Here is a 115,343-nt window from a genome sequence, read left to right as displayed (position 1 = left end):
TGTCACGAGCGGGGCGGGCCGACGACGGGTACCGCCAATCATCGTCGGGTCCAGCCTGCTGCTGGCGCTCAGCGGACTGGCGCGGCTGGCGCAGGTGGCGGCGGAGGCGGCCGTGCAGGACACCTACCTGAGAGCGCACGAGAGGGTGGGCACGCCCAGCGCGTTCGCCGCCCTGCCCATGATGTTTCTGATGGGCGTCGGCCTGCTCGTGGCGCTGTCCGCCGTCACCCTGCTGCTGCTGTCGTTGGCCAACCTGGCCGGCTGGAACTGGACCCGGGTCGGCACCTGGGCACTCGGTGGCGTGACGCTGATGGTTGCCGCGTGCGGGCTGGCGCTGGACCTCATCCCGACGGGTGGTGCCAGCCCGGACACGACCGACTGGGACGCCGTCCATGCGGTCGCCGCGCAACTCATGCCCGGGTGGGCCGAGCCCGTGGGTAACATCTCCGGTCTGGTGGCGTCGCCCGCGCTGCTGTGCGCCCTCGTGCTGCTCGCGCTGCCCCCCGCCAACGCCTTCTACCGGAAGCAGTCCGACCTGGACCAGCCGGTCGTCTATTCCGGCGCGACGGTCACGCTGCACACTGGTCACCCCACCGTGCAGGGGAGCGGCAACCCGCCCCGGGCCTGATCCGGTGGGCCGCGCGGGCCGTCGCCTTCGCCACCGCGATCGCGCGGCTCGCCGGTCGGGCACGCATCCACGTGACCGCCGATTGCCGGGGACACGCCGCGCCGGCACCGCTGCAATGATGACCGGATGCGAACCCGACTGCTCTTCGTACGCCACGGCGAGTCGGTCCATCAGATCGAGGGCATCGTGGGCGGCCCGCACGGCTGCCGAGGGCTCACCGATGCCGGCCATGAGCAGGCGCGCCGACTGGCCGGACGGCTCAGCGCCGAACTCGCCGGTACCGGTCCGGTCGCCGTCTACTCGTCGGTGCTCCGCCGGGCCGTCGAGACCGCGCAGCCGATCGCCGACGCGCTGGGTGTCAGACCGGTGCAGGACTGCGGTCTCTGCACCTGGCACACCCCGTCGTACGCCGACGGACTGCCGACGGCACGCTTCCAGTCCGAGCACGCGGCGCCCGGCGGCGGGGTGTTCCGGCCCTTCGAGGAGGGCAACGAGACCTGGGCCGAGCTGGTCGTACGCATCAGCCGCGCAATCATGGACAGCGCGCAACGGCATCAGGGTGGCACGGTCGTCCTGGTCGGGCACAGCGAGACGGTCGAAAGCTCGTTCCACGCGCTCGCCGGCCAGCCGCTGCTGCGAGCGTTCGACGTGACGACGGCACCCGGCTCGATCACCGAGTGGGTCACCGACCACGACCCCACCGGTTGGCCGCCGGCCCGGTGGAACCTGGTCCGCTTCGGCGACGTGCGATAACCAGGACGTGCGACAGCCGGGCAGCGGCGGGTGGTGAACCGAGCGGATCGGGGGCGGCCGGTGGACGACCGGAGCGATGGTCAGGTTGATGTGCTCGTCGTCGGCTGCGGACCGGTCGGCGGCGTCCTGGCCGCGCTCCTCGGTGCCCACGGCATCCAGGTGACGGTGGTCGACCCGAACCACGAGCCCTACCCCCGTCCGCGTGCCGCCGCCCTGGACGCCGAGGTGATGCGCATCCTCGGCCAGGTGCCGGGCCTGGCCGACGTCGAGGGATGGGCGGTTCCGGTGCGCCGGTCCCGCGCGCTCGGGCCCGACCGTCGGCCGTTGTTCACGCGCGACGTCCCGAACCTCACGGTGGCCTCGCCGCAGCCGGTACTGATCGACCAGCCGAAACTGGAGGCGGCGGTGCGGGCCGGGCTGGCCGCGTTGTCGACTGTGGAGTTGCGTCTCGGTCGGTCGGTGCTGGCCGTCGAGCAGGACGACGGCGGTGTCGAGGTGCTCCTCGACGACGGCGAGCGGGTCCGCACCCGCTGGGTCGTTGGTTGCGACGGTGCGTCCAGTACGGTCCGCCGGCTGCTGGGTGTGGCCTACGAGGGGGTCAGTTTCCCCCAGCCCTGGCTCGTTGTCGACGCGAGCGTCGAGGCGAGCGTCGACGGGGAGCGCGGCCAGCCGCCCACGATGTCGTTCGTGCTGGACCCGCGTCGGCCCCAGGTGGCCATGTCGCGCCCGGCTGCCCGTCGGTGGGAGTGGATGCTGCTGCCGGGCGAGGACCCGGAGCGGATGCTCGACGAAGCGACCGTCCGGGAGCTGATCCGCCCGTGGGTCGACCCGGACGTGGTGCGGGTGCGGCGGGCGGCGGTGTTCACCTTTCACGCCCGGGCGGCATCGCGGTGGCGCGGCGGGCGCATCCTGCTGGCCGGGGACGCCGCGCACTCCATGCCGCCCTTCGTCGGGCAGGGCCTCGGCAGTGGCATCCGCGACGCCGCGAGCCTCGCCTGGCGACTCGCGCAGGTCTCCCGGGGGCTCGACGGCGACGAGCTGCTCGACGGGTACGAGCGGGAGCGGCGCCCCGATGTGCACGCCACGACCATCATGGCGCTGCGGGCGGGGCGGGTGGTGCAGACCCGCAGCCGGGTCGGTTCGGCGCTGCTGCGCTCGGTGCTGCGGACCATCGGTGCGGTGCCCGGAGTGCAGGCGTTCGTCAGCCGCCGCGCCCAGCGCGCCCAGCCCGCGCGACGCCTTCCCCGGGGTGCGACCGGTCCCCATTCCGGCGCCGGTCGGCTCCTGCCGGACATTCGAGTGCGTACCGGCGGCGGTGCGGTGGTCCGACTCGACGACCTCCAGGGCGACCACTGGGCGATCATCGGGTACGGCAGCGACCCGCGCACCCACCTGGACGCGGCCGCCCGCGAGTGGGCCGAGGCCCGCCGAGCGGTCGTCCTGGCGGTCGCCGTACCGGGTCGGGAGACGCACGTCGGGCCCGGGTGCGCGTTGATCGAGGACCTCGACGGCGCGCTTCCCGCGCCCCGACGGACCGCTGTCACGGTCGTACGGCCGGACCGGTTCCTGCTCGGCACCCTCCCGGCGCCGGTGACCGCCAGGGAGCTGGCACGGGCGGGTGGCGGTCCTCTGGTGAACAAGAACTAATAGGTGCCGAGGTCGGCCCGCCGCGGAGAGGCGGCGGCGGACATCGTCAACCGGCCAGCGTCCGCACCACCTGCTCGTCGATGGTGATGCCGAGCCCGGCGCCGCTCGGCACCTCGCACCGCCCGACCGGTGCGACGGCGTCAGGGGCGACCGCGGTGAGCGGGTTGCCGCCGATCCACTGTTCGAGCACCGCGAAGTTGGGCATCGCCGCGGCACACTGCACGCTGGCGTACCAGTGCACGGCCGAGCCGATGCTCACGTGCGGGGTGGCCTGGGCGCCGAACGCGTCGGCGAGCGCGGCGATCCGCATCGTCTCGGTGATGCCACCCGCCCGGCACACGTCGGGCTGAAGCACCCGCAGCGCGCCGGCGCGGAGGAACTCCAGCGCCCGGTGCCGGGTGGCCAGCGAGTCCAGCGCGAGCGGGATGTCCAGCCGGGCGGCGAGGGTGGCGTACCCGTCGAGGTCCTCCGGCGGTAGCGGCATCTCGAAGAACCCGACGCCGGCCTCCTGAAGGGCCCGGCCGACCCGCAGCGCCTGCGGCAGTTCGTACTGGCCGGCGGCGTCGGCGTAGACGGCCGCCTGGTCGCCGAAGACCTCCCGGACGGTCTGCACGGAGGCGATGTCGTCCTCGGGTCGGGCGCCGATGGCCACCTTGACCGCGTCGTAGCCGAGGTCGCGCAGCCGCTCGGCCTCCTGGCGCACCACACGCTGGCCCTCGGTGCCGGAGCCGGCGGGTGCGGCGGGCACGCCGGAGGCGTAGAGCCGCAGGGTGTCCCGGTACCGGCCGCCGAGCAGGGTGTGCAGCGGCTGGCCGAGGGTGCGGGCCCAGGCGTCCCACAGGGCGATGTCGAGGCCGGCCAGAGCCTCGAGCCAGAATCCGCTGTCGTGCCCGCGTACCCGCATGCCGGTGTAGACGCGGTCCCAGGTGCGGCTGATCTCGTCGAGCCGGGTGCCGACCGCGATCGGTGCGATCAGGTCGTCGAGGATGGCGGCGGTGGCCCGGGCGCCGACCGGTGCCTTCGCCTCGCCCCAGCCGACCACCCCGTCGCTGGTTTCGACCCGGACCAGCACCGCGTCGATGGTCGCGCTGTAGACGTAGCGGCGGCGCTCCATCGGCGGGTAGTCCACCAGCGCGCTGCCGTGGTCCGCGCTCCACGCCCGGGCACCCCAGTACGTCTCCGCCGGCTTGGCGCGCACCGCGTAGCTGCGTACGTCAACGACCTTCATCTGCTCTCCTCGCCGGTGGTGCGATCCAGTGCCGTGTGCAGCACCGGGGCCTGGCCCCAGGGGAAGACGCCGGAGGCGCGGTGGTGGTAGTCGCGGGCCGTGCCGACCGGTGTCGCCTCGGACACGGCGAGCGCCCCGCCGGTGAGTCGACGGACGGTGGCCGCCCAGGCCCGGTCGGCCATCGCCCGGTGGGCCGGATCGACCAGCCCGGCGTCGATCGCCTGCGGCACGACCCAGGCGAGGTACGCGGAGGTGCTCGCCTCCACCGGGGCATCCGGGTCGTCGACGACGGTGGGCCAGCGTCCGTCGCGTTCGTGGGCTGCCAGGGCGTCGACCAGTCGGGTGAGCCGCTCGGCGAGCCCGTCGTCGGGGGTGTGCACCAGGGTGTCGACGAGGCCGAGCAGTGCCCAGGCCTGCCCGCGGCCCCAGGCGACGCCGTTGCCGCGTTCCGCCTCAGCGTCGTAGCCGTGCTGGAACAGGCCGCTGGGCAGCTGCAGTGCCGCGGCGTACGCGCTGGCGTGGCCGACGGCCTCGTCCGGGTGGCCCAGCGCGGCCAGGCCCGGCCCGTCGGTGTGCATGCAGTCGACCCAGATGGTCGACCGCCACGGTGGCAGGTCGGGTCGGTGCACCCGGGGGCCACCCGGGTGGGCGGGTCGGGCGCGCCGGACCGCCGCGAGCCACCGTCGGCAGGCGTCGTCGACGGCGAGTTCGGGCCGGGCTGCGGTGAGGGCGAGCAGCGCGTCCACCGCGATGAGGTGGTCGGTGGGGTCCGGCGGCGCGGTCAGCGACGGGGTCACCAGGTCGACCACCCGCTGGGTGAGGTCGGGGCGATGCAGCATTTGGCCGGCCCGCAGCAGGGCGGTGAGCACGCCGCCGACCCCGAAGCCCCAGATCCGCGGCGCGGTGGCGGCGGTCGCCTCGGCGATCGCCGCCACCAGCCGGGTGTCCCGCGCGGTGTCGGTCACTTGATCAGGGCCTGCACCGCCTGGCCGGCCTGGCGCATCGCGTCGGCGGGCTTGGTCTTGCCGACCAGCACCGCCTGTACCTGCTCAGAGATGGCCGTCTCCATCTGGGCGTACTGGGGGTACTTCCAGAACGGGTTCGGGGTGGCGGTGGCGGTGATCCGCTCGCTGAACTGCGAGGTGAACGCGTCGGTCTTCACCTGCTCGGAGGCGAGTGCGGCGGTGGTGGTGGGCGGCAGGGAGAGGTCCTTGAAGTAGCCGAGGACGGTCTGCTCGTCCGAGGTCAACCACTTGGCGAAGTCGGTGGCGGTGTTGGCGCCCTCGCCCTCGACCACCACGACGGCGTGGCCCCACTGCACGGCCCGCGGCTTGTCACCGGGGTTCTTCACTGGCCGGGCGATCGGGTCGAGCTTGTCGGCGATGGACTTGTCGGGGGCGCCCTTGATCACGAAGTCCCGACCGACGATGGCGTCGTCGTACATCGCGGTCTTGCCCTGGGCGAAGAGGGTCCGGGCGTCGACGCGCTCCACGTCCGCGGCGATCAGCTTCTCGTCGTAGAGCTTCTTGTACCAGGTGACCGCCTCGATGCTGGCGTCGTCGCCGACCGTGACCTTGTCCCCGTCGAGCAGCGGGCTGCCGAAGGTCTGCATCCAGATGAGGATGTCTTTGAGCTGGGCGACCTTGGTCGACGCGGCGTACGGGATGACGCCGATGCCCTTGAGCGCCCGCAGCGCGGCCTCGAAGTCGGCGATGGTGGTCGGCGTGGTGGTGATGCCGGCCTTCTGCATCAGTTCACGATTGGCGATCAGCCCGATCGCGGCGGTGGTCCAGGGCAGGCCGACCTGCTTGCCCTCGACCTGGCCGGAGGTGAGCGCGGCCTCGGTGTAGCCGGCGTCCTTTGCGACGTCGCCGAGGTCGCGCAGCTTGCCGAGCGCGGCGAGGCCCGCGAGCCAGGCGATGTCCATCTGCGCGGCGCCGGTGAACTGCCCGCCGCGCACCTGGAGGGTGACCTGGTTGAGGTAGCTGTTGTAGGCCAGCGGCACGCCGTTGACGGTGATGCCCGCCTTGCTGCCGTATCCGGTCATCAGCTGTTCGATCTTGGCCTTGGATGCGTTGTCGGCCAGGCTCCAGGACGCGAACGAGAAGTTGGTGGCGGACTTGGCGGTGTCCGCCTCGGGGCCGTCGGCGCTCGGTGCGCAGGCGGCCACGCCGCCCAGGCCGAGGGCGCCGGCGCCGAGTCCGACGAGGCGGAGCATGTCCCTGCGGGAAAGGTTGCTGTTCATTGCTGGACCTCCGGGACGGGTCGTGGTTATCCCTTGATGGCGCCGGCGGTGATGCCGCCGACAAGGAACCGTTGCAGCGCGATGAACGCGATCACGACGGGCAGGGACGCGATCAGGGACGCGGCCATGAGTTCGGCCCACTGCGCGGTCGCCTCGCCGAGGAAGGCGTTGACCAGGCCGGGTGGCAGTGTCGTCTTCTCGCGTCCGGCGAGGGTGAGGGCGAAGATGAAGTCGTTCCAGCCGCGGACGAAGGCGAAGAGCCCGGCGGCGATGAGACCGGGCGCCGACAGCGGCAGGATGACCGAGTGGATGGTGCGCAGCCGCGATGCGCCATCGACGCGCGCGGCCTCGACGAGGGTGTCCGGGATGGTGTCGAAGAAGCCCTTGAGCATCCAGACGCAGAGCGGCAGCGTGAAGGTGGTGAACGACAGCACCAGCGCGGTGTAGGTGTCGAGCAGGTGGTAGGCGCTGAACAGGGCGTAGAGGGTGACCAGCAGCAGGGCCTGGGGGAACATCTGCGAGGAGAGCACGAAGTACATCAGGCTGCGCCGGCCGCGGAAGCGGAACTTGGAGAACGCGTAGCCCATGTACGCCGACACCACGACGCTCAGTACCGCGGTGACGATCGAGACGATCAGGCTGTTGACCAGGTACCGGGCCAGCGTGGGTTCGTCGGCGAGGCGGGCGAAGTTGTCCAGGGTGAGCTGGGTGGGGAAGAACGACGGCGGGTAGCGGAAGGTCTGCTGGGCGGGGGTGAACGCGGTGACCAGCATCCAGTAGACCGGCAGCAGGCCGAACCCGCCGAGAATGACCACCGCCGTCCAGGCCGCGGCGCGCGAGCCGCGGCTGTCGCGTGCGGAACGCTTGCTCACAGCTGTCCCTCCCGTTCGGACCGGCGCACGTAGATCGCCACCATGACCAGCAGCAACACCATCCAGAGCAGGCCGAGCGCGCCGGCGCGGCCGAGGTCGAAGCCCTGGAAGGCGGTCTCGTAGACGGCGGTGGCGAACGTTTCGGTGGCACCGGCCGGGCCACCGCCGGTCATCACGTAGATCAGGTCGAAGTGCTGGAAGTTCCAAATCAACTCCAGCAGCAGGACGATGCCGATGATGCCGCGCAGGTGCGGCAGGGTGACCGCGAAGAACCGCTGTACCGCGCTGGCGCCGTCGGTCTCCGCCGCCTCGTGCAGCTCGACGGGCACGGTCTGCAGGCCGGCGAGGAGCATCACCATGATCCACGGGAAGCTGGCCCAGGTCTTGGCGACGATGACCGCGGTCATCGCGGTGCCCGGAGCGGCGAGCCAGGCCTGCGGGTTGTCGATCAGCCCGAGCGCCTCCAGGATCCCGTTGGCCAGTCCGTAGTTGGCGTTGAAGATCCACATCCAGAGGAACGACACCACGACGCTCGGCACCAGCCAGGGGATGAGCAGCAGCCCACGCAGGGTGGCCCGGCCCCGGATGCGGGTGTTCAGCGCCAGCGCGAGGAAGAGGCCGACCAGGAACGGCGCCACGGTCGCGCCGACGGTGAAGACCAGGGTCTGCCCCAGCAGCCGCCAGAAGTCGCCGCCAAGCAGGTCGGTGATGTTCTGCAGGCCCACGAAGGTGCGGCCGGGCTCCACGAGGCTCTGCTCGAAGAACGCGGTCACCAGCGAGGCCACCAGCGGGTACACGACGATCGCGGCGAGCATGGCCAGCGCGGGAAGCATGAGCAGTGCGGCGAAGGCGCCGTCGCCGAGGGCCCGGGGCGCCCGACCACCGGCCGGTGGGGTGGCCGGGGCGTGGCTGGTGGCGTCCGGGCGGGCGGTGTCGGTGGTCGTACCGCGCTCGCTCATCGGGCGGCCTGCATCCGGGCGGGTACGCGGTCGGCGGGGCCGAGGTAGCCCAGGCCGGTGCTGATCGCGTCGGCGGCTTCGATGACCATGCGCGACAACTCGGCCTCCCGGGCGTCGAGGGCGATGGCGGAGAGCGGCCCGGAGACCGACAGTGCGGCGCAGACGGTTCCGGTGTGGTCGAGGATCGGGGAGGCGATGCAGGCCCGGCCCAGCGCCAGCTCTTCGACCTCGGTGGCGTAGCGGCGCTGCGCGGTCAGCTCGACTGCCGCGTCGAGCGCGGCGTGGTCGGTGATGGTGGACGGGGTGTAGGCGGGCAGTTCGGGCAGGAGTGCCCGGCGCTGCTCGGCGTCCGTGCCGACCAGCAGGCACTTGCCGAGGCCGGTGGCGTGCAGCGGGTTGTGCTGGCCGATCAGGACGAATGAGCGCGGCGCGAGGGTGCCTTCGAAGTTGCAGAGGTAGAAGAGGGTGGCGCCGCTGCGGATGGCCACGTTGGCGCCGAGGCCGAGCTCCGCGGCGAGGTTCTGCGTGCGCTGGCGGGCTTCGCGGTGCACCGGGTGGCTGTTGAGCGCGACGCCGGCCATGGTGATCAGGGCGGGACCGAGCTGGTAGAGGCCGCTGACCTGGTCGCGCTGTACCAGGTCGCAGGACTCCAGGGTGGCCAGCAGGCGGGACGCGGTCGACTGGCCAAGGCCAGCGTGGCGGGCCACATCGGACACCCGCAGCGCGGGCTGGCCGGCGAGGAACGCGTTCAGCACGGTGGCCGCCTTCTCGACGCTCTGGTTGGTGCCCTGATCACTCGCCACCGGCTCTCCTTCTGGACGTCCCATCCATTGCTGTGCCAGAGTGGCGCTCATGTTGCATCGTGTCAACCGCCGATTGCATACGAGTTGCAGAACCGCATCGTGTGGGTGCCTCAATGGCATCTGAGCATGCGTTCTCATCCGCCAATCGGCCCCTCGGGTCCGCCGTCCACGCGGTCGAGCCCTTCGATTGCGCCGTCGAACTCGACGGCCGGGGCAACCCGCAGGGGCAGCACCTGCTGGGCGCGCCGTCGGCGGCGATGACCGGAAACTACGCCGTGCGCACCGCAGTGCGGTTGCCGGAGCCACGACACGGCGCCGACGTCAGCACCGCCGAGCTGCGGGTCAACGCCGACGCCGGGCAGTGGTACGCGATCCGGCTGAGGGTCCGCACCGGCGTGCGGTACCTGTCGGTGCTCCGGCATGCCGACGGGCGCGACGAGCTGCTCGCCGACGACATCCTGGCCTTCGACTTCGGACGGTGGTTGCCGGTCGAGGTCACCGTGGCGGACCGGCGGATCACCGTCACCGTGGACGGGCGCACCGCGGTGACGATCACCGACCCCGACCCGCTCGACGGCGGCGGGGTCGGCATTGGCGCCGTCGCGACCACCATCGGCTTCGCCCCGGTCGACGTGGTCGACCTCGGCCCGCGCACGCCGTCCGCCGCCGGTCGGGCCGACACCGACCCTGACCCGACCGCCGAGCTGGTCGAGCCGTACGCCGCGGTCGAAGGCGCCGCGCACCGACTGGAGATCGCGGCCGTCCGGTGGGCCGGGCGTTCCGGGTACGCCGCCGAGCTGCTCATCCGGGGCGACGGCGGCTGGGAGCCGGTCGGCGCGGACCGGTTCGGCGAGCGGTGGCTGGTGCTGCACGGCGACGCCGGCAGCCGCCGGGATCCGCAGCGGACCCTCGACGTGCACCCGGTCACGTTCGACGCCGTCGAGCTGCTCGGTGCGGACGGGGTCCGGTTGCGTGGCGACGGTGAGCTGTTCTCGCTCGCCGTCACCTGGCGGCTGGCCGGGCGGCATCCGCGCGTCGAGATCGAGTTGACCCCGGCAGTCGACGGCCGGTTCGTGGTCGCCTACCGGGCCTTCGCCCCCGCGGCGGCCGACGCGGTGAACGAGGTGCTGTGCGGGACGCTGCGGCACGCCCGGATGATGGGCGGGCCGGCGTCCGTCGGCCGCCACGAGCTGTTCGCGCCGATGTGCCTGGTCCAGCTCGGCGCGGTCACCACCGGGCTCTTCGCCCCGGCCGGCGAGCTGCCGTTCGAGTACGAGTCGGCGCGCGGCGACGACGACCAGCCGTTCGGAATGAGCCTGCGCACCCCCCAGGGCGCCGTGCAGCCCACCCTCTACGCTCCCCAGTACGGTCGGCGGGCCGACCTGCGCGCCGGCGAGCCGTACCGGTTCACCGTCGGGCTGTACGCCGGCCGCGTCGAGCTGTACGACGCGTACCGGGACCTGCTGCGCAGCGAGTACGGCTACACGGCGTATCGGCGCAACGTGCACGCCTCGTTGACCGACACCGTGCACAACCTCATCGACCTGATGAAGGCTGGCCCGACCGCCGACGACCGGGTCGACTACCAGGGCTCGCCGAGCGGCTGGTGGAGCCGGGCGAAGGGGTTCATCGACATCGAGAATGACCAAGCTGTCCGCGCGACCACCACATCCGTGCTACTCGGCGCGTACCAGCTCACCGGCGACGACGAGCTGTACGAGACGAGGGCGCTGCCCACGGTCGAGTTCCACCTGTCCCGCAACGGCTACGGCTGGACGCCACGCGAGGACGCCACCGTCTACGGCGACCCGACGAAGAACGCACTCTGCGGCACCCCGTTCGGCGCGCCCGCGCTCGCGCCGCTGCACGCGATGTCCCGGGGCGGCCTCACCGCCGCCCGCGAGCTGGCACTGTCGTCCCTCGACGCGCAGGACTACTGGCTGAAGCGGACCCCGATGAGCGCCCCGCTGGCCGCGTACCGGATGACCCGCGAGGGCAAGCTGCGCCAGCAGGCCGAGGAGGCCGCCGACCGGTACATCGCCGAGGAGCTGGACCGGCCGTACGACGGCGAGGCGGATCCGCACGACTTCGCCATCTACTACTGCCGGGCCTGGGTCGAGCTGCTGGAGATGTTCGAGGAGACCGGCCGGCGGCGCTACCTGGACGCCGCGTATCAGGAGGCGAAGCGGTTCGTCACCATGGTCTTCGCCCGCCCGGTGCCGGACGGCCCGGTCCCCGTGCCGCAGCGACCGCTCTTCGTCGACCGGCAGATCGAGCTCAACGGCTGGTGGGACCCCGCCGCCCTGTACGACTATCCGGCCCGCGACGTGCCCGACGAACTGGTGCCCGCCTGGCAGGTCTCGCCGACCGGGTTGAGCATCGAGGCGGTGAACACCTACCGGTTCAACGGGTTCACCCTCAACCCGGCGTGGGCGCCGTTCCTGCTCCGCCTCGCCGCGCGCACCGGCGACGACCTGCTGCGCGACGTGGCGCACAACGCGTTGGTCGGCCGCTTCAGCAGCTATCCCGGCTACTACTACCGGCAGCTCACCGTGCACCACCTGCGCCCGGACTTCCCGCGCACCGGGCCGTTCGGCAACACCACCATCTACTACCACCACGCGCCCGCGCAGCTCGGCATGGCGGTCGACTACCTGATCGCCGAGCACGAGACCCGCTCCGGCGGCGCCATCTGCTTCCCGGCCGAGTTCGAGCAGAACTACGTCTGGTTCGCCTACCGCGTCTACGGTCACCGGCCCGGCCGCTTCCATGGCGAGGAGGGGGTCTGGCTCTGGCTGCCCCGAGGCCTGGTGCGGCTGGACACCGAGCAGATCAACTGGATCGCCGCCGAGGGCGGGGACCGGCTCTGCGTCAGCCTCACCAACACCGCGGCCACCCCGACCGCGGTGACCGTGACGCTGGACCCGGCGCGGGTGCCGATGAGCGCCGGCATCCCGTACCCGGCCACGGTGATCCGCGACGGCGGCGCACCCGAGCAGACCGTGGTGGTCGACCACCGGTTCACCGTCGAGGTGTCCGGGCACGGCATCACCGCGATCGTGCTGCCCGGCCTCGCGCTGGACGTACCGCTGCACCGAACGGCCGTCGTGCCGGTCGGCGCGCACCGCTTCGACGACGGCCCGGTCGGCCCGGTGCGCGGCATCCTGATCCCCAAGCCGGACGGCAGCCGCTACCACGCCTACGTGCAGGCGGCCACCCGCGAGCCGGCGACCCTGCACTGGTCGCTCGACGACGGTGCCACCTGGCGGCAGCTCGAGCGCACCGTGCACCCCAACGAGTGGACCGTGCCCGTGGACGACCTGTCCGCGGCGTTCACCTACGTCGTGCAGATCGGCGACCGGCGGTCCCGGCCGGTGCGGCTGGCCTGCGCAGGGGAGGCCTGATGCGGGTCCGCGAGGTGCGCACCCACGTGCTGAAGGTGCGCGCTGACGAGGCGTACCTGGGGCCGAAGAGCGACGGGAGCGCCATCGGCGGCGGCTACGAGGTCCGCGAGCCGTGGCGCAGCCTCTACTCGTCCCGCTACGAGACGCTGCTGGTGGAGGTGGTGGCCGAGGACGGCACCACCGGCTGGGGGGAGGCCCTCGCGCCGGTGGCGCCGGAGGTGCCGGCCGCCGTGGTCGACCTGCTGCTCGCGCCGGTGCTGGTCGGCATGGACGCCACCGCGCCGCGCCCGGCCTGGTACCGGCTGCGCGACCTGATGCGCGAGCGGGGGCACCTGGTCGGCCACCAGGCCGACGCGCTCGCCGCCGTGGACATCGCGCTCTGGGACCTCGCCGGAAGACTGACCGGGCTCGGCGTGGCCCAGCTGCTCGGCGGCGCGTTCCGCACCCGGCTGCCCACGTACGTCTCCGGACTGCCGCGCCCCACCGACCCGCAGCGCGCGGCGCTGGCCCGGAACTGGGCCGAGCGGGGCGCCGCCGCGGTCAAGCTGCACCTCGGGCACGGTGTCGCCGCCGACCTCGCCACCGTCGACGCGGTCCGCGAGGCCGCCCCCGGCCTGCGCATCGCCGTGGACGGGCACTGGGCGTACGGGGTGGACGAGGCAACCACGCTGGCGCGGGGTCTCGCCGATCGCGGCGCCTGGTTCCTGGAGGCGCCGCTCGCCCCGGAGGACGTCGCCGGGCACGCGGAACTCGTCAGCCGGGCCACCGTGCCGATCGCCGTGGGGGAGACGCTGCGCAACCGGTACGAGTTCGCGCAGTGGCTCGACGCCCGCGCGGTGCGGATCGCCCAGCCGGACGTCGCCCGCACCGGCATCACCGAGGCGATGGCGATCGCCGAGCTGTGCGCGGCCCGGCACGTGCCGGTCGCGCCGCACCACTCCGTCGGCATGGGAGTGTCGCTCGCCGCCGGCCTGCACGTCGCCGCGGCGGTCGCCGACCTGGTCGCCTTCGAGTACCAGCCGACCTCCACCGAGGTCGGGTCGCGCATCCTCACCGGGCCGGTGCCCCAGCGTCCGGCCGCGTTCGATCTGCCCGCGGGACCCGGGCTCGGCGTCGACGTCGACGTCGAGACGGTTCGCGCCCTGGCCAAGGAGTCCTGAGTGCCCCACACCGTGCACGGCCTCGTGCCGATCCTCGCCACCCCGTTCGGTCCCGACGGCGCCCTGGACCTGCCCAGCCTGCGCCGGCTCACCGAGTTCCAGCTCGCCAGCGGCGTCACCGGCGTCGCGGTCTTCGGTATGGCCAGCGAGGGCTTCGCGCTCACCACCGACGAGCGGACCAGGATCCTCGCCACGGTCACCGACGTGGTGGCCGGCGCCGTCCCGGTGGTCGCCGGGGTCAACGGCACCTCGACGGTGACGGCGATCGAACAGGCGGACGCCGCGGTGGCCGGCGGTGCGGCGGCGCTGATGGTACTGCCGCCGTTCATGGTCAAGCCGACCCCGGACCAGCTGCTGGCCTTCTACGGCGAGGTGGCCGCGGCAGCCGGCGTCGAGGTCATGGTCCAGGACGCGCCCGGCGCCACCGGCGTGACAATGCCGCCCGCGCTCATCGCCGAACTCGGCAAACTCGACGGGGTCACCTCGGTGAAGGTCGAGTCCCCGCCGACCGCGCCGAAGGTGGCGGCCGTGGTCGCCGTCCGCGCCGACGAGAGCTTCGCGGTGCTCGGCGGGCAGAACGCCCAGTTCTGCCTGGAGGAGTATGCGCGCGGCGCGATCGGCACCATGCCCGCCTGCGAGTTCCCCGACCTGCTCGGACCCGTCCTCGTAGACTGGGCCGCCGGCCGGCACGCCGAGGCCCGGGCCGGGTTCACCCGGCTGCTGCCACTGATCCTGTTCGGCCTCCAGCCGGGCATCGCCTGGGCGGTGCACAAGGAGGTGCTGGTGCGCCGCGGCCTGATCGCCGACACCGCCGTGCGCTCCCCGGCCCGCGCGCTCGACCCGGCCGGCCGGGAGTCGCTCGACACCATCCTCGCCGACCTGGGGCTGCCCGGATGAGCGGCCGGGGCGTGCTGGTCGTCGGCGCGTCCTCGGCGATCGGCACCGCGATCGGGCGGGCGTTCGCCGACGTCGGTGACCGGGTCGTCGGCGTCTCCCTCGACGAGCACAGCGAACCCGCGTTCACCGCCGAGCTGGTGGCCGACTGCGCCGACCCGGACGCGGCGAGCGCAACCGTCACCGAGGCGCACCGGATCCTCGGCCGGCTCGACGTGGTGGTCCCCGCCGCCGCGGTCATGCCGGTCGCCCCGGCGACCCGCACCACCGACGCGCAGTGGCGGATCGCGCTCGACGCCACCCTCGGCTCGATGTTCTACGTGCTGCGGGTGGCGCTGCCGCTGCTGCCCCGCGGCGGGGCGATCGTCGCGGTCAGCTCCGTCAACGCCACCCTCGCCGCGCCCGGCCTGCCCGGCTACGCCGCCGCCAAGGCCGGAGTCGAGGGCCTGGTCCGCCAGTTGGCCCTGGAGTACGGACCGGCCGGTGTGCGGGTCAACGCGGTCGCGCCCGGCATGATCGGCAACGCCGACGTGCCGGCCGTCGCCGAGGGCTACCCGCTGCGCCGGGTGGGCCGACCCGAGGACGTCGCCGCCGCGGTGGCGTTCCTCGCCTCCCCGGCGGCGGACTTCATCACCGGCGCGGTCCTGCCGGTCGACGGCGGCCTCTCCATCGCGTCCCCCGCCGCGTGGCTGCGGCCCGATCTGCGCGCCCGATGGCTGTGACCGGACCCGAGCCCTCTGTTGGGGCCGACCCGACCGGCGTGACCCCCGAGGTCGTCGACTGGGCGGTCGTCGGCGGCCTGCGCTGTGTGCTGGGGGAGAGCCCGGTCTGGGACGACGGCACCGGACGGCTGCACTTGGTGGACATCACCGGCCGGATGCTCTGGACCGTCGACCCGGCCGCCGGTGCCGCACGCGGCGTCAGTGTCGACCGGCCGATCAGCGCCCTGCTGCCTCTCGCCGGCGGCGGCTGGCTCGGGGTGTCCGGCCGTGACCTCGGCGGCGTCGACCCGAGCGACGGCACCTTCCGGACCCTGCTCGACATCCCCGGCCCGGCCGACCTCGCGCTCAACGACGCGGTCTGCGGACGCGACGGCACCGTCTACGTCGGATCGATCGACCGCACCCGCGCCGACCGGGCCCGTCTGCACGCGGTGACACCCGACCTGGACCACCGCGTGTTCGCCCGGGGCGTGGGCGCGTCGAACGGCGTGGACACCAGCCCGGACGGCGGGATCCTCTACCACGCCGACACGTTCGCCGACACCGTCACCGCGTACGCGCTGGACGGGCACCCGGTCGCGTCCGTGCCGGTCGCGCACCCGGACGGACTCACCGTCGACGCCGACGGCGGCGTCTGGGTGGCGCTCTGGGGATCCGGGCTGCTCGTCCGGTACACCGCCGACCTCGTGCCGGACCGGGCGCTGCGGTTGCCGGCGCCGCTGGTCAGCAATCTCGCGTTCGGCGGCCCGGACCTGCGCACCCTCTTCGTCACCACCGGCCGCTCCAACGGCGTCGAGGTCTCGGGGGCGGTGTTCACCGCGGATGTCGGTGTACGCGGCCTGCCACCGGCCCGGTTCGCCGCCGGCCACTGACCCCCTTTGTCCACCGGCGCCGGCTGCGCCGGCCGCGGCGAGGACGAGCTCGCCGCGACAGCGCCCGGGCCGGTCCCGGCCCGAACCTGGTCACCTGCTGACGATTGCGTCAGGCCGCTGTCCAGGCAGCTCGGGGTCGTAGAGTTGGGGCATGGCCAACCGGCCGGGCGTCATCGCCGTCGCCGCCGTCCTGCTGGCGGCGGGATGCTCCGCGCCGGCGGCGCCGCGCCCCGATACGACGAGCGGCGGCGGCGCCACGAGCGGCGCCGTTCCCGGCGGCGGTCCGACGAGCACCGCACCGGGCGGCGGCCCGACGACCGGCGAACCCGGACGCACCGCCCAGGGCGTCCTGCGGATCACGACCCAGCTCGGTGAGCAGTGCGGGCACATCGTGGTCACACCCGATCCGCGCTGCGACCCGAAGCCCCGACCGGGCACCGGCTTCGAGATCCGCGCCACCACCCGGGACTTCGTGGCCCGGGGACACTCCGGCCCGGATGGCCAGGTGACCGTCCCGGTGGACCCGGGCACCTACCTCGTGAGCGGCCAACCGGTTCCCGGCTACCAGCTCACCCCGGAGCTGCGAGTCACGGTCGGCGCGGATGCCACCGTCGCCGTCCCGCTGACCTATGCCCACGGCAGCCGGTGAGCCACGCGTCGGCGCCCCGGGCCTGACCGACCCGGGGCGCCGCCTGCTCAGCTGATCCTGATCGGCGTCGAGAGCAGTTCGTTGTCCGCCGGTAGGGCGTCCCGGCTCGGGCTCGGGTCGGCGGTGGCCCGGAGGGTGAGCTTGCCGGTGGCCAGGTCTTCGCTGGTGACGATGTAGGCGAACGAGAAGCGGGTGGTCTTGCCGCCGGCTTTGACCGGGACGGGCTGGCTGGCGGAGTCGACCGGGGTGTAGCCCGTCGGGGTGCCGCGGAACAGCTCGACCTGGACGGTCTCCGGATACCGGGTGTTCCGGATGTGGACGTCGACCGCGATGGTCTGCCCGGCCCGCGCCGTCCTGGGCACGGTCATCCGCACGATCGCCACGTCGTGGGTGCGCACCTGGACCACGTGGGAGACGGAGGCGCTACGCCCGTCGGGCGTCTCCGCCGTCAGCCGTACGGTGTGATCGCCGTCGGTGCCCAGCCGGTGGACCGGATTCGCCTCGGTCGACGTCGTCCCGTCCCCGAAGTCCCAGGCGTAGGAGGAGATGCCCAGCCCCGCGGAGTCCCAGGCGGAGCTGCTGAAGCTGATCTGGTCGTAGGAGCTCGGCTCGCTCGGGTAGTGGTAGAACTCGGCGGTGGGCTGCGGGGCGACGTCGAGCTGGAAGGCGTGCTCGGCGCTTCCGTCCGAACCGACCTGGAACAGGTAGGTCCGACCCGCCTGCGCGACGAAGGTCAGCGGTTGGTAACTGTAGAGCGGACTGCACGCCACCAGCGAGAGCTGGTTGAGCGCCGAGCCGGTGTACGCGGTGACGCCGGCGTGGCCGGGGTTCGTCCGGGCCGTGACCGACCTGGTGGTCGTCGGCGTGTACGAGTACCAGCCCGTGTGGGACGCGGGCGCACACGGCCGCGGCTCGCCGGTCTCGCCGGTGGCGCCCCGGTAGTCCTGGCTGTTCGAGTAGGGCAGCGCGCCGACCGGAATGGCGTCGGCGAAGTCGTCGTTCGCCGGCGCCTCGAACTGGTCGAGCGAGAACCGGAGCGTGCCGCCGCCGGTGCCGCCGTCGCCGCAGCAGGCGCCGACCATGAAGTGGTAGGTGGTGCCGGCGGTGACGGCGAAGGAGACCTGGCCGTACTGGCCGCCGTTGTCGTAGTGGCAGGCCACCTGCGTGAGCGCGCCCTGCTCGCCGGTCCAGGCGGAGAGCGCGGCCTCGTAGTCGTTGCCGATGGTGTGTGCCCGGATCCGCCCGTCGCGGGCCGGGGTGAAGCTGAACCAGACCGACGCGTTGTTGTGGCAACCGGTCGGGTCGGTCGGGTCCGCGGTGGCGCCGCGGGTGTCGATGGTGGTGGTGAAGGAAAGTGTCTCCACCGCGATGGCGGCGGAGTAGTCGTCGTTGACCGGCGCGGCGTGTGCCGCGGTCTGTCCCACGACGAGCAGCGTGATCACCCCTGTGAACGCGACGGCGATCCGCGCGGCAGTGCGTCTGACCACTGAACTCCTCCTGGATTCCGTGGACCGGGCCGCCACCTGCGCCGCGACCCTTCGCGGGCAGTGGCGACCGTCGATCGTCCCACCGTGGCGGGGTCGTCGCTAAGGCCGCTATAGCCGAGGTTTAACGCAGGGCTAAGGGCTGCGGCTGCGCACGACGTCACCCGATCGGATTCGCCGGCGGAGGGGCCAGCGTCGCGTCAACGTCGGGTCACTCGTTTCCCCGGTGGGATCAGCGACGAAGGAGGGCGCGGTGGCCACCGTGGGTGGATGCCCGACCGGCCCGATCGGTCCGGCCGGCCGATGACGGACATCCGGATCGAGCGCAGCGAGGCCACCCCGGAACGGCCGACCTTCCTGGAACTGCTCTTCGATCTCGTGTACGTCTTCGCGCTGACCCGCATCTCCCAGCGCCTGATCAGAGACCTCACCACCGAGGGGCAGATGCCCTTCGCGGAGGGCGTCGAGACGCTGCTGCTTTTCCTGGCCCTCTGGATCACCTGGGCGAGCACCACCTGGGCGACCAGCAGGCTGGATCCGGACGTGCCGGTGGTCCGGGTGGTACTGCTGATCACGATGGTCGGCAGCATGGTGATGGCGGTGGCGGTGCCGCACGGGTTCGGTGAGCGCGCAATGGTCTTCGCGGGCGCGCACGTCGCGGTCCAGGTGGCCAGGACGGCCTACTACGGGATCGCGACACGCCGCGTACCGCAGGGACGGTTCGCCATCCGGTCTCTCGTCTGGTCGGTACCGAGCGGGGCGCTTTGGATCGCCGGTGCGCTGGTGCCGTCCGGGCCGCCGCGCGGCTGGCTCTGGGCCGGCGCCCTCCTGCTGGAGTACATCGGTTGGGCCTGGGGGTCGCCGGTGCCACGGCTGGGTCGCGACCGGCTCGGCACCCAGCCCATCGCCGGCGGTCACCTGGCCGAGCGCTACCAGCAGTTCCTGCTGATCGCCCTGGGTGAGGTGATCTTCACCATCGGCGTGGCGTTCAGCGGTAGCCCGTTCGACATTCCGCAGGCGGCCGGGTTCGCGCTGGGGCTCGCCGGCACCGTGCTGTTCTGGCAGATCTACTTCTTCCGGGCCGGACAGCTGCTGAGCGAGGCGATCGGCAGCGCGCGGAGGCCGCCCCAGATCGGCTTCGCCGTCGCCTTCACCCACCTGCCGATGATCGCCGGCATCGTCGTCGCCGGAGTCGGCTACGAGCTGATCGTCACCGAGCCGCTCGGCGAGCTGGAACCGGCGTGGCTGCTCGCTATCCTCGGTGGGCCGGCGCTCTTCCTGATCGGGCGGGCGCCCCTGGAGTTCCAGGTCTTCGGCCGGGTCTCCCGGTCCCGGCTGGCCGGCCTGGTGGCGCTCGGCGCGCTGACGCCGGCGCTGCTCCACGTGCCGCCGCTGGCCGCCGGTGCCGTGGCGACCGGCGTACTGCTCGGGGTCGCCGCCTCGGACCTGCGCCGCGCGCGCGGCCGGGAACCCGAACCGGCCGCCCCGCCGCCCTGAGGACGGCCCGAACCCGTAGGTGTCCGCGCGCCACGAAGGCAGGCGGTCGACCTCGGGCGGGATCAGCCTTCGGCCAGGTTCCACGCGTCCCGGGGTCGAGTCCCACGCGCGCGCAGGAGCGCGTAGTGCGGCAACGACGTGGGCGGTAGGTGATAGTCCTCCGGGTCCAACACCTCGATCCAGGTGGCTGGGTCGGTGCGCGCGACCGTAACGGTGAAGCCGTCGCCGTCCGCGAGATCGACATGAATCATGCACCCCCCGTCGTACGGCTGGAGTTCGTAGTCGAAGACCAGCCCCTCGGCCGCGAAGCGTGCGGCGACGGTTCGGGCCAGCTCGTCGGCGCGCCGCACATGCTGTTCCATCTCAGCGATTCTGCTGTCTCTCGTTCGCCAGGTGGGCGCCGACATGCGGGCAACCCGAACCTGCGTCGTCCCGCACCGTCCCGCCTGACGGCATCGATTGAAGGAAACTTTCGTCGACCGCTTTCCGCGCCTAATCGGCCGATCGCCGCTGCCGGCCGCCCGCTGGCCGCACTGGTGCACCCGGGAGCTGTGCCGCACCTCGCCCGGTCGCAAGGATCAAAGATGTTCGATCAGCGGCTTCGACGGGGAGGCATCATGACGGGCGTCCGGAGGCGGGACCTGCTGGCGGGAGCGGCCGGCGCGGCGGCACTGGCGGGAAGCGGGATCGCCGAGGTCGAGCCGGCCCGGGCCGCCCGCGGCGCGGAAGACGCGCACCGACCGGACGAACGACGGGTACGGCTGCGGCAAGGCACGGACGTCGCCGCCCAGCTCTCCCCGGACGGCCGGATGATCGCGATGGACCTGGTCAGCGTGCTGTGGGTGCTGCCCGCGTCCGGTGGTCCGGCCCGGCGCCTCACCAGCGACCTGTTCGACATCGCCCAGCCGGACTGGGCGCCGGACAGCTCGACGATCGCCTTCCAGTCGTACCGGGACGGCAGCTTCAACCTCTGGCTGATCCGGCCGGACGGCTCCGGCCTGCGGCAGCTCACCAACGGCCCGTACGACCATCGGGAGCCCCGCTTCTCGCCGGACGGCCGGCGCATCGCCTTCTCCTCGGACCTGTCCGGGAGTTACGGCATCCACCTGCTCGACGTGGACACCGGCCGGATCACCCCCGTCGCCGACACCGGCGTCGAGGAGTACGAGCCGGCGTGGTCCCCGGACGGCGGCCGGATCGCCTTCGTCGTCGCCAACACCCGCATCGACGTGGTCGACCTGGCCAGCGGCGTTCGGAGCACCGCGGTGACGGCCCCGGCCGGCGCGGTCCTGCACAGCCCGACCTGGACCCCGGACGGCCGTGACCTGGTCTACCACCGGCTGCTGGACGGCCGTAGCGAGCTGTGGCGCAACGGCGCGGCCCTGGTGACCGGCGAGGACACCTACCCGTTCCGGGTGTCCTGGCGCTCCGAGCGCGAGTTCGTCTACACCGCGGACGGGCGCATCCGCCGCCGGCGGCTCGACGGTGACCGCCGCCAGGAGGTCGGCTTCGCCGCCGCGGTCACCGTCGCCACACCCCGCTATCGCAAGCGGCGGCGCGACTTCGACTCGACCACCCGCAGGCCGGTGGTGGGCATCGGCAGCCCGGTGCTCTCGCCGGACGGACGGCAGGTCGCCTTCCGGGCGCTCAACGACATCTACCTGATGACCATCGGGCAGCCACCCCGCCCGCTCACCCGCGACGACTGGTGGACCTGCGACCCGGCGTGGTCACCGGACGGGCGCTACCTGTCGTACTCCACCGACCGGGGCGGGAAGCTGGACATCTGGCTGCGCGACCTGCGTACCGGCGCGGAGCGGCAGCTGACCAACCTGCCCGACGCGGCGGCGGTCTCCGGGACCTGGTCGCCGGCGGGCGACCGGCTCGCGTTCCTCGACCAGAACGGCGCGCTCTACACCGTCGAGGTGGCGTCCGGGGCGGTGCAGCCGGTCTTCGCGGCCACCTTCGAACCCGGCCGCCCGACCTGGTCGGCCGACGGCGCGGTCATCGCGCTCGCCGCCGTCGTGCCCTACTCCGCCCGCTACCGGGAAGGGCTCAGCAAGATCCTGCTGGTCGACCGGAGCACCGGCGCCGCCCGCTACGTCGACCCGATGCCGCACCGGTCGATCCAGACCCGCGGCGACGACGGCCCGGTCTGGTCGCCCGACGGCCGGCGGATGGCGTTCGTGGTGGCCAGCGTGCTCTGGGTGGTCGACGTCCACCCCGACGGCACCTTCGCCGGGCCGCCCCGCCAGGTCACCCACGAGGTCACCGACGCGCCGAGTTGGAGCGGCGACTCCGGCTCGCTGCTCTACCTGAACAACGGCCGGCTGCGGCTCGTGCCGGCCGACGGCGGTGCGCCGCGTACCGTGCCGGTCGGGTTGAGCTGGACCAACAGCCGGCCACGCGGGCGTACGGTGATCCGGGCCGGCCGGCTGTGGGACGGCGTCGGCCCACGCCTGCGCGCCGACGTCGACGTGGTCGTCGAGGGGCACCGGATCGTCGCCGTCGAGAAGTCCCGACCCGGCCGCGACGGCCGGATCGTCGACGCCCGCGACGCCGTGGTCACCCCCGGTCTGATCGACATGCACCACCACCGCGAGATGCAGGGGTACGCCTACGGCGCCCGGCAGAACCGGCTGTGGCTCTCCCTCGGCGTCACCACCACCCGGTCACCGGGCAGCCCGGCGTACCACATGGTCGAGGAGCGGGAGTCGGTGCAGTCCGGGGCCCGGATCGGGCCGCGGTACTTCGCCACCGGCGAGGCGGTCGACGGAGCCCGAATCTTCTACAACTTCATGCGCCCGACCTTCGACGAGCGGCAACTGGCGCTGGAGCTGGAACGGGCCGGGGCGCTGGACTACGACCTGATGAAGGCGTACGTCCGGTTGCCCGTCGCGTGGCAGCGGGCGGTGGTCGAGTGGTCGCACCGGCACGGGGTGCACGCCACCTCCCACTACCACTACCCGGCGTTCGCCTTCGGCAGCGACGGGATGGAACACACCGGTGCGACGAACCGGTTCGGCTACTCCCGCACGGTCACCGCGATCGGCGCCGGCTACCAGGACGTCATCGACATCTTCGACACCTCCCGGGCGGCGCGCACGCCGACCCTGTTCGGGGCGAACACCCTGCTGCGCGAGGACACCTCACTGGTCACCGACCGCCGGGTCCGCACCCTCTACCCCTCCTGGCAGTACGCGGCCCTGCAGGCCGCGGTCACCACGGCGCAGACCACCGACCAGACGGCCAACCGGGAGAACCTGGCCCGGCAGGTCGCGCAGGTGGCGGCGATGGTGCGCGGCGGCGGCCGGGTGCTCACCGGGACGGACTCGCCGATCGCGTTCAACGCGGTCAGCCTGCACCTCAACCTGCGGGCGATGGTCGCGTACGGGCTCAGCCCGTACGAGGCGTTGACGACCGCCACCCGGGGGCCGGGGGAGTTCCTCGAGGAGCCGATCGGGCAGGTCGTGCCCGGCGGTTACGCCGATCTGGTGGTGCTCGGCGGTGACCCGCTCGCCGACATCGACCAGGCGGCCAACGTCCGGCAGACGATGGCCAACGGGGTGCTGCACAGCGTCGACGAGCTGCTCGCGCCCTTCGAGGCCGGCGCCGCCGCGCGCACGACCGCCACCCCGCTGAACACCCTGCTGCCGGCCGTGCCCGAGCACCCGGACAACGCCCGCTACTGGTGGCACGACCCCCACTACGTCGACGAGAGCCGGCACTCGTGCTGCGCGGAGCTGTGACCGGGGCGTCGCCCAGCGGCCCGGGCGTCACGACTGGAGGAGCCATGAGCAGACCCGTCATCAGCGCGGCGGTCGCCGCCGTCCTCGTCCTGGCCGGGCTCGTCGCGCCGGCCACCCCGGCCGGGGCGGGACCGCCGAGCGGCCCCCGACCCGGCGAGGTGACGCTGACCGAGTCGGCGTTGCAGGGTGTCCACGGCACCTCGCCCGACGTGACCGTCCGCAACGTGCTCACCGTGACCGCCAAGGGCCAGCACCTGCGGGTCCGGCTCGGCAACCCGTTCGGCGCGACCGCGCTCCGCGTCCGGTCGGCCTCTGTCGGTCTGCAGGCGAGCGTGGACGACCCCGCGCTGCTGCCCCGGTCGGTGCGGTCGCTGACCTTCCGTGGGGCCCGCGGCGTCACCGTCGCGCCGGGCGCGAGTGTCTGGTCGGATCCGGTCGGGCTGAACGTCCGCGCCGGCGACCACGTGGCGGTCAGCGTCCACGCGCCGGGCGGGCCGGTCAACGACCACAGCTTCCCGCCACCGGAGACCGACACCCCCGGCTCGTTCCTGTCGGTCGGGCCCGGCGACGCCACCCTCGACACGACCGGGCGGGCGTACGGCGCGTTCCGCCCGGGGACGCTGTGGTGGGTGGACGCGGTGGCCGGACGGTCGCCGGCCCGCGGCACCATCGTCGCGCTCGGCGACTCCATCACCGACGGCTACCAGGCGGTCGGCGGTGGACCGCGGTGGACCGACGTGCTCGCCCAGCGGATCAACACGCTGCCGCCCGGTCGGCAGCTCTCGGTGGCCAACGCCGGCATCAGCGGCAACACGGTCAGCGTCCAGCCCAACCCGTACGACCCGACCGGCCAGTGCTGCGGGCCGCCGGCGCCGCTGCGGCTGGAGCGCGACGTGCTGTCCCTTCCGGGGGTGGAGTACGTGATCCTGCTGGAGGGCACGAACGACATCGGCGGTGGCGCGAACGCCCCGTCGGCGCCACCGGAGCAGGTGATCGGCGCGATGCGGGACATCGCCGCCCGGGTGCACGCCGCCGGACACAAGATCATCGGTGCGACGATCCTGCCGATGTGCAACCCGGCCGGCAGCGTCCAGGAGCAGACCCGGCTCGCGGTGAACCAGTGGATCCGCACCTCGGGCGTCTTCGACTCGGTCCTCGACTTCGACGCGGTGTTGAAGGACCCGGACGACCCGACCGTCATCCACGGCCCGTGGCGCTACGACTGCTACCACCCGAACGCGGCGGGCGACCGGGTGCTCGGCGAGTCGATTCCGCTGAGCGTCTTCGGGCTCACGCCCAGCACCGCCGGGGTGTGAGACCGGCGCCGGTGTGCTGGCGCCCGATCCGTGACGCCGGCACACCGGTGCGCCCCGGCAGGAAGATTTCCGCTGGCCGCTCATCGTGAATTCCAGCTCCGACAAGTACCCGGCGTCGCTCGGCCTAGCATTGTTCGTGGTCAAGAATCGGACGTGGTGGAACCTGCTGATGGCCGGCTCGGTCGTCGCCACGCCTCCCATGATCGTCGCGTTCCTGCTGCTCCAGCGCCGGTTCATCCAGGGCATCTCGATGAGCGGGCTCAAGGGATGACCGGCGGCGGGCCCCGAGAGCTGGTCGAGGAGCTGCTGAACGAGGGCGGGGGAGTGCTGCGCCTCGCGCCGGCGTTCGTCGCGCGCGACCTGGTGCCGCCCGGCCGGCGACTCGGCCTGCCCGAGGACGCGTACGACCTCGGCGAGCGGGGCTACCTCTGCGAGCGGTGGCTGGGCTCGACCACCCGGGCCGACAACCGCGTCGGCCCGCCCGACGAGGGGCTCAGTCACCTCGTCGACGCCAGCGGGCGACGGCGGTTGACCCTGCGGGAGGCGATCGACGCCGACCCCGCGGCCGTCATGGGCGAGGCGTACGCGGCGACCCACCCGCAAGGTCTGGGCCGCCTGGCGAAGCTGCTCGACTACGGCGCCCGCATCCCGTACCACGTCCATCCGCCGCAACGCTTCGCGGAGCTGGTCGGGCGCCGGTCGAAGGACGAGGCGTACTACTTCCCGGCCGGCGTCGACACCGGCCCGCGTCCGGAGACGTTCTTCGGCGTGCACCCGTGGATCGCCCGGGAGCGGTCGTACGAGGTGCTGCTGCCGTACCTCGTCGACTGGGACAGTGACCTGATCCTCCGCCACGCGCGGGCCGAGTTGCAGGTGCCGGATGACGGATTCCAGGTCCGGTCGGGGGTGCTGCACGCGCCGGGCACGGCGCTGACCGTGGAGCTCCAGGAGGACTCGGACGTCTTCGCCATGTTCCAGGCCCTCAACGCGGGCCGGATCATCTCCAAGGACCTGCTCTTCAAGGACGTACGCCCCGAGGACCGGCGCGAGCACGCGGAGCGTTTTCCGCTGGGCTTCGTGGAGTGGGAACTGAACGGCGACCCGTTCTTCTACGAGCACAACCACCTGACGCCGCGGCCGGTCGACGCCGGCGAGCCGGCCGGCGGGCGGGAATGGTGGATCTTCTACAACACAACCAAGTTCTCCGGGAAGAAGCTCGTCGTCCCGGCCGGGGCGAGCCACTCGACGACCGAACGCGGCGTGTACTCGATCCTGGTCTGGTCGGGCACGGGGCGGTACTGCGGCCACGACGTCCGGGCCGGCGACGCCGATTCGGACGAGCTGCTGGTCAGCCATGCCACCGCGACGGCACCGCACCCGGTGGAGAACACCGGCGACACCGACCTGGTGGTGTTCAAGTTCTTCGGTCCGGGCATCAACGACACCCCGATCATCCCGCGCTACCCGAGTTAGCACCCGCGCGGTCGACCCGGGGCGGCCGGGGTTCGCGGTCCGGGTGGGCGATGGTCCTCCGGGCCGCACTAGTCTCGGCGTATGGCGAGGTACTTCGACGTGCACCCGGACAATCCGCAGCCCCGCGTCCTGCGTCAGGTCGTCGACCTGATCCGGGACGGTGGACTGGTCGCCTACCCCACCGACTCGTGTTACGCGTTCGGTTGTCAGCTCGGCAACCGGGACGGCCTGGACCGGATCCGGGAGATCCGTCGCCTGGACGAGCGGCACCACTTCACCCTGGTGTGCCAGGACTTCGCCCAGCTCGGTCAACTCGTGCACGTCAGCAACTCGGTCTTCCGACTGGTGAAGGCGAGCACCCCCGGCAGCTACACCTTCATCCTGCCGGCCACCAAGGAGGTGCCGCGCCGGCTGATGCATCCCAGGAAGCGCACGGTCGGCGTGCGCGTCCCCGACCACGTGGTCACCCAGGCGCTCCTGGCCGAGCTGGGCGAGCCGCTGGTGTCGAGCACCCTGATCCTGCCCGGCGACGAGGAGCCGATGACCCAGGGGTGGGAGATCAAGGAGCGGTTGGATCACGTCCTGGACGCGGTCATCGACGACGGCGACGGCGGTAAGGAGCCGACGACCGTGGTCGACCTGTCCGAGGACGAGCCGGTGATCCTGCGTCGCGGGGCCGGCGACCCGTCCCGCTTCGAGTAGCCGCCATTCGCCGTAGTCCATGTACCATCTGGTACATGGACTACGCGGAGACCATCACCACCTCGGCCGGCCTCGACCGGGCCTGGGCCGCTCTGGCGGACGTGACGACTTATCCGCGGTGGACCGCGTCGATGTCGTCGGTGGAGCCGCTGGACGGTGGGGCGCTCACCGTGGGCCACCGGTTCCGGATTCGCCAGCCCGGCCTGCCGACGACGGTCTGGCGGGTCTGCGACGTGCAGCCGGGCGTCTCCTTCGCCTGGGCGGCGACCGCCCCCGGTGTGCGCACGGTCGCCCAGCACAGCCTGCACGCCGAGGCGGACGGAACCACCCGGATCAGCCTCGGCATCCGGCAGACCGGGACGCTCGCCCGGCTGATCGCCCTGCTGACCGCGGCGAAGACCCGCCGGTACATGCGGATGGAGGCGGCCGGGCTCAAGGCGGCCGCCGAGACGGACGCGCCGTCGCCGGCCGGCGACGGGGCGGCATCCACCGGTGGCCGGTGACGCCCGGGCGGCGCTGCTCGACCGGTGCGTCACCTTCCTGAAGCAGGCCGGGTTCGGTCAGCTCAGCCTGCGGGAGATCGCCGCCGGTGCGGGCACCAGCCACCGGATGCTGATCTATCACTTCGGCAGCCGTGAGGGCCTGCTCGCCGAGGTCGTCCGGCTCGTCGAGACCGAGCAGCGCGCCGCGCTCGTCTCGCTCGTCGCCGGAGACGACGACCCGGTGGCGGTGAGCCGGCAGTTCTGGCAGCGCCTCGCCGACCCGGCGTTGGCATCGGCGGAGCGGCTCTTCTTCGAGATCTACGCCCAGGCGCTGTACGACCGATCGTGGACGAAGTCGTTCCGCACCTCGGTCATCGCCGCCTGGACCGGGCCCGTCGAGGAGATGTTCGTCCAGCTCGGCTTCGAGCCGGCCGAGGCCCGCCGCCGGGCGCGCCTCGGCCTGGCCGCGACCCGCGGCCTGCTGCTGGACCTGCTCATCACCGGCGACCGGGACCTCCTCGACGCTGCCGCCGAGCTGTTCGCGCAGCTCATCACCGCGCCGCGGATCGACTGACCCGGCCCGGCCGGTCGCTACCGTCCGGCGCGGGCCGGATCCGGGCGAGGCTGTCGGCGAGGTCGGTGAGCCACAGATCGACCTCGACCAGGTGCCGCAGCTCGGCGCGGGAGCCGGGCTCGTCGAGCAACGGACGGATCCGGTCGAGTTCGTCGGCGCAGCTGGTGGCGACAGGAGGCGGTGTCGGTGTCCGTCGGTGCGCGAGGTCGTCCGCGACCTCGTGGAACGCCGAGCGCAACTGCCCGGCGGCACTCTGCAGCTGTGCCGCCGCGCCCGGCCAGCCGGCCAGGCAGCCGGGTGGGTTGCGACGCAACAGCGACTCGGCCCCCTGGACCACGTGGTGACCGGCGTTCAGTGCCGACTCCCAGTCCATGTCGCGGCCCGGTGGGGCATGCCGCTCGGCGTGGTACTGGCAATAGGACGCGTCGGCGAGGGTCATGCTCCGGCTGACCCGGGCGACGGCCCGATCCGGTCGCCCCCCGCCGAGCACCGCCTCGACCGTCTGCTCGACCGCGTCCCCGCTGTTCACGAGGTAGCGGGCGACGTTGCGCCGCAGGTCGCGGCTCGCGCCGTGCGGCCACATCGCCACGCCGGCGAGCACGCCGATCACCCCGCCGAGCAGGACGTCCACCAGGCGGGCCTCGGCGAGCCGCCACCCCTCGGGGGCGAGCTGGGCGAAGACGAAGGTGAGCAGCACCGTGAACATGGCCTGCGCCCAGGCCGGGCCGAGCAGGCGACCGGCGCCGAAGGCCAGCAGCATGATCGCCGGCAGGCCCGCGGCGTAGACGACCTGGCTGTCGACCAGGAGCATCAGCAGGCCACTACCGACGGCTCCGACGATCGTGCCGGCCACCGCCGGCCGCAGCGCGGTGCGGGTGTCCGCGGCAGAGGTCCGCAGCACGGTGAGAGTTGCCAGGAGCACCCAGAATCCGTGGGTGAGCTGCAACGTGCCGGCGACCACCCGGGCGGCGGCCAGCGCCACGGCCAGTCGCAACGCGCTGTGCAGATTGGCGGAGCGGAGCGTCAGATGGGACCGGAACTGCCGCGAGTACAGCGTCCACGGTCCGTGCCGCACGTACTCGAACAGCCCGAGGTCGTCGTCGCCGGGCCGGGCCCGGGTGGCCACCCGGGTGGCGACGGCGAAGACCCGTACCTGGTCGGCGAGGGCCAGCGCGGTCGCGTCCCGGCACAGCCGGGGCACGTGCGGGCCTTCGCCCCGGACCTCCGGGCTGGTGGGGTACGCCGCCTCGGCCAGCCCGATCGCGGCGTCCAGATCGCCGAGGGCCACCGGCTGCGTACCCGGAAGCAGACCGGGCCCGGCGGCGCGGGCGGTGTCGGCGCACGAGCGTAGCAGGCGCGCCGCTGCCAGGTCCGGGATCGGTTCCGGCGGGACGTCCGACGTCAGCCGGTCCGCCTTGACGAACACCTCCCGCAACGCCGCCCCGGCGATCCGTAGCGCCCGGTCGCGGGCATCGGCGGCGGTCGGCGCCTCGGTGGGCGGGAACCGCCCCAGCTCCAGCCGGGCGACCGCCTCGGTCGCCCGATCATGCCGCACGTCGCGCTCGCGCCGGCCGGTGGATTCGCTCAGCGCGTCGGCCGTGGCGTCGAGGAACGCCGCGACGCGGTCCGCCGCGTCGACGAGCCGCTGCCGGTAGGAGATCGGGACCGGGTCGGGCCAGAGCACCACCTCGGCGGCGGCGAGCAGCACGATGCCGAGCGTCACGCCGCCCAGCCGCTGCGGCACGGTGCCCGGCTGGAACGGCGGGAACGACGCCAGGATGTAGAAGAGCTGGAACGCGCTGCCCAGCCCGACCAGACGCGGGCCGCCCACCCCGCCGAACGCCACGGCGAAGCCGATGACCAGCATCCCGCCGGCGGCCGCCCAGGTGTTCCAGGCGAGCAGCGTGCCCGCGGCGACCAGCGCCCAGGCCACCGGCAGCGTGGTGACCAGGATCCGGGCCCGCTGCGGCGCCGGGCCGGGCAGCTGCGCGAACATCCCGGCGGCGACCGTGCCGAACAGCGCGTACGTGGCCAGGAGCGGATCACCGGCGCCGTATCGGCAGGCGTAGAAGACGCTCGAGGCGACCAGCGTCAGTCGGGCCGCGCGCCGTAGGGCGGCGTACCCCGGGTCACGGTGGCGAAGCCGGCCCAGGAGGCTGGTTCCGAGCACGCCTGGTCTCCCGGGTTCGTCGCACGCATCTCATCCCCGGTCCTCCATTCTTCACCGGACCTGCGTGCACCGGTGCATTTCGGGCTGAATCATCCCCGCCCGGAGCGGGGCGGCGCGTCGACCGGGTAGGTCGACGGCGCTTCCGGCACCCGGCCGGAAAAGCCGGCCTACGGTGGCAGTCACGGCCGACCTGAACACCTCGACAGGACAGGGCATGACGCAACTCGGCAACCGGTGTGGGCAGCACAGTTGCCCGTCGGCGCGGACCGGCGGGTCCTGACGTGTCCTGGCCGACCACGATCCGAAGCGGGCTCCAGCAGCGCCTGGTCAACCCGATCGTCAGGCTCGCCTGGAACCTGAGACTCCCGATCCCCGGCGACGCCCTGCTGGAGACGACCGGGCGCCGCACGGGACAACCGCGCTACACCCCGGTGTGCGACGGGCTGATTGGGGACACCTTCTGGCTGGTCTCCCAGCGGGGGCGCCGGGCCGACTGGGTGCGCAACCTGGAGGCCGACCCCCGCGTCCGGGTCAAGGTGGGCGGCGGGCCGCGGGCGAGCTGGCGGACCGGCACGGCGCACGTTCTCCACGATGACGACCCGCGCGAGCGCCAGCGGATTCTCGCCCGAAGCGGGCTCGCGCGCCGGCTCTGCCTGTGCACTTCCGGGGCGGTGGCCACGAGCCCGCTGACGGTCCGCATCGATCTTGATTCGCCCTGATTTTCCCCACGCTGGCGTTGGGCGTCCTCCCGTCGAACGGCCGTGATGCCACCACCCTTGCGGATGGCATCACGGTGATGCCATGATGGCGTCATGGAACTTCGCGCTTACGTCGACGCCGTCCGGCACGAGCTGGCGGTGGCCGCGGCCGCCGGCGGCGACGACGCCCGGGAGCTGGCAGAGCGGCTGACCGCGCCGCTGGAGTCCGCGATCCGGCTCGCCCTGCTGGACGCGCTCTCCGAGGCGGCCACGGAGATCACCCGGGACCTCGCGCCCGGATCTGTCGACCTTCGACTGCGCAACCGGGAGCCGAGCTTCGTCGTGGTGCCACCGCCGGCAGATCGGTGGGCCGACGAGACGGAGGCGCAGGTGCCGCCCGCGCCGGAGCCGCTGCCGCCGGCTCCCGCGGACGGCGAGGACGAGGCGACCGTACGGATCAGCCTGCGCCTACCGGAGCACCTCAAGGCCCGCGTCGAGCAGGCAGCCGCTCGGGCCGGCGTATCGATCAACACCTGGCTGATCCGGGCCGCGGCCCGGGCCGTCGACGCCGACGGCCAGCACCAGCGGCCCGAGCAGAGTCGGCCGTCCGGCGTTCCGAGCCACGGCCAGCGCTTCACGGGATGGGTGCGCTAGCGGCACCTGCCCGACCACTTCTTGAAAGGAAGCATGATGCCATCCTTCGACACTCCCGGACCGATCTCGGCCTCGCTCGAATTCGTCAGCGGCGACGTGCGGATCACCGCCGGCCCGCGTGCCGACACCGTCGTGCACGTACGGCCAGCCGACGAGTCCGACGACCGGGACGTCCGCGCGGCCGAGCAGACCCGGGTGGAGTACGCGTCCGGCCGCCTGGTGATCCGTGGCCCCAAACAACCCAACTTCGGGATCTTCGGCAAGCCCGGCACCGTCGAGGTGACCATCGACCTGCCGACCGGTTCCGGGGTGGAGGCGAAGCTGGGCGTCGGTGGAGTCCGCTGTTCCGGGGCGCTCGCCGACTGCCGACTCAAGAGCGGTGCCGGTGACCTCCAGGTCGAGGACACCGACGCGCTCACCCTGCACACCGGCCTCGGTGCCGCCATCGCCGAGAGCGTCGCCGGCGACGCCGACATCACCACCGGCTCCGGCAAGCTCAGCGTCCGCGCCGTCGGCGGCCGCGCCATGCTGAAGAACGGCAACGGCGACACGTGGATCGGTGATGCCGCCGGCGAGCTTCGGGCTCGCTCCGCCAATGGTCACGTCGCCGCCGAGCACGCTGCCGCCTCGGTCACGGCGAACACCGCCAACGGCGACATCCGCGTCGGTGAGCTTGTTCGTGGATCGGCGACGCTGCGCACCGCCGCCGGGCGGATCGAGGTCGGTATCCGGCGTGGCACCGCGGCCCGACTCGACCTGCACACCCAGTTCGGCAAGGTCCGCAGCGAGCTGGACGCCGCCGCCGGTCCGGCCGACACCGACGAGCAGGCCGAGGTGCGGGCCCGTACCGCCTTCGGCGACATCCTCATCCGCCGCTCCTGACCCTTCTCGTCCGTCCGGTCGCGGTCGACCCGCCGCGACCGGGGAGAACGCGTGGCCTCGTACCCCCGGTCGGCTCCATCGGCCCGACCGGCGATGGCGCGCGCCCTCCGTACCCGTGCAACGCCTTTGATCTATGGAGGAGCAATGGCGACAACCATCGCGACCCGCCCGGCCATCTCGGTGTCCGGCCTGCGCAAGACGTTCGGGGACAAGGTCGTCCTCGATGGCATCGACCTCATGGTCTCCGAGGGGACGGTCTTCTCGCTGCTCGGGCCGAACGGCGCGGGCAAGACCACCGTGGTGCGGATCCTGTCCACCCTGGTGCCCGCCGACGGCGGATCCGTCCGCGTCGCCGGCCACGACCTGACCGGCCAGCCCGACGCGGTACGAGCGGCGATCGGCGTCACCGGCCAGTTCTCCGCCGTCGACAACCTCCTGACCGGCGAGGAGAACCTCAAACTGATGGCCGACCTGCACCATCTCGGCCGCACCGAGGGCAGACGCCGCGTCGCCCGGCTGATCGAACACTTCGACCTCGGCGAGATGGCGCGTAAGACGCCCGCCGTCTACTCCGGGGGCATGCGACGCCGGCTCGACCTGGCGATGACCCTGGTCGGCGACCCGCGTCTGATCTTCCTGGACGAGCCCACCACCGGCCTCGACCCCCGCAGCCGCCATGCGATGTGGCAGATCATCCGCGGGCTCGTCGCCGAGGGGGTCACGGTGTTCCTGACCACCCAGTACCTCGACGAGGCCGATGAACTCGCCGACCGGATCGCGGTGCTCGACCACGGTCGGATCGTCGTCGAGGGCACCCCCGACGAGCTCAAGCGCCGCATTCCCGGCGGGCACATCCTGCTGCGCTTCACCGACCCCACCGCGCTGCACAGCGCCGCCCGCACGCTCGCCGTCGCGCAGCGCGACGACGAGGCCCTCACCCTGCAGATCCCCAGCGACGGCGACGTGCGCTCGCTGCGGGAGGTGCTGGACCGGCTCGACGACGCGCAGGTCGAGGTCGACCGGCTCTCCATCCACACCCCCGACCTGGACGACGTCTTCTTCGCCTTCACCGGCACGCCCGCGTCCGCCGCCGCGCGGGACGCCATCATGGAGGGACACCGATGACCAGCCTCGCGTACACCCTGACCGATTCGGCAACGATGTTCCGCCGACAGCTGCGTCACATCCAGCGCTACCCCTCGCTGACCGGGATGCTGATCGGCCTTCCCGTCGTCTTCCTGCTGCTGTTCGTCTACGTCTTCGGCGGGACGCTCGGTGCCGGACTCGCGGGCGGCGGCGGCCGCGCCGCCTACATCAACTACATCGTGCCGGGCATCCTGCTGTTCACCGTGACCGGCGCCGTGCAGGGGACCGCGATCTCCGTCGCGATGGACATGACCGAGGGCATCGTCGACCGCTTCCGCACGATGGCCATCTCCCGCGCCTCCGTGCTGACCGGACATGTCCTCGGCAGCCTGGTACAGACCATGTTGGGCATCGCCGTCGTGCTCGGCATCTCACTGGCCATCGGCTTCCGCCCCAACGCCACCGCGGTCGAGTGGCTCGCCGCCGTGGGCCTGCTCGCCGCGATCGCCTTCGCGCTGATCTGGCTGTCGGTCGCGCTCGGCCTGGTCAGCGACAGCGTCGAGACCGCCAGCAACCTGCCCATGTTCCTGACTCTCCTGCCGTTTCTGGGCAGCGGCTTCGTGCCCACCGACACCATGCCGGCCGGGCTGCGGTGGTTCGCCGACCTCCAGCCGTTCACGCCGGTCATCGAGACGCTGCGCGGGCTGCTGCTCGGCTCGGGGATCGGCAGCAGCGCGGTCGTCGCTCTGGCGTGGTGCGCCGTGGTGGCGCTGCTGTCGTACCTGTGGGCGAAGCGGTCGTTCCACCGCCGGGCGGCGCTGTAGTCCACCGGCGCCGCCGCCTCGGGCCGCGCAGTTCGATCAGGCCTGCTTGGTCTCCCAGAAGATCTCCGAGATCTCGTTGATCTTCGCAAGAAGCTCGGCTGCAACGTCCGGGTCGGCGGAGCCCTTCGCGCCGCCGGCCCCGGCCAGCTTGGTGGCCTGGTTGAAGAGACCGTGCAACTGGGGGTACTTCTCGAAATGCGGCGCCTTGAAGTAGTCGGTCCACAGCACCCAGAGATGGTGCTTGACCAACTCCGCACGCTGCTCCTTGATGAGCAGGGAGCGCGTCCGGAACTCCGGGTCGTCGCTGGCCTGGTACTTCTCGCAGATCGCCTTGATCGACTCGGCCTCGATTCTCGCCTGAGCCGGGTCATAAACTCCGCACGGCAGATCGCAGTGGGCGCTCGCCACGACGCGGGGAGTGAGAAGACGGGTAAGTCGCATCAGCTTCTTTCCTTCGACTGAGGGTGCGGGTGAGGTCGGTGCTGATCGGTGGAGAACGTCACGCTAGAACCTGAATCCAGCTTCAAGTCAACCGTCGTGAACTGGATCTCAGACGGGCAATTGTCGGCGTGGGGGAGTGTTACGTTTCGCCTCTTGAGTCCGGGCCCGAGCGGGTCGGGCTCTCGCGAACAGGTGACAGGGAGTGCGCATGCAGTCTCGTACGGATCTCATCGAAGACCTGATGGGACGCTTTCCTCACGTGCCACGTGAGGCGGTGATCAAGGAGGACCTGCTGCGCGGTGGCTTGGCCTTCGACGACTCGGCGTTGACCGACAACGAGCACGGCGACGTCAAGCCCAAGTCGTACTTCATCTTCTCGTTCGACCACCGGACCCTGCCCGAGCTGGGCGCCGCCGCGCTGCGCCGGCCGCCGGAGGAGATCGTGCTCACCGGCGGCCCGTACGAGCTGCGCCGGACGGTCGTGTCGGTGCGCACCAACCCCGACTCGCCCTACCGGGTCAAGCCCGACGACGACGGGCGGCTGATGCTGTTCCTGGACGGCCGGGCGATCGCCGAGGTGGGCCTACCCCCGATGCCGGACTACTACCGGCACACGCTCGCCAACGGCAAGTCGGTGATGGAGGTCGCGCCGACGATCCAGTGGGGCTACCTGATCTACCTGACGGCGTTCCGGGTCTGCCAGTACTTCGGCGTCAAGGAAGAGTGCCAGTACTGCGACATCAACCACAACTGGCGTCAGCACAAGCAGGCCGGCCGCCCGTACACCGGAGTCAAGCCCGTCGACGAGGTCCTCGAAGCGCTGGAAATCATCGACCGGTACGACCAGGACCGCACCTCGCAGGCGTACACGCTGACCGGCGGCAGCATCACGTCGAGAGTCGACGGGCTGGCCGAGGCGGACTTCTACGGCCGCTACGCCCAGGCGATCGAGGAGCGGTTCCCGGGCCGGTGGATCGGCAAGGTGGTCGCCCAGGCCCTGCCGCGGGCCGACGTGCAGCGCTTCCACGACTACGGGATCCGGATCTACCACCCCAACTACGAGGTGTGGGACAAGCGGCTCTTCGAGCTCTACTGCCCGGGCAAGGAGCGCTACGTGGGCCGGGAGGAGTGGCACCGGCGCATCCTCGACTCCGCCGAGATCTTCGGGCCACGCAACGTCATCCCGAACTTCGTCGCCGGCGTGGAGATGGCGGCCCCGCACGGCTTCGCCACCGTGGACGAGGCGATCGACTCGACCGCCGAGGGACTGCAGTACTTCATGTCCCGCGGGATCACCCCACGGTTCACCACCTGGTGTCCGGAGCCCACCACCCCGCTGGGCCGGACCAACCCGCATGGTGCGCCGCTTGAGTACCACATCCGGCTGCTGGAGACCTACCGCGCGACCATGGAGGCCAACGGCCTGTCCAGCCCGCCCGGGTACGGCCCCGCCGGCCCCGGCCGGGCGGTCTTCTCGGTCAGCTCGTTCATGGACAGCCTGCCCGCCGAGCCGGCGGTTCGCGAGAGCTGACCGCTACCCCACGAGACCCTAGGTGCTCGCCGACGCGTTCGGATCTGGCAAAAGGCCGATCCGGCGACGGCTCGCTCCGCCGAAAGTAAGAGGGCGAGGTCGGCGCCGGCCTCCGACGCTGTGCATACGCGATCATTGCCTCGTCCGTGCGGGCGGAACCCGACTGACGAGGCAATGATCAGCGGCGCGGCGCGCGACTACCGCTTGATGGTGATCGTCGCCTTGCGGTAGTTGTTGCGCTTGTCGTTCTTCGTCGGGTCGTAGTTCTGCTCGATGTTGCCGGCGCTGTCGACCGAGAACCAGTGGAACGTCGTGGTCTCGGTCACGTGGAACACCTGCCCCGGCTCACGGAACTCGGTCGCCGCGTAGCGCGGCGACTCGAGCGTGGGTCGGCTGCCGTCCGTCGTGTAGTAGATGGTGGCCGGCTCGCTCGTCTCGAAGCGCACGTCGACGGGCGCGGAGTATTTCCCGCCACCGGGAACGAGCGAGGACGTCGGGTCCTTCTTGTCCCTGCCCCAGTCCGCCGCGACCCGGAACATCTCCATGATGCCGTTGGCGTACTCCATCGTCTCGGCGTGCCCGCTGACGAGATTCGGATCCCCGACCCACGCCGGCTGGAACGAGCCGCCCTGCCAGTTGCCGGTGGCCGGGTTGTAGACCGAGCCGCCGACCTCCCAGCCGAAGGCGTAGATCCCGTACGTGTGGTACAGGTCCTCGCGTACGTTGCCCGCGGAGGAGTAGAGGACGTCCGACGAGCCACCCACGTTCTCCGGCGTGACAACGGTCTGCCGGTGCGCCTTGACCTGCGACAGGATCCGGGCGGCCGACTGCCAGTAGAACGCCTCGTCACCCAGCGGCGGGCGCGGCGTGGTGATCCGCCCGTCCGCGATGTAGGCGCCGGGCTGCCAGAAGAGCTGGCCGCCGTTGGAGTGCACCGACATCATGAACTTGATGTTCGAGTACTTCTCGACCAGCCAGATGATGTTCTTCGACTCAGGCTCCGAAAGCTCCGCCGGCCCCTGATAGGTGTCGCTGACGCAGCTGGTCGACCCTCCCGCGTAGCCGTCGTGACCCGACCCGACCCGGTAGTTCCGGTTCAGGTCGACGCCCCAGGAGTTGCGCCGGGCCGGATCCGCGTTCTCGTCCGGGCAGTGGTTCGTCATGTTCCGGCGCTGCGAGGCGAAGTTGTAGAAGCTGTAGTTCGCCCCGTCGGGGTTGTTGGAGAGGATGAAGAAGACGTCGGTGTTGTCAACGATCTTCTTCGTCTCCCGGTCGGACCGGTAGTTGTGCACCAGCCGCTCGGCCGACTCCAGGCTGGTCGTCGCCGGCACCCACTCGCGGGCGTGGTCCTGCGCCTGGATCAGGACGCCGGGCTTCTTGCCGTCGCGGTGCTTGCCGATCCGCAGGACGGGAATCGTGGCCGGGCCGCGTGGCACCTCGCCTTCCGGCGCGCCGGCGCGCTTCTGGTCGAGGAAGTCGGTCAGCGCCACCGGGCCGGACGTCGGTACGACGATGCCGGTGCCCGCGTTGGTGCGGTACGGGTGCGCCCGGCCGATCAGACCCTGGGACTGACTCTCCAGCGCCGCCGCCACCTGGGCGGCCGTGCTGGCGAGCCCACCGGAGGCGTCCTTCGCGAGCAGGACCCGGACCGCCTTGCCCGCCACCTCGACCGAGAGCGGAATGTTCGCGCCCGGCCGGTCCACGAACTCGACGGTGATGTCGTTGCCGCCCTCGTGGCCCCACGCCGCCGAGCTGACCACGACCGCGGCCTGCCCGGTGCCGCCGATGGTGGCCTGCGCGTTGCGCTGGTAGCCGTTCGTCTGGTTCGGCAGGTAGACGATCTCGGCGATGTCCGGGTACTGGCGGGCGATCTCCTCGGCGCGGCTGTAGAGCTGCTGCGGATGCCGGTAGCCGTCGACGAAGTCCCACTTGTAGGCCGGGTTGGCCGTCAGCGGCGGCGCGCCGTCCTCGAGCCAGTTGGAGACGTCGCCGGTGGCGACGCCGCCGGTCGAACTCGTGACCCGGATCTGGTTCGGTCGTGCGTCGAGCTTGAACAGGTTCCGGTGGAACATGTACTGCCCGGAGTCGACGAACCGGCTCATCGTCCGGGCAAAGCCGAACGAGGTGCCGCGGCCCGAGTCGTTCTCAACCTGCATCTCGACGACCGGGTCCGCCTGCTGCCCTTCGGTGGTCCGTGCCTCCACGTAGAGGAAGCCCTGGCCCTTCGTGGTGAACCAGTCGGCGCGGACGACCCGTACCGTCTTCTCGTGGCTGAGCGGCTGGACCGTTTGCGTGCGCCGGGACTGGAAGCCGCCGTCGGCCTCCTCGTTCCAGGCGAAGCCCTCGTCGTCGCCGAGGATGTCCACGCCCATCGCCTCGAGTTCGGTGAGCTGGGCGGCGGTCACCACCGCCTCACCCTCGATGCCGGTCGGCACGCGCTTGAGGCCGTGCTCCAGGTCGAAGCCGGCGGCGACCACCTTGTCCAGCAGGTCGGCGCCGGCCAGGTGGATGCGGACGAGCCGTACCTGCTCCTGGTCCTCAAGGGTGGATCGCCCCGAGCCCGCCGTGGCTGTCGACCCCGCGGGCTCCGCGCCTGCGGGCGCGGTCGCCACGAGAACGCTGCCCGCCAGGGCGGACACTGCGAGAAGCGCGATGCGCAGTTGTCTGCGTCGCATTCCCCCTCCTTCTGCTTGCGGCGTGTGGTTGACGTGGTGGCCGGTCCGCGCGGGGATGGGACCGGGCCACTCAGGACTGCCGTGCTGAGCCCGCCCACCTGAGCCTGGGCACCACAATGGTCGCCGCGGAAAGGATCGGGGGAGCCGTGAGCGAGCTGGGTGCGGTGAGCGTATGTGCATTCATGACATTGATGGGGCGGGCCGGCGGGATTTGAGCATTCCTTGAGGCAGCCCGCCACGCCGCGTCGCTGGGCATCCGGCGGTCGAGGTCGCCCCCGTCAGCGCCTTCCGGCCCTGGCCAGGGCCTGTTCGGCCTGGGCGGCCAGAGTGGTGACGAGGTCGGCCGCGGACGGCAGGTCGGTGATGAGGTCGACGGCCTCCCCGGCCCAGACCGGCAGCGGTGGTATGACGCCCCGTGCCACGTCGTCCTGGTAGTCCCGGCTGGCCTGAGGGTCGCCGGCGAGCTCGGCCTCGCGGCCGCGCCACCGGTCGAGGTGGGGGTGGCCGAGGGTGCGGGCGGTGTACTTCGACTGCCACCGGGAGCCGCGGACGATGTCCAGCACGCTGCTGCGCTCGGTGTCCTGCCCCCGCCCTTCGACGATCGCCTTGCTGATCGCGGGGTCGACGAGGGCCTCGACGGTGGCCTGGAAGCGGGTGCCGATCAACGCTCCGCTCGCGCCCAGCGCCAGGGCGGCGGCCACGCCGCGGCCGTCGGCGATGCCACCGGCCGCCAGCACCGGCGTCGGCGCCGCGAGATCCACCACGACGGGTACGAACGGCAACGTGGACCGCCCGCGTCGGGCCCCGTGGCCGCCGGCTTCGGTGCCCTGCGCCACGATGACGTCGGCGCCCAGGTCCACGGCCTGCCTGGCCTCCTCCAGGTCGGTGACCTGAACGATCAGGACCGCCCCGGCCTGACGGACAGGTGCCACGAACGGGCTCGGGTCGCCGAAGGAGAACATGACCGCCCTGGGGCCGTACTCCAGGGCACGCTCGACCGCGCCGACATCGATCGCCCAGGTCAGGAAACCGACGCCCCACGGCTGGTCGGTGCCCGACGCGACGATCGGGAGTTCACGATCCAGCCACTCCCGGTCCCCGTCCGCGGCGCCCAGCATCCCGAGTCCGCCGCCCCGAGAGACGGCCGCGGCCAGCGCGCCGCCGGCCGACCCGCCCATCGGCGCCAGCGCGATCGGATGCCGTACCCCGAACAAGTCCGTGAACTCCGTCGACAACGCCATAACGCATCATCGCCCCTGTGCAGATGGTCCGGACAGCCCGGACCGCGCACTTTCGGTAGTAGGTCCGCCCAGGATGCCGGCACGGATGGAGCCTTCTTCGGCACCCTTGGCGCTTGAAGCCGGCATACAGCGAACTCACCGTCGACCGCGACGACTAGCCCGCGCGGAGCGCTCGGTTCCGATGCCAGAAGAATGTTGGACGCGTGGCTCGACACGACCGCAGGACTTGACGATTGGCGGGGAACAGACCATCGACAACTCCGACACCATCACCCTGTGGCGGCCCACCGGGCAGGCCGAACTCGACCTCGTGGCGGCGTCAGGGTGGCGGGCTTGGCCACCGCGCCTGCCGGACCAGCCGATCTTCTACCCCGTACTGAACCGCTGGTACGCCACGAAGATCGCCCGCGAGTGGAACGTCCCCGCCGAGGGCGTCGGCCATGTAACCCGGTTCGACGTCCGGCGTTCATACCTGGACCGTTACGAGGTTCATCAGGCCGGTGGCCGCGACGTGCTGGAGTACTGGATCCCCGCCGAGGAGCTTGCCGACCTCAACACGCACATCGTCGGCGCGATCACCGAGGAAGCCGAGTACCGCGGCCCAGTGAACGATCAGGAGTTCACCGACGCCGACAAGGCCCTGGGCCGAGCTCTGCCTGCCGCGTGGCGAGCCTATCTCCAGGGTGAGTCGTGGTTCCGGCGAGGCTGGATGACCAGCGGATCCTACGTCTGGCTCAATTCGCCACGCGAGATGCTGGAGCTGCATGACGCATGGGACGAAGCCACCGACGCGCACCCCGGCATCGCGATCATCGGCGGTGACGGCTCCCGTGAACAGCTCGTGCTCGACCTGCGCAGCGACCCCGCACCGGTGCTGCTGGTCGACATCACAAGCAGCGGATGGGACAGCGCGATCCGGCAAGCCGACGACGTCAGCCAACTCATCGACCGCATCGAGGCGGGCACGTTCACGTTCGACTTCGAGGACTAGCGCTTGCGCGTCTACCTGCGCTCGGCGGCTGCGGTGTCGCTGTCGCTGGGTCCGCTGAGCCAACCGCGGATGCCGGCGAGCGCGGTAGGGCCGTAGTCCTCGTCGACGCCCGCGGCGAGGTCCGCGATCGAGACCGCCTGCAGGGCGGCACGCCAGGCGGCCTCGGCGCCGGCCATCGCGCGGGCAATCGGACAGGGCCGCGTGCAAGCCTCCTGCGCTGCCCCCAAGGGGCCGCGCTGGCGGATCTCGGTGCACACGAAGGCGGGCTGGGCGCCGTCGACGGCGGCGACCACGTCGAGGATGGTGATCAGCTCGGGCGCCCTGGTCAGCACGTATCCGCCCGCCTTGCCCTGCACCGAGGTCACCAGACCGGCGCGGGAGAGTGCCTGCAGCTGTTTGGCCAGGTAGCTGGCGGAGACGTCGTGCAGTTCGGCGAGCCGGGCGGCCGGCACGGGTTGCGTCGCCGTGGTCAGCACCACGCAGCAGTGCAGTGCCCACTCGACCCCGCCTGACAGCTTCATACGACCCCCCCCGCCTTGACTCGGACAGAGACTATCCGACTATTGTCTCGGACAAGAAATATCCGAGTTCGGAACCATCCGTCCTCGACGAAGTTGGCGTGCCTCGGGGCGCGTTGTAGGAAGGTGAGAGTCATGAAGTTCACAGTCATCGGCGGTACCGGGCTGATCGGCTCGCAGGTGGTCCAGAAGCTGACCGCGGCTGGGCACGAGGCGGTCCCCGCGGCACCGTCGACCGGCGTCGACCTGCTCACCGGCGACGGCCTGGACCAGGCGCTGGAGGGCGCCCAGGTCGTGGTCAACGTGGCGAACTCGCCGACCTTCGACGAGGCCTCCCTGGACTTCTTCCGGACCACCATGGGTAACCTGCTGGCGGCCGGGGAGCGCGCCGGGGTCGGGCACCAGGTGATCCTCTCGATCGTGGGTGTGGATCAGGTGCCCCAGCTCGACTACTACCGGGCCAAGACCCTGCAGGAGGAGCTGCTCCGGCAAGGCCCCACGCCGTACTCGATCGTGCGTGCCACCCAGTTCTTCGAGTTCGTGAACGCGATCATGTCCTGGACCTCGGACGAGACCACGGTCCGCCTGCCCGCCACCCCGGTTCAGCCGATGGCCGCCGCCGACGTCGCCGCCGCGGTGGTCGACGTCGCCACCGGCGCGCCGCTGGGCGGCATCCGTAACGTCGCCGGCCCGGACGTCTACGCCCTCGACGACCTCGGAAGGCTCACCCTGGCCGCGCAGCAGGACAACCGCACCGTCGTCACCGACGACAGTGCCGGCATGTTCGCGGCCGTCTCCGGCGACGTGCTCATCGCCGGCCCGGACGCACACCTGGCCCCCACGCACTACCAGGACTGGATGAAGTCCGCCCGCTAACCACGAGCACGCGTCCCTCCCATTGGCTCCTCCCTTGCCAGGGCGCAGGGGAGGAGCCGGGTTGCTACGCGGCCGGTGCTCGGGTGCGCTTTGCCGTCGTGGCGGCGAGGATCGCGCAGGCGGCGGTGATCAGTCCGAGGCTGGCCGCGGTCGGGTTGACGTAGCCGGGCACGGACGATGTGACGTACGTGCTGCCACTGGTGAGATGGCATTCGAAACGGATGGGTAGGAAGCTGACGTCGTACCCATCGACCTGGCTCGCCAGCCTCGGCCCGGCTTCCCGGCACGGTTCGATCGGGAAGGAGCCGGCGCCGCCGTCCTCCGCCTGCATCACCGCGTAGCCGACGTGCAGCATCCCCCACGTGTACGCGGCAACGGCGCCCGCGCCGGCGAGGAGCGCTGCCGCCCGCAGCCAACCCGGCCGGGAGCGCCCGTTCCTTTCCAACACCGCGACGAGCCCACGAACGGCGAGGGCCGCCGCGGTGGCGGCTCCGCCCAGCGCGGCGACGAGCAGTACGAGAAACAGCACCCTGACGTCCTCAACCTCGCGATCGCTACCTGCCGCGTCGGGCGGTCCGCACCCCGAACACGACCGCGCCGACGACGAGCGCCGCGCCCAGGAGCTGGAGGCCCGGTGAGTCATCGGCCCCCCCGTAGACGACAGCGGCGACGCCGAGCGCGACGGCGAGGAGGGCGACGATGCCGAGGATGTACTTCATCGGTCTCCTTCAAAAGGCCGGGCCACGTATCGAGTCTCGCTCGCAACCTATCGACTGTCAATAGATCCGGAATCCCGCACGGGTTGGCTGGCGGCCGGTGGCACTACAGCGGGTGCCGCACCCAGACGTTCGGCTCGACGTAGACGGCGTGGTCGTGCGCCACGTCGCAGTGCACCGGCACCAGGGCGCCCGGCACGTGGACCGGCCCGCTGGCGTCGAACGGCAGACCGGTCCAGCGACGCCAGTCGGCGAGCGTCCCGCTGATCATCATCGACCGCGGTGCGACCCGCTCGATGCGGCCACCCGCCCGGACGTGTACCCGCAGCCACGGGTCGACCGGCAGACCGTCCGCGCGGACCTGCGTCGCGTACTCGGTCATCGGCAGGTCCGGTCGGCTGTGCTTGCCGCTCGGCCGGACGGGGGCGACCAGCGTGTCGTAGCCGAGCTTGGCGACGGCCTGCCGCATCGCGCTGAGCATCAGCGCGGAGAGGCCGCTGCCGCGCCGGTCGGGTCGGATGCAGATCTCCAGCGCCGAGACGATGTTCGGCTCGGCCCCGCTCAGCCGGTTGATGGTGGCCCGCTGGATCACCCGGTCCCAGCCGCCGTCGGGCAGCTCCGCCTCCGTCCAACGAAACGGCACGGCGTACGCCCGGGCGACGGCGCGCCCGGGCTCGTCGGAGTCGACGGCGGCGAAGACGAACTCGGGGTACAGGTCGTGGGCGACGCTGTAGTACACCGCGCCCATCGGGTCCCAGAGCATGAACGGCGGCCACGCCCCGTCGAAGTCGTCGTCGAGCAGCGGGGCGAGATCCGGGCGGTCCGCCAGGCTCGCGATGTCGAGGGTCACGGCGCGTACCGTAGAGGGCCGAGCCGCCGGCGTGCACGCCATATTCCGACCGCGGCTCGATACGCCCGTCATGCCCGACCCGTGGGCGGCGGTACGGGCGCTCCCGCCGCCGGTGTCTCAGTGCGGCAGCAGCTCAACGGCGTCTCCGAGGGCGACCCGACCGGGGCGTACGACTGACGCCCAGCCTTCGACTGTCATGTCGTGGTGCTCGGCGACGGTCTTCCACAGCTGTCCGTGTTCCGGGGCGGTCAACCAGTCCCCGGGGCTCGACATCCACCGTCGCCAGCCGCTGGCCGAGCAGCGTGGGGGAGGGCCCGGGGTGAACGCGCTAGAGCGGTCGGCGCTCGGCGGTCAGCTCGCTCGGGGTGTCACCGGTGTTGACGGTCTCGCTCGGCTCGATCAGCACGACGTCGGCCCCATCGACGGAGACCGGCTGGTGCGGCACTCCGCGCGGGACCACATACATCTGCCCGGGGCCGAGGGTCACGTCGCCGGAGTCCATCCGGATGGTCAGCGATCCGCGCAGGACGAGGAAGAACTCGTCCGTGTCTGGATGGCTGTGACGAGTGAACTCACCTCTCGTCTTGACCACCCTCACGTCGTATTCGTTCAGCAGGGCGACGGTGCGAGGTGACCATGGCTCGTCAAAGCTCGACAGGGCATCGGCGAGGTCAACGGGAGCGTTCATGTAGCCATCCTGCACCCTATGCTGCGCGGGTGTTCAAACCGATTGAACTGGTGATCTTCGACTGCGACGGGGTACTGGTCGACAGCGAACGCATCGCCGTGCGTGTCCAGGTCGCCCTGGGAGCGGAGCTTGGCTGGCCGCTGACCGAGGTCGAGGTCATCGACCGGTTCATCGGGCGCTCCCATGCCTCCATCCGTGATCAGATCGCCGCGCAGCTGGGTCAGGAGGTGGCGGGCAGTTGGTCGGAGCGGTTTGAGCAGCTCCATCGGGAGGCGGTGGACGCCGCACTGGCGCCCGTCGAAGGGCTGCCCGAAGCGCTCGACGCGATCGTCCTGCCGACCTGCGTCGCCTCCAATGGCTCGCACGAGAAGATGCGCCACACCCTCGGCCGCACCGGCCTCTACGAACGTTTCGCGGGCCGCATCTTCAGCGCCGGCGAGGTATCGCACGGCAAGCCGGCTCCCGATCTGTTTCTGCATGCCGCGCGGCGGATGGGTGTCGACCCCGCCGCGTGTGTGGTCGTCGAGGACAGCCGGCCCGGTGTGCAGGCCGCGCGCGCTGCCGGGATGCGGGCCTTCGGCTATGCCGGCGGACTGACCCGGGCCGAGCAGCTCGAAGGCCCCGACACCGTCGTCTTTGACGACATGCGCAAACTGCCCAGTCTCATCGCCGAGCAGTAGTCACCGTCTGACTGCGGAGCTCGGTTCAGCTCCGGTGGCCCGCGGCGGTCAACTGTGACCCGGTGCCGGCCGCCGCCGGCCGTACCTCAACCGGCGGCGGCGTGGGCGGGGGTGATCAGGAGTACGGAAGGCGGAGCACCGACTGGTTGCCGATGCCCACGGTGCTGGGGTTGTTGCCGATCGCCGACCAGACCTCCACCCGGACGGTGCCGTTGCTCAGCGCGCCCAACGTGCCGGTGGCCGAGGCCAGGCCGGCGCTCTGCGTGTAGTGCTCGTAGCCGGGGACCGGGTCGGTGGCGAAGTAGCGTGAGGTCTCCACCCGTTCCCAGCTGCCGTTGCCGGTCAGGTCGTAGGAGACCCGCACCTGCACACCGTTGCCGACCGCCGTCCCGGCGTCCACGAACAGGTCGAACGCGGTCTGCCCGCCGGCGTAGGCGAGGTTGAGGCCGGTCGCCGTGAAGACCTGCGGGTTGGTCGGCGTACCGTCGTGGTTTCCGTTGGCCGCCGCGACCGTCGTCGTCGCCGCGCCGCCGGCGGCGCCCAGCCCACCACCGGGCAGCAGGTACCGCGTCGGCGAGCCCGACGGCGGCGGGTCGGTCGGCGGCGGGTCGGTCGGCGGCGGGGTGGTGCCGGGAGGCGTGCCGCCCGTCGCGCTGCCGCCGCTCCAGGTGTACGCCCCGGTGGTGGCCGTCCGTCCGGCCGGCACGGCGAGCGTCGTGCCGTTGGAGAACGTCACCGTGACCGGGCTCGCGGTCGGGTTCGACGCGACGTAGGTGCGCGCCCCGTTGCGGGAGAAGACCGCCGTCAGCGGGTGGTTGGCGGTCACCGTGGTGTCGACGGTGCCCAGCGCCGCGAGGTTGCGGATCCAGTGGAAGGTGTGTGCCCGGCTCTCTCCCTCCTCGGGGGTGTATCCGGGGTTCGCGCGCAGGTTCGCCAGCGCCGCGGTTCCGTCGCCGAGGGCCTGGAACTGCCACAGGATGTCCTGCCACACCGTCGGTGGCCCGCCGTTGTTGCGGACCAGTTCGGCGTAGTTGGTCCGTACGTACGCCGGGTTGTTGCCCAGGTAGAGGTGTCCACCGGTGACCGGCAGCAGGTTGATGCCCTGGATCATCTCCGGTTCGCCGCTGAACCAGGTGGCGTACGCGCCGCCGTCGCCCCAGACCATGCCGACCGTCGAGTGCCCGAAGGCGGCGGGGAAGTTCTGGTCGCTGGCGTCGAACCAGTACTCCTGGATCGCCGCGGCCTGCGTGGTGTAGAGGAAGATGCCCGCGTCACGCACGGCGGCGTTGCCGGTCACCTGGCCCCACTGGATCAGGGCGTTGGCGAAGTTCATCCCCTCCGACGAGGATTCCTGGTTGTTGCCGGAGCCGAACGAGCCGTGCCCGGAGGCCCAGTCGTGGCCGGCGTAGATGTCGAAGTCGCGCAGGTAGGGAAAGCGGGTGTCGTCGCGGCGGTAGTTGTTGGCGTCGCGGATCAGCAGGTCCACCATGCCGCCGTAGCGGCTGGTGGCGGCCCACGCCGGGTCGAACTTGGCCAGCGTCGCGGCGGCGGCGATGAAGTAGCCGTAGTGGAAGTGGTGGTCGTTGAGTTCCTGGTCGGAGCCGTACGACGCCGGGTAGCCGATCAGCGTGCCCCAGTTGTTGTCGTAGTAGAAGAGCTTCGAGGTCTTGCCGGTCGACGCGGTGAACCAGTCGGTGAGCGTGCTGCGGATCGCGTTCAGCGCGCTGTCCCGGGTCGCGGTGTCGTTGACCAGGTCGGCCACCTCGGCGAGGCGGGCGGCCCGGCCGAGCCCCTTGCCCGTCCAGTACGTGTCGTTGCCCCGCTGGTCCATCGGGTTCGCCCGCGCGGCGGCCAGGTGGCCGTTGAGCGTCGCCAGGTCGGCGCCACTGCCGTCGCCGACGGCCGGCAGCTCCGGCAGGACGCCCTGGAACTTCATGGCGGTGCGGAACTGGTTGACGCCGGTGAGCACCTTCATCCGGCCCCGCGCCGACGGGTAGGTCGGAGTGATCGCAGTGGAGCCGGCGAGCGACTTCCACTGGTGCGGGTAGAGGCTGACCACGGTCTGCGTGGCGGTGCCCTCCCGGGCCGTCGTGGTGAACGCGTACGTGGTGGTGAGCCCGCTGGTCGCCGGGTCGTAGGCGTACGAGACCTGGGTGCCGGTGACGTGGGCGTGCGCGTACCGGCCGTAGGTCGTGGCCAGTTCGGCGCGCTCCGCGGTGGTCGCCGTCGGCGGTAGCAGCGCGACGGAGAAGTAGCCCCGGCCGGCCAGGGCGGACGAGATTCGGCCGGCGCTGACCGTCCAACTGGCGCCGCTGGGGGCGTACGCGACGTAGTCGTGGCCGTTGACCCGGAAGCCGACGGTGGCGCCGCTGTTGGACCAGACGTCGGCGGTGCCGCTCGTGTTGATCACCGCGTCGCCACCGCTGGTCTGGAAGTACGCGAAGGGCAGGCCGTGGCCGATGGTGGCGCGCATGGTCCGCGCTCCGTCGCTCCAGTACGGGCTGACCGTCCAGTCGGTCCAGCCGTCCACCCTGACCTGAGGCGCGCCGAGCCCGGCGACGCCGACCCGGATGTCCTGGACGTACGGGTAGTGGTACTCCCCGACGCCGGTCGCGGTGCCGCTGATGGCCGGCGTGGAGTTGGCCGAGAAACCGAGGCCGTCGCCGAACGTGTCGTACGAGATCGGATGCGCGTGCAGGGGCTCGCTGAACGAGCAGTCGGTTCGCTTCCAGAGCAGCGAGGACCACCAGTCGTTGGTGGGTATCGCGCCGGCGGGCGCGTTGGCGGTGGCGAACTGCCGGGGGTTGCTCGTCATCTGGCCGCAGCCGGTGGGAAGCGGGCCGACCGGGGTGGTGGTGTAACTGCCGGCGCCGACGGGGGCGGCCTCGGCGGGACGGGTGACGGCAATCGTGAGGCCGCTGACGACCAGGGCCAGTGTGGTGGTGACGGCCAGGGCCCATCGGCGGTGGGGGACGGGAGGTTTCATGCTGCCTCCATCGCGCGCCGGGAGACCGGCATTGCCGGCTCCGACACGTTCGTCTGATGTGGGGGAGAAGGTCCGGTGAGAGAGCGCTCTCTCAGTCCGGCACGGTAGTCGAGCCCCTAGATCCCCGTCAATGTGTCCAGCCGGTTGCGTGCTGATGTCGCCATTTGACCGCCAGCCACGAAGGTTGGCCCGTGGGTGCGCGTGCCGGTGCCCCACCGGCTCGGGCGGCGGTGTCTTGGCGAGCGATACCTCAGGGGTCATATTCATGCCTCAGAGGTATGTCGCTGATCGGTCAGCGCCTCGCCGCCCGGGCGGTTCGGCCGCGTGGGGTCACGCGGCCGAGGCGGTTGCCCCCGACTCGCGTCGCGCGCTCGCCGTGGCGCGGCGGGCCGCCGGCGTCGCCGAGGCGTCGGGCCAGCCGGTGGCGGAGTCCTGTGTGGCCGGCGGCGTCGCGCCGGCGGTGGCTCCGCCCTGTGCCAGGTGCAGCGCGCGTTGGGCGTTGTCCCAGGCCGGGCACGGCCAGGACTGGCCGGCGCAGGCCAGGTTGCGGCAGCCGTCCGCACCGTCCGGCTCGTGGGCGTCGGCCACCTGAAGGGCGAGCTTCCACAGCAGCGGATCGGTCACCTCGACGGGACGGTCTGTGGCGCTGGCGGGCGTACGGCTGGCGTCGGACATGGTGATCCCCCCTCAGGAACAGTGCCGCCCTACCTTCACCGGTCCGAGCCGCCGCTAAACCCGCACGTCAGGCCCGCCAGAAACTTTCTCGCCGACGGTGTCGATCCGATCGGACCTCGTTCGTCGTTGCAGCAGAGCCCGAAAGCCGTCCTGAAAGGTGCGCCGATGACCTCCTCCATCACGTCTTCCGACCGGACCACGTCGACCCGGGGCGACCGGACCCGGCACCTCCTGACCTGCGGCGCGATCGCCGGGTTCGTCTTTCCCGCCCTGTCGTTCGGGCAGGCCCTCAGCCGGCCCGGGTTCGACCTGCGCCGGCACGCCCTGAGCTCGCTCACCCTCGGCGACCTTGGCTGGCTGCAGACCGTGGCGTTCGCGGTCACCGGCCTGCTGGCGATCGCCTTCGCGGTCGGCCTGCGCCAGGCGCTGCGCCCGGGTCGGGCCGGCACGGTGGGGCCGGTGCTGGTCGGCGTCTACGGGGTGGCGATGATCGGCGGCGGATTCTTCGTCCCTGACCCCGCCTACGGCTGGCCGTCCGGCGCACCGGACGGGCTACCCGAGCAGGCGAGCACGGGCAGCATGCTGCACGTGGTCTGCGGCGCCGCGGCGTTCCTCTCGCTGATCGCGGCCGGTCTGATCTTCGCCCGTCGCTTCGCCGGACAGGGCCGCCGTGGGTGGGCTGCCTACAGCGCCGTCAGCGGCGTCGTCGCGTTCGCGCTCACCGCGTTGCCGTGGAGCGAGGAGAGCGCGAGCGTCCGCTTCGCCGTCGGAGCGGTGATCATCTCCGGTTGGCCCGTCGCCGTCTCCTACCGGGTGCGGGCCGAGTCGACCTGATCGGCGCGCGTGGCGATCTGACACGGCAGCCGGACGTCCGACGCCGCGCCGATCAGAGCGGACCGCCGCCGAACCCGATCTCGTTCCCGTCGGGATCGCGAAAGGTGGCCTTTCGGACGCCGTTCGAGTAGGTCTCCCGCTTCGTGGGCTCCAGACCCCGCCCGGCGATGCCGGCCACGCGGTCGTCGAAATCGTCGACGAAGAGGGTGTGCATGGCGTGGCCGGCGTGCTCGGGCAGGTGCTCGATGTACACCGACCGGTGTTCGGCGATCTCCCACACGGCCTCGGTGTCGCTCACCACGAACGTCGGCGGTGAGCCGAGCAGCCGCTCGTACCAGGCCAGCGCCGCCGGGTAGTCGCTGACGGGGATTCCCGCGAACAGGTCGACGGCCATGGCGTCATCCTAGGGGCGTCGCACGCCGGGGCCGGCGAGGCAGGATCGGTCGGCGGCCGCCGGTGCGCCGACCGGTTCGGGGATCAGCGGACGATGCGAAGCCCCGCCGCCACCGCGCCCCGTTGGTCCAGGTAGCCGGCGATCCGGTCGATGGCCGCCGTGTAATGCGTGCGTCGGCGGTCGAGGCGCGGCATCGACTGGATGGCGGCGGCGAGATCCACGACGCGAATGGTGGGCTTCAGGGACAGCCAGATGGGCGTGGCCTGGACCTGGGTGATCTTCCACCGGTGGTTCGGCTGCTCGGTGAAGGTGAACATGGCGATCACGCCCTCCCGGTTGGCGTCGACCGGGAAGTCGTGCCGGGCCAGGGTGTTGCCGACGCCGTACGCGATCCACTTGTCGCCGACCTTCTCGAAGGGCTGCACGACATGGGCATGGTGGCCGATGATCAGGTCGATGTTGGGGTCGGCGATCAGCTGCCGCGCCCAGAACAACTGCTCGCCACTGGGTTCGTGGACAAGCTCGGTGCCCCAGTGGGCGGAGAGCACGATGATCTGCGCACCTGCCCTGCGGGTGGCGGCGGCAGCAGCCTTGATCGCCTTCACGTCGATGCGGTTGGCGATCCACTCCTTGCCCGCCGGCGGCTTCAGCCCGTTGAAGTGCATGGCGTAGGACAGGTGCCCCACCTTGACGCCGTTCACGTTGTAGATCGTCGGCCGGGCCCGCTGGGCGGCGCTGCGGAAGGTGCCGGTGTGGCCGAGGCCAGCCGCGTCGAGCGCGTCGAGGTTGTCGTAGACACCCTTCTCACCCTGGTCCAGCGCGTGGTTGCTGGACGTCGAGCAGGTGTCGTAACCGGCGGTCTTGACCGCGGCCGCGAGGTCGGTGGGCGCGCGGAACCGCGGGAAGTCCTGCGGGCTGCCGGGGCCCATCGGTCCTTCCATGTGGCAGATGGCCAGGTCGGCGGCCGAGACGACGGGTTGGATGTCGGCGAACATCGGGTCGAAGTCGTACCCGTCGCGGTTGGCCTGCTTCGCGTCCGCACGGGCCTGCTGCCAGGTCGGCGGATGGACCAGGATGTCGCCGGATCCGGCGATGGTGATCTGCCGTGGCCCACCCGACGGGGCGGGTGCGGCGGTCTGGCCGGCCGGGCGGGTTTCGGTCGTCGCCAGGCGGTCGCGAAGAACATCGCCGCGCAGCGCGAAGACGATGCCGGGCGAGAGTACGAGCGCGACGATGAGGACGATGCGGACAGCACGCATGATCGTTCCTAGTGCTAGAGGCGGATGACCCGGCGCAGCCGCTCGCCGAAGTAGCCGGAGTCGACGACACCGTCGCCCCGGACGTCGCCGAAGGTGGGGCCGTCGACGGTGCCGCGGGAGGACACGAACCGCATGCCGCCGTCCTGGTCCTTGCCGAGGTAGATCCCCGAGTGGGTGATGAGAGCCGGGTCGTCGTGCAGCGCGAAGAACACGAGATCGCCGGGCTGCATCGCCGAGAGGTTGGTGGGCGCCCGGCTCGGGGTGCGTCCGGCGGCGATGAGCACCGAGCGGGCGTAGGAGGCCATGCTCGACGCGGTGCGGGGCAGACCGTTGACGGTGGTGTTGACCGGCGCGTTGAACAGCGGGATGCCGAACCGGTAGCCGTAGATCAGTCGGAGATAGCCGGAGCAGTCCAGGTCACGGTCCCACCGCTTCGACGGTTTCGCCCGGCCGCTGTCGGTGAACTTCCACGGGATCTCGAGGTAGTCGTAGAAGTCGGCGCCGTCGCGCTCGTCGGTGCTGTGCACGTACCCGAATCCGGCGTCACCGATGTAGCGGACCCCGTCGTCGTTGACCCCGTCGGGTGCGTCGGCCAGGTACTGCATGGCGGCGGCGAGCACGTCGACCGGCGGGTTCTTCGCTTCGATCTGCTCGAGCAGCCAGCTGGCGAACTTCTCGTCCAGGTCATGGTCCGCCTGCCAGGCCCGGGGAGCGACCCGCACCCAGGACGTCGAGTCGATCACCGCGGGGGTGGTGGACGGTTCGGTGAACTGGCGCGGTGGTCCGGCGACGACGACGGTACGGGCGCCGGCGGTCAGGGTGGCCACCACCGCCTGGTCGCTGCGCCGGCGTACCTCGGTGCGCTCCGGACGGGTCCGCTCGACCAGCTCGTACTGCTGGGTCAGCCGCTCGACGTCGTTGCGGTAGCCGCGGGCGGACTGGGTCGGCCCAGCCCAGCCGGAGCCGGGCGTGCCCGCCGGGCTGCTGTCGAAGAGCTTGACGACGACCGTGCCGGCGACGAGCACGACCGCGACCGCGACGACGGCGAGGATGACCCGTCGGTTGCGCATCAGAGCGAGATCATCAGTAGGGCGGCACCCGCGGTGCCGGCGCTGACCACGCCCGTGGCGGCAAGGGTCTGCAACGCTCGCGGGCGCACCAGCTGATAGGTCATCAGCCCGGGAATGATGAACGACAGCGTGTCGCCGGCGAACAGGTACGGGAAGCGCACGTGCAGCAGCACGAACGAGGTCACCGACATGAAGGAGGAGGCCAGCACCGCTACGGCGAAGAGCCGCTTGCCGTAGAGGATCGTGATGCGCTGCAGCACCTTCATGATGGCCACCGTGACCGCGGTGATCGCCACGATGGCGATGAGGCTGCGCGCGTCCTGCAATGCGGTGAGCACCAGACAGCCGGGCACCATCAGCCCGGCCGGCGCGACGTTGGTGACGAGGTAGCCGACGAGCCCGAACAGCAGTCCCGCGGCGATGACCACGGCGCTGAGTTCGGAGGACAGGTCGAACGTGGGCATGACGGTTCCTTCGCTCATGGCCGGGCCCTGCGACGGTCGGCGTGCAGAACGGCGATCCGGGCGGTGTTGAGCACGGCGGTGGCGGTCAGGTCCGCGCGGGACAGCACGACCGTCGCATCCATGTCGACCGGGGCCCTGCTGTCCGCCGCCGCCGGTTTGCGCGCGCTGTCCAGCTTGTAGATGCGCTCGAGCGTCAGCGAAAGCTCGTCGAACGGCGCCGCCGCGGTGGCCGCGACCGTGACGGAGTGCAGCGCCTCCAGGAGTTCCTCGCCGCGCCCGTGGATGTTGCCGATCATGAGCAGGGCCGTGCCGGTCTCGCCGGCACCGAGCTTGTCGACGATGGCGTCGCGCAGCTCGGCCCCCTTGCGCTGCTCACCGTCGAGATCGACCACGCGGTCGCGCCACTCGTCCGGGATCAGGTGCAGGGCGCTGCGGGTGGGGGAGCCGATGAGGAAGACCCGGGTCGGCTCGATCTCCGGGATGATGCCGCCCATCTGGCCGTTGCGCTCGATCCGGTCGGGCCGGCAGTTGATCACCACGGCGACCCGGTCGCCGATCAGCCTCCGCTCCCGGAGCAGGTTGATGTTCATCAGGGTCGAGGCCGGGTCGTTGGCGGCGAACAGGTTGACCGCGGCGAACCGCCGCCCGTTGTGGGCGCAGGCGTCCACCCGCAGGACGCCCGGGTCGGGGTCGGCCTGCCACATCCCCTTCAGCGCGGTGGCCCGGTCCACGCCGCACAGCTCGGCGACGGCCAGCGCGATGGCCACGTTCTCCTTGAAGGTGATCCACCGGAAGCGGCGCATCTCCGCGTCGGTGACCGTGTCCGGGTCGACGGCGATGAGCGTGCACTGGCGGCGGTCGGCCTCCTCGCGCAGGATGTGCAACCGGTCCCGTTCCGCGGTCACCACCGTGCCCCGGTGCGGCATCGAGCGGCTCAGCGAACGCGCCACGTCGTCGAGCGTCGGGCCCATCTCGTCCAGATGGTCCTCCCGGACATTGCTGATCACGACGATGCCGCCGTCGATGAGCAGCTCCTGGTTCACCTGCTGCAGCTCAGGCAGGACCGCCATGCACTCCACGACCAGGGTGTCCGCACCCGCGTGCACGGCCCGCCGGACCACACCGATCTGCTCGATGACGTTGACCCCACCCCGGCCGCGGCGGATCGGTACCTCCCGACCTCCCGGGTAGATGAGTCGGGCGGCGGTGCCGGTGGTCTTGGCGAACACGGTCCGCCGCTGGTCCGCTCGCAGCGCGCCGGCGATGAGTCGGGTCACCGAGGACTTGCCTCGGATGCCGTTGACCACGATCCGCGTCGGTAGCTGCGCCAACTGGCGGCGGTGGCGGGCGCGCTCCACCAGCAGGTGGACGAGCAGGATCGCGACGCAGATGCCGAGCAGCCACAGGGGCCCTGTCACCGACGTCATCGGCGCGGGCTCGGCGAGGGCAGGCTGCCGCCAGGCATGGTCGTTCTCCGTCTCGGAAGCGAGGGTGGGTGCAGAGGCGGCCGGCCGTCGGCGCGCAGGAGCGGGCCGGTGCGTGACCGGGCCGCCAGGCCAGGTGTGGACCAGGTCGCGGGGTCGGGTGGGGTCAGATCCTCCGTCCAGGGGCGCCGGCACGGCCGAGCGGCAGACGACCAGTGAATCTTCCACATGTTGTGGCGCTGGCGTCGGCGCCCGAATGCGGCCAGCCCCGGCGCGACTGGGTGGATCGCCGGGATCGCGAAGCCGGGTTTTCCATCGCCTGACGGATTCGACGCGCCTGCGGCGCACCGTTCGGCGAGGGTGATCCTGCCCGGTCAGGCCAGATCAACAGCCGGGTCGTCCGCCGACCGCCGACCGATCGTGGGGCCAGGTGGACCCGCACGCACGCTTGAATCTCGCCCGCCGTTTCCTACCGTGACAGGCCCGTCACCGGCCGGCCGGCGTGGACTCGGCTCTTCGTCGTACCCGCGTGCGAGCATCACGTCGTGGCCACCTCGAAGCAGCCGGTGACGGTCCCGACCGACGTCAGCGTCGACGATTTCCTGGCCGCGGTCCCCGACGACCGCCGCCGGGCCGACGCGGAGCGGCTCCGCGCGCTCATGGGCGAGGTGACCGGCGAGCCGGCGGCGATGTGGGGTCCGAGCATCGTCGGCTTCGGCAGCTACCACTACACCTACGAGAGCGGCCGTTCGGGCGACGCGCCGCTGGTGGGCTTCTCGCCGCGCAAGCAGCAACTCGTCGTCTACCTGGTGGGTGGGTTCGAGGCACGCTACGGCGCGGTGCTCGCCCGGCTCGGCCCGCACAAGACCGGCAAGGGCTGCCTCTATCTGAAGCGGCTCGACGACGTCGACGAGAGCGCGCTGCGCGAGCTCGTCGACCGCACGGCGAGGGTGCACAAGGGTGTCGACCGGGCCAGCAAACGCTGAACCAGCGGGCCGGCGCAAGCGGGACCCGTGGGTTATTGCCCCGTCCAGACCGCCTTCGCGCCGGAGTCGCCGGTGCGGATCACGTAGTAGAGGGCGAGCCCGCCGGCCACCAGCGACAGCACCTGCAACGACAGAGTCAACGCCCGACTGGACCCGACCCCACCGGCGGTGGTCGCCGCGGCCCTCGGTGCGACGAACCACACCAGCGCCAGCGTCACGACCGCCAGCCCGGCCGTGGCGTAGAGCGTCAGGTTGCCGAACTGCTGATGGGCCTCCAGCTTCGGCATGAAGTCGGGGGTGACCGCGCCCGCGTCGCGCAGGCGGGCGAAGAAGGCGTCACCGGAGAGCTTTGCGAACAACGCGGCGACCGGCGCGCCGAGCGCGAGCAGCCCCAGCACCCAGCGGGTGTGCGGACGGATCGGCGGGATGAACGCGTAGCCGATCGCCAGCAGGGCCAGCAGCGGCACGAAGACGACGGCGGCGTGGAGGATCAGCGGGTGGGCGGGGATGCCCATGAACTCCTCGAACATCGGCGTCTCCTCCGGCGGTGACAGGGGGGATCATTTACGGTCAAGCATGGACGCTATAGGTACCGGCCGGGCGTGTCAGCCCCCAAAGTTGCGCCCACAGTGTTCGGGCATGCCACCGCCCCCCGACGTAGCGGCGCCGCTCAGGATGGGGTGAGGACGAGGCTGGCCGTACGGTTGCGGGTGGCCTGCTTGAACGGACCCTCCGACTGGTCGGCGGATTTGAGGGTGAACGCGGTCAGTGGCAGATCACCGGCCTCGGCGAGCTCCCGCGCGGTCACCCGGGCTCGGCTCAGCGCCGTGCCGGACCCACCGCTGGAACGCCCGCCTGGGACGGGAACGCTGTGCCCCACCACGGTGATGGGCACGTCGAGTTTGCGCAGGCGCCGCCCGACGTCGGCGAGAAGCGCCGCGCCGTCGGTGGTGAGGCGAGCATCCCGGCTGAACAGGCCCTCGCGGAAGTAGACCTCGACCGCGCCGGCACGGCGCTTCACGATGACACCGGGCATCGTGAGCGCCCGGCTGATCACGTCGAGCCGGGCAGCCAACCGCTCTGCGGAGGCGGCCCGTTCAGCCTCGATCTGTGCCAGCCGGCGGGCCAACTCCTCGGTGCGGGGCCCCTCCGCAGTCACGGCCCCGGACGGCGACGGAGTGACGGCCGAGGGTGTGGCGGACGACTGCGCGGGCGGCCGCACGTCGTCACCGGCCACGGCCACGGTGCCGGCTGCCAGGGCGGCGACGGTGAGCAATCCGCCGGCCACCGCGAGGGGCGCCGGCTGGGCGACCGGCCGTGGCCGGCGCTTCCCGGCCAGGATGCCGGTGAGGACCCGCCGGCCTTCGGCGGCACCCGGGTGGTCGGGGTCGACCGCCTGCACCCGTGCCCAGTAATCGTCGGCGTCGCGCCAGCGGCCCTGCTGGGCGCGGATCCGGGCGAGCAGGTCGAGGACCGCGGGTTCGTCGGACGACACCGCGATCAGCACCTGAGCGGCGGCGTCCAGTTCACCGCGCCGCGCGGCGGCGGCGGCCCGACTTACCGCCAGGTCGGTGTCGATGGCCGGCGTGCTCATCGGAACGCCAGCCCGATGACCTTGTCCTGCTCCTCGTCCGGGAGCAACCGGACCAACCGGCTGTTGACCGAGTCGAGCGCCCGCTCGTCGTTGGTGGCCAGCGCCTCCCGACCCTCCTGGATCAGCCTCGTCGCCTCGCCGGCGGGCCGCATCCGGCTCTGCTGCTCGCAGAGCCAGTAGAACACCTGAACGGACCAGCCGGGCTGGCGCCGCTGGAGTTCGATGAGGAACGCGGTGACCCGCTCGGTCTCTGACTTGATTCGCGTCGAGTTGCCGCTCTCGATCGCCTCGGTCGCGCGTCGGTCCAGCTCGGCATGCTCCTGCCGATCGGCCGGCTGCCCGGAGCCGGCCACGAGTTCGGCGAGCTCGGCGAGCAGCTCGCGCAGCTCGCGGATCATTGCGGGCCGGTCGGCGGCGTCCTCGATGTCGTCGAGCTGCGCCTGCACCTCACGCAGCCGGTCCTCGGCGGTGGCCGCGGCGCCGATGTCGACGGCAGCGGCGCGCACCTGCTCCCGCGCGGTGGTCAGGGTGCCCTCGGCTGACAACTGGTCCAGCTGCTCGCGTACCTCCGGTGTCTGCGCGGCGTGCGATTGGCGCAGGGTCTCCACCCGACCCTCGACCTCGCCGAGGGTCCGCACGAGGTCGTCCGGCTTCGGTGCCCGTACGTCGTCGAGGTTGATCTCCGCGTCGAACTGGGTCTGGATGAGCGGGACGTCGGCGACCACGGTGACGAGGCTGGAGGCGTCCACCTCGAAGGTCACCTCGACCTCGGTGCCGGCCGGTAGGTCGATCCGTAGATCCACCGGACGGATCTCCAGCACGCCGACCTGCCGGTTCCGGTCGGCACGGCTGCGTTCACCTTGGACGACCGGGATGCGGATCACCGCCTCGGTGTCGGAGCGGCGCAGCGTGCCCGCGGTGCGGAACACCTCGCGCGCCCGGGCCGGCAGCGTCGCACCCTTGCGCAGTAGCGGTGCGAAGGCCCGGTCGGCCAGCTGGATGCCGAGGGAGTGGGTGAGGCGCGCGCCGCCGAACTCGACGTCCCGGTGGGTGATCGACAGCGAGTCCGGAACCACCTTGTGCGGCACGCCGGACGGGTCGGTGAGCTCGACGGTGAAGCGTGAGGCCCGGTGCGCGTCGATGTCGACCTCGGCGACGAAGGCGCCCGCGGCGTTCACCGCGATCCGGCCGGTTCGGAATGGGGGCTGGCCGTCCGGATTGCTGAGCACGATCCCGTATCCCGTCCAGTCGACGGGCGAAGGGGCGTGCAGTCGGCCGGCCACCGTCGGGGTCGTGGTGGTGACGCTCGGCTCGTAGGCCAGTTCGAGGCCGAACTCGCCGGCGGCGGGCTGGTGCGAGGGCGGGTCGGGGTGCCGGACGGTGCTGGCGAAGATCGCGGCGCCACGGGCGACCACGGTGGTCGGGTCGAGGCTGGTGTCGAGTGCGATGCCGAGACCGTCACGTGGGTCGGCGAGGCGCTCACGGAGGCCGGGGGCGAGGGTCACTCCGCCGACGAGCAGCAGCTTGTCGATGTCGTCCGGTCGCAGCCCGCCGTCGGCCAGCGCCTTGCGGCACAGGTTGATGGCCCGGGCGTAGAAGGGTTCCGCGACGCGGTCGAGCTGGTCGCGTCGCAGCGTGTACTCGAACGTCTCGGTGTCGCCGTCGTCAACCGTCAGCTCGACCATCAGGTCGACCGCCTCACGGCGCGAAAGCTGGATCTTGGCGTCCTCGGCCGCCCCCTTCAGCTTCGCGAAGTTCCCCCGCCAGGCGGGGTTGTCGCGCCCGAAGTCGGCCAACCCGATCGCGGCTGCGGCCGCCGGAGCGAGGATCCGCTCGACGACGGCCCAGTCGATCAGCTTGCCGCCGAGGTAGGGGTCGCCGGCGTGGTTGAGCACCCGCAGGTCGCCGTCGCGCTTGCTCACCACCGCCGCGTCGAAGGTGCCGCCGCCGAAGTCGAAGACCATCCAGTACGCCCGATCGTCGGCGTCGTGAAAGCCGTACGCGAACGCGGCAGCGGTGGGCTCCTGGACCAGCGGGCACGCGGAGCTGAATCCGGCGAGCGTCGCCGCCTCCATCGTTGCCTTGTTCTGGTTCAGGGAGAAGGCCGCCGGCACGGTGATCACGGCGGCGTCCGGTGGGCTGCCGGTGTGGTGCGCGGCGTCGGCCCGCAGCGACTTGAGCACCTCGGCGGAGAGCTGCGGTGGTGTCAGCCTCGTGCCGCCCCTGGTGAAGTCCATGCCGGCGTCGGCGAGGCCCATCTCGAGCTTGAACTCGGCGGCCGCGTTGTCCGGGTCGCTCTCCACCCGCTCCCGCGCCTTGCGACCGACGTGGACCATGCCCGGCTTGGGGATCCACACGGCCGACGGCGTGATGTCCCAACCGTCGTTGTTCTTGATGACGGCGACCGCGCCGCCCTCTTCGACCACCGCGATCGCGCTGTTGGTGGTGCCCAGGTCGATGCCGAAGTCAATGGTGTCACGCATCGTCACTTCTCCTGTCGGGGGATTGGCCGGGGGTACCGACGATCACCTGCCCCATCTGGACCAGGCGGCCGTGCAGGTAGACCGAGGGCCGCACGGTCTCGAGGACGATCTCGCCGGTCAGGGCCGGGTTCTCCTGGTACACGAGCACTTCGAGCGCCCGGCCGGGGTTGAAGGCGTCACCGTCGTGGTCCTGTACGACCAGGCCGGCGTCGGCCAGTGCTTCGGCGCAGGTACGGAGGTAGCGAGCGGCCTGGCGGTCGCGCGGGGTGGGCCGCTCGCCGGGCGGGGCGAGCTTGCGTTCCGCCCGCCACAGGTTCGTCGCGGCCGTAGCCAGCGCGGCCCCGTCAACCGGGGGCTCTGAGACTGGATCTGGCGTCCGGCTCGGGGTGGCTGCGCGAGCCTGGGTCAGCAGCTCCTCCAGCTGGACGCGTTGCGGCTCCGTCCACGCGGGAACGGGGATCCGGAACGCCCGGTGGTGCCGGCGCTGGCGTAGCTCCTCGCGCAGCCGGTTCAGCCGAGTCACAACATCACCCCTCGTCGCCACAGGGTCAGCTTGGGCAGGTAACGCGCACGCAGCTCCGGTGACAGGTTGACCGCTTCCTCCATCAGGTCGGCGGCGCGACCGAGCTGGCCTGCGCGCCGGGACAGCTCCAGGGCCTCCGCGGCCAACTGGAGGGCTCGCGCGCTCGGCGGCGGCGGGTCCACGGCACCGTCGCCGGACGTCACCGCCGCACCAAGGTTCCGCCGCCGCTCGCGCAGCTCCGCGGCCAGGACGCCCGCCGATGCCGGGCGGTCTGCCGGCGCGACGTCGAGGGTGGCCAGCACGATCCGGTCCAGGTCCGCGTCCACCTCCGGGTTGTAGCGGCTGGGCGGCAGCGGCGCCCGCGCGAACCGGCTCGGCGAGTACGACGACAGCGGTCCGCTGTCGTCGTACGGCAGGCGGCTCGTGAGCAGCAGGTACGCGATGGTGCCGACGGACCACACGTCGCTCGCCCGGGAGTACCCCTCGCGCCGCAGCACCTCGGGCGCCATGAAGGCGAACGTCCCCTGGGCGCTGGCGAGCATCGTGAACGGGTCGGCGCGCTTGGCGAGGCCGAAGTCGCTGATGCGGATCCGCATGCCGCTGCCGTCGTAACCGACCAGGATGTTCGCCAGTGTGAGATCACGATGCAGGATCGGCGGGTCCTGGTCGTGCGCGGCGGTCAGTCCGGCGGCGATCTGCTCGGTCACCTCGACCACCAGGTCGACCGGAACCGTGGGGGAGTGGGCGCGGGCCAGCCGCTCCAGGCTGCCGCCGGCGACGTACTCCATCGTGAAGAACCCGCGGACGCCTTTCGCCGTGGGCACGGTGCCGGCGTCGAAGAGGCGGACGATGTTCGGATGCCCGAGGGTGGACAGCAGTCGTGCCTCCTCCAGGAGGGTGCGGGTGTCGTCGAGCGAGGCGACTCTCTTGAAGACCTTCATCGCCTGCCAGCCGAGGTACTCGTGACGGACCCGGTGCACCTCGGCGAACGCGCCCTCGCCGAGCAGGCGGTCCACCACCAGCGTCTCGGTCACCTGGTCACCGTTGCCGAGCAGCGTCACGAGCCGTCCTTCGCCTCGGCCGGGCGGACGTTGAGCCGGTATCCGATACCGGTGACCGTCTCCAGGATGCGTGGCGCGGACGGGTCCGCCTCGATGCTCCGGCGCACCGCACGGACCACGCCGGCGAGGTCGGCGCGAGTGTAGGAGCGGCTGGGTGGCCACTCCTCGGGCGGGCCCCACAGCGCGGCGATCAGCTCCTCGTGGCCGCACGCGACCGCGGCGCCGTTGCTGCTGCGACCGACCATGTACCGCAGCAGCTGGTGTCCCTGGGGGCGCAGCCCGCTCACCGGGGTCTCACCGTCGGTGTCGCAGCGGTACGCGCGCGCCTCCACCCAGTCGTAGCGCAGGCTCGGGCCGCGCACGGGCAGCGCCGGCGGCGGGTCGAACGGCGCGGGTTGGGTGGTGTGCGGGTCGAGCAGGGTCAGCTCCCAGTACAGCGGCTCACCGTCCGGCGACATGTCGCCCAGGATCAGCAGCGTGTCGCCGTGGCGCAGGCGGCGGCGCCCGACGAGGCGTTCGCTGCGGCCGTTGAGCGAGCGCAGCAGGGTGCCGTTGACGCTCGCGTTGTCGGTCACCGACCACCCTGCGTCGACGACATCCAACGTGCAGTGCAACCGTCCCACCCAGCGCTGCGGGTCCGGTTCGAGCAGCACGTCGGGGGTGTGGTCGGGTGCGGTGCGCCCGACCGTGATCGGCCCGTCCGCCAGCTCCACCCCCGTGACGACCCCCTCCGGCGAGCGGACGCGCAACCGCACGGCTCTGCTCGACGCCGTGACGCCCATCGTCAGATCCCCCCTTGCGACCAGTGGTCGTCCTCGTGGTGCGCCAGGCAGGCCACGTAGTCCGGCGGCGACGCGTCGTTCCACCACGGCGGCCAGGCGGCGGTCACGGTGTACCGCTCGGGGAGCTGGCGCGTACCCGTCAGCTCGCGGCAGGCGCGCCCGGCCTCCTCCGCCACCGCGTCTTCGTCGGGCCAGGGCCCCGTCACGTGCGGGTAGCCGAGGATCTGCGCCCAGTGGGGCTCTTCGCAGTGCACGATGGGCAGCGCCTCGTCCCACCTGTTGTCGGGCGGCTGGGTGGACTGCACGCAGTAGCCCACCGGAGCGTTGTGCAGAGATCCGCGGCGCGATGTCAACGGCATCGGAACGGGGAACACGGCGGAGACCGGGTTCGACACGGCGGCTTGGCGCTTCAACGGCTCGTCGTCGGCACGACGGCCCGCGCAGGTCGCGTAGTTGGCCTCCGGGTTCAGCTCGTCCCAGTCGGCAGCGTCGGGGACGATCACCTCCGCCTCGTACGTGGGAGGCGAGAGGAAGAACTGTGCCATCTCCTGCAGGCACGTGAACCGGGCCAGCCTGCTGACCGTCTCGACGCCGGGATACTCCGCCGACGCCGCCACCAGTGGCAGGTAGGCCACCACCTCGGCCCAGTGCTCCTCCCCGCAGTCCACCACGGCCACCGCTGAATCACCGTCGCGCCAGTCGTCGGCCTCGGCGACGCAGGCGACCACCGCCGGATTGTCACCCCGCTCGGGCTGGTGGAAGTTCACGCGTTGGGCATCGGGGACATCGGTGACGCGCTGATAGAGCACACAGAACAGGAGCAGCAGCGCGCAGACGGCCACGGAGCCGACCAGCCGCCAGCGCGGGCGACGCACACCGTAGGCCCTCGGCAACGGCCTGACCGACGGCTGGTGGTAGCCGGTGCCGGTGGCGTCAACCTCCGCCAGCATCTCCCGGATCACCGCGGCCGTGGCTGCGTCGCTGGTCTGATGGAGCAGGGTGCGCAGGAACTGCGCGGTCGCGTGCCGCCCGTGGGCCCGCCGCAGCTGCTCCACCTTCGCCCGGAAGTCGCGCAGGTCCCGTTCCTCGCGGACGTAGCCGTCGCGGTTCTCACGGATCCGGCGCACGGTCTCCGGGTCGGTGGCGAGCTTCTGCGCCTCGCCCAACCACGCCCGGACCTCGCCCTCGTACCGCCCGGTCTGGCCGTACTGAGCCAGCGCGCAGTTGTTGAGCAGCACCGCGAGCCGGTTGCGGACGGTGGCCGTGCGGCGGTGGCGCTCGAGCGGCGCAAGCCCTTCCAACCGCGCAAGGGCCGGGTTCGCCTGCGCGTGCATCCGTGCCACCGTGCCCTCGGCGTCACCGGAATCCAGCCTCGTGTGCAGGTCGCCGATGAGCGCGTCGAGCGCCGCGTACTGTGGGCCGGCCGCCTCCTCCACGAGCCGGTCCCGGTCCGGAACCGGCCAGTCGGCGAGGCTCTTTCCGAACGGCGCGGGGTACGGCGCGGACGCCGCCAGCTGCAGCAACGGCTGGACCAGCGCCGTCGGCAGCTCCGCGCGCAACACGTCCACGCTGGAGCCGTCGAGCTGCCGGTCGTCGAGCTGCTCGACCCGGTGGTGCAGGTGACGCCAGAACGCCGCCGAACGCAGCGTCCTGGTCCAGGCCGCTGCCGCCGTCGCCCACCCGTCGTCCACCCGGCCGGCCATCGCCAGGGCCAACACCTCGGCCGGCTCCAGGTCGAGCGCGTCGGCGTGTGCCTGCACGGCAAGGTCGTGATCCACGTGCAGGCTCTCCGGGCATCCACAGCCAGCCGGCGCCCCCCAACTGGCGAAGATCTCGTGGACCAGACGACGTCGCGGGTCACCCAACACGACGTCGAACGCGGCTCTAACCTCCTCCGGGTCGACCGATCCACCCAACCCGTCGATATCGGCGCCCACCTGGAGCGCCGCCGCCAACCGCTGCTGCTGGCGGCGCGCGGTCGGCCGATCCACATCGACCGGCAGCCCGGTCACCCGGAACGCGTTTCGTCGGTACAACTCCGGCCCGGCCAACTCGCGCAGACCAGCCAGCAACGCCTCACTCATGCCGGCTCCCCAGGACGACATCACGCACGTCATAGATCGGCTTGCTATTCAAGATCGTAGCGTCTCTCCATGAACCTCGATGTTGCTCGACACGGCAGGACCGTCACGAGTCGGCTCGAATCTCGCCTGTCGAGATGTCGCCGCCGTAGACCTCCTGAGTCTGACGAGTGCGCTTCATCCAGACCACGGAAGACAGTTGGAAATCAGATGCACGCGGTGTCGCTGGCTCCTCGCCCGCGCGGTGCTCCCATCGGGCTGCGATCCTGTTCGTAGCCGCCGGCTCCCACCAGTCCGCTCCGGTGCCGGCACCAGCGCCTGGACGTTCCCTTCACGAGAGGACCAGCTCGGTGACCACACCCCACTCGCCCGTCCCGCGGTTCCACCTCGCCATGCCCGTCGACGACCTCGACGCCGCCCGTCGCTTCTACGGCGAGATCATCGGATGCGCGCAGGGCCGCAGCGCGGACACCTGGGTCGACTGGAACCTGCGCGGTCACCAGTTCGTGACGCACCTCGCGCCGGGGCGCAGGCCGCCTGCCCACAACCAGGTCGACGGGCACGACGTACCCGTCCCGCACTTCGGACTCCTGCTCACCATCCCGGAATTCCATGAACTGGCCGACCGGCTGCGGGCTGCCGGCACGGCGTTCGTCATCGAGCCCTACCTGCGCTTCGCCGGGCAGCCCGGCGAGCAGTGGACCATGTTCCTCCTCGACCCGGCCGGCAACGCCCTGGAGTTCAAGGCCTTCGCCGACGACTCCCAGGTGTTCGCCGTGTGAGCCGGCCGCCGGTCACCGGACGCTCGCGGCTCAGCGGTCGCAGCGCAGCGCGGACAGGTCGACGGCGTCGGCCATCGCCTGCATGCCCTTGTCGTTCGGGTGCAGGTGGTCGCCACCGTCGAAGAACGGCAGGATCGCCTGCGGGTTGTACGGGCTGCGGGTGATCCTGTCGAAGTCCACCACCGCGTCGAACGCGCCGCCGTTCCTGATCCAGTCGTTGACGCCCTGGCGCACCGTCTCGCCGGCGGCGTCGTACTCGGACCACCCCTTGTACGGCATGACCGTCGCGCCGACGACACACCTGCCCGTCGCGTGCGCCCGGTCGATGATCTGCCGGTAGCCGGCCACCAGGTCGTCCACGGTGACGCCGGAGTGGGCCTTGATGTCGTTGATGCCTTCGAGCAGGAACACCGTGCGGACCCCGGGCTGGGAGAGCACGTCGCGCTCCAGCCTGCGCAGCGCGGCCTCGCCGGCGCCGTCCGCGAGCACCTTGTTGCCCGAGATGCCCTCGTTGGCCACGCCCTTCACGGTGCTGCCGGACGCGGCCTGCAGCCGCCGGGAGAGGTAGTCGGGCCAGCGCCGGTTCGCGTCCGTGCTGGAGGCCCACCCGTCGGTGATGGAGTCACCGAGGGTCGCCACCGAGCTGATCGTCGTGGACGTCTCGACGCTGACGGCGTCCAGCCAGTACCAGGAGCTCATCGGGTCGGTCCAGTTGGTCGCCGCCTCCTCGGCGGCGTGATCGCCCGCGGCCGCGTAGTTCGTCTGCATGGCCATTCCGTGACCGGTCGTCGGTCCCTCGGCGCCGGTGACGTAGAGGCTGACGACCAGGTTGCTCTGGGCGGCGAGCCTCCCCGGCAGCGGATCGCTGAGGACCGTCTCGCCGGCCGGCACGGTGACGGAGGGCCGCCCGCCGAACGTCAGCTGACGGTTGCTGCCGCGGATCAGCTCGGCGCCTTGGCGTTGCAGCCCCGCGTGGGCACGGGCAAAGGTGACCGGGTGCTCGCCGAAGGCGTTGCTCAGGCGGATGCGCAGCGCCGTGCCGCCGACGCTGGTGCGTACGACCAGCCGGTAGCTGCGGTCGGCGGGCCCGGCGCCCTGCCGGTCGGCGCTGGCGCCCCAGGTGACCACGAAGTGCCGGTCCCGGCCGGCCGGGGTCGCTGCCGGCTCGTCCTGCGCCCGCGCCGGCGTGTGGGCTGGCGTCTGCGCCGAGGCCGGCGGCCGGGCCTGCGCCGCCGCGGCCGTCAGGGGTACGCAGAGCGCCGTGACCAGTGCGGCGACGACCGCCAGGACGCCGGGCCGGGCCTGGCGCCCGCTGCGGCGGCCCGGGTGGGCCGGCATCAGAGGTTCCTCAGCGTGACGGACTCGCCGGGCCTGAGGTTGATCTGCCGCGCGGCGCCGCCGGCCGCCAGGGTCGTGCTGCGCCCGCCGACGCTCGTCAGCGTCGCCTTGGTGACCTTGCCGTTGCGCCAGCTGACGTCGGCGACGAAGCCGCCGCGGACACCCACGCCGGTCACCGAACCGGTTCCCGCCCAGGCGGCGGGCAGCGCGGGCAGCAGCTCGACGTGGCCGGGCCGGGAGTAGACCAGCATCTCGATGATCGCAGCCGGGGTGCCGAGGTTGGCGTCGATCTGGAAGATGCCCCGGCCCGGGTTCGTCTCGTAGATGTCGAAGAGGTTCATCGCGGTGCCGTTGCTGCCGTTCGTCGACGGCCTCAGGTTGTTGACGATGAGCTGGTAGGCCTTCTCCGCGTTCTTCAGTCGGGCCCAGCACAGGCTCCGCCAAGCGTTGGCCCAGCCGAAGCTGTTCATGCCGCGCGCGGCCAGCAGCGCGGTCGCGCCGGTGACGATCTCCTGGGGAGTGGAGCCGTCGGGGCGGATCCGGTCGCCGGGGAAGAGGCCGATCAGCGGGGAGAGGTGCCGGTGGGTGGTCTCACCCAGGTTGTCGGGGGACATCCACTCCTGCAGCCAGCCGGTCGTGGGGCTGACCTCGGGCAGGTACAACCGCTGGCGAAGCCCGTCGACGGTCTCGGCGTAGCCGGTGTCCCGGCCGAGCACCTGGGTCGCGGCGCGGTAGTTCTGGAAGAGGTTCCACACCAGCTCCTGGGAGTAGGTGTTGCCCTTGGTGTCCTGCGGACCGTGCTCGGCCGACCAGTCGCTGTCGGCGACCAGCACCTCGCGTGCGGCGCCGGAGGCGTCGGTGACGGTGGTGGTGACGAGGCGGGTCTCCCAGAACTGCACGGCGCCCTTGAGCAGGGGGTAGACCTTCGCCAGGTAGGCGCGGTCCTGGGTGTACTCGTAGTGCTCGAACAGGTTCTGGCAGAGCCAGGCGTTGCCGGACGGGTGCCACCACCAGCCGCTTCCGCCGTACGGGTTGGTGGAGAAGGCGACCGCCCATCCGGCGATCCGGCCGCTGGAGTTGCGGAACCGGTTGGTGGGGTTGTTGAACAGCCTTTGGGTGACGTCCGTCCAGGCCGGCAGCTGCGCGAGGCAGTAGTCCGCGAAGGCGTCGAAGCAGTCGGCGAGGCCGGCCCGGTCGGCCAGCCAGTAGTTCATCTGGATGTTGACGTCGGTGTGGTAGTCACCCATCCAGTCCGGGTCGTTGCCGTCCAGCCACGGGCCCTGCAGGCCGATCGGCAGGCTGCCCCGCGACCCGGAGATCATGAGGTAGCGCCCGAACTGCAGGTACGCGGCCTCCAGCTCCGGGTCGGGGACGTTGTCCCGCCAGCGCGCCTGCACCCGTTCCCAGGTGTCCAGTTCCCGCTGCGTGGCCGATGACGAGCCGAGGTTGATGCCCAGCTGCTCGAAGAGCGGGCGGAAGTCGGCGACGTGGGTGTGCAGCAGGTCGCGGACGGACTCGCGGGCCGCGGCCAGCACCTTGCTCCGGGCGAGGCGCTCCGGGTCCACCGACGGGTCGCGGAACCCGGTGGCCGGGTCGGGGGCGTAGTTGGTGCCGCCGCTGAGCACGACGGTGAGTTCCCGGCAGCCGGTGAAGGAGATCGACGTGCCGGTGACCGCGACCTTCCCGCCGCTGCCGCGGGCGGTCACGGCGGCGCCGTAGCGCAGCCCGTTGGCGAAGGAGGCGCCGAACGACGCGTGCCGGCCCGCGCTGTCGGCGGTGGTCGACTCACCGTGGGTGCCGGCCAGGGAGATGGTGCCGGTGTACGAGCCGCCGCCCTGCTGGGAGAAGTGCAGCACGATGACGTCGTCGGGGCGGCTGGCGAAGATCTGCCGCCGGTAGTTGACGCCGTCGACGTCGTACGTGGTGCTGACCAGGGCCTGAGCCAGGTCGAGGGTGCGGCGGTAGTTGTCGACGGCGCCCAGGTCGTGCCCGGGGATGTCGACGGTCAGCGTGGCGAGCAGGGTCAGTGAGCCGAAGTCGTCGCGGCCGTAGGGGAACTGCCCGTCGTCCTGGAGCGTGTCGTTGGGACCGCCGGTCCACAGGGTGGCATCGCTGATCGTCAGGTGTTCGCTGGCCGGGTCGTTGCTCGCGAGCGCCCCGAGGCGTCCGTTGCCGACCGGCAGACCCTGCTCGATCATCGAGTTCGGCGAGCCGGGCGCCTGCCACCAGAGTTGGTTTCTGGTGGCCTCGCCCGCGGCGAGCATCGGCGATTCGGTGGGCCGTCGAGGTGCCGCCGCGGCGGCGAAGGTGGGCAGGCCGAGGGTGGTGGCCGCGCCGGCGGCGGCGGCGAGGGCGAGGAAGCCGCGGCGGCTGGGGCGGAGGTCGCGCGGTTCGGTGTTCCGGTGGTCCATGTCGGGTTCTCCAACCGGGGCGGATGGCGGGTGGCGGAGCGGGAGTGGGTGCGTCCGGGGACCACTCGGAGAGAGGTTCCCGGGCGCGGCCCGGCCCCGTGACCGGGCCGCGCGGGGTGTGTCAGAGCGTCTGCGGTACGGCGATCTTGTCGATGTCGGGCGCGTACCAGGTGCCGCTGTCGACGGTGATGGTGTTGGCGCCGGCCTTCAGGGCCAGCAGGACGCTGATGGTCTCGGCCGTGCCCCAGTCACCGGTGGAGGGGAACTTCACGCTGGTGCCGTTGCCGTTGTTCGAGGAGACGGTCGCCGAGCGGGCGTCGCCGCTGACGTAGGCGACGGTGACGGTGTAGATGCCGTCCTTCTTCACCGTGACGTCGTTGAACTGCACCTTGCCGCCGAGGTAGAGGTTGCCGACCTTCTGCCCGCCGGAGCAGGCGTCGCAGCCGGCGACGGAGGCGTTGCCGCTCAGGGTGTTGGCCGCGGACTCGGCCTCGTAGCTCGTGGTGGCCAGCGGGGTGCCGGGCCGGACGGTGAAGAGCCGCGAGCCGTGCGCGGGCAGCGTCGCCGTGATCTTGTTCTTCTGGGTGCCGAGGTTCTTCCTGTTCCACAGGTCACGCACCGCGGCGTTGCCGGTGAACCCGAAGCTCGCCCAGTGGGCGGTGACGGCGGCCGGCGCGTCGGCGAGGTTGAACAGGGCGACGGTGTAGCTGCCGTCGGGGTTCTTCCCGCCCCAGACCTGCTGGTCGCCCGCGACGGCCACCGGTCGGGCGGGCGGCGCGCCGTTCTGGTCGACCGCGATGACCTCGCGGTTGGTGAGCAGGGACAGCCCGTAGTCGTCGAGGCGGGTGAGGTCGTCGCCGCTGTACCGCGGCGACTTCGAGATCGCCCACAGGGTCAGGTAGCTCTGCCGCTCGGCCTTGGTGAGGCCGTCCATCTCGCCGTTGCCCACGTTGATCGAGTCGAGGTCGTTCCACCCGCCGGGGCCGGCCTTGCGGCTCCAGGCCGGCGCGTCGTCGAACCGGTCGTCGACCGAGTTTTCCCAGGTGACCAGGGTGTTGCAGTAGCACTCGACGTCGGTGTCGATCCGCCAGCCGTTGGAGTAGCGCTTCCAGTCCGCGGCGTGGTTGATGTCGAGCGACCAGGACAGCTCGAGGTGGATCGGGCGGCCGGTGGCGGCGATGGCGGCCTGCCAGGCGGCCACGTCGGCGACGTTGTTGTAGTTGTCGCCCGACTTGAACGAGCCGGGACCGACACCGTCGAGCTTGAGGAAGTCGTAGCCCCACTCGGCGAAGAGCCGCGCCTGCGAGTCGATGTACTTCTGGGCGCAGGGGTTGTCGAAGTTCAACTTGTAGGCGCTGTCCCAGCCGTTGGTGGTGCGCAGGTCCGGGTAGACGATGCTCGCGGTGGTGCAGCCCGGCGCGTTCCAGATCGGCGTCGCGCCGTTGAGGTACGCCTCCTTCTCCAGCCCGACGGGCAGGTAGATGCCGGCCTTCAGGCCCAGACCGTGGATGTGGTCGGCGACGGCCTTCATGCCGCGGGGGAACCGGACCGGGTCGGGCGTCTGCCGGGCGTACTCGTCGAACTTCGGCGCCCAGCCGTTGTCGCGCCACCAGCCGGCGTCGATGTTGACGTACTCGTAGCCGTACGGCTTCAGCTTGACGGCCATGGCGTCGGCCTGCTTCAGAACGTTGGCCTCGGTGAGGTAGCTGTAGTCACCGTCGGGGTTCAGGCCCGGGTACTTCGAGGACTGCATGCTCCAACTGGTCCACCCCATGTACGGGCGCTCCGCGACGCCGGCCGCCGGGGCGGCGACCGTCGTCGGGCCGCTCGGCGCCGGCGCCTCGGCCTGCGCCGGGACGGCCCCCGCGCCGAGCGTCACGGCCAGCGCCGCGGCCACGAGGGGGAGTCCCGTCCGGTTTCGGCGCCGGCCGGCGCCTGCCTGCCTGCTGGTTGTCGTCGGTGACGGCATGTCAACCTCCTGCTGACGCGGGTGGATGGTCGCGATAAGGCGAGTGGGACGCCGAGCGGTCAGGGAAGAACGAGCGACTGGATGCTCACCGCGGCCGCGCCGCGGGCCCATTCCTCGAAGGGCAGCGGGCGGATGGAGAGCGGACACCGTGCGGCGGCGCCGAACGCCTGGCGTTCGAAGCTGGTACGGATGTGGGTGTCGAACAGGTCGTAGGCGGCCAGCCCCTCCCCGGACACGACGATCCGGGTCGGGCCGACCAGGTTCGCGACGGCGGCGATGCCGCACCCGATCGCGGTGCCGGCGCGGGTGAAGACGGCGCGGACCTGCTCGTCGCCGCCGCGCGCCAGGGCCACCGCCTCGTCGATGGTGAGGTCGTGGCGACCGGTGCGCTGCCGGGACTGCGCCACGATGGCGTCGGTGCCGGCGATGGACTCGACACAGCCGCGACCACCGCAGTGGCAGTCCGGGCCGGTGGCGTCGACGGCGAGGTGCCCGATCTCGCCGGCCACGCCGTACGAGCCGGAGACCAGCCGGCCGTTGACGACCAGGCCGCAGCCGATCCCGGTGCCGACGGTGACCAGCGCGAACGACTCCGCGCCCACCCCCTCACCGAACCAGTGCTCGGCGGCGGTGAGCGCCTTCACGTCGTTCTCCACCGTCACGCTGAACCCGGTGACCTGGGCCGCGCGCTGGCCGAGGGGCACGTCCCGCCAGTGCAGGAACGGCGAGTAGCGAACCAGGCCGGTGCTGCGGTCCACGTCGCCGGAGAGGGCGAGCCCGAGCCGGCGAACGCGGCTCCGGTCGCCGGCGAAGGCGGCGAGCAGCCCGTCGGCGAGCCGACCGACCTCGGCGAGCACCGCCTCGACGGAGGGGTCGGTCAGCGGCCGGCGAGCACTGGCCCGCACCTGCGCGCGCAGGTCGCAGACCACCCCGATCAGCTCGTCGGCGGTGATCTTCACACCGATAAAGAACTCCCGGTCGGCCCGTACCACCAGGGGGCTCGCCGGGCGTCCGGCGCCCGGCCCGGTCCGCTCGGTCGCGGCCAGTTCGCGCAGGTAGCCCAGTTCGATGAGCGGACGGGCGGCCTTGGTGACCGCGGCGGAGGAGAGCCCGAGCCGGCGCGCCAGGCTGACCCGGCTCACCGGCCCTTCGGTCAGCACCGTCGTGAACACCGCGGTCGCCGCCGGGGCCCCGGCCAGCGAACCCGTGTCACTCCCAGGAAACATGGCTGAAAGCGTAGGCGAATATTTAACTTCTTCAAGTATTGATTATCGTGAGGCCGCAGGCCTACAGTCGGCCTCCCCGCTCACGGCTCTGTGGACAGCCACTGCTCCAACTCGCGCACGTACTGCGGCGCCCACTTCGGGGTCCAGCGCAGGAAGTAGACGCTCATCGACAACGCGTGGATGGCGTGGCCGAGCCGGACCCGGGACTCCCAGCCGTCCGGCAGCGGGCAGGCCTCGTCGTAGGCGGCCAGGAACGCCGCCCGCCCGTCGGGGAAGCCGTTGAAGATGTGCTCGTCGAGCTTGCCGAAATCCAGGAACCGGTCCGCGTAGCCACCGTGCTCGAAGTCGAGCAGGCACGCGATCCGTCCAGCACGCAGGACGACGTTCTGGCGCCACAGGTCGCCGTGGGTCAGCGACGGCGCGGCGTCCGAGGGCACGGTGTCGACAGCGCGGTGCATCGCCGCGGCCAGCCCGACGCGCCCGACGGAGGTGAGGTCCTCCGGCGCCTCGCCGAGCCGGGAGTCGACCAGGGCGTGCAGGAACATCCGGATGTCCGGGTACTTCTCGGCGCCGAGCACGTCACCGAACCACGGGCCGGAGCAGGCGTGGATCCGGCCCACGAGCCGACCCAGGTCCGTGGCGAACCGCAGGCGTTGGGAGGAGTCCATCGCCTCCCACGCCGCATCGGCGGGCGTGCCCTCCTGGTACTCCTGCACCAGTACCGGCGCTCCCAGGGCCGCGCTCCGGGGCACGAACCCGCGGAACCGCACCACCGGAACGCCGCCCTCGGCGGCGCGACGAGTGGTGGCGATCAACCGGCGCAGGTGCTCCGGGTCCGGGTCGCGCACCGGGGTCTTGACCAGCAACGGGCCTTCATCGGTGTCGGCCACCCACTGTCTGCTGGTGAAGCCGGCGTCGAGCCCGCGGATGCCCGCCACCCGGACGCCGGGGCACGCCTCGCCCAGCGCGCTGCGGACGGCATCCGCTCCGACCGTCTCCTGTCCTGGCAGTCCACTCACGCCCAGATCATCTACGGGCGTGCCCCGGCACGACCAGCACGGGGTCCGCTACGTCCGCTGGATGGTCAGCTGCGCGAGCGCGGCAGGCAGTCCTTCTTGTACTTGAGGCCTGAGCCGCACCAGCAGGCGTCGTTGCGCTCCGGCGGCCACGGGATGTGCGCGTCGGGATGGGCCGACCGCTCCCGCGCGTACCGCTCCCGGATGCCCGCATCGCCGGGCACGCCGCTGTTCCGGCTGGCGAAACCGTTGAGCCCGTCCACCGACCCGGTGAGCACGCTCAACCCGCCCCGGCCCGCGTTGGCCAGCCGGACCAACTGCTTCTCCAGCCGGGCCCGATGCTCGTCCCAGTCCGGCCCGTACACCTCGGCCAGCTCGGGGTGCTCGGCGAGCAGGCGGTCGAACTCGGCCCGGGGGAAGAAGATCAGGTCCGGCTCGCTGGCCTGGCGCTGCTCCGCCCGGCGGACGAGCTGAGCCTCCACCCGGTCGGCCAGATCGTCGTGCCGGTCGTGCGGCAGGTTGAGGTTGCGGCGTACCCGGTGCCGCTGTTGCAGCAGGAAGAAGAGGACCCCGGGCGCCTCCGGCGGGCCGACCTCCACCGCCGGTTCCGCGGCCGCCCCGGCCCGCTCCGGCGCCTCGGCGGCCGTGGCGCGCTCGCCGAGCAGGGTGTCGACCGCCTCGCTCAGCCACTCGTCGGCGGTCGCCGAGCGACCACCGGCGTCCAGCGCCGCGCTGACGTACGAGGGGGCCTCGGGCTGCTCGGTCAGCAGCGGGCGCAGCGCGGCGAGCTCCGCCATCGCCTCGTCCTCCCGGCCGCCGGTCCGGAACATGATCCGGGCCCGCAGCGCCCGGGCGAAGCCGGCCCGGACATCGTCCGTGCTCGGGTACGCCGCCACGGCCCGGTCCGCGTACCGGAGCGCGGCGTCCAGCCTCGCCCGGACCTCGGCGATCTCGGCGGCCAGGGCCAGCGCGTCCCCGGCGTCGTCCGGGTCCGCCAGCCGCCCCTGCTCCACCGCGTCGGCCAGGTCGGCGGCGACGCCGAGCGGGTTCGCCGTCCCGAGCGCGGTACGGCGTAGTTCGGCGAGGTCAGCGCTGGTGATCACGTCTTTCGGCACGATCTCACGGTACGTCGGCGCGCACCCCGAGCGCGGGCTGATCACCTGTAACGCCCATCTCACGCCACCCGGCAGGTGTCACGGGCAGCGGGAGATGTGCACGTCTTCCGGCGAGAGTCACGGGTAGCGGGAGGTGTGGCGGAACAGGCCGAGCCGGTTCAGCCCGACCAACGCCAGCGCGATCCCGGCGAGGAGCACCAGCCACTGCTCGACCAGCGGGTAGAGCCGCACCACCCAGCCCTGGCTGAGATAGACCGGGTCGGCGCAGGAGATCTCCGCCGACCCGGAGAACCACGGATCGACCCGGCGGCCGTCGACCTGCGGACCGCGGTTGGGCCAGGACGGCACGTCCACCGTCCGGGCCTCGCCCCGATCGGGGGTGATGGTGCACGGGTGCTGGCCGCCGCGTACGGCGCTGGTCAGATAGGCGGGGGCGGCGCCGTTCCAGGTGTGCCCGGCGTCGACGGCGACGGCGCGGGCGTAACCCATGAGGCCCAGACACAGCGCGGCGAGCACGCAACCGAGCGCCACGAGCACCCGCCCCAGCCGGCGATCCGTCCGCTTCGACAGGGCTCTCATCGGGGCGGATCCTCGGGCCGTTCCGACTCGTCCGGCGCCGGCGGCTCGTCGTCCGCACCGGCGTCCGCGTCCTGGTCGAGGTCGCCGGTGAGTTGCTGGTCGTCGGCCAACGCCGCCGCCGAAGCGGCAAGATCATCGAGGTCGAGCCGCTCCGCGTCCGTCCGGGCCCGGCTGAAGTACTCCTGGTAGTCGGTCACGGCGAGCAGCCCCCGCGGGCTGACGCTGCCGTCGAGCAGCTGCTGCCCGATCTCCCGGCCGATCGGGTCGGGGCCGGCCAGCATCGCCTCGTAGATCATCTGCCGCCGGCGGGACTCGTCGCGCAGCACCGCACCGTACGGGGTGCGGTCGACCGCGGCGAGCACGTCGTCCGGACGGGCGGGCGGGACCTCGTTCACGCTGGACATCCTCCCCGATGATGCGGTCACTTCGGCAGACCGTCGGGCGGCGGCGCCAGGACGGGAAGCTGATCCGTGCCCGCGGCCAGACCGAAATCGCCGACAGCCGAGGTGAACGCGCTGGTGAGCGAGTCGGCCCGGCCCACCAGATCCAACGCCTCCTTGAAGAGGTCCCACATCTTGTAGCCCTCGTAGATGGCCGCCGCCCCGAAGACCACCCCACCGACGATGGTCTCCGAGGTCGCCGCGGCGGTGCTGGCCGCCGCCACGAAGATCATCGCGGCATCGACCAGGTCGGAGAGCAGGGAACCGAGCACCTTGCCGATCTCGAACATGGCCTCCGCGGTCTTGCGGTACTCGGCCGCCAACGCGACGAGCGGCACGGCCGCCTCGTCGAGCTTGCGCGCCGAGTTGACCAGGTGGGCCTGGAACGCCGTGGCCGCCTTGCCCTGCCAGTACTGCTCGCTGCCGAGCGCGGCCCAGCGCACATTCACCGCCATGCCGCCCAGGGCCGAGGCCACGTTGTCGAACACGTCGGCGCAGCCCCGCACACCGGTCCAGTCGCCGGCGATCGGCTTGATGAGGCTCTCGTACGGGTCGTAGGCGCGGTCGCAGATGCCCAGCTTGGCGGCGAGCCACGTGGCGCCCCAGAGCGCGTCGCGGGTCAGCGAGGTAGGGCTGGCGATGTCCCACAACTGCGGCTCGAACTGGAACGCGTCATCCTTGCCGTAGTCAGGTATCGCCCGGAAGCTCTCCCGAGGCTCGGCCCGGTCGGCGAAGCCCGCCGCCGACCCGGTGGATCGGTAGAAGCTCGCGAACTGCGACCGGTCGACCTGACCACCACCGCGGAAGGCGCGATCGAACTGCTCCGCCGCCGCCCCGTCGGTGCGCTCGTAGTAGTCGAGCGACTGCCGTAGCGACGACCCGGTCCGGCTGGCCGTGAACTTGGCGACGTCCTCGACGAAGCCACGGACGTCGGACACGGCCCGCTCGTGCTTGCCGCTGATCCGGTTGATGAAGCCCGGCCCGTACTCCAGCGCGGTGTTCGTGTCGATGTAGCCCAAGCCGGCCCGGGCGTCGTCGCCGAGCCGGTCGAACACCGTCGGCAGGCCACGCAACGCGGCCACATCGACGTCAAAACCCATGAGAAACGCCCCCGTGTACGCCGACCGGCGCCTCCCCGGCCGGTCATCGCACCGCACATCCTCCTACAGAGGACGCCCGCGATGGGGGCACGATGTGAAGGTGTTTCCACCCTGGGTCACGGTCAGCCCGTGTGCTCCGCCACGAGCTGCCCGTCGACGTACGCGCGGTACTGCTGCGGCCGGAAGCCCGCGAACATCAGCTTGCGCTCCTTCTCGATGAGCACGTCGTGCCGCTCCTGCACGCCCACCGTGAACTGGTACCGCTTGACCAGTTCGACCGACAGGACGCGTAGTTCCCGGTGCACCGGCTGGCCGTCGACGGTGATCGACAGCCCACCCCAGACCTTGTCGAACGAGAAGGTCACCTGGTGCCGCTCCTCGACACCGACGTCGAAGCTGAACTTCACCGGGGGAGTCCTTCGCCCTCGGCGCCGGGTAGGCCGGCGGTGCGGGTGCGCTCGCGCCGGACGACACCGGTCAGGTCACTCATGTCGCATCTCCCCGATGATCCGCTTGATCACGTCCCTCGATTCTGCCTCACCGCAGCCGCATCCACGCCCTCCGCACCGCTCGTGCCGCAGCTCGCTCCGACGGTGGGCAGCCGTCACGGAGTCGGCGTCGGGGTCGGGGTCGCGGCGCCGATCACGCCGCCGAAGAAGACCAGCACGGTGAGCGCGATCATCGGCCCGACGAAGAGGTAGCCGAGGATCAGCCCAGTGACGGCCATGCCCCGTCCGGATTTGGTGCCATGTCGGGTCTCGTGCAGGCCGACATGTCCGAGGATGACGGCGAGGACACACGGGAGCCCGAACAGGCACCACCCGCCGAGCACGCCGAGGATGCCGAGCACCATCGATGCGGTGGCGGTGCCGGAGGACGGCGGGGCCTGCACCACCACCTGCGGCAGCGCCGGGTGGTAGCCGAAGGGCGGATAGGGACTGGCGGGGACGGCCGAGATCGGCGGCTGCGGGCGGGTCGGGTCGTATCCGGGCTGGTAGGACACCGTTCATTCCTCAGGTCGACGTGGCAGGTCGGTAGTCAGTTGGCGTGCGAGCGGTTGGCGGGCTCAAGTCGGGCGAGCAGGGCGCTCACCTCGGTGTGCAGGCGCTGCAGCTCCGCCGCCGTCGGGGCGAGTTCGTAGCAGTGGTGGTGCGCGGCGGCCGAAAGTGTGGACCAGGCGAACGCCACCCGGCGGGCGGTTTCCCCGCCGGGGCCGAGCCGGCTGCGCAGCATCAGCTGCTTGGCGCGGCCCTGCCGGCAGGCGGCAACGCTCGGCTTGACCCGCCGCCAGTAGGCGTCGATGCCGCCTTCGAGGGCGAGTCGGATCAGGCAGGCGCAGGCCCGGGGCCACCATCCGGCGGTGACCGCGGCGGCGCCGAGGACACCGGCGCCGCGCAGCAGCTGGTCGGCCGCCGCCAGGCACCGTTCGGGCGTCGGGGCGGTCACGACAGGGCCGCCGTCAGGAGGCGAGCGTCGGCGACCAGCCCGGGCAGGTCCGCAAGATAGGCGCCGTGTACGCCTTCCCGGCAGGCCTTGTACGCGTTGACGGACCGCGGACCGTGCCGGCGGCTCAGCCAGCCGAGCACGTCGCCGCCCCGGTTGGCGTCGTCGAAGGCGGCGAGGGCGACGATGGTGGCGACGCGCCGGGAGGCGTCCTCGATGGCCTTCTCGACGTCGGCGTGCGGCACACCCCGCCCCACCCGCGTCCGCCAGATGACCCGGTGGCAGGCGGCTTCCACCGCCGAGCGGCACAGCTCCGCCACCACCGGTCCGCGAACCTCAGCGGTGATTTCGTCGTTGCGCGCCAGCGCGTACGCGTCGTCCAGGTAGCGGGTCACCGGGTCGGAGCCGGGTCGCAGCGTCACCACCGACCGTTCCGCCCGGGTCACCTCGATGATCCGAGCCTTGCCCAGGTCGAGCCGGCCGATCGCGTCCGGCAGCCGGGTGTCGTGGGTGAAGACCACCACCTGCCGCTGCTCGGCCAACTCGGCGAGGACGCGGGCGAGCCCGTCCACCTTCGCCGGGTCCATGCTCTGCACCGGGTCGTCCACGACGATGAACCGGAACGGGCTCTCCGGCGCGCAGCCGCGCGGCAGGAACGTCGCCAGACCCAGGGCGTGCATCTCGCCCTGGCTCATCACCCCGAGCGCGGTGCCGTTGTCGGCGCCGTCCACGCTGACCGGGAACGCCACCCGCCGGCGGGTGTTGCTGCCCTCCAGGGTCATCGCGCCCAACTCGACGTTGCTCTCCTGCCGTAGCTGCGCCCAGATCCGCTGGGAGTGCTCCGCGAACGGCGCCACCCGCTCGTTGCGCAGCTCCGCCGCCGTGTTCTTCAGCCAGGTCCGCGCCGCCTTCAACCGGGCCAACGTCGCCTCCCGCTCCGGCAGCCGGCCGGCGGCGTCGGCAAAGGCCCGCAGCTCGGCTGCCGCCGACCGCCAACCGGTGTCACGCTGCCGCAGGTACGCCTCGGCGTACGCACGGGCCGCCCGTGCCGCGTCCACCACCGCCGGGTAGCGGGCGGTGAGGTGCGCGGCCAACTCCGCAGGCTCACCGGGTACGGCCCGCAGCGCGCTCACCGCCGCGAACAGCGCGGTCACCTCGTCCTGCTGGCTGGTCACCAGCTCCCGTGTCGCGTTACTCGGCGCCGCGTCCGCGTTGCCCGAGGTGGCCAGGTCGCCGGCGTCGGGGATCGCCAGGTCGTCGACCAGGTGGTGGGCCTGCCGTAGCAGCGCGGTCAGCCGGTTGCCCGCCGCCTGGGCGGCGAGGCTGCGATCCCGCAGCTCGTTCAGCGACGCGGCAGCGGTCAGCCGCCAGCTGCCGTCGAGCACGCCGGTGGCGCAGACCGGGCAGGGCCGGTCGCCGGCGTCCTCGTGCTGCTCGATGGCCAGTCGCAGCAGCTCCGCGCTGCGCAGCGCGGCCCGCGACCGCCCGCCGTCGTGCCGCCGCGCCTCGTCGGCGGCCTCGGTCAGCTGGGCGGCCAGCCGCGCCACCTGCGCGGGTTCCGGCAGGGTCAGCTCTATCAGCCGTCGGCACAGCAGCAACGGCCCGTCGGCGGTGTCGTCGGCCGGCTCGTCGAGGATCGCGGTCAGCGCTGCCACGTCCGTCGCGCCCCGCTTGGTCAGCAGTGCGGCGGCCCGCCGGGCCCGATCGTCGTTCACCTCACCCAGGCCGGCGGCGAGCGCCGCGCGCTGTGCGCGTACCTCCTTGATGGCCGCGTCGACGGGCCGGGCGGCGGCCATCAGCCGCTGGTCAGCCTCGGTGATCGCCTCCAGGCCGAGGATCGCGGAGATCGCGTCGAAGAGTTGGCTCTGCGTGCCCGCGCTGAGCCGACCCAGCTCGGCGGCGGTGAGGAACGGCCGGTACAACTCCAGCGGACGAGCCAGCCCCAACTCGGCCAGGTCGACGTGCCGCCCCCGGTCGCTGGTAACGGTGACCTCCGCGTCGGCCAGCCCGGCCCCGAGCGGCCACGACCGGGTCACCGTCACCGGCTTCGCCACACCGTCGATCCGCAGCTTCGCCACAATCCAGCACGGATCCGGGGTGTGCAGGTTGCGCCAACCGGTACGCCAGACGCTGTTGCGGTCGGCCCAGCGGGCGCTGTCGCCGGTCAACGCCAGCTCCACCGCCTCGGCGAAGCTGGACTTGCCGGAGCCGTTGCGGCCGACGACCAGGGTGATGCCCGGCCCGGGCCCGATCTCCAGGGTGCGTTCCGGGCCAACGCCGCGGAACCCGGCGACGGTGATAGCGGAGAGCCAGATCTGCGCCGGCGGCTCGGCGGCGGCCGGCGCAACCATGCTCAGGTCAGTCTTGTTGCCGGCGAGGGTCGCGGCCAGGTCAGCGTCGCCGCCGAGGGCGGCGAGGACCAGCTCGGTGGTGTCAGTGGGCACGGTGTCGTCGTCGGCGAGCCGGTTGAAGATCAGCTCGACTAGGGGGTCGGTGCGGTTCATCAGTGCCTCCGCGGACGCGTTGGGGAGTGAGTGTGGATGGGCAGGGGACGGTTCGCGGTGGAGCGCCGTGGCGGGGTTGCGCGGTCAGGCCGCCAGCGCGTGCCAGTCGCGCAGGAACGCCTCGACCAGGTCGTGCGCCCGCTGGCGCACGTCGAAGGGCTCCTCGACGCGGCGGCGCGCCATGCGGGCCAGGCTGTCGGCGGCCTCGTTGAGGGCGTGATGGGCGTGCGCCTTCACGTGCGTGAACGTCAGGTCGGATCGCCCGGCGACCAGCTCGGCGAGCCGCACCAGGGTGGGCTTCAATCCGGAGTGCCGGGGCCGCAGGTCGTAGCCGGCCGGCATCGCCCCGGTATCGCCCCGCTGCCAGCGGTGCAGGTACGCCAGCGCCGGCATGCAGTCCACCAGCACGGTCATGCCTACCGGTGGCGTGTCGTACGCGGTGAGCAGGAACTCCACCGCCCGCAGCTCGCTGACCAGCACCCGGGAGCAGCCGGTCGGGTCCACGCGACCCGGACGCCGGCTACGCAGGCCGTACCGTCCGTCGCTGGCGACGTACCCGATCCCGCCAGCGCGCCCCTTCCAACTGGCGTCAGTGGCGCCGATCAGCGGCCCGGACGCCGCCGCCCAGCGGCGGACCTGACCACGGCCCGGCGCGTGCTCGGGCCGGCAGGCGAGGTCGTGCCGTTCGGCGAGCTGCTCAGCGGTGTCGAGCAGCTGCGCTGCCTCGATGAATTCGTCGTAGAGCGCGGCCGTCAACGCCAGCCGAACGGCGTCGCCGGCGGTCGTGCAGGGCTCGCAGTTTCGCGGCTTGACGTATGCGCGCAGGGCGAGGGCGCGGTTGTGCAGGGGAGCGGGGAGCAACTCCAGGGCGCGAAGGAACTCGTCGGGGCGCATTGCCTCTCCTTCAGAGCTCGGAGACGTCGGTGACGACGGCGGTGAGCTTGTCGCCGGAGCGGCGGGTGCTCGCCATCTCCTCCTGCTGCACGGAAGCCGCGTCGCCGGTCACCTCGAAGGTGTTGATGATCGGGTCCTCGGCGCCCTTGACCTGGTAGGTCACCTCGTACGTCGTGGACGGATCGAGGTCGCCGTCTCCCGTGTACGTCACGTCGATCCGGTAGGTGACGTTGCATCCCGCGCTGCCGAAGCACTGCTTGCGGAGAGTCTTCACCTTCAACGTGAAGTCGCTCTTCGCGGGCGTGTCATAGAGGGGGAGGGGTGCAGGTGGAGTGGTCGCCGGGGCAGCCGCAGCGGTCGTCGGCGTCGAGGTCGTGGCCGACGCGGTGGGGGCGGTTGACGCGGCCGCCTTGCCGGGCTCGGCTGTGTCTCCGTCGCCGGTCGTGGCGAGCAGCACGCCGCAGCCGCCGAAGCAGAGCAGCAGCACCAGGACTGCCCCACCGACGATCCATCCGGTCAGGCGCCTCTTGGGGGCAGCGGGCTGGTGGGTCTCCGACGTGCCGGTCTGAACATCTACCGGCGGCGGGAACTCGGGCTGGGTCATGGGTATCTCCTCGGCTGAGAGTGCGCAGGGGAACAGGCCCGGCGAGCCGGGTGATGCGGTGCGTGGGTGTGCCTGGGGGAGCGAGGGCGACCCGCGTCAGGCGGACGGGATCGTGACGACCTCGACGTCGACGCCGTCGATGCGCAGGGTCTTCATCGCCTGGTAGAGCGCGACCTGTGCGAAGGTGAAGAGCGTCTTGACGGTGAGCGTCCGGCCGGACTTGAGAGCGATGGCGTAGACGACCTTGCGCGGCCTGAAGTCGTCGGGAAGCTTGGGCGCGTCGGGCTGCTGGCGCACCAGATCGAGGAACGTGGTTCGGGCATCGGCCTGGTAGCGAAGGGCCTCGGCGGAGGTGATGCCCTGGGCGAAGAGGTGGCTCAGCGGGGAGCTGCCCGAGGCGCGCTTGACGTGGATCAGCTCACCGTTGGGGCCGAGCAGGTCACACGCCTCGATGCCGCGCGGGTGCTGCGCCGTGCGGAGGAGCTTCTTGTCCAGCAGGACGAGCCGGGAATCACCATCGGCGGCCCGACGGTTGTAGGCGCCCTCGTCCGGCAGATCGCTCGTCCACGCCGGTAGGACGATGTCGGACGGCCGGTCCAGGATCTGGGCGATCTCCTGGCGAAGGAACTCGCGGTGCCGGTCGCCGATCACGTACCACCGGTCCTCGTGCAGCAGCAGGTGGCTGCTGCCGATCGCCACCTCCGCGGTGAGCCAGCGGGAGACCGGGGTGCAGGTCATCGCCTCGGTGCCGCCGACGTCGGCGCAGAGGGTGAGGTGTCCGGTGCGGAGCCCGGTCCACCGGTCACCGTCGAGCGCGCCGTTGGTGTGCGCGAGGATCGCGGGCAGGTCCAGCTCCGCGGTGAGGGTCGCCGCGCGGCCAGACTTCGGTACGGAGATCCGGTACGACGCGACGTGGTCGATGTCGCCGACGAGGTCGCCGGGCACGGCCACTCCCAAGTTCTTCGGATCGGTCAGCGCCAGCCGCTGATCGAGCCTGTCGGCAAGCTCCGGCAGGCGAGGGTCGTTTGGCGGCACCGGGCGGATCTGCGTGATGAACTCCAAGTCGGCCAGGGGCGACTCCTGCCGGCACACCCGGTCGATCTCGCGCAGGTCGGCCAGGAGCCCGTTGGGCTCGACACTGAGGGGCAGGTGCAGGGCCTCGCCGCCGTCGACCTTCACCGGCTTGCCGGTGCGGCGGCACGCGGTCAGGTTCGGGTTGTCCGTGCGGCCACACACCTGGCCGACGATCTCCCCCCACTTGTCGATGCCGTACTTCCAGATGGGCTGGCCGCCCGGGACCAGATTCCGGTCCACGCGTCCGCTCGCACCGACCATCCGCCGGCGAACCTGGCGGATCTCGCTCGGCAGCAGGGCGCGGACGGCGAACGACACCCCGAAAATGGGGTCGATCTTCTCCCGGACGACCATGAAGCGGCCGAGGTTGCCGTACGCGAGAACGTACGCGCGCTCGTCGACGGCGAGGAGCAGCGCGCCACCGCCGTTGCTGTAGCCCAGGTCGACGTCCCGGCCGACGAGCCCAGCCAGCACGTCGCACCACTCGGCCCGTGCGCGCGGCACGGACCCGTGCACCAGGACCGCCGGCACGCCGGCGACCTCGATGGCGCTGGGCTCGAAGCCGTGCTCCCGGAGGTAGTTCTCGTTGAGCGCGGCCCTCAGCCCCTCCGCCGTTGGGGGCACGTCGAGCCGGTAGACCGTGGTCGGGTAGGTGTCCGGCGGGGCGGGCGGCAGCGGGCACTCGAAAAGCGCGAGCTGGGGGGAGACGGGGCGCCGACGGTCCTTGCGGACCGAGGCGCGGACGGTTCTGGCACGGGGGGTCATCGCACTGTGCATCTCGAACTCCTCGCGTAGAGATTCGTGTTGCCGGTTGTGCGGGGTGAGGGTGCGTGGGGGCGGGCTTCGCGGGTCCCGCCCCCAACGCGGGGGGTCAGCTCAGTGCGACGGTGACGCCACCGGAGAACGGCGAGTCGTGCAGCTCGAGCTTGGCGAGCTTGACCTTCTTCGGGATGTCGAAGACCACGACGCCGGTGACCTGGTTTCCGGGGTTGATGTCGTTGAGGAACGTCTCGGCGTTCTTGTTGGCGTAGATGGCCGCGCCGGTGTCGGAGGAGTACTCGGTGCCGTCGGCCGCGTACGCCTTCTGGCTGCTGCCGTCGAACATCTGCGCCTCCTTGCCGATGTTCTTCACGTTGACCGTGACCAGGCAGAACTGGCCCTGGGCCTTCTCGCCGACCAGGTCGCTGCCGACCTTGGCGACGCCGCACTTGGACGACTTGACCGTGAATTCGAACTTCCCGTCCCGGGCCGGCTGGCCGATCTTGGCGGTCTTCGCCGCCTTCTCCTCGCCCTTGGCTCCGCCCGCGTCGTTGCTGGAGCTGCTCGCGTTGTCGGTCGAGCCAGCGCCGCAGCCGAGGGCGACGACGGCGGTGGCGAGCAGGGCGAACGTGGTGATCTTGCGCATGGTTTCTCCTGAACTGGGGCGTGGCGGCGTCACGGGGTGCCGCAGGGGGATGAAGGGTGATCGCGCCGCAACCAGCGCGGCGAAAGCAACGACAGTAAAACACTGAGTGAAAACACTGTCAAACACGATGTTGCCATCAATCGTGCGTTGCCCTAGGGTTGCGGTGATCAGTTGTCAACGAGGAGCAGACATGCCACAGGTCACCGCCGCGGAGATCTCCCGCATGGCCGGCGTCAGCCGAGCGACCGTCAGCAACTGGCGCCGCCGCCACGCCGACTTCCCGTCGCCCTCCGGCGGGACCGAGACGAGCCCGGCGTACGACCTGGACGCGGTCCGTTCCTGGCTCAGTGCGCGAGGTCAGCTGCCGGCCGAAACGCCTGCGGAGGATCTGCGCGCGGTCCTGCGTGAACGCCCAGACAAGGCGGAGCCGACACGCCTGTTACCGCTGGTGCTCGCCGCGCACCGGCTCGACCCCGCGAACGTCGACAGGGTCCTGGACCTGCCAGACAGGGATCTGATTCGGCGCGCCATCGACCTCGTGGACGATGCGGTGACGTACGGCGGCGACGACGCCCCGGTCCTGCGGGCGCTGCTGCGATGCGTGCGCGCAGATGGGGCGCTGGTCGCCGCCGACATCGTCGGCGAGCGGGGCACCGACGATTCGACGACGACCGGCACGTACCGGACGCCGGCCGAGGTGGCGGATCTCATGGCCGATCTGCTGCCCGGTCCCGACGGGCGCTTTCCCTCCGACGTGTACGACCCGGCCTGCGGTGTCGGCGGGCTGCTTGCCGCAGCTGCCAGGCATGGGGCTCGACGGCTGTACGGGCAGGATCTGCTGCCAGCTCAGGCGGCGCAGGCCGCGACGCGGCTCGGTCTGCAACACGGCAACGTGAGCGCTGACATCCGCGGTGGAGACAGCCTGCGCGACGACGCTTTCCCGGACCTGGGTGTCGGCGCAGTGCTGTGTAACCCCCCATACGGCAACCGCGACTGGGGTCAGGAAATCCTCGCGTACGACCCGCGCTGGGTCTACGGCCTGCCACCGAAGGGTGAGCCCGAGCTGGCCTGGGTCCAACACTGTCTCGCCCACCTCGCACCCGGGGGTCGGGCGGTCCTGCTGATGCCACCCGCTGCCGCTGAACGTGCCTCCGGTCGCCGCATCCGAGCCGAGCTGGTGAAGAGCGGGGCATTCCGAGCGGCCGTCGCGCTACCGGCCGGCGCCGCACCACCCCCGCACATCGGCCTGAACATGTGGGTCCTGACGCGTCCCGATGACGGAGCTCAGGCGCCACCCGACACCGTGCTCTTCGTCGACGCTGCCGGGCCAGGCCGGCAGGGCTGGGAGTCCGTCCGCGAGGCCGTGCTCGGTGCCTGGTCGGCGCAGGACGAAGGGGTCTTCGAGGCCGTCCCGTCCGTGGCGCGGGCGGTGCCGGTCGTTGACCTGCTCGCCGGGCCGACCGACCTCACTCCGGCCCGGCACGTTCAGTCGGTGACGGTGGCCGTCCGACCCGCGGACCACCTGCGGCAGGTACAGCGGGGGCGCGCCGAGCTGCGACGCGCGGCGGACGCGCTGATCGACGTCACGGAGCGGGGCGAACGGTGGACCGCCTCCGGCAAACAGCCCCAGACCTGGCGCACGACTGCTGTCGCGGACCTGCTCCGGGGCGGAGCGCTGACATTGCTGCGCGCTGTTCCCACTGGTCGCGCCGCCACCGTCGACTCGGATGTCGAGGTCCGCCCGGGGGATGTCATCCTGCCCGAGTTGTTCGCCCGGCCCTACCGCGCCCGCGTCGCCGATGCCGCAGACGAGGGCCGACCACTTGGTCGGCAACACCTTCTCCTTCGACCCGACCCACTGCGCCTGGATGCGTGGTTCCTCACGGGGTTCCTCAGCGCGGAGGAGAACGTCAACGCGGCCGCCACCGGGAGCACCATCGTGCGGGTCGACGTCCGCCGGTTGCAGGTGCCGGTCATGGCGCTGCCCGACCAGCAACGATACGGGCGGGCGTTCCGCCAGGTGCAGGAGTTGCGCGGCACGGCCGACATGGTGAGCCGACTCGCCGAGGAGGCTGCGGACGCCCTCGGCAGCGGCCTGACCGGCGGAGCGCTGCTTCCACCGGACGAGGAGCAGCCGTGACCGATCTTGCGCTGTCACCATTCGCGGTGACGCCGCTACCGTAAGACCCCCGCCGGATTGAGTTTGCTGGGACCAAGGACGCTCGCGCGTCCGACGAGTAGTGAAAGCGAGCTGTACACGTGAGTACCCATCAGAGCCTGGCCGGCTTCATCTGGTCAGTCGCCGACCTGCTGCGCGGTGACTACAAGCAGTCGGAGTACGGCAAGGCGATCCTTCCGCTGACCGTGCTGCGTCGCCTGGACTGCGTCATGGCGCCGACCCGCAAGTCGGTGTGGGACCGCGACGCCTCGCTGACGCTCACCAACAAAGACCAGTTGCTCCGGCTCGCGGCCGGTCTGCCGTTCTACAACACGTCGAAGCAGAGCTTCGAGACCATCGGGGCGTCCGCCCCGGACGTGGCGAAGAACCTCACCGACTACATCAACGGCTTCTCGCCGAACGCCCGGGAGATCATCGACAAGTACGACTTCCACACGCAGATCGCGCGCCTGCAGTCGGCCAAGCTCCTCTATCCGGTGGTGCAGAAGTTCCGCGACATCGACCTCAGCCCGGAGCGGGTCGACAACCACCAGATGGGCTACGTCTTCGAGGAGCTGATCCGGCGCTTCTCCGAAATCTCGAACGAGACCGCCGGCGAGCACTTCACCCCGCGCGAGGTCATCAAGCTCATGGTGAACCTGCTCATCGGCCCGGACAGCGGGCACCTCACCGGGGCTCCCGTGATCAACGTCCTCGATCCGGCCTGCGGTACCGGCGGAATGCTCTCGGCGGCGGAGGAGGTCATCACCTCGCTCAACCCGAACGCGACGGTGCGCCTCTTCGGTCAGGAGCTCAATCCCGAGTCGTACGCCATCTGCCGCTCCGACATGATGCTCAAGGGCCAGGACCCGTCGAACATCCACCTGGGCAACTCGTTCAGCGACGACGGCCACGAGGGCCGACGGTTCGACTACCTGCTGGCCAACCCGCCCTTCGGGGTGGAGTGGAAGAAGGTGGAGCCCGAGGTCAAGGAGGAGGCCAAGCTCGGCCACGCGGGCCGATTCGGCGCCGGCCTGCCCCGCATCAACGACGGCTCGTTCCTCTTCCTCCAGCACATGATCTCCAAGATGGAGTCGCCGGAGAAGGGCGGCTCCCGCATCGCCATCGTCTTCAACGGCTCGCCGCTGTTCACGGGCGCCGCGGAGTCCGGCGAGTCGAACATCCGCCGCTGGATCCTGGAGAACGACCTGCTCGAGGGCATCGTCGGCCTGCCCGACCAGCTCTTCTACAACACCGGCATCTCCACGTACTTCTGGATCCTCTCCAATCGGAAGGCCGAGAACCTCAAGCGCAAGGTGATCCTGCTCGACGCCCGGGACCAGTGGGTCAAGATGCGCAAGAGCCTTGGTGACAAACGCAAGATGATCTCCGAGGAGCAGATCGCGTACATCACCCGGCTCTACGGCCAGACCCTCACGATCGCGGCGGACGAGACACACCCCGACCACGGCAAGGTCAAGGTCTTTCAGACCACGGACTTCGGCTACCAGCGAATCACCGTGGAGCGGCCGCTCAAGCTCCGCTTCGAGATCACCGAGGAGACCCTCGCTGCGCTCGCGGAGAGCAAGGCCCTGTCCCGGTACGCGCACCGCGATGAGCTTATCGGAGCCTTCAAGCCGCTGCTCGGCACGGTGTGGCGGACCAAGGCCGATGCCAAGGACGCGCTCCACGCGGCAGCGGTGGCCGGTGGCGCTCTGTGGCCGTCTGGCGCCGCCGCGAAGGCCATGATGGACAGCGTTTCCGTCAGCAACCCCATCGGTGAGGTGCAGAAGGTCAAGGGTGAGGTCGTCCCAGACCCAGACCTGCGTGACTACGAGAACGTGCCGCTGACCGAGGACATCCACGAGTACTTCGAGCGCGAGGTGCGGCCGCACGTCCCCGACGCGTGGATCGATGAGAGCAAGACCAAGATTGGGTACGAGGTCGCGTTCACCCGCCACTTCTACGTATACAAGCCGCCAAGGCCGCTCGCCGAAATCGACGCCGGCCTTCGCGAACTCGAAGCCCAGATTCAGATGCTCCTCCGCGAGGTGACGCAATGACCCTCACTCGGCTGCGGCACGTCTGCCGGGTGAATCCGGCAACACCCGAGTTCGTCCGGCTCTCAGACGAAGCTTCGGTCACTTTCCTTCCAATGGAGGCCGTGTGGCCCGGTGAGCGCCTTGACTTGTCGCAGCGACGCGCGAAAGCGCAGGTCGCGACTGGCTACACCCGTTTCCAGTCAGGCGATGTTTTAGTTCCGAAGATCACACCCACCTTCGAGGCGGCCCGTTCAATATTGACCCCTGACCTCGATACAGGGGTTGGCGCTGGGACGACCGAGCTGCATGTGCTTCGACCTGGTGGTCAAATTGATGCTCGCTACCTGTGCTACGTCGCGAATTCCGTCCCCTTCTTGCGCTTGGGTGAGGCGGAGATGTATGGAGTTGCGGGGCAGAAGCGCGTGCCCGATACGTTCATTCGTAATTTCGAAGTCGACCTTCCCGCGCTCTCGGAGCAGCGGCGGATCGCCGACTTCCTCGATGCCGAGACCGCCCGCATCGACGAGCTATGCAGACTCACCTATTCCCAAGTAAATCTGCTTGACGAACGACTAACATGCCTCATGCGGCACCTTACCGTAGGCGGATCGGAGGCCATGCGGCCCACGGGAATCCCGTGGATGCCCCTCATGGCGACCTCTTGGCGGCTGGGCAAGGTGGCACAGCTGTTCCGAACGGGTAGCGGCACGACTCCGACAGCAAGCAATCCTCACTATTTCGATGGCGAATTGCCATGGGTGAACAGCGCGGACGTGCGCGACGCCCGAATTTCCCATACAGTACGCTCGATAACTTCACTCGCAGTGAAGGACTTTCCCTCGCTCAAGCGGCAGCCTATTGGGGCAATGGTAATTGCAATGTACGGGCAAGGCCAAACCAAAGGCAGGGTTGGCCTTCTTGGCGTGAAAGCATTCCTCAATCAGGCGTGCTGTGCGCTCACTCCATTAGGTGACCTCCTGCCCGAATTTGCCTTTTTCTGGTTTCGTGCATACAAGGAAGGCATTGTATCGTTGGCGCTAGGAGCCGGTCAGCCCAACCTGTCGCAAGATCTGATCCGAGAAATTCGGATTCCAGTTCCCGATTTAACTACCCAGCGGGATGTGGTATCGAGACTAAAGGTGGCCGAGCGACAAATTTCAGCTCAAAGGCGAGTTCTGCTTCATCGCAACAGCCTATTGGCTGAGCGGCGGCAGGCGTTGATTACGGCGGCCGTGACCGGGCAGTTCGATCTCACGACAGCGGGCAGCGTGGGTGCGGAATAAGCACTTGAGGAGTCGCAAACGGTCACTTGGTTGGTAGGCGATAGACACTCTCCGGAGGACTCCTATGTCAGCACCTCTCCAGGAAAACCGACAGCTCGATATCATCCAAGCGTCCCTGCTTCGCGACTTCGAGCCATTCCTGGACACAAGCGCATTCACCCACCCCGATCCTGCCCAACGAGTCGCTAACGTGGCTTCGCGCGCGCTCGCTGGCGCGGTCGTGCGAGACAGACTGGGCTGCGCCACCGAGCGTGCCGCCACCATGGTCACTGACGGTGGTCAGGACTTCGGCATCGACGCGCTGGCGATCAGCGATGGTGCGCCCCGCGTATGGCTGATCCAGTCAAAGTGGAGCAGCAAGGGAGCTGCCCGCTTCGGGGAGGTCGACGTCATGACGATGGCGGACGGCTTACACCGGATCGACCAGCGGAACTTCGACCGCTTCAACGCGAGATTGCTGACCCATCGGGCGCAACTGGAGGCGATTTGGCAGGACAAACACCTCCGGGTGACCCTTGTTCTCGTCCTGATGCGGCGCGATCCGCTGCATGACAACGTCATCACGCGGCTGGACGAGGTGCGGGACAGGTTCAATACCCTAGGGAATTACCTGGACTATGAGGTGCTCTACGTACCGGACATCTGGGAGATGATTAGGCGCGGTGGGGAGCCCGCCTCCATTGACATCTCAATCAGGCTGGACCGCTGGTTCGACATCAGCACCCCGATGCGTGCCGTCAACGGCATCGTCGATGCGGCCCAAGTCGCGGAATGGTATTCCCAGCACGGCGATAGCCTCTTCCAACGGAACATCCGGGAGTCCCTCGGGGTCACACAGGTAAACGCCGACATTCAACGGACCCTCGTCGAGGAGCCCCACACCTTCTGGTACCGCAACAATGGCCTCACCATGCTGTGCGACACAATCAAGGTCACGCCGCTCAGCCGTATCGAGCCGTACGGGCCTGCCACGGTGGACGTCCGTGGCGCGAGCATCATCAACGGTGCCCAGACGGTCGCGGCGATTGCCTCGGCCATGCGCGCGGACAGTGCCGCGGCAGGCCGAGCGGCAGTTGGCATCCGGATCATTGAGAGCGACCACCCGGAGGTCAGCGACGAGATTACGAGAGCCACCAACACGCAGAACCGTGTTGAACTACGCGACTTCGTCGCGCTGAAATCTGAACAGGTGGCGATCCGCGAGGACTTCCGCCTGACGTTGGGACTGACCTACGCGATTCGACGCAGTGAATTGGAACCGTCGCCTGAGAGCGGATGCACGGTGCGTGAGGCGGCTCTCGCCCTTGCTTGCACGCTCACCACACCGGATTTGATCGCCCGAGTGCGCCAGAACGAGGACCTGCTGTGGGAGGACGGCCCATCCGGTGCCTACCGTAGGCTGTTCAAGGGACAGCCGCCGGCTCTGCAGATCTGGCGCTCGGTGCTCTTCGTTCGAGAGGTCCGGGACTCACTCCACAAGATTTCTGGCGAACTGGAGGGCCGGGCAGCAGCCATCGCGACCCAGTCGATGCTCGTCGTCGCTCACATAGCGTTCACGCAACTCGGGCGAGACGGCGTCGATGATCCCGATGTGGACTGGGATGCCGTGTTGCATGAAGTCCATGGTTTGACGTTCCGGGTCGTCCAATGGCTGATCTCCGAGGTCGACCAGCGGTATGGAAAGAACTCGTTCATCACCGGGACCTTCGCCTCGGTTGATCGGGTGAGGTCGCTCGTCGGTGGTGTACGCGACGCGCTCGACGCGGGCCAGGACGCCCCTGAACTGGAGCCGGAGTATCAGCCCATTCCCCGGCAACGGCGTCCGCGCCGCCGCAATACGGTGGCGCTGCTCGTGGACGCCGGCCGGATCAAGGATGGTTCGCGGCTCACTTTCCGTCCGCGGACTAGGCCGGAACGAGCGGCGTTAACCCCCTGGCTGGCTGGGGACTCGCGGCGTGGCGTGGCGACATGGGTTAACAACAGAACTAAGCCGCTTGTGTGGTCGGTCGACGGCAAGGGGTATTCCCCGTCCGGTCTGGTGATGAAGATGTACGACTTGGCCGAGTGGGACGGCGCGCCGGTAGCGGTTCAAGGCCCTAGCCGTTGGCACCTCGGTGAGGAAGGCAGTCTCTTGCGGATGGCCAGCGAGGTAAGAGCCGAGTCCCCTGTCGAGGACGATGAGGATTCAGTTGTCGACGTAGATGTCGATGCGCTTTTGGACGCCGTCGATGACGAGCTGAAGAATGGGGGGCAGGCGTGAGCTCTTTTGTTTACAAGGAGCAGACGTTCGAGGAGACGATCGAGGCCGAACTCCTCGCGGGCGGCTGGCACCGAGGGCTGTCGAACGGCTACCGGCCTGACCTCGGCCTCGACACCGGCGAGCTGGACACCTTCATTGGGGCGACCCAGAAGAAGGAGTTCGACCGGCTGATCACTGCCTACGGCGACCTGGCCACCGCCCAGCGCGAGTTCGCGAAGCGCGTCGCGGCCGAGATCGACAAGCGGGGCGCGCTCGACGTGCTCCGCAATGGGGTCAAGGACCGGGGCGTCACCATCCAGCTCTGCTACTTCCGGCCCGGCCACACCCTCGCGGTCGGCGCGCTCGACGAGTACCAGGCGAACAGACTCACCGTGGTCCGTCAGTTGCGCTACTCGGCGAAGACGGCCGACGAGCTGGACCTGGGCTTGTTCGTCAACGGCATCCCGATCGCCACGGCGGAGTTGAAGAACACGCTGACCGGGCAGGACGTCGAGGACGCGAAGCGCCAATACCGGAAGGATCGCGACCCGAAGGAGCTGATCTTCGCGCGGCGTAGCCTCGTGCACTTCGCCGTCGACCCGCACCTGGTGTTCCTGACGACGCGGTTGGCCGGCGATCGGACGCGGTTCCTGCCCTTCAACGTCGGCTCGAACGGACCTGGCGTGTCCGGCGGCGCGGGCAACCCTCCCGCGCCCGCCGACGGCTACCAGACCTCCTACCTCTGGCGACAGGTCTGGCAGCGGGACAACGTCCTCGAACTACTGCAACGGTTCGTGCACGTCGAGGTGCCGAAGAAGGGCAAGCCCGACCCCCACGCCAGCCCGATGATCTTTCCGCGCTACCACCAGTGGCACGCGGTGCGGCGGATGGTCGACCACGCCTCCCACCACGGCGCGGGCCACAACTACTTGATCGAGCACTCGGCCGGCTCTGGCAAGTCGAACACCATCGCCTGGCTGGCGCACCGGCTGTCCAACCTGCACGACGCGGACAACCAACCGGTCTTCGAGAAGGCCATCGTCATCACCGACCGGGTCGTGCTGGACCGGCAGTTGCAGGACACGATCTACCAGTTCGACCACGTGGCCGGAGTCGTCAAGAAGATCGACGAGGACAGCCAGCAGCTCGCCGACGCCCTCACCGGCTCGACCGCCCGAGTGATCATTACGACGCTGCAGAAGTTCCCGTTCGTGCTCGACAAGGTCGCCAAGCTGGGCGAGCGCCGGTACGCGGTCATCATCGACGAGGCGCACTCGTCGCAGTCGGGGGAGTCGGCGAACGCGTTGAAGAAGGCGCTCGGCCGGCTCGGCTCGGACGACATCGACGCCGACGGCGACCTGCTGACCGCCTCCGCCCTGGCACGGGGCAGGCACGCCAACCTTTCCTACTTCGCCTTCACCGCGACACCGAAGCAGAAGACGCTCGAACTGTTCGGCACTCGCAACCCCGAGACCGGCCAGATGGAGCCGTTTCACGTCTACTCGATGCGCCAGGCGGTCGAGGAGGGCTTCATCCTCGACGTGCTGCGCAACTACATCACCTACGAGGCGCGGTGGCGGTTGGCCAACGCGGCGGTTGAGGCCACGGAGACCGCCGACCCCGAGGTCGACCCGAAGAAGGCCAAGGCCAAACTGGTACGGGCGGCCGAACTGCACCCCGAGTCGCAGGACCAGCGGGCACAGATCGTCATCGAGCACTTCCGCACCGAGGTCAGCGACCGCATCGGCGGCCGGGCCAAGGCGATGGTGGTGACCCGCTCCCGTGAGCACGCGCTGCGGCTCTACCAGGCAATGCGCAAGTACCTCGACAAGCGTGGCATCACCGACTGCGCGCCGATCGTGGCGTTCTCCGGCACGCTCACCCTCGACGGAATCGACTACACGGAGCCGAAGCTCAACGGCTTCTCCGAGGCCGCGCTGCCGGACGCGTTCGCGTACACGAAGGTCGGCGATCCTCAGGCCGCGGCCCGCAACCAGACCGAGTACCGGATCCTCGTCGTCGCCGAGAAGTATCAGACGGGCTTCGACCAGCCGCTGCTCGCGGCGATGTACGTCGACAAGCCGCTCGCCGGCGTGGCAGCCGTGCAGACCCTCTCCCGCCTGAACCGCACGCACCCGGACAAGACGCAGGACGACGTCTTCGTGCTCGACTTCGCCAACAAGGCCGAAGACATCCAGAAGGCGTTCAAGCCGTACTTCGAGACCACCATCACCGAGCCGACCGACCCTAATCTGCTCTACGACAAGCAGCGCGAGGTGATGGATTATCAACTGCTGGTCGAGTCGGAGATGGATGCCTTCGCCGAGGCCCTGCTTGCCGCCGAGCAGTCCTCGACGACCGACGGGCAACTGGAGAAGGCGCACGCGGCGCTCTACCGGTTCCTTGAGCCGGCGGTCGACCGGTTCACCGAACTCGCGAAGGACGACCGGGACCGCGCCGAGGAGTTTCGCTCGTCGGTGAGCGACTACGTTCGGGCGTACGGCTTTCTGGCCCAGGTCGTCGGATACGCCGACCCGGACCTGGAGCGGCTCTACCTCTACAGCCGGTTCCTGCTCCGGCGGCTGCCTCGCGAGCCCGGTCCGGGCGTGGACATTGGCGAGGCGACGCTGAGCCACCTGCGGATCCGCAAGCTCGGTGAGGAGGACCTGTCGCTGCAACCTTCCGGCGCGCACCTCATCCCCGGCTTCTCGCCCGACGGCGGAGCCGCCCGTCAGGTTGAGGAGAAGCCGCTCAGCGAGGTGATTGAGGAGCTCAACGAGCGCTTCGGCTACGACCTCAGCTCGTCCGACCAAGTCCTGCTCGTACAGCAGATCATCTCACTGGCCGAGGACGAGAAGATGCAACAGGTCGCGCTCAACAACGACATCGAAAGGTTCGGTCAGGTCGCTGACCCGGAGCTGGACAACATCGTGGCCCGCAACCACGATCGCAACACCGCGTTCGTCGGGCGGTACTTCGACAACCCGGAGTTCCAGGCCGCCGTCAAGGCGGAGGCCCGGCGCCGGGCGTACGGCCTGATCCTGAGCCCGTCTCGCGCCGAAGCCCTGCGCAAGCTCCGCAGTCAGGTCTCCGGCGCGAACGAGAAGCGTGAGACAGTGACCACCGGCGAGTGACGATCCGGGGGAAGGCGCGCGGTGAGCGACGTGATACCGGCTGAGGAGTGGGTCTTCGCGGACCGGTACCGCGTCGACGCGCCGATCGGTAGCGGCGGCATGGGCGCCGTCTGGAGCGGCTACGACCGGCACCTGGACCGCCGCGTGGCGATCAAGCTGATGCGGAGCGCGCCCGGGCCTGTGGCGACCTTCGGCAGCGCGGAGAGCGCCGCGTTCCACGAGGCGGCGGCGGCCGACCGGGAGCGGTTCCTGCGGGAGATCCGCACGACCGCTCGCCTCGAACTCCCCGGCATCCCCGCGGTGTACGACTTCGGTGTCGAGGAGTCGACCGGCCGCATCTACTTGGTGATGCAGCTGGTATACGGGCAGACCCTCGAGGACCTCATCGCCTCCCGGAACTATGGCGCCGACCCGTGGCCGATCAGCTGGGCGGTCGCCATCACAGCCCAGGTGGCGGCCACCCTCGTCGACGTCCACCGGGTCGACGTCGTCCACCGCGACATCAAGCCCTCGAATCTCATGGTCAGTGACGGGGGAGTGGTCAAGGTCCTCGACTTCGGGGTGGCCATCCTTCGCGGCGCCAGTGCCCTACCGCGGCTCACCCAGGTCGGACTGACTGTCGGCAGCCCGCCGTACATGCCGCCGGAACAGGCCCTGGGCAACCCGGTCGGGCCGGCTAGCGACGTCTACGCGTTGGGTTGCGTGCTGTACGAGGCACTCACCGGGAGGGTGCCGTTCGTGGAGACGAACAGTCGCTCCTACCAGGATCACCACGTCAACACCCCGGCACCGTGGGCGCGGGCGTTGCGCGCGGACGTGCCAGCCGACCTCGACAACCTGATCGCGCGAATGCTGGCGAAGCGGCCCGCTGATCGCCCCTCAGCAGAGGACGTCTACGAAACGCTGCTTCCGATCGCCGCCCAGCCCGGTCCGGCTGGACCCGGCGGCAACCGTGACCCTCGCCGTCCCTTCCTCCGCCCACTCGCACCCGCGCCGCGTCAGCGCGGAGCCGCCCCTGCCCCGAAGCCGACGTCGATGACCTCGGAACCGCTGGGCGTAGACGAGGCGATCGAGATCCAGCAGCGGGTCGGCGACCTGGTCCAGGATTCGCAGTTCCAGCAGGCGATCGATCTGCTGGACGAGGCGGTGGGCCGGGCCGCCGCTGAACCGGCGTTGAAGCTGGAGATGCAGGTGGCTCTGGCATCGACGCTGTGGTTCGCCGACGAGTTCAGCCGGGTGGCGGCCGTCCTCGACGAGATCCTCCCGAAGGTCGACGGTGGCGACGACATGGCCGTTCTCTACTACTACTCGGGCGTCAGTCATGCCGAGATCGGCAACATCGACGAGGCCGTCAAGCAGCTCACCGAGTTCCTCGCCCTCGCGGAGCCCTACGATCCCCTGCACCGGGACGCCACCTACCGCCTCGGCATGATGCTGCCCGCCGTCGGCCGCGCGAACGAAGGCCTTCAGTACCTCGAGGCGCTCCGGCCGGTTCTCGTCGCCGAGTACGGGCCGGACTCCGTCCACGTCAGGACATTGGACGGTCGGATCGCTCAGATCAGGCGTGGACCCGATCTCTAGCAGAGACAGCAGCAACGTAGGCATTGCGAAGGCCGGGACGAATGACGTTGATCGCAGGCGAGACTGAGGTGGCCGCAGTCATGGCCGAGCTGATCGGCAGGCGCGCTGTCTTCCACTCGGAGGCCGACTTCCAGCATGCCTTCGCCGGGACGTTGCACAGCATGCGGCCCTCAACACAGGTCCGGTTGGAGGTCCGGCAAGCCGGGGGAGAGCACGTCGACCTGCTGTGCTTCGGACCGCAGGGGCGCACGGCCATCGAGTTCAAATACTTCACCGCACGGTGGGACGGCACCGACCCGGCGACCGGGGAGCAGTTCCGTCTGCGGGAACACGCGGCCGACGACGTGGCCCGGCGTAACTTCATCTTCGACGTCGCGCGGCTGGAAGGACTCTGCGCCGCCGACCCGACCCTGACCAACGGCCTCGCGATCATGTTGACCAACCACCAGCCGCTGTGGGCCCCGCCCAGCCGTCCTCGACTCACGCGTGATCAGCACTTCAGAATCCACGAAGGGCGCACCTTGACGGGCACTCTGCGATGGGGGACCGAGGGCAGCTACTACACAGACAACGAGCGGAACCTGATCGGCAGGTACACGCTCGCCTGGAATGACTACACCCGGCTCGAAGGCGCGAACGGGCAGTTCCGCTGGTTGGGTGTCGAAATCCGACCGCCACGTTAGGTCTGGACAGAAGTCAGCTTGGCACCTCGTCGCGCCAGCGGTTCCTCCGCTTCGTCTCGCGGCCCGGCCGCGCATCCCTCGGAGATGCCGGTCGCTACTCTTCCGAGTCCTGAAGGTCCCGCCGGTGCTCCTTGATCCACCGTTCCACGTCTGCGGCGCGCCAGATGCGCCCGACGGACAGGACGGCCACCGGATCGGGAAAGGACTTCGAGTTGGTGATCTGGTACGTGCGTGTCCGTGAGACGCCCAGCATCTCCTGGATCTCCTGGCTAGCCACCAGCCGAAGCGCTTCCACGCCGTCACGTTAAGAGCATGCGAACTGAACGCATGCTCACTGTGCAGATGAACTCGTCATATGCTCCCTGTTCGTGTAAGCTGTGCACCTGTTCATGTCGTGCGGTGTTGGGAGGAGGAAGGCGGAGTTGGGCATTCTCAATCGAACGTTCTTACCGGCAGGCGGGGGAGCGATCCACCGTTCCAGTACGTACAGAAGTCTGCTGCCGTGGCAGGTGTGCGAGCGCCGCTTCCCGGCCGTCCGGCTCGGACGTCGTGGCCTCAACCCCGATGAGGTGTACGCCTTCCTCGACCGGGTCGCCGTCGACATGGCCGCCGTCTACACCGCGCTCGCGCAGAGTCGGCGCGAGACCGCCGTCGTCAAGGACGCGCTGCGCCGGTGGCAGTCCGAGCAGGCCGAGGGCGGTCGCCGATGACCGGGCGGTACGTGATCCACCTGCCCGTGGTCGCCGCCGACCTGCCGGCCGCGCAGCGCCTGGCCCGGATCGTCGGCCGCTGGATCACCGTGCTGCCGATGATGGACCCGGGGGAGATGACGATCTCCGAGGAGGACAAGCAGTTCCTCCGGCACCGCCTCTTCTGTGACCTGCGGCTGCCAGGTGGGCGGCGTTGCGTCCTCCGCGACGGCCACGACGGCGAGTGCTCCCGCCGTGTGCGTCGGTGACGTGAGCGTTGCCGGCGAAAAGCCACTGTGGACGCAGGTGAGGTGACGGGTCATGATGCGGTGTGCGATTCGTTGCGACCCAGGTGATGCAGACGATCTGTGAGAAGGCCGAGGGCAGGAGGATCAGGGCTGCCGTCGCCTATGCGGGTGACGGAGCGGCCGACCTGCTGCCGGTGAAGGAAGGCGATCTGATCGTCGTCAACGGCAGCAGGAACGCACTCGCCAGCGGTGCTACCTCTGCTCGGCTGCTGCGGAGCTGGTACGAGCAGGGCGTCCTGCTCTTTGCCCATGAGACCCTGCACGCGAAGGTCTTTGTCATCGGTCGGACCGCCTTTGTGGGATCGGCCAACCTCTCGCTGCGTGCCCACGCCGACTGTACGGTCGAGGCGGCGATCCAGAGCACCGATGCTGCAATCGTCGTCGGTGCTCGAGAGTTCATCGACGAGATGGCTGCCAATGCAATCGAGATCGACGAAACCTGGTTCGATTGGGCGGAGACGGTGCTGGTACGCGCCAAAGGTGGCCCGGTGCTGTGGAATCCGAATCCGCCGTTCGAACCGAACGCACCGTACGACGTTTGGGTGGGCCCCGAGGTGGGCGTCGACTGGACTGATGAGGAGACGGCGCTGGCGCAGGCTGGGCGCCGGATGCATCGCGTCGTTGGGGGCAAGGGCAGGTACGGCACGATCGCCATCAGCGAGTCCGCGACGGACGAGAGTTGGCTTGAGCAGCCCGACATGGTGGTGCTCATCCGCCCGCGCAGCGTTCAGCTGGTCAGGTTCCTCGACCGCCGTCGGCGCGGGCGGGCGGCCATGGGCTTCTACCGCACCGACCGGGAATGCGTCCGTCGAACGCTGGGCGAGGTGGCGGCCGCTCTCGACAGCACCCCAGCGATGCTGCGCGAGGGGGACTGGGCGCGAATGGATTCGTCGCGGCGTGAAGCGCTACGTGACCTCTTCAAGCTGCCGAAGCTTCCGGCTCGGTCATGATGCGTGCCGTCAACATGTGAGCTGGCGAACAGCACCTGCCGGGCGTCCCGGTATCCTCCCGCGGCCGTGGCAGGCTCCGCCGGTGACGATCACGACGCTCGGTGCGCGGTTCCTCGCGGCGTTCAACGACATAGAGAAGCACATCAGAGCCCACCTCAAGGCCGACGAGCGCATCGGTTTCACACAGCTCGCACGGGAGTACGCCGAGAAGAAACGGCTGCCGAATCAACACAAGAGCGCCCTGGTCGCGTTCGCCTCCCTGCGGAACGCGATCAGCCACGGCACCTATTACGGCGGTCGACCGATCGCGGAGCCGGTCGAGGCCATCGTGCAGGAGATTGAGCGGCTCCGGCAGCAGTTGCTCGAACCACCGCGGGCGCTTCGCGTTCTTCCTTACAGCGAGGTGTGCGTGGTGGGTCCGGACGACCCGATCGGCACCGCGTTGGACCACATCCAGACCCTCGGGTTCTCGCAGCTGCCCGTGTACGACGGCGACGGCTACGCCGGTGTCCTGACCACCAACGCCATAGCTCGGTGGCTCGCGAACCAGTTGACCAGGAACACGGGCATCGCCGAGGAAGAGCCGGTCAGCCACGTGCTGAGGTTCGCCGAGCCGGGCGAGGAGGCTGTTCTGGTGACCCGGGCGATCACCGTGGTAGAGGCGATCGGCCGCCTGAGCAGTGGAAGACAGGCTGGCCAATTGAGCACGGCGCTCATCATCACTGAGAACGGTCGGAGGACGGACAAGCCACTGCGGCTGGTCGCCCCCTACGACCTTCCGCTGCTGACCGCCGCCCTAGACATAACGTGATCAACTGGCAGGTTAGGTGGTGGCGCCGCCGGCTCGGTGCCCAGAGTCCGAGCCAGCGGCGCCGCCAGCGGGAGCGCGGACGGTCAGCCCGCGAGCGAGCCCAGGCTGAAGCCGTCGAGCAGGTTGATGAGGTCGTCGTCGCGGATCACCTCATAGCCGCGCCCGCGCAGCTCGGCCACCAGCTCGGCCTCGCAATCGAGCGGGATCTCGAGGTAGTCGCCGTCGTGGACGGTGAGCTGGCGCTTCCCGTGGTTGTCCTGCAGATCCTGCGGCAGCACCGTGAACGCCCGTTCGGTGACCATCCGCGGCCAGGTCCCGCCCTCGACCGCACCCACCTTGGTGATGTCGAAGGGCTTGTCGTCGGCGTATCCGTCCTCCGGGTCGTGGTAGTCGGGGCCGGCCGGGTTCCACAGCTGGGTCATCTGGACCTGCCGGGCCTCACCCCACGTGTGGGCGGTGGCGAGTGCCCTGATCTCTGCCGCCTCCGCGGCTGCGGTGTCGGCATCGGCGAAGGCGAGGCAGCCGTGTGACTGGGCGTAGCCGTAAACGAGGTGCTGGTGGTGCGTCGTCATAGCGCACATCCTGCCTCAGACGTACGACTTCCAAGATCGTCGTACGGCCGGGGCCCGCTCCACCGGTTGGCTGACCGCTAGGCTGGCCCTCGCTGGTCTCGCCACCTGGAGAAACGCCCATGTCCGACAGCGTCTTCGCGCAGTTCACCGCCGATGACGACCAGCTCGCCGTCGGGCTGCTCGTGCAGCCGGCGATCAACGCCGCCCTGGTGCACAACCGGGTGCCGCTGGTCCGTCACCTCACGCTGGTCAACCACGGTCCGGTACCGCTGGCAGACGTGACGCTGACGCTGGAGCTGCTCGGCCCCGACGGCGGGCTGATCGAGCCGTGGACGCGTACGCTGACCGCGCCGTTGCGGCCCGGGGCGAGCACCGGCTGGGACGACTTCCGCGACGTCACGCCCGACCGTGCCCTGCTGTACCGCACCGACGAGGCGTTCCCGGTCGACTACCGACTCACCGTCGAGGCAGATGACAAGGCGTTGACGTTGGTCGCCCCGTCAAGAGTGTTGGCGCACAACGAGTGGTTCAACAGCCCCGCCCTGTACGACAGCCTGGCGGCCTTCGTGCAGCCGAACACCCGGGCGGTGGAGGCGGTCCTGCGGGCTGCCGCCCAGCTCCTGCTCGCGCGGACCGGCTCCGGCTCGCTGCAGGGCTACCAGGAGGGTTCGGAGCGGGCGGCGCTGATCGCCGGTGCTGTGTACGAGGCGCTGCGCCAACTGGAGATCACCTACCAGACCCTGCCGGCGTCGTTCGAGAACAGCGGGCAGAAGGTGCGGACGACGGCCGCGGTGCTGGACGGGCGGCTCGGGAACTGCCTCGACCTCTCCGTCACGTACGCCGCGTGCCTGGAGGCGGCGGGCCTGCACCCGCTCGTCTTCATCAGCGAGGGGCACGCGTTCGGTGGTTTCCTGCTGGAGGAGGAGCGGCTGGGTTCGGCCGCGGTGACCGAGACGAACCTGCTGATCTCGATGGTCGACTCCGGCCGGGCCGTGCCGGTCGAGCTGACCCGCATCGGGCCGGGCGCGCAGTCGGCGACCTTCACCGAGGCGGTACGGGTCGGGCTCGGCCACTTCCGCGGCGAGGCCCAGCGTCTGCAGGGCGTCGTCGACGTGCACCTGGCCCACCGCTCCGGCATCCGGCCGTTGCCGTCGGCCGACGAGCTGGTCGCGCCCGCCCCGATCGACGCCGAGGCGACGCCCCACGTCACCGCGTCCCTGGACCTTCCGCCCGGTGTCGCCGCGGCGAAGCTGCGGCAGCTCGTCGACGAGGGCGACGAGGTGCCGCAGCAGTCCGACGGGTCACCGGCGCGCATCCAGCAGTGGAAGAAGTCGCTGCTCGACCTGAGCCTGCGCAACCCGCTGCTCAACCTGCCCAAGCGGGGCCGCGGTCTGGACCTGCACGTGCCGGCAGGTGCGCTGGCCCTGCTGGACGACCTCATCCACGACGGCAAGCAGGTGCAGGTCATCCCGCAGGACGACATCAGCCACGTCCACGAGCTGGCCGGGGCGCGCCGGGCGCAGGACCTCGACGCCGAGATCCTGACCCGGGAGCTGCGCACCGACCGCCGGGTCTACGGCGCGGTCACCGACGCCCGCTACAAGACGGCGATGCGGGCGCTGCAGCGCGAGGCGCGCACGATGGAGCAGGAGACCGGCAGCAACTACCTCTACCTGACCCTCGGCACGTTGGTGCACACGAAGACGACCGGGGGAGAGGCGTACGCGCCGCTGTTCCTCCTGCCGGTGCGCATCGAGGGTGGCACCGGCCGCCGCCCGTACGCGATGGTCATCGACGGCACCGAGGTCGCCAGCCCGAACTATTGCCTGATCGAGTGGCTGCGGGTCAAGCACGGCGTCCGGATCCCCGAGCTGGAACAGCCGGTCCTCGACGAGCACGGCATCGACATCGCCAAGACCCTGGCCGCGATCAATACCGGCCTGGTCGACAACCGGTTGAACTACCGCATCGACGAGACCGCCAGCCTCCGGCTGTTGCAGTTCTCCACCTTCCAGATGTGGCGGGACCTCACCGACCACTGGCCCCGGTTCATGGAGAACCCCGTCGTCCGGCACCTGGTCGAGTCCTCCGGCGCCACGTTCGACGACCCGGCCCGCCCCGAACACGACGTCGAGGTCGCCGTCGACGAGGGGGATCTGCACCTGCCGATCCCCGCCGACGGTTCCCAGATGCAGGCCATCGTGCGCGCCGAGCGCGGCCAGTCCTTCGTCCTGGAGGGGCCGCCCGGCACCGGCAAGTCGCAGACCATCACCAACATGATCGCCCGGGCGGTCACCGCCGGCCGCTCGGTGCTCTTCGTCGCCGAGAAGCAGGCCGCGCTGGAGGTGGTGAAGCGCCGCCTCAAGCAGATCGGCCTCGGGCCGTTCGCGCTGGACCTGCACGGGCGCAAGCAGTCCCTCAACGCGATCCGCCAACAGCTGCGCGACGCCCTCGACCAGTACGACCAGGGCGGCGACGGCACGTGGACCGCCGTCGAGACCGCCTACCGGACGCGGCTCGCCCCGCTGGCGGAGTACCCGGCGCAGGTCCACACCACGAACCCCGTCGGGATGTCGCTCTGGTCGGCCTACGAGCAGGTCCTGGCGTACGGGGACGGCCCGGTCGCTCCGATCCCGGTGAGCTACCTGCACGCGCCCGCCGAGGCGCGCGCCCAGGTCGAGACGACCCTGCGGGAGTTCCCGGCCGCCGCGCGCTCGGCGCGGGTCCGGACCGCGCACCCCTGGGCGCTCAGCGGATGTCGCAACCTCGACGGGCTGCACGGTGCCGCCGTCACCGAGATCGCCGCCGAGCTCGAACGCCTTCGGACCGACCTTGCCGCCCACCCGCACCTGGTCGGGCTGCTGCGGACGCTGCCCGCCCCGGAGACCGTTGGCGAGCTGCAGGCGGGTGCCTGGCTTTCCGTACGCGGGCTGCTGCCGGACCGGGAGAACACCCTGCGCGCCAGCGACCGGCGGTGGGACGAGGCGGTGACCCGACTCCAGGCGGACCTGGCGGCCTTCCGGCAGGGCTTCGCCGGCGAACTCGCCACCTTCCGGCCGGACGTGTTCGCCCGCCTGGAGCTGGTCGCCTGGCACGCCGAGGCCCAGGAGGCGGCGAAGAAGCTGCTCGGCAAGCGCAAGCGTCGGCAGGCCATCGTGGACCGACTGGCGGTGCACCTGGTTGCCGGCGCGACAATCGACGTCGAGCGGGTGGAGGTGGCCACCGGTCGGCTGGTCGCCGCCCAGGGGCGAGCCGCCGCGCTCCACCAGCAGGCAGTGGCACTGGGCGGGCTGCGGCTGCCGGCGTGGCAGCCCACCGACCCCGACGCGCAGGAGCGGCTGGCGGAGGCGATCGAGGCGACCCGGGCCGGCCGGACGCTCCTGGCCCGGCACCCACAGGCCTGGGAGCTGTTCCAGAGCGGGTTCACCGACGTCGGCGCGGCCCTTCTCGACCGGGTCGCCTCGCGGTGGCGGGCCTGGCGCGGGGTGCTGCGCTCGGCCGGGCCGGAGCTGACGCTCTGGGCGGCCGGTGCGCACTGGGTCGACGCCTGGCAGCGGGACGGCGCGGCGTGGCTGCACGAGCTGCAGGCCGAGGAGCTGTTCCCGCTGCGCCGATGGGCGACCGTCCTGACCCACGCGGACGTGCTCGCCTCGGCCGGCCTCACCGACTACCGGGACCAACTGCTGCGCGCCGAGGTGCCCGCGCAACTCGCCGAGGAGGTCTACCGGCGGGGAGTCGCGGCCGCGTCCCTCGCCGAGCGGGTACGGGCCGGCGGCCTGCAGTACTTCGACCCGGAGCTGCACGACGACGAGATCAGCCAGTTCGAGGCCGCCGCCGGCGAGCTGCGGTCCGCGCTGCCGACGCAGCTGCCGTCGGTGCTGGTCCGCCGTCGCCCCTTCAGCCCGACCGACCGGCGTGGCCGCTTCGCCGACTTCGCCGCGGAGCTTCGCCGCAAGCGGGGCGGGCGGTCCTTCCGGGAGCTGTTCGAGCAGTACCCCGACGCGGTGCTGGCGCTGACCCCGTGCGTGCTGGTCAGCCCCGCGTCCGCGGCGAACTTCCTGGCGCCGGGGAGCCAGCGCTTCGACCTGGTCATCTTCGACGAGGCCTCGCAGATCCGCGTCGCCGAGGCGATCGGCGCGATGGGTCGAGGCAGCGCCGTGGTGGTGGTCGGCGACTCCCGGCAGATGCCGCCGAGCAGCATCATGCAGGCCAGCCACACCACCGACGAGGTCGACGAGGGCAACGGCCCGGTGCCGGAAGACCTGGAGAGCATCCTCAGCGAGGCCGTCGAGTCGGGACTGCCGCAACGATGGCTGTCCTGGCACTACCGCAGCCACGACGAGTCCCTCATCGCCTTCTCCAACCGCTACTACTACGACAACAAGCTCTCCAGCCTCCCGTCGCCCGGCGCCACCAGCACCGCCGGCGTCACCTGGCGCCGCGTCGACGGCCAGTACGACCGGGGCGGCTCCCGGACCAACGAGGTCGAGGCGCGGGCGATCCTCGCGGACATCACCCGGCGGCTGCACGACCCGGCGACCGCCACCCAGTCCATCGGTGTGGTCACCTTCAACATCCAGCAGCGGGACCTCATCCTCAACCTGCTGGAAGACAGCACCGACCCGATCATCCGCGAGCACCTCTCCGGGGCGGTCCCGGAGCCCATCTTCGTGAAGAACCTGGAGAACGTGCAGGGCGACGAGCGCGACGTCGTCCTGTTCTCCCTGGCCTTCTCCACCAACCCGGAGACCGGCCAGCTTCCGCTGAACTTCGGTCCGCTCAGCCAGGCCGGCGGCGAACGGCGGCTCAACGTAGCCATCACCCGGGCCCGCCGCCAGGTCGTCCTCTACTCCTCCTTCGACCCGTCGGACATCGACCTGTCCCGCACCTCCGCGCTCGGCACGCAGCACCTGCGGGCGTACTGCGAAATGGCCGCCGCCGGCGCGGACCGCCTGGGCGACCTGGCCACCGACCGGACAGAACGTCGCAGCCGGATCCGCGACGAGGTGGCCACGGCGCTGCGCGACCGCGGCCACGAGGTCCGCACCTCGCACGGCCTGTCCGACTTCACCGTGGACCTCGCCGTACGCAGGCCCGGGGCGCCGCGGTGGCAGGTGGCCGTCATGCTCGACGGCCCCGACTGGAGCGCCCGCCCGACGGTGGCCGACCGGGACGCGGCGCCGGCGCTGCTCCGCACGATCATGGGCTGGCCGGAGGTGGTGCGGTTCTGGCTGCCGGCGTGGATCCACGACCGGTCGGCGCTGCTCGACCGGGTCGACGAGGCGGTCACCCGAGCCGAGGCTCCCGCGACCGCCGAAGCGGAGCCCGCGCCGGCGGAGGCCGCAGCGCCGCACGGGGACATCGAACTGCCGCAGCCGCGCGCCGCAACAGCCATCGAGCCGTCGCCGCCGCGCCCGGTGCCGGATGCCGAGCTGCCACAGTCGCGCCCCGCCGCGGACGAGGAGCCTCTCCTGGGCGCGTCGCCGGCACCCGTCACCGGACTCGCCGCTGCGTCCGCACCGCCTGCGGTGACCGTCGCGCCGGCGTCAGTGTCAGGCACCATCACGGCGAGCCCATTCGTTCCGTACGTCCCGACGCCGCTCGGCGACCAGGCCGATCTCGACCTGCTCGCCACCGACCAGCGGATGCGCGGACTGATGCGGACCGCGCTCCGCGAGATCATCGAGGCGGAGGGGCCCATCGAGCAGCACCGGCTCGCCCGCCTGGCCCTCGCCCGGTTCGGCTTCCTCCGGACCCGGGAGGACCGCCGCACCGCCGTGCTCGCGCTCGTCGACTCCCGCCGGCTCTACGCGCACCCGACCGTGGGTCGGTACGCCTGGCCCGACGGCACCGACCCGCAGACCTACCGCGCCTACCGGGTCACCCAGGCGAGCAATGATCGGGCGTTCGAGGAGGTGCCGCCGGAGGAGGTGGCCAACGCCTTCGTGCACGTGCTGCAGGGCGTACCGAGCATGGACGAGGAGCGGCTGCTGCGCGCCGGCCTGGAGCGCCTCGGCTACCGCCGGCGTACCGACAAGATCGACAAGCTGCTCCGGTACGGGCTGCACGTCGCCCTGACCAGCGGTCGCCTCCGCTTCGACCAGGAGGGACGCCTCACCCTGGCCTGACAGCCGCACAAGGATGATCGGCGTGCACCGTGTGGGTCCGACCGCTGCATACGGAATCCGACGCAACTGCGGTGGTGGTGAAACCACGACTCCTGATTCGCCCGATCGGGATGAGGCACGCTCACCCCCCGTCCCGGAAGGCTGTCGAGGTACCCAGGTCGCTGCGCGACAACCAGTTGGGGATCACGGGCGAGCTCAAGGAGCGGGAGAGCAGGGGAATCCTCTCTCCGTCGCCGGGAACCCAGGGACCGGCCAGTTCGAACACGTCGTGACGCTGCCGGGCGACATCGACCCGAACAGCGTCGGCGCGGGGTCTTCCTGGGTGGGGTGTTGACCCTTACGCGTGGGGCAAGACGCACCGGACCGAATCGCGGCGTATTGGGTTCAGAGGCTTCTAACTGGCGGTTCGACGGCGATCGGGCCGGAGAGGAGAATCAGGTGGAATACCAGGATTTCATCAACGCAGTGGCCACGCGGGCAAAGGTGTCGACTGATCAGGCGGCGACACTCACCAGCGCGACGTTGAAGACATTGGGAGATCGGATCAGCGCCGGCCAGGCTGAGGACCTTGCCTATCAGCTTCCCGATGGGCTTGACGATCACCTGCGCAAACCGCCACCGAATAGAAGGGAGGAACAGGCCAAGTCGTTCGGGCTCGACGAGTTCGTGCGGCGGGTGGCGGAAGCGGACCGCCCGGCCATCGACCGTGCGCTCGCCGGTGCCGGGGTCCGCGCGGTGCTCACCACGCTACGTGAGGCTGTTACCCGTGACGAGTTCGAGAACGCGGTGGCCCAGCTTCCGACGGAGTTCCGGCAGGTGATCGAACCGGTGGGTGCCGGTGGCGGGCAGCGCCCCGAATAGCACCCACGGACGCCGCGACGCACCCGAACTGGTCCGGAAGGAGAACTGGTGAACTACGCCGAGTTTCTCGAAGCGGTGGGGAAGCGGGCGGGCATGCCGGCGGCGGAGGCGGCGACGTTCGTCGGAGCCACGCTGACGACCTTGGCGGAAGGGGTCAGTGGCGGCGAGGCTCGGCACCTGGCTACCCAGGTCCCCGAGGAGTTGCGGGGGTACCTGCACAAGGACGTGGACTTCGCCGAACGGCTCGACCTCGTGGAGTTCCTCAATGAGGTAGGGGTCCGCGCGGGAACGGATGACGAACGGCCAACTGAGGGCGCCCGCGCCGTGTTGACGACCCTGCGCGAGGCGTTGAGCCCCGAGGACCTCGACAGTCTGGAAGCCGAGCTGCCGAGGGACATCCGGCAGCTGCTTCATCCGGTGGCCCGCGGCGTCGGGCCCTGAACCGAGCCACTTCCTGGCCCGATCCGGGTACGGTGCGCGGGTGGAGGTTGGATTCGCCCCGCCCGTCTCCGGCTCGTGGGCCACACCGGAGCGCATGGTCCACGTCGCCCGCCGCGCCGAGCAGCTCGGATACCACTCGCTCTGGACGTTCCAGCGGCTCCTGGTGCCCGCCGACCTCGGCTGGAGCGAGACCTACCACAGCGTCCAGGACCCGCTGACCACGCTGGCGTTCCTGGCGGCCCACACCACACCACGCGGGTCCGGCTCGGCGTGGCGGTGCTCAACATGCCGTTCATCTCTCCGGTGCTGCTGGCCAAGCAGACCGCGACTCTCGACATCCTCGCCGGCGGACGGCTCGACGTGGGACTCGGCCTCGGCTGGGCGGACGAGGAGTATCAGGCGACGGGGGTGAGCAAGCATCGGCGGGGCCATCGGGCTGAGGAGTTCCTCGCCGTTCTGCGCGCTCTCTGGCAGGACGACGTCGCCGAGCATCGCGGCGAGTTCTACCAGGTCCCGCCGACGCGCCTGGAGCCGAAACCCGTGCAGCGGCCACACCCGCCGATTCTGCTCGGCGGCCAGGCGCCTGCCGCGCTGCGCCGGGCCGGCCGGCTCGCCGACGGCTGGGTCAGTGGCAGCCAGGCGGACCTGACGGGCATCGGCGAGGCGATCGCGACCGTCAAGGCCGCCGCTGCGGAGGCGGGCCGAGATCCGGGCTCACTGCGATTCGTCTGCCGCGGCGCGGTCCGCGTACGCCCGACGGGCCCGCCCGAGCGCGAGCCGCTCACCGGCACGCTCGAGCAGATCCGGTCGGATCTCGGCAGACTTGCCGAAGCCGGCATCACCGAAGTGTTCGTCGATCTCAACTTCGATCCGGAGATCGGCTCACCCCGCGCCGACGCGCAGGCGTCGCTGCGCCGGGCCGACGAGGTGCTCGACGCCCTCGCTCCGACCCGCTGACAACCCTGGCGGCGCTCACCCGGCCGGATCGGCTGCCGCGTCCGCCGCGGACCACGCCGACCAGGCGGTCACCGCTACCGCGATCACCGGCCCGGCTGGTGGCCGCTGGACGTACTGCGGGTACTTGTCGGCCAGCGCCGCGCGGGCCGCGGCCTCCTCCGCGCGGTCCTCCACCAGCCGGCCGTGCCCGTCCAGCCGGACCCACCACAGCCGCGACCAGTCCTCGTCGTACTCGTCGACCAGCAGGCAGGCGTGCCCCGTCGCCCGGATGTTCTCCAGCCGGCGCAGCCGCCGGTGGCGCTTGGGTTTCTCGTCCACCGCGTGGTAGACGACATCGTCGAGCAGGACGAAGCACACGGGCACCAGGTGTGGACGCCCATCCGCTCGGACGGTGGTCAGCCGCGCCACCCTGGCCGACCGGACCCGATGCCGGAGTTCGTCGGCGGGCACAGGCCCGACGGTAACAGCCGGCACCCGTCACGGTGACTCGTTGTCGCCGGGCGTCGTCGAGCCGATGGGTGTGCCGGCGCCGCACGTGCCGATCGGAACTGGGGGAGGCGTGATGGCGAGCGAGGCGCCCGACCGACACCCGCACCCCCGGTCGACAACCTGGCGCGGGGTCTGATGCGGGGAACCCGGCCTGGGGCAGCCACGTCGTAGGGGGCATGACGGGTAGCAGTGCCCACGTACCCCATCCAACGGCCGCCACCGGCGTCCCCCGAGTCATGACTCCAGCTCGCGTCATCGGACTGGCCCTGGTCGCCGGCCTGGCGCTGGTCACCGGCTGTACGGCGGAGCCGGTCCCCGTGCCGCCACGTGACCAGGAAGTGCCGGCCGGCGGGTTCCGGCTCGTCGCGTTCGACTCCTGCCCGGAGGCGCTGCGGCAGCTGAAGACGGCTGCCAAGGCATACGTCGGGCCCTGGGGGTTCGGGCCGAACGCGGACATCCGTACCTTCGGCGGCGCGGAACAGGCTGGGGCGCCCGCCGCAGGAGGGCGGGCGGACGCGGCGCCCAAGGGCTACTCGGGCACCAACACGCACGAGGCCGGGGCCGACGAACCCGACCTGGTCAAGAGCGACGGCAAGCGGATTGTCACCGTGAGCGCCGGCAAGCTGTACGTGGTCGACCCGGCCACCCGCCGGCTCACCGGAGAGCTGGAACTGGCACCGGGTGCCGATGGATCCGGCGGGGCCGAAGACGGCCTGCTGCTGCACGGTGACCGAGCGCTGGTGCTGCGCCGCGACGGGTGGGCCGGGATGGCGAAACCGGCCGTCCCCGGGGGAGGCGCGCGCGCCGTCCCGGCAGACGCCCCGCTGCCGGACGGCATCGTCGGCCCCCGGCTGATCATGGTCGACCTTTCCGGCGCGCCGAAGGTCATCGGCGAATACCGGATCGACGGCAATCTGGTGGACGCCCGCCAGGTGGGCACGACGGTCCGTGTCGTGGTCCGCTCCGCGCCGCGGCTGAACTTCCCGTACCGGGAACGGGCCACCGACGAGCAGCGCACCGCCGCCAACCGCGAGATCATCGACAACGCCACCACCGACGACTGGCTGCCCCGGTACGAGGTCACCTCCGGCGGGCGAACCAGCACCGGACGGGTCGGCTGCGACCGGGTGAGCCGCCCGGCCAGCTATTCCGGCACGTCGCTGGTGACCGTGCTCAGCTTCGACCTCGGTGCGACCACGCTCGACGGCGGCGACCCGGTCACCGTGATCGCCGACGGCGACACCGTCTACAGCAACGGACCTCGGCTGTACGTCGCCAATGACCAGCGCTGGCGGGTGCTGCCGATGTTGACCGCGCGGAACCTCGCACCCGGTCCCAAGGACGAGACCACCGAGATATACCAGTTCGACACCTCGGGCGCGGGTGCCCCGCGCTACGTCGCTGCCGCGTCCGTACCGGGCTGGCTCATCAACCAGTACGCCATGTCCGAGTGGGACGGGCACCTGAGAGTGGCCACCACCAGTGGCCGTACCTGGGGCGACAAGCCGAACTCGACGTCCAGCGTGTACGTCTTGCGCGCCGACGGCACGGCGCTGACCCAGGTCGGCAAGGTCACCGGACTGGGCAAGGGGGAACGGATATACGCGGTACGGTTCGTCGGCGGCACCGGGTACCTCGTCACGTTCCGGCAGACCGACCCGCTCTACAGCGTCGATCTGCGTGATCCGGGGGCGCCGAAGGTGAGCGGCGAACTGAAGATCAACGGGTATTCGGCGTACCTGCACCCGGCCGGCGAAGGACGGCTGCTCGGCGTCGGGCAGGAGGCGTCCGACCAGGGCCGTGTCCAGGGCACCCAGCTTTCGCTCTTCGACGTCTCCGATCCGGCCAAGCCGACCCGGATCGCCCAGTATCACGTCAAGCAGGGGCACTCCGAGGCGGAGTTCGACCCGCATGCGTTCCTCTACTGGCCGGCCGAACGCCTGGTCGTGGTCCCGCTGACCGTCTTGGGCGCAGACGCCGTGAGCAGACCCGGTGCGGTGGACGGCCTGGGCAGCCCGGTCCTGCCGAGCAACGTGGCGCTGGCTGTGCGGGTCGGCGACGGCGGGTTCACCGAGGTCGGCACGGTCGACCACACGCTGGGCACGGGACGCGAGGATCTAGCGCCGATCCGCCGGTCACTGGTGGTCGACGGAGTGCTCTGGACCGTTTCCGGCGCTGGCCTCAAGGCGACCAGCCTCTCCACCATGAAGACCCTCGGCTGGCTGCCTACGGCGTGACCGGCATGCGGGTGGCCCGCTCTGGGTGGGCGCGGCGGTTGCCCGCCGCGCACCGCCTGGCGTTTGCACCGACCACGAATGATCGGGCCCATGGTGATCAGGCGGCGGGTAACGTGAGCGTCGTGGAGGATCTCGGCGTGAAGGTGTCGTACCTCGCGCTCGCCGTCGGCACCCGGGTCTACGACGTCGACTCGGCACCCGTCGGCGTGGTCGAGCACGTGATCGCCGACGAACAGGCCGACATCCTCCACGGCGTGATCGTGGCACCGCCGAAGCCGTACGGGTCCCACCGCTTCGCCCACCGGGAGCAGATCGCCGACCTGTACGAGCGGGGGGTCGTGCTGTCGGTGCCCGGTGCCGAAATGCACGAGCCGGGCGAGGACGCGCCGGCCAGAGAGGCCGAGGGCGCGGGTGACGACCCGGTGCAGGTGGGCCTCCGCCGCGCCTGGGAGTGGCTGAGTCGACCGCGCTGAACCTGACGGGCCTGCCGCACGGCCAGGTCTCAGGCTGATCGGGCAGTGTCGGTGATGTGCGCGATTACGGCCGAGTATTCCCGGTCGCCAAGGCCGGCCTCCTGAGCAACGGCCGATCCGGTCGACGGCGGTCGCAGTAACCTCCCCGGTGTCGGCGGCGCCGCCGAGATCGCGGGTACTCGTGGCCCGGTCGCGCAGCGCCGAATCTGGCCAGCCATCGCCGAGACGAAACATCAGTGGGCGGTGCCAGGGTGCCGCCCGATGCAGCGTGGTAGTCATAGCTGCAGATGTTGATGCGCCGGCCCCCGGACCGCGTCCGATCGCAAGCCGCGGTTGTGGCAGGCGGTCGGTTGTCGTCCTACTGCCGATATCGCTCGACCAGCTGGTCCATCACCGCGTCCAGCCGCGCGTCGGTCTGCTGGCGCGACGGGTCTTCGTCGTGCCACGCGACGATCTCCCGAGCGCCCTCGGCGAACGGGATCGTCGCGACGAAGTCCGGGACGACACTGCGCAGCTTGCTGTTGTCGAACACCATCGAGTGCGCCTTGTCGCCCAGCAGACCGGCACCCCACTGCGGGTGGGCCACCGCGATGGCGTCCGACGGCACGTGGACGATGCGAGCCTCGACCCCGGCGACGGCCGCGAGAGTCTCGGCGATCTGGTTCCACGTCAGGGCCTCGTCGGAGGTGATGTGGAAGACGTCGCCGAGCGTACGGGGGTGGCCGAGCAGGGGTACGAAGCCACGGGCGAAGTCCGTGTGGTGGGTGAGCGTCCAGAGCGAGGTGCCGTCGCCGTGCACGACGATCGCCTTGCCCTGCCGCATCCGGCCGAGGACGGTCCAGCCGCCGTCGAACGGGACCAACGTCTTGTCGTACGTGTGCGAGGGTCGCACGATCGTCGCTGGGAACGCCTCGTCGCGGTAGGCCGCGACGAGGACGTCCTCGCACGCGATCTTGTCTCGCGAGTACTGCCAGAACGGATTGCGCAGCGGCATCGACTCGACGATCGGCACCCGAGCGGGCGGAGTCTGGTACGCCGACGCGGAACTGATGAACACGTACTGTCCGGTGCTGCCGCGGAACAGGTCGATGTCGGTCTTCACGTGTTCCGGGGTGAACGCGACCCAGTCCACGACGGCGTCGAACTCGCGCCCGCCGAGGGAGGTCCGCACGGATTCAGGGTCGCGGATGTCGGCACGCAGCACCGCCGCCTCCGGCGGTATGGGCCGGATGGTGGTGCCTCCGCGGGTGAGCACGGTCAGCTCGATGCCCCGCTCGACGGCGACGCGGGCGCAGGCCGAGCTGATGATGCCGCTGCCGCCGATGAACAGGACCTTCAAGGCAGTCACAGCTGTACGCTAGGCGATCATTCGCCGGCTCGTCCCGGCGGGTCGAGGTTCGCGTGCGGCGGTCGGCGTATCCCTCAACGGACCAGCGCAGTGCCGTCCCGGTCGACGGAGGCGTCGTGGATCGCCACCAGCACGTCGTGGCTCAAGTGCGCGTCCAAGGCCAGCATGTCGGCGCCGACGGCGACCGCCCGCTGGTACGCGTACATGGCGTTCGACGGCGCCCCGCTCCCGCCGCTCTGGTGCGCGATGTGCAGCAACCGCTCGACCAGCCAGAGATTGCGTGACTCACCGGGTCGCGAGGTACCGTCGGCCTGGGCCGGGCTGCCCCGGTATGGCAGCGAGGGCCAGCACGGCCAACAAGGGCATCGCGGTGGCGACGATGCGCGTGAACCGTCCGGAGCTCATGCCTTCGGACCCTTCTAACGCCCGGGAAACCCCCGGGTCCGGGACTCGTGACCGGACGAGCAAATCTGAATCAGCCCCTCAGCCCGGGTATCCGGCGTCGCCGATTCGTCGTACCCGGAAAGTACGACTGTTGGGGACCGATGAATCTCGGCGCAACGGACGGTCCAACCCTCCGTACCGTCGACAAGCGGAAGGATGAGGCCATGAGCGGCATACGGGTGCTGGTAGGTACGCGCAAGGGCGCGTTCACGTTGACGTCCGACGGCAGGCGCGGCGACTGGACAGTCGACGGCCCGCACTTCGGCGGCTGGGAGATCTTCCATCTCACCGGATCCCCGGCCGACCCGGACCGGCTCTACGCGTCCCAGTCCGGCGGCTGGTTCGGGCAGTTGATCCAGCGCTCGGACGACGGCGGCAAGAGCTGGACGGCAGTCGGCAACGACTTCGCCTACGCGGGCGACGTGGGGGAGCACCTGTGGTACGACGGCACTCCGCGCCCGTGGGAGTTCAAGCGCGTCTGGCACATCGAGCCGTCCCGCGATGACCCTGACACGGTGTACGCGGGTGCGGAGGACGCCGCCCTCTACGTGTCCACTGACGGCGGCCTGAAGTGGAAGGAACTGAGCGCGCTTCGTACCCATCCGACCGGGCCGACGTGGCAGCCGGGCGCGGGCGGCATGTGCCTGCACACGATCATCCTGGACCCGGTGCACAAGGACCGGATCTACGTCGCCATCTCGGCGGCCGGCGCGTTCCGCAGCGATGACGCCGGCACCAGCTGGCTGCCGATCAACAAGGGCCTGCGCTCGGGCGAGATCCCCGACCAGGACGCTGAGGTCGGCCACTGCGTTCACCACATCACCCAGCACCCGTCCCGGCCCGACACGCTGTTCATGCAGAAGCACTGGGACGTCATGCGCAGCGACGACGCCGGTGCGAACTGGCGCGAGGTCAGCGGCGACCTGCCGTCGGACTTCGGGTTCCCGATCGCGGTGCACGCGCACGAGCCGGAGACCATCTACGTCGTGCCGATCAAGAGCGACTCCGAGCACTACCCGCCGGAGGGCAAGCTGCGCGTCTACCGCAGCCGCACCGGCGGCGACGACTGGGAGCCGTTGACCACGGGCCTGCCGCAGTCCGACTGCTACGTCAACGTGTACCGCGACGCGATGGCGGTCGACACGCTCGACCCGTGCGGGATCTACTTCGGCACCACCGGCGGCCAGGTCTACCACTCGGCGGACGGCGGCGACAGCTGGGCGCCGATCGTACGGGACCTACCGGCCGTGCTCTCCGTGGAAGTCCAGGTGCTGCCGTGATCCGGGTCGTCCTCCCGGCCCACCTGAAGAACCTGGCTCACGTCAGCGGCGAGGTACGCCTTGAGGTGCCCGGGCCCGCGACGCA

General features: G+C 70.9%; 101 protein-coding genes and 1 pseudogene (2 of these 102 running past the window's edge). 49 read left to right on the top strand and 53 right to left on the bottom strand.

What is annotated here, in order from left to right; translation table 11 throughout:
- The 3 genes from AB0C04_RS17270 to AB0C04_RS17260 all read left to right on the top strand — a co-directional run.
- On the top strand, positions 1-628 hold the 3' portion of the coding sequence (locus AB0C04_RS17270) for a hypothetical protein (protein ID WP_357055053.1). Its footprint begins 14 nt before the window's first position; 628 of the gene's 642 nt are visible here — the last part of the coding sequence; its start codon lies beyond the left edge, outside the window; it ends in the stop codon at positions 626-628.
- A gap of 126 nt (positions 629-754) precedes the next feature.
- A complete protein-coding gene (locus AB0C04_RS17265) occupies positions 755-1,381 on the top strand; it encodes a histidine phosphatase family protein (protein WP_357055050.1) in 627 nt (208 codons plus the stop codon).
- A 60-nt stretch (positions 1,382-1,441) separates the two neighbouring features.
- Positions 1,442-3,028, top strand: a complete 1,587-nt coding sequence (locus AB0C04_RS17260) for a bifunctional 3-(3-hydroxy-phenyl)propionate/3-hydroxycinnamic acid hydroxylase (RefSeq protein ID WP_357055047.1) — start codon at positions 1,442-1,444, stop codon at positions 3,026-3,028.
- Positions 3,029-3,074: 46 nt separating this feature from the next.
- On the opposite strand, the gene AB0C04_RS17255 is transcribed toward AB0C04_RS17260, so the two are convergent.
- From AB0C04_RS17255 to AB0C04_RS17230, 6 genes are read right to left on the bottom strand one after another with little or no spacing between them, the layout of a single operon-like run.
- Entirely contained in the window at positions 3,075-4,256 is a 1,182-nt protein-coding gene (locus tag AB0C04_RS17255; RefSeq protein WP_357055044.1) for a mandelate racemase/muconate lactonizing enzyme family protein, read from the bottom strand.
- Positions 4,253-5,221 carry a glycoside hydrolase family 88 protein gene (locus AB0C04_RS17250; protein ID WP_357055039.1) on the bottom strand — a complete coding sequence of 323 codons (969 nt, stop codon included), beginning with the start codon at positions 5,219-5,221 and terminating at the stop codon, positions 4,253-4,255. The genes AB0C04_RS17255 and AB0C04_RS17250 overlap by 4 nt, the downstream gene beginning before the upstream one ends.
- On the bottom strand, positions 5,218-6,501 hold the full coding sequence (locus tag AB0C04_RS17245) for an extracellular solute-binding protein (protein WP_357055035.1): 1,284 nt from the start codon (positions 6,499-6,501) through the stop codon (positions 5,218-5,220). Before AB0C04_RS17245 ends, AB0C04_RS17250 begins: the two co-directional genes overlap by 4 nt.
- Positions 6,502-6,527: 26 nt before the next feature.
- Positions 6,528-7,373: a carbohydrate ABC transporter permease gene (locus tag AB0C04_RS17240; protein WP_357055032.1), complete on the bottom strand. Its 846-nt coding sequence runs from the start codon at positions 7,371-7,373 to the stop codon at positions 6,528-6,530.
- Complete coding sequence (locus tag AB0C04_RS17235; protein ID WP_357055029.1) at positions 7,370-8,332, bottom strand: sugar ABC transporter permease; 963 nt, start codon at positions 8,330-8,332, stop codon at positions 7,370-7,372. Before AB0C04_RS17235 ends, AB0C04_RS17240 begins: the two co-directional genes overlap by 4 nt.
- A complete protein-coding gene (locus AB0C04_RS17230) occupies positions 8,329-9,135 on the bottom strand; it encodes an IclR family transcriptional regulator (protein ID WP_357055026.1) in 807 nt (268 codons plus the stop codon). The genes AB0C04_RS17235 and AB0C04_RS17230 overlap by 4 nt, the downstream gene beginning before the upstream one ends.
- 113 nt (positions 9,136-9,248) lie before the next feature.
- Between AB0C04_RS17230 and AB0C04_RS17225 the strand changes: the two genes are divergently transcribed.
- The 6 genes from AB0C04_RS17225 to AB0C04_RS17200 all read left to right on the top strand — a co-directional run bounded on the left by AB0C04_RS17225 (position 9,249) and on the right by AB0C04_RS17200 (position 16,836).
- On the top strand, positions 9,249-12,539 hold the full coding sequence (locus AB0C04_RS17225) for a hypothetical protein (protein WP_357055023.1): 3,291 nt from the start codon (positions 9,249-9,251) through the stop codon (positions 12,537-12,539).
- Positions 12,539-13,699 carry a mandelate racemase/muconate lactonizing enzyme family protein gene (locus tag AB0C04_RS17220; protein ID WP_357055020.1) on the top strand — a complete coding sequence of 387 codons (1,161 nt, stop codon included), beginning with the start codon at positions 12,539-12,541 and terminating at the stop codon, positions 13,697-13,699. The genes AB0C04_RS17225 and AB0C04_RS17220 overlap by 1 nt, the downstream gene beginning before the upstream one ends.
- Entirely contained in the window at positions 13,700-14,596 is an 897-nt protein-coding gene (locus tag AB0C04_RS17215) for a dihydrodipicolinate synthase family protein (protein ID WP_357055017.1), read from the top strand.
- Positions 14,593-15,315, top strand: a complete 723-nt coding sequence (locus AB0C04_RS17210) for an SDR family oxidoreductase (RefSeq protein ID WP_357055014.1) — start codon at positions 14,593-14,595, stop codon at positions 15,313-15,315. The genes AB0C04_RS17215 and AB0C04_RS17210 overlap by 4 nt, the downstream gene beginning before the upstream one ends.
- Before the next feature lie 38 nt (positions 15,316-15,353).
- Positions 15,354-16,187 carry an SMP-30/gluconolactonase/LRE family protein gene (locus AB0C04_RS17205; protein WP_357055011.1) on the top strand — a complete coding sequence of 278 codons (834 nt, stop codon included), beginning with the start codon at positions 15,354-15,356 and terminating at the stop codon, positions 16,185-16,187.
- Positions 16,188-16,338: 151 nt separating this feature from the next.
- Positions 16,339-16,836 carry a hypothetical protein gene (locus AB0C04_RS17200; RefSeq protein WP_357055007.1) on the top strand — a complete coding sequence of 166 codons (498 nt, stop codon included), beginning with the start codon at positions 16,339-16,341 and terminating at the stop codon, positions 16,834-16,836.
- A gap of 47 nt (positions 16,837-16,883) precedes the next feature.
- Here AB0C04_RS17200 and AB0C04_RS17195 read toward each other — a convergent pair whose 3' ends face one another.
- Entirely contained in the window at positions 16,884-18,323 is a 1,440-nt protein-coding gene (locus tag AB0C04_RS17195; protein WP_357055004.1) for a PKD domain-containing protein, read from the bottom strand.
- Positions 18,324-18,590: 267 nt separating this feature from the next.
- Between AB0C04_RS17195 and AB0C04_RS17190 the strand changes: the two genes are divergently transcribed.
- Positions 18,591-19,817 (top strand): low temperature requirement protein A, encoded by a 1,227-nt coding sequence (locus AB0C04_RS17190; protein WP_357055001.1) that lies wholly within the window; start codon positions 18,591-18,593, stop codon positions 19,815-19,817.
- Positions 19,818-19,879: 62 nt separating this feature from the next.
- On the opposite strand, the gene AB0C04_RS17185 is transcribed toward AB0C04_RS17190, so the two are convergent.
- Complete coding sequence (locus tag AB0C04_RS17185; RefSeq protein ID WP_357054998.1) at positions 19,880-20,179, bottom strand: hypothetical protein; 300 nt, start codon at positions 20,177-20,179, stop codon at positions 19,880-19,882.
- Between the two features lie 255 nt (positions 20,180-20,434).
- Here AB0C04_RS17185 and AB0C04_RS17180 point away from each other — a divergent pair, with 255 nt between their 5' ends.
- From AB0C04_RS17180 to AB0C04_RS17150, 7 genes are all read left to right on the top strand, one after another.
- Positions 20,435-23,566 carry an amidohydrolase family protein gene (locus tag AB0C04_RS17180; protein ID WP_357054995.1) on the top strand — a complete coding sequence of 1,044 codons (3,132 nt, stop codon included), beginning with the start codon at positions 20,435-20,437 and terminating at the stop codon, positions 23,564-23,566.
- Positions 23,567-23,610: 44 nt separating this feature from the next.
- Entirely contained in the window at positions 23,611-24,882 is a 1,272-nt protein-coding gene (locus AB0C04_RS17175; protein ID WP_357054993.1) for a GDSL-type esterase/lipase family protein, read from the top strand.
- A gap of 85 nt (positions 24,883-24,967) precedes the next feature.
- The gene (locus tag AB0C04_RS17170; RefSeq protein ID WP_357054990.1) at positions 24,968-25,153 is read left to right on the top strand and encodes a hypothetical protein; all 186 of its coding nucleotides are present in this window, start codon (positions 24,968-24,970) and stop codon (positions 25,151-25,153) included.
- Entirely contained in the window at positions 25,150-26,355 is a 1,206-nt protein-coding gene (locus AB0C04_RS17165) for a hypothetical protein (RefSeq protein WP_357054987.1), read from the top strand. Before AB0C04_RS17170 ends, AB0C04_RS17165 begins: the two co-directional genes overlap by 4 nt.
- A gap of 81 nt (positions 26,356-26,436) precedes the next feature.
- Complete coding sequence (locus tag AB0C04_RS17160; protein ID WP_357054984.1) at positions 26,437-27,057, top strand: L-threonylcarbamoyladenylate synthase; 621 nt, start codon at positions 26,437-26,439, stop codon at positions 27,055-27,057.
- A gap of 35 nt (positions 27,058-27,092) precedes the next feature.
- The gene (locus tag AB0C04_RS17155; RefSeq protein WP_357054981.1) at positions 27,093-27,560 is read left to right on the top strand and encodes an SRPBCC family protein; all 468 of its coding nucleotides are present in this window, start codon (positions 27,093-27,095) and stop codon (positions 27,558-27,560) included.
- Positions 27,550-28,113 carry a TetR/AcrR family transcriptional regulator gene (locus tag AB0C04_RS17150; RefSeq protein WP_357054978.1) on the top strand — a complete coding sequence of 188 codons (564 nt, stop codon included), beginning with the start codon at positions 27,550-27,552 and terminating at the stop codon, positions 28,111-28,113. Before AB0C04_RS17155 ends, AB0C04_RS17150 begins: the two co-directional genes overlap by 11 nt.
- On the opposite strand, the gene AB0C04_RS17145 is transcribed toward AB0C04_RS17150, so the two are convergent.
- Complete coding sequence (locus AB0C04_RS17145) at positions 28,091-30,283, bottom strand: FUSC family protein (RefSeq protein ID WP_357054975.1); 2,193 nt, start codon at positions 30,281-30,283, stop codon at positions 28,091-28,093. The two genes, AB0C04_RS17150 and AB0C04_RS17145, sit on opposite strands and share 23 nt — an antisense overlap.
- Before the next feature lie 281 nt (positions 30,284-30,564).
- Here AB0C04_RS17145 and AB0C04_RS17140 point away from each other — a divergent pair, with 281 nt between their 5' ends.
- The 5 genes from AB0C04_RS17140 to AB0C04_RS17120 all read left to right on the top strand — a co-directional run bounded on the left by AB0C04_RS17140 (position 30,565) and on the right by AB0C04_RS17120 (position 34,427).
- Positions 30,565-31,002 carry a nitroreductase/quinone reductase family protein gene (locus AB0C04_RS17140; protein WP_357054971.1) on the top strand — a complete coding sequence of 146 codons (438 nt, stop codon included), beginning with the start codon at positions 30,565-30,567 and terminating at the stop codon, positions 31,000-31,002.
- Positions 31,003-31,095: 93 nt separating this feature from the next.
- A complete protein-coding gene (locus tag AB0C04_RS17135; RefSeq protein ID WP_357054968.1) occupies positions 31,096-31,635 on the top strand; it encodes a toxin-antitoxin system HicB family antitoxin in 540 nt (179 codons plus the stop codon).
- Positions 31,636-31,671: 36 nt separating this feature from the next.
- Positions 31,672-32,517 (top strand): DUF4097 family beta strand repeat-containing protein, encoded by an 846-nt coding sequence (locus AB0C04_RS17130; RefSeq protein WP_357054965.1) that lies wholly within the window; start codon positions 31,672-31,674, stop codon positions 32,515-32,517.
- A gap of 144 nt (positions 32,518-32,661) precedes the next feature.
- Entirely contained in the window at positions 32,662-33,642 is a 981-nt protein-coding gene (locus AB0C04_RS17125) for an ATP-binding cassette domain-containing protein (RefSeq protein ID WP_357054962.1), read from the top strand.
- The gene (locus AB0C04_RS17120; protein ID WP_357054959.1) at positions 33,639-34,427 is read left to right on the top strand and encodes an ABC transporter permease; all 789 of its coding nucleotides are present in this window, start codon (positions 33,639-33,641) and stop codon (positions 34,425-34,427) included. Before AB0C04_RS17125 ends, AB0C04_RS17120 begins: the two co-directional genes overlap by 4 nt.
- 36 nt (positions 34,428-34,463) lie before the next feature.
- Here AB0C04_RS17120 and sodN read toward each other — a convergent pair whose 3' ends face one another.
- A complete protein-coding gene (gene sodN, locus AB0C04_RS17115) occupies positions 34,464-34,868 on the bottom strand; it encodes a superoxide dismutase, Ni (protein ID WP_357054956.1) in 405 nt (134 codons plus the stop codon).
- Between the two features lie 208 nt (positions 34,869-35,076).
- On the opposite strand from sodN, the gene AB0C04_RS17110 reads away from it, so the two are divergent.
- The gene (locus AB0C04_RS17110) at positions 35,077-36,399 is read left to right on the top strand and encodes a radical SAM protein (protein WP_357054954.1); all 1,323 of its coding nucleotides are present in this window, start codon (positions 35,077-35,079) and stop codon (positions 36,397-36,399) included.
- A gap of 197 nt (positions 36,400-36,596) precedes the next feature.
- On the opposite strand, the gene AB0C04_RS17105 is transcribed toward AB0C04_RS17110, so the two are convergent.
- Positions 36,597-39,074, bottom strand: coding sequence for a M14 family metallopeptidase (locus tag AB0C04_RS17105; protein WP_357054951.1), 2,478 nt, complete (start codon positions 39,072-39,074; stop codon positions 36,597-36,599).
- Positions 39,075-39,352: 278 nt separating this feature from the next.
- Positions 39,353-40,315 carry a nitronate monooxygenase gene (locus AB0C04_RS17100; protein WP_357054948.1) on the bottom strand — a complete coding sequence of 321 codons (963 nt, stop codon included), beginning with the start codon at positions 40,313-40,315 and terminating at the stop codon, positions 39,353-39,355.
- A 250-nt stretch (positions 40,316-40,565) separates the two neighbouring features.
- Between AB0C04_RS17100 and AB0C04_RS17095 the strand changes: the two are divergent.
- A pseudogene (locus AB0C04_RS17095) lies at positions 40,566-40,892 on the top strand (ADP-ribosylation/crystallin J1); the annotation flags it as partial.
- Positions 40,893-41,317: 425 nt separating this feature from the next.
- Here AB0C04_RS17095 and AB0C04_RS17090 read toward each other — a convergent pair.
- On the bottom strand, positions 41,318-41,827 hold the full coding sequence (locus AB0C04_RS17090) for an Rrf2 family transcriptional regulator (protein WP_357054945.1): 510 nt from the start codon (positions 41,825-41,827) through the stop codon (positions 41,318-41,320).
- Positions 41,828-41,959: 132 nt separating this feature from the next.
- Here AB0C04_RS17090 and AB0C04_RS17085 point away from each other — a divergent pair, with 132 nt between their 5' ends.
- Positions 41,960-42,700 (top strand): NAD(P)H-binding protein, encoded by a 741-nt coding sequence (locus tag AB0C04_RS17085; RefSeq protein ID WP_357054942.1) that lies wholly within the window; start codon positions 41,960-41,962, stop codon positions 42,698-42,700.
- A gap of 64 nt (positions 42,701-42,764) precedes the next feature.
- Here the strand turns inward: AB0C04_RS17085 and AB0C04_RS17080 are convergent, their stop codons facing one another.
- From AB0C04_RS17080 to AB0C04_RS17065, 4 genes are all read right to left on the bottom strand, one after another.
- On the bottom strand, positions 42,765-43,229 hold the full coding sequence (locus AB0C04_RS17080; RefSeq protein WP_357054939.1) for a hypothetical protein: 465 nt from the start codon (positions 43,227-43,229) through the stop codon (positions 42,765-42,767).
- A 25-nt stretch (positions 43,230-43,254) separates the two neighbouring features.
- Positions 43,255-43,419 (bottom strand): hypothetical protein, encoded by a 165-nt coding sequence (locus AB0C04_RS17075; RefSeq protein WP_357054936.1) that lies wholly within the window; start codon positions 43,417-43,419, stop codon positions 43,255-43,257.
- 103 nt (positions 43,420-43,522) lie between these two features.
- Positions 43,523-44,266, bottom strand: a complete 744-nt coding sequence (locus AB0C04_RS17070; RefSeq protein ID WP_357054933.1) for an N-acetyltransferase — start codon at positions 44,264-44,266, stop codon at positions 43,523-43,525.
- A gap of 328 nt (positions 44,267-44,594) precedes the next feature.
- Positions 44,595-44,969, bottom strand: a complete 375-nt coding sequence (locus tag AB0C04_RS17065) for a cupin domain-containing protein (RefSeq protein ID WP_357054930.1) — start codon at positions 44,967-44,969, stop codon at positions 44,595-44,597.
- Positions 44,970-44,983: 14 nt separating this feature from the next.
- Here AB0C04_RS17065 and AB0C04_RS17060 point away from each other — a divergent pair, with 14 nt between their 5' ends.
- A complete protein-coding gene (locus tag AB0C04_RS17060; protein ID WP_357054927.1) occupies positions 44,984-45,634 on the top strand; it encodes an HAD family hydrolase in 651 nt (216 codons plus the stop codon).
- A 115-nt stretch (positions 45,635-45,749) separates the two neighbouring features.
- Here the strand turns inward: AB0C04_RS17060 and AB0C04_RS17055 are convergent, their stop codons facing one another.
- Positions 45,750-48,620 carry a glycosyl hydrolase gene (locus AB0C04_RS17055; protein ID WP_357054924.1) on the bottom strand — a complete coding sequence of 957 codons (2,871 nt, stop codon included), beginning with the start codon at positions 48,618-48,620 and terminating at the stop codon, positions 45,750-45,752.
- Between the two features lie 330 nt (positions 48,621-48,950).
- On the bottom strand, positions 48,951-49,295 hold the full coding sequence (locus AB0C04_RS17050; protein ID WP_357054921.1) for a hypothetical protein: 345 nt from the start codon (positions 49,293-49,295) through the stop codon (positions 48,951-48,953).
- A gap of 165 nt (positions 49,296-49,460) precedes the next feature.
- Here AB0C04_RS17050 and AB0C04_RS17045 point away from each other — a divergent pair, with 165 nt between their 5' ends.
- On the top strand, positions 49,461-50,129 hold the full coding sequence (locus AB0C04_RS17045; RefSeq protein WP_357054917.1) for a DUF998 domain-containing protein: 669 nt from the start codon (positions 49,461-49,463) through the stop codon (positions 50,127-50,129).
- 52 nt (positions 50,130-50,181) lie between these two features.
- Here the strand turns inward: AB0C04_RS17045 and AB0C04_RS17040 are convergent, their stop codons facing one another.
- The 5 genes from AB0C04_RS17040 to pgsB form a co-directional block, all read right to left on the bottom strand.
- The gene (locus AB0C04_RS17040; protein ID WP_357054914.1) at positions 50,182-50,523 is read right to left on the bottom strand and encodes a VOC family protein; all 342 of its coding nucleotides are present in this window, start codon (positions 50,521-50,523) and stop codon (positions 50,182-50,184) included.
- A gap of 83 nt (positions 50,524-50,606) precedes the next feature.
- Positions 50,607-51,782, bottom strand: a complete 1,176-nt coding sequence (locus tag AB0C04_RS17035; protein ID WP_357054911.1) for a CapA family protein — start codon at positions 51,780-51,782, stop codon at positions 50,607-50,609.
- Between the two features lie 14 nt (positions 51,783-51,796).
- Positions 51,797-52,852: an NlpC/P60 family protein gene (locus AB0C04_RS17030; RefSeq protein ID WP_357054906.1), complete on the bottom strand. Its 1,056-nt coding sequence runs from the start codon at positions 52,850-52,852 to the stop codon at positions 51,797-51,799.
- On the bottom strand, positions 52,852-53,316 hold the full coding sequence (locus tag AB0C04_RS17025; protein ID WP_357054904.1) for a poly-gamma-glutamate biosynthesis protein PgsC/CapC: 465 nt from the start codon (positions 53,314-53,316) through the stop codon (positions 52,852-52,854). Before AB0C04_RS17025 ends, AB0C04_RS17030 begins: the two co-directional genes overlap by 1 nt.
- Positions 53,317-53,330: 14 nt before the next feature.
- Complete coding sequence (gene pgsB, locus AB0C04_RS17020) at positions 53,331-54,734, bottom strand: poly-gamma-glutamate synthase PgsB (RefSeq protein WP_357054901.1); 1,404 nt, start codon at positions 54,732-54,734, stop codon at positions 53,331-53,333.
- Positions 54,735-55,285: 551 nt separating this feature from the next.
- Between pgsB and AB0C04_RS17015 the strand changes: the two genes are divergently transcribed.
- Positions 55,286-55,726, top strand: coding sequence for a DUF1801 domain-containing protein (locus tag AB0C04_RS17015; protein WP_357054898.1), 441 nt, complete (start codon positions 55,286-55,288; stop codon positions 55,724-55,726).
- A 32-nt stretch (positions 55,727-55,758) separates the two neighbouring features.
- On the opposite strand, the gene AB0C04_RS17010 is transcribed toward AB0C04_RS17015, so the two are convergent.
- The 7 genes from AB0C04_RS17010 to AB0C04_RS16980 all read right to left on the bottom strand — a co-directional run bounded on the left by AB0C04_RS17010 (position 55,759) and on the right by AB0C04_RS16980 (position 64,253).
- On the bottom strand, positions 55,759-56,256 hold the full coding sequence (locus tag AB0C04_RS17010; RefSeq protein WP_357054895.1) for a DUF2231 domain-containing protein: 498 nt from the start codon (positions 56,254-56,256) through the stop codon (positions 55,759-55,761).
- Positions 56,257-56,396: 140 nt separating this feature from the next.
- Positions 56,397-57,320: a hypothetical protein gene (locus tag AB0C04_RS17005; RefSeq protein ID WP_357054893.1), complete on the bottom strand. Its 924-nt coding sequence runs from the start codon at positions 57,318-57,320 to the stop codon at positions 56,397-56,399.
- On the bottom strand, positions 57,317-59,803 hold the full coding sequence (locus AB0C04_RS17000) for an Hsp70 family protein (protein ID WP_357054889.1): 2,487 nt from the start codon (positions 59,801-59,803) through the stop codon (positions 57,317-57,319). Before AB0C04_RS17000 ends, AB0C04_RS17005 begins: the two co-directional genes overlap by 4 nt.
- On the bottom strand, positions 59,796-60,326 hold the full coding sequence (locus tag AB0C04_RS16995; RefSeq protein WP_357054886.1) for a hypothetical protein: 531 nt from the start codon (positions 60,324-60,326) through the stop codon (positions 59,796-59,798). The genes AB0C04_RS17000 and AB0C04_RS16995 overlap by 8 nt, the downstream gene beginning before the upstream one ends.
- Positions 60,323-61,387: a serine/threonine-protein kinase gene (locus tag AB0C04_RS16990; protein ID WP_357054883.1), complete on the bottom strand. Its 1,065-nt coding sequence runs from the start codon at positions 61,385-61,387 to the stop codon at positions 60,323-60,325. The genes AB0C04_RS16995 and AB0C04_RS16990 overlap by 4 nt, the downstream gene beginning before the upstream one ends.
- A complete protein-coding gene (locus AB0C04_RS16985) occupies positions 61,384-62,142 on the bottom strand; it encodes an FHA domain-containing protein (RefSeq protein WP_357054880.1) in 759 nt (252 codons plus the stop codon). Before AB0C04_RS16985 ends, AB0C04_RS16990 begins: the two co-directional genes overlap by 4 nt.
- Positions 62,143-62,171: 29 nt before the next feature.
- A complete protein-coding gene (locus AB0C04_RS16980) occupies positions 62,172-64,253 on the bottom strand; it encodes a septum formation family protein (RefSeq protein ID WP_357054877.1) in 2,082 nt (693 codons plus the stop codon).
- Positions 64,254-64,600: 347 nt separating this feature from the next.
- On the opposite strand from AB0C04_RS16980, the gene AB0C04_RS16975 reads away from it, so the two are divergent.
- A complete protein-coding gene (locus AB0C04_RS16975) occupies positions 64,601-65,032 on the top strand; it encodes a VOC family protein (protein WP_357054874.1) in 432 nt (143 codons plus the stop codon).
- A gap of 30 nt (positions 65,033-65,062) precedes the next feature.
- Here the strand turns inward: AB0C04_RS16975 and AB0C04_RS16970 are convergent, their stop codons facing one another.
- The 17 genes from AB0C04_RS16970 to AB0C04_RS16890 form a co-directional block, all read right to left on the bottom strand.
- Complete coding sequence (locus AB0C04_RS16970) at positions 65,063-66,370, bottom strand: SGNH/GDSL hydrolase family protein (RefSeq protein ID WP_357054871.1); 1,308 nt, start codon at positions 66,368-66,370, stop codon at positions 65,063-65,065.
- Positions 66,370-68,781 (bottom strand): glycoside hydrolase N-terminal domain-containing protein, encoded by a 2,412-nt coding sequence (locus AB0C04_RS16965; protein ID WP_357054868.1) that lies wholly within the window; start codon positions 68,779-68,781, stop codon positions 66,370-66,372. The genes AB0C04_RS16970 and AB0C04_RS16965 overlap by 1 nt, the downstream gene beginning before the upstream one ends.
- Positions 68,782-68,902: 121 nt before the next feature.
- Complete coding sequence (locus tag AB0C04_RS16960) at positions 68,903-70,678, bottom strand: hypothetical protein (RefSeq protein WP_357054865.1); 1,776 nt, start codon at positions 70,676-70,678, stop codon at positions 68,903-68,905.
- Positions 70,679-70,809: 131 nt separating this feature from the next.
- On the bottom strand, positions 70,810-71,976 hold the full coding sequence (locus AB0C04_RS16955) for an ROK family protein (RefSeq protein WP_357054862.1): 1,167 nt from the start codon (positions 71,974-71,976) through the stop codon (positions 70,810-70,812).
- Positions 71,977-72,056: 80 nt separating this feature from the next.
- Complete coding sequence (locus AB0C04_RS16950; protein WP_357054859.1) at positions 72,057-72,995, bottom strand: aminoglycoside phosphotransferase family protein; 939 nt, start codon at positions 72,993-72,995, stop codon at positions 72,057-72,059.
- Between the two features lie 65 nt (positions 72,996-73,060).
- A complete protein-coding gene (locus AB0C04_RS16945) occupies positions 73,061-74,107 on the bottom strand; it encodes an SEC-C domain-containing protein (RefSeq protein WP_357054856.1) in 1,047 nt (348 codons plus the stop codon).
- Positions 74,108-74,224: 117 nt separating this feature from the next.
- Entirely contained in the window at positions 74,225-74,686 is a 462-nt protein-coding gene (locus AB0C04_RS16940; RefSeq protein ID WP_357054853.1) for a hypothetical protein, read from the bottom strand.
- Positions 74,683-75,090: a hypothetical protein gene (locus tag AB0C04_RS16935; protein ID WP_357054850.1), complete on the bottom strand. Its 408-nt coding sequence runs from the start codon at positions 75,088-75,090 to the stop codon at positions 74,683-74,685. Before AB0C04_RS16935 ends, AB0C04_RS16940 begins: the two co-directional genes overlap by 4 nt.
- A 17-nt stretch (positions 75,091-75,107) precedes the next feature.
- Positions 75,108-76,226 (bottom strand): hypothetical protein, encoded by a 1,119-nt coding sequence (locus AB0C04_RS16930; protein WP_357054847.1) that lies wholly within the window; start codon positions 76,224-76,226, stop codon positions 75,108-75,110.
- Between the two features lie 122 nt (positions 76,227-76,348).
- Positions 76,349-76,633 carry a hypothetical protein gene (locus tag AB0C04_RS16925; RefSeq protein WP_357054843.1) on the bottom strand — a complete coding sequence of 95 codons (285 nt, stop codon included), beginning with the start codon at positions 76,631-76,633 and terminating at the stop codon, positions 76,349-76,351.
- A gap of 197 nt (positions 76,634-76,830) precedes the next feature.
- The gene (locus AB0C04_RS16920; RefSeq protein ID WP_357054840.1) at positions 76,831-77,229 is read right to left on the bottom strand and encodes a DUF4190 domain-containing protein; all 399 of its coding nucleotides are present in this window, start codon (positions 77,227-77,229) and stop codon (positions 76,831-76,833) included.
- Positions 77,230-77,264: 35 nt separating this feature from the next.
- Positions 77,265-77,672: a hypothetical protein gene (locus AB0C04_RS16915; RefSeq protein WP_357054837.1), complete on the bottom strand. Its 408-nt coding sequence runs from the start codon at positions 77,670-77,672 to the stop codon at positions 77,265-77,267.
- Positions 77,669-80,173, bottom strand: coding sequence for an AAA family ATPase (locus AB0C04_RS16910; RefSeq protein WP_357054834.1), 2,505 nt, complete (start codon positions 80,171-80,173; stop codon positions 77,669-77,671). The genes AB0C04_RS16915 and AB0C04_RS16910 overlap by 4 nt, the downstream gene beginning before the upstream one ends.
- Positions 80,174-80,257: 84 nt before the next feature.
- The gene (locus AB0C04_RS16905) at positions 80,258-81,067 is read right to left on the bottom strand and encodes an RNase H family protein (protein WP_357054831.1); all 810 of its coding nucleotides are present in this window, start codon (positions 81,065-81,067) and stop codon (positions 80,258-80,260) included.
- 10 nt (positions 81,068-81,077) lie between these two features.
- On the bottom strand, positions 81,078-81,671 hold the full coding sequence (locus AB0C04_RS16900; RefSeq protein WP_357054828.1) for a hypothetical protein: 594 nt from the start codon (positions 81,669-81,671) through the stop codon (positions 81,078-81,080).
- A 96-nt stretch (positions 81,672-81,767) separates the two neighbouring features.
- A complete protein-coding gene (locus tag AB0C04_RS16895) occupies positions 81,768-83,522 on the bottom strand; it encodes a DUF6119 family protein (RefSeq protein ID WP_357054825.1) in 1,755 nt (584 codons plus the stop codon).
- Positions 83,523-83,616: 94 nt separating this feature from the next.
- Positions 83,617-84,150 (bottom strand): DUF4352 domain-containing protein, encoded by a 534-nt coding sequence (locus AB0C04_RS16890; protein WP_357054822.1) that lies wholly within the window; start codon positions 84,148-84,150, stop codon positions 83,617-83,619.
- A 190-nt stretch (positions 84,151-84,340) separates the two neighbouring features.
- Here AB0C04_RS16890 and AB0C04_RS16885 point away from each other — a divergent pair, with 190 nt between their 5' ends.
- The 7 genes from AB0C04_RS16885 to AB0C04_RS16855 all read left to right on the top strand — a co-directional run bounded on the left by AB0C04_RS16885 (position 84,341) and on the right by AB0C04_RS16855 (position 97,270).
- On the top strand, positions 84,341-86,290 hold the full coding sequence (locus AB0C04_RS16885; protein ID WP_357054819.1) for an N-6 DNA methylase: 1,950 nt from the start codon (positions 84,341-84,343) through the stop codon (positions 86,288-86,290).
- A gap of 119 nt (positions 86,291-86,409) precedes the next feature.
- Complete coding sequence (locus AB0C04_RS16880; protein ID WP_357054816.1) at positions 86,410-88,371, top strand: class I SAM-dependent DNA methyltransferase; 1,962 nt, start codon at positions 86,410-86,412, stop codon at positions 88,369-88,371.
- The gene (locus AB0C04_RS16875; RefSeq protein ID WP_357054812.1) at positions 88,368-89,633 is read left to right on the top strand and encodes a restriction endonuclease subunit S; all 1,266 of its coding nucleotides are present in this window, start codon (positions 88,368-88,370) and stop codon (positions 89,631-89,633) included. Before AB0C04_RS16880 ends, AB0C04_RS16875 begins: the two co-directional genes overlap by 4 nt.
- A 64-nt stretch (positions 89,634-89,697) precedes the next feature.
- Complete coding sequence (locus AB0C04_RS16870) at positions 89,698-91,893, top strand: AIPR family protein (protein ID WP_357054809.1); 2,196 nt, start codon at positions 89,698-89,700, stop codon at positions 91,891-91,893.
- A complete protein-coding gene (locus AB0C04_RS16865; protein ID WP_357054806.1) occupies positions 91,890-95,006 on the top strand; it encodes a DEAD/DEAH box helicase family protein in 3,117 nt (1,038 codons plus the stop codon). Before AB0C04_RS16870 ends, AB0C04_RS16865 begins: the two co-directional genes overlap by 4 nt.
- 21 nt (positions 95,007-95,027) lie before the next feature.
- Positions 95,028-96,587: a serine/threonine-protein kinase gene (locus AB0C04_RS16860; protein ID WP_357054803.1), complete on the top strand. Its 1,560-nt coding sequence runs from the start codon at positions 95,028-95,030 to the stop codon at positions 96,585-96,587.
- A gap of 80 nt (positions 96,588-96,667) precedes the next feature.
- Complete coding sequence (locus AB0C04_RS16855; RefSeq protein ID WP_357054800.1) at positions 96,668-97,270, top strand: hypothetical protein; 603 nt, start codon at positions 96,668-96,670, stop codon at positions 97,268-97,270.
- A 94-nt stretch (positions 97,271-97,364) separates the two neighbouring features.
- Here AB0C04_RS16855 and AB0C04_RS16850 read toward each other — a convergent pair whose 3' ends face one another.
- Positions 97,365-97,565 carry an AlpA family phage regulatory protein gene (locus tag AB0C04_RS16850; protein WP_357054797.1) on the bottom strand — a complete coding sequence of 67 codons (201 nt, stop codon included), beginning with the start codon at positions 97,563-97,565 and terminating at the stop codon, positions 97,365-97,367.
- Positions 97,566-97,659: 94 nt separating this feature from the next.
- On the opposite strand from AB0C04_RS16850, the gene AB0C04_RS16845 reads away from it, so the two are divergent.
- From AB0C04_RS16845 to AB0C04_RS16830, 4 genes are all read left to right on the top strand, one after another.
- Positions 97,660-97,980, top strand: a complete 321-nt coding sequence (locus AB0C04_RS16845; RefSeq protein ID WP_357055296.1) for a DivIVA domain-containing protein — start codon at positions 97,660-97,662, stop codon at positions 97,978-97,980.
- Positions 97,977-98,228, top strand: coding sequence for a hypothetical protein (locus AB0C04_RS16840; RefSeq protein ID WP_357054794.1), 252 nt, complete (start codon positions 97,977-97,979; stop codon positions 98,226-98,228). The genes AB0C04_RS16845 and AB0C04_RS16840 overlap by 4 nt, the downstream gene beginning before the upstream one ends.
- Before the next feature lie 83 nt (positions 98,229-98,311).
- Positions 98,312-99,217, top strand: a complete 906-nt coding sequence (locus AB0C04_RS16835) for a hypothetical protein (RefSeq protein ID WP_357054791.1) — start codon at positions 98,312-98,314, stop codon at positions 99,215-99,217.
- Between the two features lie 82 nt (positions 99,218-99,299).
- Complete coding sequence (locus AB0C04_RS16830; protein ID WP_357054788.1) at positions 99,300-100,028, top strand: CBS domain-containing protein; 729 nt, start codon at positions 99,300-99,302, stop codon at positions 100,026-100,028.
- 83 nt (positions 100,029-100,111) lie between these two features.
- Here the strand turns inward: AB0C04_RS16830 and AB0C04_RS16825 are convergent, their stop codons facing one another.
- Entirely contained in the window at positions 100,112-100,600 is a 489-nt protein-coding gene (locus tag AB0C04_RS16825; RefSeq protein ID WP_357054785.1) for a hypothetical protein, read from the bottom strand.
- A 119-nt stretch (positions 100,601-100,719) separates the two neighbouring features.
- Here AB0C04_RS16825 and AB0C04_RS16820 point away from each other — a divergent pair, with 119 nt between their 5' ends.
- The 5 genes from AB0C04_RS16820 (at position 100,720) to AB0C04_RS16800 (ending at position 108,987) form a co-directional block, all read left to right on the top strand.
- Positions 100,720-106,728: a DUF4011 domain-containing protein gene (locus tag AB0C04_RS16820; protein WP_357054782.1), complete on the top strand. Its 6,009-nt coding sequence runs from the start codon at positions 100,720-100,722 to the stop codon at positions 106,726-106,728.
- Positions 106,729-107,166: 438 nt separating this feature from the next.
- Positions 107,167-107,589 carry a DUF2267 domain-containing protein gene (locus AB0C04_RS16815; RefSeq protein WP_357054779.1) on the top strand — a complete coding sequence of 141 codons (423 nt, stop codon included), beginning with the start codon at positions 107,167-107,169 and terminating at the stop codon, positions 107,587-107,589.
- Positions 107,590-107,637: 48 nt separating this feature from the next.
- Complete coding sequence (locus AB0C04_RS16810; protein ID WP_357054776.1) at positions 107,638-108,030, top strand: DUF2267 domain-containing protein; 393 nt, start codon at positions 107,638-107,640, stop codon at positions 108,028-108,030.
- A gap of 94 nt (positions 108,031-108,124) precedes the next feature.
- Positions 108,125-108,442, top strand: coding sequence for a hypothetical protein (locus AB0C04_RS16805; RefSeq protein ID WP_357055293.1), 318 nt, complete (start codon positions 108,125-108,127; stop codon positions 108,440-108,442).
- Entirely contained in the window at positions 108,325-108,987 is a 663-nt protein-coding gene (locus AB0C04_RS16800) for a TIGR03619 family F420-dependent LLM class oxidoreductase (RefSeq protein WP_357055290.1), read from the top strand. Before AB0C04_RS16805 ends, AB0C04_RS16800 begins: the two co-directional genes overlap by 118 nt.
- A 15-nt stretch (positions 108,988-109,002) precedes the next feature.
- Here the strand turns inward: AB0C04_RS16800 and AB0C04_RS16795 are convergent, their stop codons facing one another.
- Positions 109,003-109,437 (bottom strand): TIGR03668 family PPOX class F420-dependent oxidoreductase, encoded by a 435-nt coding sequence (locus tag AB0C04_RS16795; RefSeq protein WP_357054773.1) that lies wholly within the window; start codon positions 109,435-109,437, stop codon positions 109,003-109,005.
- Positions 109,438-109,712: 275 nt separating this feature from the next.
- Between AB0C04_RS16795 and AB0C04_RS16790 the strand changes: the two genes are divergently transcribed.
- Together AB0C04_RS16790 and AB0C04_RS16785 are read left to right on the top strand one after the other, a co-directional pair.
- Entirely contained in the window at positions 109,713-111,713 is a 2,001-nt protein-coding gene (locus AB0C04_RS16790; RefSeq protein WP_357054770.1) for a beta-propeller domain-containing protein, read from the top strand.
- Positions 111,714-111,835: 122 nt separating this feature from the next.
- A complete protein-coding gene (locus AB0C04_RS16785; protein ID WP_357054767.1) occupies positions 111,836-112,186 on the top strand; it encodes a PRC-barrel domain-containing protein in 351 nt (116 codons plus the stop codon).
- A gap of 358 nt (positions 112,187-112,544) precedes the next feature.
- Here the strand turns inward: AB0C04_RS16785 and AB0C04_RS16780 are convergent, their stop codons facing one another.
- Both AB0C04_RS16780 and AB0C04_RS16775 read right to left on the bottom strand, forming a co-directional pair.
- The gene (locus tag AB0C04_RS16780; RefSeq protein WP_357054764.1) at positions 112,545-113,534 is read right to left on the bottom strand and encodes an SDR family oxidoreductase; all 990 of its coding nucleotides are present in this window, start codon (positions 113,532-113,534) and stop codon (positions 112,545-112,547) included.
- 74 nt (positions 113,535-113,608) lie between these two features.
- Positions 113,609-113,791 carry a glycerophosphodiester phosphodiesterase family protein gene (locus tag AB0C04_RS16775; RefSeq protein WP_357054761.1) on the bottom strand — a complete coding sequence of 61 codons (183 nt, stop codon included), beginning with the start codon at positions 113,789-113,791 and terminating at the stop codon, positions 113,609-113,611.
- Positions 113,792-114,142: 351 nt separating this feature from the next.
- On the opposite strand from AB0C04_RS16775, the gene AB0C04_RS16770 reads away from it, so the two are divergent.
- Both AB0C04_RS16770 and AB0C04_RS16765 read left to right on the top strand, forming a co-directional pair.
- Positions 114,143-115,258 carry an exo-alpha-sialidase gene (locus AB0C04_RS16770; protein WP_357054758.1) on the top strand — a complete coding sequence of 372 codons (1,116 nt, stop codon included), beginning with the start codon at positions 114,143-114,145 and terminating at the stop codon, positions 115,256-115,258.
- Positions 115,255-115,343: the start of a MoaD/ThiS family protein gene (locus AB0C04_RS16765; protein WP_357054756.1), read on the top strand. Its footprint extends 208 nt past the window's final position; only the first 89 of its 297 coding nucleotides appear in the window; it begins with the start codon at positions 115,255-115,257; its stop codon lies off the right edge, out of view. The genes AB0C04_RS16770 and AB0C04_RS16765 overlap by 4 nt, the downstream gene beginning before the upstream one ends.

This window comes from Micromonospora sp. NPDC048909, from assembly GCF_040649635.1.
GTDB lineage: Bacteria > Actinomycetota > Actinomycetes > Mycobacteriales > Micromonosporaceae > Micromonospora.
Note: the sequence above shows the minus strand (reverse complement) of the source record. Positions and strands in the feature narration are given on the sequence as shown.

Coding starts and splice junctions, on each gene's coding strand:
- AB0C04_RS16825 (WP_357054785.1), bottom strand. CDS start 100,600: ATGACGACGCACCACCAGCACCTCGTTTACGGCTACGCCCAGTCACAC.
- AB0C04_RS17000 (WP_357054889.1), bottom strand. CDS start 59,803: ATGCGTGACACCATTGACTTCGGCATCGACCTGGGCACCACCAACAGC.
- AB0C04_RS16955 (WP_357054862.1), bottom strand. CDS start 71,976: ATGTTTCCTGGGAGTGACACGGGTTCGCTGGCCGGGGCCCCGGCGGCG.
- AB0C04_RS17235 (WP_357055029.1), bottom strand. CDS start 8,332: ATGAGCGAGCGCGGTACGACCACCGACACCGCCCGCCCGGACGCCACC.
- AB0C04_RS16910 (WP_357054834.1), bottom strand. CDS start 80,173: ATGAACCGCACCGACCCCCTAGTCGAGCTGATCTTCAACCGGCTCGCC.
- AB0C04_RS17100 (WP_357054948.1), bottom strand. CDS start 40,315: ATGGCGTTGTCGACGGAGTTCACGGACTTGTTCGGGGTACGGCATCCG.
- AB0C04_RS16870 (WP_357054809.1), top strand. CDS start 89,698: ATGTCAGCACCTCTCCAGGAAAACCGACAGCTCGATATCATCCAAGCG.
- AB0C04_RS17050 (WP_357054921.1), bottom strand. CDS start 49,295: ATGTCCGACGCCAGCCGTACGCCCGCCAGCGCCACAGACCGTCCCGTC.
- AB0C04_RS17010 (WP_357054895.1), bottom strand. CDS start 56,256: ATGTTCGAGGAGTTCATGGGCATCCCCGCCCACCCGCTGATCCTCCAC.
- AB0C04_RS17035 (WP_357054911.1), bottom strand. CDS start 51,782: ATGCGTGCTGTCCGCATCGTCCTCATCGTCGCGCTCGTACTCTCGCCC.
- AB0C04_RS16885 (WP_357054819.1), top strand. CDS start 84,341: ATGCCACAGGTCACCGCCGCGGAGATCTCCCGCATGGCCGGCGTCAGC.
- AB0C04_RS16905 (WP_357054831.1), bottom strand. CDS start 81,067: ATGCGCCCCGACGAGTTCCTTCGCGCCCTGGAGTTGCTCCCCGCTCCC.
- AB0C04_RS16875 (WP_357054812.1), top strand. CDS start 88,368: ATGACCCTCACTCGGCTGCGGCACGTCTGCCGGGTGAATCCGGCAACA.
- AB0C04_RS16935 (WP_357054850.1), bottom strand. CDS start 75,090: ATGTCCAGCGTGAACGAGGTCCCGCCCGCCCGTCCGGACGACGTGCTC.
- AB0C04_RS17185 (WP_357054998.1), bottom strand. CDS start 20,179: ATGGAACAGCATGTGCGGCGCGCCGACGAGCTGGCCCGAACCGTCGCC.
- AB0C04_RS17040 (WP_357054914.1), bottom strand. CDS start 50,523: ATGGCCGTCGACCTGTTCGCGGGAATCCCCGTCAGCGACTACCCGGCG.
- AB0C04_RS16890 (WP_357054822.1), bottom strand. CDS start 84,150: ATGCGCAAGATCACCACGTTCGCCCTGCTCGCCACCGCCGTCGTCGCC.
- AB0C04_RS17175 (WP_357054993.1), top strand. CDS start 23,611: ATGAGCAGACCCGTCATCAGCGCGGCGGTCGCCGCCGTCCTCGTCCTG.
- AB0C04_RS17130 (WP_357054965.1), top strand. CDS start 31,672: ATGCCATCCTTCGACACTCCCGGACCGATCTCGGCCTCGCTCGAATTC.
- AB0C04_RS17165 (WP_357054987.1), top strand. CDS start 25,150: ATGACCGGCGGCGGGCCCCGAGAGCTGGTCGAGGAGCTGCTGAACGAG.
- AB0C04_RS17105 (WP_357054951.1), bottom strand. CDS start 39,074: ATGCGACGCAGACAACTGCGCATCGCGCTTCTCGCAGTGTCCGCCCTG.
- AB0C04_RS17155 (WP_357054981.1), top strand. CDS start 27,093: ATGGACTACGCGGAGACCATCACCACCTCGGCCGGCCTCGACCGGGCC.
- AB0C04_RS16930 (WP_357054847.1), bottom strand. CDS start 76,226: ATGGGTTTTGACGTCGATGTGGCCGCGTTGCGTGGCCTGCCGACGGTG.
- AB0C04_RS17045 (WP_357054917.1), top strand. CDS start 49,461: ATGACCTCCTCCATCACGTCTTCCGACCGGACCACGTCGACCCGGGGC.
- AB0C04_RS16855 (WP_357054800.1), top strand. CDS start 96,668: ATGGCCGAGCTGATCGGCAGGCGCGCTGTCTTCCACTCGGAGGCCGAC.
- AB0C04_RS16900 (WP_357054828.1), bottom strand. CDS start 81,671: ATGACCCAGCCCGAGTTCCCGCCGCCGGTAGATGTTCAGACCGGCACG.
- AB0C04_RS17220 (WP_357055020.1), top strand. CDS start 12,539: ATGCGGGTCCGCGAGGTGCGCACCCACGTGCTGAAGGTGCGCGCTGAC.
- AB0C04_RS16940 (WP_357054853.1), bottom strand. CDS start 74,686: ATGAGAGCCCTGTCGAAGCGGACGGATCGCCGGCTGGGGCGGGTGCTC.
- AB0C04_RS16965 (WP_357054868.1), bottom strand. CDS start 68,781: ATGGACCACCGGAACACCGAACCGCGCGACCTCCGCCCCAGCCGCCGC.
- AB0C04_RS17085 (WP_357054942.1), top strand. CDS start 41,960: ATGAAGTTCACAGTCATCGGCGGTACCGGGCTGATCGGCTCGCAGGTG.
- AB0C04_RS16820 (WP_357054782.1), top strand. CDS start 100,720: ATGTCCGACAGCGTCTTCGCGCAGTTCACCGCCGATGACGACCAGCTC.
- AB0C04_RS17200 (WP_357055007.1), top strand. CDS start 16,339: ATGGCCAACCGGCCGGGCGTCATCGCCGTCGCCGCCGTCCTGCTGGCG.
- AB0C04_RS16845 (WP_357055296.1), top strand. CDS start 97,660: ATGTCGTGCGGTGTTGGGAGGAGGAAGGCGGAGTTGGGCATTCTCAAT.
- AB0C04_RS16895 (WP_357054825.1), bottom strand. CDS start 83,522: ATGCACAGTGCGATGACCCCCCGTGCCAGAACCGTCCGCGCCTCGGTC.
- AB0C04_RS16980 (WP_357054877.1), bottom strand. CDS start 64,253: ATGAGTGAGGCGTTGCTGGCTGGTCTGCGCGAGTTGGCCGGGCCGGAG.
- AB0C04_RS16805 (WP_357055293.1), top strand. CDS start 108,125: ATGGTCCACGTCGCCCGCCGCGCCGAGCAGCTCGGATACCACTCGCTC.
- AB0C04_RS17030 (WP_357054906.1), bottom strand. CDS start 52,852: ATGCGCAACCGACGGGTCATCCTCGCCGTCGTCGCGGTCGCGGTCGTG.
- sodN (WP_357054956.1), bottom strand. CDS start 34,868: ATGCGACTTACCCGTCTTCTCACTCCCCGCGTCGTGGCGAGCGCCCAC.
- AB0C04_RS17265 (WP_357055050.1), top strand. CDS start 755: ATGCGAACCCGACTGCTCTTCGTACGCCACGGCGAGTCGGTCCATCAG.
- AB0C04_RS17110 (WP_357054954.1), top strand. CDS start 35,077: ATGCAGTCTCGTACGGATCTCATCGAAGACCTGATGGGACGCTTTCCT.
- AB0C04_RS17090 (WP_357054945.1), bottom strand. CDS start 41,827: ATGAAGCTGTCAGGCGGGGTCGAGTGGGCACTGCACTGCTGCGTGGTG.
- AB0C04_RS17245 (WP_357055035.1), bottom strand. CDS start 6,501: ATGAACAGCAACCTTTCCCGCAGGGACATGCTCCGCCTCGTCGGACTC.
- AB0C04_RS17025 (WP_357054904.1), bottom strand. CDS start 53,316: ATGCCCACGTTCGACCTGTCCTCCGAACTCAGCGCCGTGGTCATCGCC.
- AB0C04_RS17160 (WP_357054984.1), top strand. CDS start 26,437: ATGGCGAGGTACTTCGACGTGCACCCGGACAATCCGCAGCCCCGCGTC.
- AB0C04_RS17135 (WP_357054968.1), top strand. CDS start 31,096: ATGGAACTTCGCGCTTACGTCGACGCCGTCCGGCACGAGCTGGCGGTG.
- AB0C04_RS17210 (WP_357055014.1), top strand. CDS start 14,593: ATGAGCGGCCGGGGCGTGCTGGTCGTCGGCGCGTCCTCGGCGATCGGC.
- AB0C04_RS17120 (WP_357054959.1), top strand. CDS start 33,639: ATGACCAGCCTCGCGTACACCCTGACCGATTCGGCAACGATGTTCCGC.
- AB0C04_RS16770 (WP_357054758.1), top strand. CDS start 114,143: ATGAGCGGCATACGGGTGCTGGTAGGTACGCGCAAGGGCGCGTTCACG.
- AB0C04_RS17005 (WP_357054893.1), bottom strand. CDS start 57,320: ATGAGCACGCCGGCCATCGACACCGACCTGGCGGTAAGTCGGGCCGCC.
- AB0C04_RS16790 (WP_357054770.1), top strand. CDS start 109,713: ATGACTCCAGCTCGCGTCATCGGACTGGCCCTGGTCGCCGGCCTGGCG.
- AB0C04_RS16970 (WP_357054871.1), bottom strand. CDS start 66,370: ATGCCGGCCCACCCGGGCCGCCGCAGCGGGCGCCAGGCCCGGCCCGGC.
- AB0C04_RS17225 (WP_357055023.1), top strand. CDS start 9,249: ATGGCATCTGAGCATGCGTTCTCATCCGCCAATCGGCCCCTCGGGTCC.
- AB0C04_RS16840 (WP_357054794.1), top strand. CDS start 97,977: ATGACCGGGCGGTACGTGATCCACCTGCCCGTGGTCGCCGCCGACCTG.
- AB0C04_RS17075 (WP_357054936.1), bottom strand. CDS start 43,419: ATGAAGTACATCCTCGGCATCGTCGCCCTCCTCGCCGTCGCGCTCGGC.
- AB0C04_RS17255 (WP_357055044.1), bottom strand. CDS start 4,256: ATGAAGGTCGTTGACGTACGCAGCTACGCGGTGCGCGCCAAGCCGGCG.
- AB0C04_RS17180 (WP_357054995.1), top strand. CDS start 20,435: ATGACGGGCGTCCGGAGGCGGGACCTGCTGGCGGGAGCGGCCGGCGCG.
- AB0C04_RS17125 (WP_357054962.1), top strand. CDS start 32,662: ATGGCGACAACCATCGCGACCCGCCCGGCCATCTCGGTGTCCGGCCTG.
- AB0C04_RS17055 (WP_357054924.1), bottom strand. CDS start 48,620: ATGAAACCTCCCGTCCCCCACCGCCGATGGGCCCTGGCCGTCACCACC.
- AB0C04_RS17190 (WP_357055001.1), top strand. CDS start 18,591: ATGCCCGACCGGCCCGATCGGTCCGGCCGGCCGATGACGGACATCCGG.